Origin of the sequence: Micromonospora sp. CNB394 (genome assembly GCF_000374985.1) — a bacterium.
GTDB lineage: Bacteria > Actinomycetota > Actinomycetes > Mycobacteriales > Micromonosporaceae > Micromonospora > Micromonospora marina.
This window is the reverse complement of record NZ_KB895837.1, coordinates 1-115,343: the sequence shown is the minus strand read 5'-3', so window position 1 is coordinate 115,343 and position 115,343 is coordinate 1. Positions and strand designations below refer to the sequence as shown.

Here is a 115,343-nt window from a genome sequence, read left to right as displayed (position 1 = left end):
GCCGGGCGGTCGGGAACACGCCACCGGCGTAGATCGCCTCGATCGGGCGCCCCCGCTCGTGCAGTCGCCGGGCGATGCCGGTCAGCAGCGCGCCGCCGACGCAGTGGCCGTACAGGACCAGCGGCCCGTCCACCCGCTCCTGGATCTCGGCCACGCACCGCTCGACCAGTTCGTCGAAGGGCAGCTCGGTGTCGCGGACGCCGACGTCGTGGCCGGGGATCGCCACGGAGAACAGCGTGTGCCCGGCCGGCAGCGCGTCCGCGAGCGGCTGGTAGATGCTGGCGAGCCCACCGCCGTAGGGCACGCACACGTACGAGCGCACCCGCCGGCCCGCCGGGACCGGCCGGGTCAGCTCGTACAGCAGCGGACGCTGCCGCTCCTGGTCCGCCGGGGCGTCGATCAGCGCGGCCAGCCCCTGCACCGTCGGGTGCGCGAACACGTCCATCACGCCGACGTCGACCTGCCCGTACGCCTCGCGCAGCAGCGCCAGCATCCGGATCGCCAGCAGCGAGTGCCCGCCCAGCTCGAAGAAGTCGTCGTCCAGGCCGACCTCGGGCACACCTAGTACGTCGCGCCAGGTGGCGGCGACAGTCCGCTCGACCGGGGTCACCGGGGGACGACGCTGCGCGGGGGCGACCCCGGACGAGGGTGCGGGCAGCGCGGCGACGTCGAGTTTGCCGTTTCCGGACAGCGGCAACGCGTCGAGCGTCACGAACGCCGACGGCACCATGTACTCCGGCAGCCGCCGCTTCAACGCCGCCCGCAGTTCCGCCGGGTCCGGGGCCTCGCCCGTCAGGTACGCCACGAGACGCTGCTCGGCGGGCGTGGCGCCGCGCACGACGACGGCGGCGGACCCGACGCCCGGCTGTTCGCGCAGCACCGCGGCGATCTCCCCCAGCTCGATCCGCAGGCCCCGCAGTTTCACCTGGTCGTCCATGCGGCCGAGGAACTCCAGCGCGCCGTCGGTGCGCCAGCGGGCCAGGTCACCGGTGGCGTACAGCCGCCCGCCGGGCTCGCCGAACGGGTCGGGCACGAACGCGCCCGCGGTGAGCCCGGGGCGGTTCAGGTAGCCGCGGGCCACCTGCACCCCGCCGAGATGCAGCTGCCCGGCCACTCCGGCCGGCACCGGCCGCATCGCCTCGTCGAGCACGTATGCGCGGACGTTGCGGATCGGCCCGCCGATCGGCACCCGGGTCACGCCGGTCAGCGCGGCGGGCGTGGCCGCCCAGGCGGTGACGTCGATCGCCGCCTCGGTGGGGCCGTACAGGTTGTGCAGCGCGGCCGACGGGATCGCCGCGACGGCGCGGCGGGCCAGGTCCGCCGGCAGTTCCTCACCGCTGCACACGATCCGCCGCAGCGACCGGCAGCGGGTCGGGTCGGCCGGGCCGGCGGTGGACAGGAACGCGTCGAGCATCGACGGCACGAAGTGGACGGTGGTGATCCGCTCCCGTTCGATCAGCTCCCGCAGGTACGCCGGGTCGCGGTGCCCGCCCGGCGCGGCCAGCACCAGCCGGGCGCCCACGAGCAGCGGCCAGAACACCTCCCACACCGACACGTCGAACCCGATCGGCGTCTTGTGCAGCACCGCGTCGTCCGGGCCGAGCGCGAAGGCGTCCTGCATCCAGTCGAGCCGGTTGACGATCGCGGCGTGCTCGTTCACCACGCCCTTCGGCCGCCCGGTCGAGCCCGACGTGTAGATCACGTAAGCCGCGTTGCCCGGTCCGGCGGCAGTGCCCCCGGCGGTGCGTGGCCCGTCCGGCCTGGTGTGCGGCCGGTCGGGCGTGGTGAGCGGCAGCACGGTGCCCGGGACGGTGAGCCCGTCCGGCACCTCGTCTGCGAGCAGCACCCGGGCGCCGGCGTCGGCGAGCATGAAGGCGAGCCGCTGCGGCGGGTGGTCCGGGTCCAGCGGCAGGTACGCCGCACCGGCCCGGTGGATGCCGAGCAGCCCGGCGACCAGTCGGTGGGAGCGCGGCTCGTGGACGGCGACGACCGACTCCGGTCCCACGCCGTACGCGAGCAGCCGCCGCGCCACCTGCTCGGCGGCGGCGGACAGTTGCGCGTACGTCATCCGGGTGTCGCCGTCGACCAGCGCGACCGCGTCGGGCGTGCGGCGGGCCTGGGCTTCGAACAGCTCCGCCAGGGTGGTCCGGCGTACCGGCGCGGCGGTGGCGTTCCAGCCGGTCACGACCTGGGCGTGCTCGGCGTCCGACATGACCGGCAGCGCGTTCACCCGGGTCCGGGGCGCCGCCACGGCGGCGGCGAACAGCAGCAGGTAGCGGTCCGCGAACGCCTCCATCGCGGTGCGCTCGAACAGCGCGGTGCGGTACTCCAGCCGCAACTCGTCCCCGGCGATCTCCAGCGACAGGTCGTCCATGGCGCCGCCGAACGCCTCGCCCCGGCCGGTCGGCAGGTGGTGGAACGTGAGCTGGTACAGCGGCGGCACGCCCGGGTCGCGCCGTACCGCCAGCTCCTCGACGAGCTTCTGGAACGGCATGTCCTGGTGGTCGAGAGCGTCCAGCACGACCCGGCGGACCCGGCGGACGAGCGTCAGGAACGGTGGGTCACCCGACACGTCGACCCGCAGCACCAGCATGTTCATGAACATGCCGAGCAGCGGTTCCAGCTCGGCCCGGTCGCGGCCGGCCACCGGCATGCCCACCACCACGTCGTCGCTTCCGGACAGCCGGTGCAGCAGCGCGACGTAGGCGGCCAGCTGCACCATGAACGGGGTGGCGGCGGTCTGCTGGGACAGCTCCGGCAGCGCCGCCGTCACGTCGCCGGGCAGCGTGCGGCGGATGTCGGCGCCGTCGAACGTGAGCGTCGCCGGGCGCGGCCGGTCGGTGGTCAGCGCGTGCACGGCGGGCACGCCGGTCAGCGCCTCCCGCCAGTAGTCGCGCAGCTCGTCCCACCGGGGGCCGTCGAGGCGGTCGCGTTCCCAGGCCGCGTAGTCGGCGTACTGGACGGGCAGCTCGGGCAGGTCCGGCGCGCGGCCCGCGACGGCGGCGGCGCACAGCTCGGTCAGTTCGGCGCGCAGGTGGAGCAGGGACGTGCCGTCGAGGATGACGTGGTGCCCGGCGAACAGCAGCCACCAGGTGTCCGGGCCGAGCCGTAGCAGCCGGGCCCGCCACAGCGGGGCGGCGTCCATCGGCAGGTCGAGACCTGCGTACTCGGCGACGATCCGGGCGCGGGCGGCCTCCCGCTCCGGCTCGGGCAGCACGGACAGGTCGGTGACCGGCAGCTCCACCGGGACCGTGGGGTGGATGTCCTGGTAGAGCCGCCCGCCGTCCAGGCGAAGCGTGGTGCGCATGGCCTCGTGCCGGTCGGTGACCGCCCGCAGCGCGGCGAGCGCCTGCGCCGGCCCGGCGCCCGGCGGCAGGGTGACCGCGTCGGTCATCGTGAACAACGGCTGCCCGGGGCTGAGCTGGGCGGTGAACCAGACCCGCTCCTGGGCGTACGAGGCGGGAACGGTGTAGACGTCGCCCACCGAGGTGACGTCGTGGCGCGACTCGGTCATCCCGGCCGTCCCGGCCGGCGCAGGCGCGGGATGGGCGCCTCGACCGGTGGTGCGGCGCGCAGCGACTCGATCCGGGCGGCCATCGCCGCGACTGTTGGCGCGTCGAACAGCACCCGCATCGACAGCCGGGCACCCACCGCCTGCCGGATCCGCAGCACCAGCTGCGCGGCCACGAGCGAGGTGCCGCCGAGGCGGAAGAAGTCGTCGTGCGGGCCGACCTCGGCCACGCCCAGCACGTCCCGCCAGATCCGGGCGACCGTGGCGGTGAGGTCCCCGTCGGCGGCGGTCACCGTCGAGGTGGTGGCCGCCGTGGCCGAGGCGAGCCGCCGCTCGTGCCCGGCGACCGCCTCCACGGTGTAGGCGCCGACCGCCACCGAGCCGGTACGCCCCTCGGCGAGGACCCGCAGCGCCGCCCGCACTGCCGCATCCGGTGCCAGCCCGTCGTGGCCGGGTACGCCCTCGTCCCGCCACGCGCCCCAGGCCACCGACAGCACAGGCGCCCGCCAGCCGTGCGGGCTGCGTGCGTACGCGTCGAGGAACGCGTTGGCGGCCGTGTCGTCGGCGCGGCCCAGGCCGCCGGCGAGCGCTGTCACCGAGGAGCTGAGCAGCACGAAGTCGAGCGGCAGGTCACCGAAGACCGCGCGCAGCGCCAGCGCGCCGGTGACCTTCGGCAGCAGTTCGGCGGCCGCCTCGGCCGGTCGCGACCCGGCGGACAGCCCGGTGTCGGGCAGCCGCGCGGCGTGCACGATGCCGTCGAGTCCGCCGAGGTCGTCCTCGATGCCGGCGCGTACCGCCCGCAGCGCGTCCACGTCTGTCACGTCGGCGCGCACGTGGCGGACCTGCGCCCCGGCCCGTTCCAGCGCCTGGACCAGGTCCGGCCGGGCGGTGCGTCCGACCAGGACCAGCCGCGCGCCCCGGCGGGCCAGTTCGGCGGCGAACGCCCCGCCCACCCGGCCCAGCCCGCCGATGATCAGGTAGCGCCCGCCGTCGCGCACCACCGGCCCGGTACGCCGGCGCGGCGGCGCCGCCGCGAACCCGCGGGTCCAGCGGCGCCCGCCCAGCCGCAGCGCGACCGCCTCGGCCCGCTCTGCGCCGAGCAGTTCGTCCGCCAGCGCGTCCGCGCCCGGATCGGCCGGGTCGGCGTCGACCCAGTGGCAGCGCAGGCCCTGACGTTCCAGCGGCACCGAGCGCACCACCCCGGCCACCGTGGCGTGTTCCGGGCGCAGCAGGTCGACGCCGGTCACGTCGGCCGTGCCGGCGGTCACCACGTCCAGCGCCACGTCGGCGGCCGGCAACGCCTCCAGCAGCGTCAGCAGCGCGAGGTACCCGTGTTCCTGGGCCGCCGTCACGGCGCCGACGCCGGTGCCGGCCGGGTCGCCGTCGAGCGCCCACGCGTGCACGATCCGGGCGGCCCGGCCGTCGTCGGCGCACTCGTCGAGCAGGCGCTGGTGGTCGGCGACGCCGGCCGGGCGCAGCCGGTAGCCGTCCGGGCGGACCGCGAAGGCCGGTCCGGGCCGGACCACCGTGACGTCCGCGCCGCGCTCGCGCAGCCGGTCCCCGAGCGCCTCGCCGCGCTCCCCGGCGACGAACAGCAGCAGCGGCCCGGGCGCCTCGCCGGGCGCGGCGTCGGGCAGTTGACGCCAGACCGGCACCTCGACCACGCCGTCGTCGTACCGCTCGTCGGTGGCCGGCGCGGCGGGTGCGGCCACCGGCGCCGGATCGATCCAGTGCCGGGCGCGCTGGTACGGGTAGCCGGGCAGCGGCACCCGGCGCGGCGTGCCGGACGCGGGCACCCGCACCGGAACCCCGGCCGTCCACAGCCGGCCCGCCGCCTCGTACGCGGTGTGCCGGTCGGTAAGCCGCTCCCCCGGCGCGGGCAGTGTACGCAGCGGCGACCGGGCACCCGCCGGCAGGCTGAGCCGGGCGAGACCGGCGAGCTGCCGGCCGGGGCCGCACTCCAGGAGCAGCAGGTCCTCGGCGGCGCCGGTCGCGGCGAGCGCGGCCACCGTGGCGCCGAACCGGACCGGGCGGCACAGCTGGTCGGCCCAGTACGCCGGGTCAGTGATCTGCTCGTCGGTGAACGGCGCGGCGGTCGCGGCCGAGAACACCGCCAGGTCCGGCGCCCGGCGCGGCACCGCCGCCACGAGCGCCGCGAAGTCGTCGCGCACCGCCGCCAGCAGCGGCACGTGCATCGCGTACGGCGACCGCAGCGGCGTGCAGCCGATACCGCGCTCGCGCAGGAGGACCTCGGCGGCGGCGACCGGTTCCGGCGCGCCGCCCACCACACAGGTGTGCGGGCCGTTGCTGATCGCCACCGCGACACCGTCGGGCAGCAGCGGCGCGATCTCGTCGGCGCCGCGCTGCACGGCGAGCATCCGGCCCTCCGGTGCGGCCTGGACCAGGCGGCCCCGGGCGGCGGCGAGCCGCAGCGCGTCCGGCAGGTCGAACACCCCGGCCACCGTCGCGGCGACCAGTTCGCCGACGGAGTGGCCGATCAGCGCGTCGGGCGTGACACCCCAGTGCCGCCACAGCGCCGCCAGCGCGTACTCGACGGCGAACAGCGCGGGCTGCGCCACCGCCGGTCCGGCCAGCCGTTCGTCCGCACCGGGTCCGGCGTCGAAGATCATCTCGTTCGCGTCCCAGCCGAGGACCGCGGCGCACTCGTCCACGGCGGCGGCGAACACCGGCTCGGTCGCGGCCAGGTGCGCGCCCATGCCGGGGTGCTGCGCGCCCTGACCGGGCAGGAGCAGGCCCACCCGGGGCGGCGCCGCGGCGTCCCCGGTGGCGCGGCGCTTCGGGTCGGTGAGCGCCGCCGCAGCGCGGGCCCGGTCGACGGCGACGACGGCGGCGCGGTGCCGGTGGGCCGGCCGGCCCTCCCGCAGCGTGTACGCCACGTCGCGCAGCTCCACATCGGGCGCGCCGGTGAGCCGCTCGGCCAGCCGGGCACAGGCGGCGGCCAGCCCGTCGGCAGTCGCGGCCGACACCTGGAGCAGCTCGCCGCCGCCGTGATCCGGCTCCGGGGGTACGCGGGGCGGCGCCTCCTGGAGCACCAGGTGCGCGTTGGTTCCGCCCAGGCCGAACGAGCTGACGCCGGCCCGCAGCGGTCCCTCGCCCTCCGGCTCCCACTTGGTCAACGTGGACACCACGTAGAACGGGCTCGCCTCGATGCCGATGTCGGGGTGCGGCCGGTCGTGGTTGACGGTGGGCGGGATGAGCCGGTGCCGCATCGACAGCACGGTCTTGATCAGGCCGATCACACCACCGGCCGCGCTGAGGTGACCGATGTTGGCCTTGGTGGACCCGACGCCGCACCAGCCGCGCTCGGCGGTCCGCCGCCCGTACGCGGTGCTCAGCGCCGCCAGCTCGATCGAGTCGCCGAGGACGGTGCCCGTGCCGTGCGCCTCGACGTAGCCGACCGAACGCGGGACGACGCCGGCCACCGCGAGCGCCTGCGTGACCACCTCCACCTGCCCGGTGACGCTCGGCGCGGTGAAGCTCGCCTTGGCCGACCCGTCGTTGTTCACCGCGTTGCCGATGACCAGCGCCCGGATGTCGTCGCCGTCGGCGATCGCGTCGGAGAGCCGCTTGAGCACGACCACGCCGACGCCGCTGCCGTAGACGGTGCCGTCGGCGTCCGCGTCGAACGGGCGGCAGTGCCCGCCGGCGGAGGTGTAGCCCTCGTCGGCGACGTACCCGACGCCGTGCGGCAGTTCCACGCACACCCCGCCGGCCAGCGCCGTGTCGCACTCGCCGCTGCGCAGCGCCTCGGCGGCCAGGTGCACCGCGACGAGCGACGACGAGCAGGCGGTCTGCACGGTCATCGCCGGGCCGCGCAGGCCGAGCCGGAACGCGACGGCGCTGGCCAGGTAGTCCGGCTTGTTGCCGAGCGACACCCGCAGCTCACCGGCGTCCGCGAGCGCCCGCGGGTTCCGCCGGACGTTCAGCCACTGGTACAGGTCGGCGTTGCCGCCCGCGTACACGCCGATCTCGCCGTCGTAGCGAGCCGGGTCGCAGCCGGCATCGGTGAGCGCGGCGTGCGCGTGTTCCAGGAACAGCCGCTGCTGCGGGTCGGTCAGCTCCGCGTCCCGCGGACTCATCCCGAACAGCTCCGCGTCGAACCGGTCCACGCCGTCGAGCACGGCGGCCACCGGCACGTACGCCGGGTCGTCGAGCTGCTCGGCGGTGACGCCCCGGGCCAGCAGCTCCGCGCGGGTCAACCGGGTCAGCGACTCGGCGCCGACGACCAGGTTGCGCCAGAACTCCTCCGCCGACGCCGCCCCCGGTACGCGCAGGCTGAGCCCGACGATCGCGATCGGCTCCACTGTCTCGTTCGTCACGCCATGACCTCCGGCTCGGCCGAATCGCTGATGTGCAGGCGCAGTTCGCTGGCGTACCGGCGGCCCGCGGCGTCGGGCAGCCACGCCTGCCCGGGCACGGGCAGCAGCTCCGACACCGTCACGGCCACGTCGTCGCCACCGGCCCGCCGGGCGGCGCGCAGCAGCAGGCAGAGCCGGTTCGCGTAGACCGGGCTGCTCAGGTCCACGTAGGCGGGTTTGAGTTCGGTGGCCACCCGGACGAAGACCCGCTCCGGCAGGCCCAGCGCGGCCCGCCAGCGGCGGACCGCCAGGTAGCGCCGCGCCTGGTCGACGGCGTCGGCCAGGCCGGTCGCCCCGACGGTGGTGCGCCAGGTCTCCCGCGCCAGCACCAGCCGGTCGACTGTCACCCGGGGGTTGTGCGGGCGGTCGGTCATCAGCTTGAACGCGTCGCCCGCGTGCACCGCGATCAGGTCGGAGAACACCTCGACCAGCGGCCAGCGCGTGCCGTCCGGACCGGTCGCCACCAGCACGCCGTCCACCTCGGACACGATCGCCGCGTTCGCCGGCACGAGCCGGTCGCGCGGTGCGCCGGGCGCGTCGGCGAACGCGAGCCGGTGGTCGTCCGGCCCGGACAGGGACGCCGACAGCCGCCCACCGACGCGGGGGAAGTCGACCGGGTAGAGCGGGCGCAGCCGCCGCGGGCCCAGGTCGGCCGCGTACGCGCGCCGCAGCCGCTCCACGTCGGGGTGACAGTGCGTGAACAGCTCGGCGTTGAACGTGGCGTACGCGGCGTGCAGCTCGCCGAGCACCGCCCCGAACTCGCCGGCGGCCAGCGCCTCGGGCGACTCGGCGAACAGTTGCAGGTCCGGGCTGTGCACCCGGCCCGCGCTCCAGCCGGGGCGCGTCGCCGGGAACTCGGCGGCCACCCGGGGCGCCAGCTCGGCCGCGCCGAACCGCAGACGGGCCGTCCCGGCCGGTAGTCCGGCCAGCCCGAGCACCCGCTCCCAGCGGGCGGCGAACTCGGCGGCGACCCGGTCCACCGGCCGGTCGCCGGGCCCGAACAGCGGCCCCTGCGCGACGAACCACAGGTCACCGAGCCGGACCTGCCCGTCGCCGCGCAGGTCGTCGTACAGGTCGCGCAGCGCGTCGCCGTACGCCGTGGCCAGTTCGGCGGTGAGCCAACGCGCCGCCCGCAGCGGCAGGGCCAGCGCCGGGGCCAGCGCGTCGAGCAGGCCGCCGCCGACTGTGAGGTCCACGTCGCGTGCGGTCTCCTCGTGGCACAGCGCCCGCCCGGCGTAGTTCTGCCCGGCCCGGCGGCGCGGCGGCAGCCCGGTGAGCGCGGTGAACTCGGCGTCCAGCGCGGACAGCGCGCCGGTGAGCGCGGCCGGGTCACCGGCGGCACCGGCGACCCGGGTCCGGGCGGCGGCCAGCCGGTCCAGCCCGGCCAGCGCCCGTGCCCGGCAGTCCGGCTCGCCGATCGCGGCGATCCGCTCCCGCAGGCGGTCCTGCGCGGAGAGCCCCTGCGGCAGGTCGAAGTCCCAGCGCAGCAGCCCTCGTTCGACGAGCTGCGCGAGCAGGAGGAAACCCTCCTCGGCGCGGCGTACGCCGGTGTGCCCGTCCCGCACCAGGTCGTCGACGACGTCCCGGGCCGGGCGGGTGCCGTCGCACCGGCCCAGCGCGATCGACTCGCTCAACGACACCTGTTCCGGGCGCTGGGCGGGCCGGTGCACGACCCGGCCCTCCAGGTGCGTGTGCGGCGCCCGGACCGGGGCGAGCCACTGCCGGACCCGCGGGTCGGCGGCGAGCCGGTCGGCGTACGCGGCGAGCGCCCAGTGTTCGAGGTGGACGGCGCGGCGGCGGAGCAGCCCGGGGCCGGGCACGGCGGTGACGCCCGGCGCGCCGGGTGTCAGGGTGCCCCAGCACACCGGCCCGAAGAAGCCGATGGTCTCGCACTTGGCGACGTAGCGCTGCCAGTACCCGGCGACGACGTTCTCCCGGCCCCGGCGTCGTACGTTGCGTGGCGCGTCCGGGCCGTCGCGGACCAGCCCGTCCAGCGCCACCAGCGCCTCCGGGTTCTGCCAGGCGACGGCCTCGCGGAACAGCGGGTCGGCCGCGATCCCGCACAGCGCCGCCGACGACGCCCGGACGGCTGTGGCGTACGCGGCGGTGAACGCCGCCTCGTCCAGGTCACCGGAGAGGTGCCGGTCGGCGGCGTCGGCGCAGTCCGGCGCGGCGAACCGGTCCAGTCCGTCGGCGGGGAACCCGGCGCTGCGCAGCAGCACGTCCCGCCACACCGACCAGCCGGTGTCGCCGAGGGGGACCAGGTACGTCACCGCGGCTCCTCCTCCGCCGCCGGGCGGCGCTGGACCCGCTGACGGCGCAGCGCGCCCCGGCGCGCGGCGCGTTCCACCGCCTCGTCCCCGGCGTCCTCGCCCGGCGCGCTTACGCTGTCCAGATGCGCGGCGAGCGCACGGACGGTCGGGTGGTGGAACAGGTCCACGACCCGCAGGCTCGTGCCGAGCAGCCGGTTGAGCTGCCGTTGCACGACCGCGACCGCGAGCGAGCCGCCGCCGACGTCGAAGAAGCTGTCGGTCGCGGCCACCTCCGGTACGCCGAGCACGTCGCACCAGACCGAGGCGATCCGCCGCTCGGTGGCGGTGGCCGGGCGGGCCGCGGGCAGCCCGGCGCGGCCTCCGGCCCGGTTCACCCGGGCGACGCGGGACACGTCGCCGGCCGTTCCGGCTTCGACGGCGGTCCAAGCGGGCAGCTCCGCCACCGGCCGCTCCGGGTCGGCGGTGCCGGCACGCAGCAGCCGCTCGACGTCGGCGAGCACCTCGGTGACCAGGGCCTCGCCGTAGACGTCCGGGTTGAAGACGATCTCCACGCGCAGCCGCCCGTCCCGGGTGATGCCGTAGAGCGTGAGGTCGAACGGGGAGCCGGGCGCGGGCACCGGCACCGGTTCGGCGGTCAGGCCGGCCAGGTCCAGCCGGGGTTCGTCGAACGTATACATGTTGAACAGCACCTGCACCAGCGGGCTGCGGTCGAGCAGGCCGCCCAGGCCGAGGCCACCGACGATGCGTTCGACGGGCGCCTCCGGGTGGGCGAGCGCGGCGAGCAGTTCCTCCCAGGCGGCGCGGACGTGCGCGGCGAAGCCCGCCCCGGGCGTCTGGCGCAGCCGCAGCGGCGCGATCTCGATGAAGAAGCCGACCATCGGTTCGAAGTCGGCGGCCCGCCGGTCCACTGTGGGGGTGCCGACCACCAGGTCGGGCAGGCCGGCACGCCGGGCCAGCACCAGCGCGAACGCGGCGAGCACGGCGGCGGCCGGGGTCGCGCCGAGCCCGGCGGCGAGGTCGGTGAGCGCGGCGGTGGCGGCCCGGTCCAGCCGGGTGCGCACCGTCGCGCTGGTGTAGGTCTGTTCGGCCGGCCGGTCCCGTCCCCCGGGTAGGCGCAGCACCGCCGGTGCCCCGGTCAGGTGGTCCAGCCACCAGTCGAGGTCGGCGGCGGCGCGGCGCCGGGACCGGTCGGCGCGCCAGGCCACGTAGTCGCCGTACGTGGCGGGCAGCGGCGGCAGCGGCGGCCCGCCCCCGAGCGCGGCCCGGTACGCGGCGGCGAGGTCGGCGTAGAACAGCGACTGGGACCAGCCGTCGAACACGGCGTGGTGGGCGTAGACGGCCAGCACGTGCTCGTCGGCACCGGTGCGGATCAGCTCGGCCCGCCACAGCGTGTCGGTGGCCAGCGCGAACGGTGTGGTGGCGTGCGCCGCGAGGTGACCGGCGAGGTCCGTGCCCGGGTCGAGGTCGCGCACCGGCAGCGGCACCGGCGTCGGCGGGTCGGCGACCGCGTACGGCACGCCGTCGCGCTCCGGGATGCGCCAGCGCAGGATCTGCTGGCGCTCCGCGACGGCGGTGAGCGCGGTGGCGAGCGCCGCCACGTCGAGCGGGCCGGTGAGCCGTTCGGCGAACGCGACGTTGTACGCCGACGCGGCGGCCGGGAAGTAGCGGTCGAGGAACCACAGCCGCTGCTGCGCCGGGGACAGCGCTGGTGGCCGTCCCCGGACGACGGGGGCCGGGCCGGTCCGGGCGGCGGCGTCGGCGCGGGCGGCGATGCCGCGCGGCGTCCGCCCGGCCAGCACGTCCTCGATGGCGAGGTCGCGGCCGAGCCGTTCGCGCAGGTCTGCGACCAGCCGCATCGCCGTGATGGAGTGCCCGCCGTGGTGGAAGAAGTCGTCGTCGCGGCCGACTGCGGGCACGTCCAGCAGCGCGGCCCACGCCTGCGCCACGAGGCGTTCGGTGTCGGTGGCGGGCGGCTCGCCGGACGGGGCGGCGGCCGGTCCGGCGACGTCGAGCGCGGCCAGCCGCTCGGTGTCGATCTTCCCGTTGATGGTGATGGGCAGCGCGGGCAGGGTGCGCATCCGGGCCGGTACGGCGGCGGGCGGCAGCAGCCGGTGACAGTGGTCGCGCAGTTGGGCCACGTCGAGGCCGGTCGCCACGTACGCGACGAGTTCCTGACCGCCGGGGCCGGCGCGGACCTGGACGCTGGCCAGGTCGACGTCCGGGTGGCGGCGCAGCACCGCTTCGACCTCGCCCAGCTCGATCCGCTGCCCCCGGATCTTGACCTGCCGGTCGGCCCGGCCGAGGAACTCCAGGTTCCCGTCCGGCAGCCACCGGGCCAGGTCACCGGTGCGGTACAGCCGCTCCCCCGGCTCGCCGGAGAACGGGTCCGGGAGGAACCGTTGCGCCGTACGGGCGGCGTCGAACAGGTATCCGCGGCCCAGCCCGGGACCACCGGCGAGCACCTCGCCGATCTCCCCCGGGCCCACCTCGCGCAACTCGTCGTCGACCAGGTGGATGCGGTGGTTCGCGGCGGGCCGCCCGATCGGGATGGGCCGGGTCCACTCGCCGCTGCCCTCGAACCAGGTCACCAGCACCGTCGCCTCGGTCGGGCCGTACACGCTGATGAAGCGGCGTCCGCCCGCGGTCCAGCGGCCCACCTGTTCCGGGCCGGTCGCCTCGCCGCCGGTGACGACCAGCCGTACGCCTGGGAGCCGGCCCGGGTCCAGCAGCGGCAGGATCGGCGGCGGCAGCACCACCACGTCGACGGACTGCTCGGCGCAGATCCGGTAGAGCCGGGTCGGGTCGGCCCGTTCGGCGTCACCGGCGAGCACGACGGTGCCCCCGGCGGCGAGCGGGGCGAGCATGTCGGCCACCGACGCGTCGAACCCGATCGACGCGAACGCCAGGCACCGGGTCGCCGCGTCGAACCCGCAGAACTCCGCGATCGAGGTGACCTTCTCGGTCAGCGCCCGGTGCTCGATCACCGCGCCCTTCGGCTGCCCGGTCGACCCGGACGTGAACATCGCGTACGCGGTGGTGCCGAGCGTCGCCGGGGTCGGCTGCCAGGGCGCGGTGCCGGCGGGGACGTCCAGCACGGTCCGGCCGGTGAACGCCCCGCCGACGGGCGTACCCACCACGACGCGCAGGCGGGCCTCGGCGGCCAGCTCCCGCAACCGTCCGGGTGGCAGCGCCGGGTCGAGCGGGACGTACCCGGCACCGGCCGCCTGCACGCCGAGCAGCGCGACCACCAGGTCCGGGCGGCGGTCCACGCAGACCCCGACCAGGTCGTCCGCGCCGACGCCGTGGGCGCGCAGCGACGCGGCCAGCGCGGCGGCCCGGCCGACCAGGTCGGCGTAGCTCAACGTCCGGTCGCCCTGCACCACGGCCGGGGCGCCGGGACGCCGCCGGGCGTGCGCCGCTACCAGGTCGGGCAGGCACTCCTGCGGGAAGGGCAGCTCGGGACCGGTCATCGTCGCGCCTCGATCCAGTGCCGGGTCCGCCGGAACGGGTAGCCGGGCAGCGGCACCCGCCGGCCGGGCGGCACGGGCAGGTCGGCACCGGCGCGCCAGGCGCGGACGGCCTCGTCGCCGTCCACCGGGTCGCCGGCCGCGAGCGCGGTCAACCCGGTCACCGCCTCCCCCGCGTCGGCGCAGGCGACCGCGTCCCGGTACGCCAGCCGCCGCCGTCCCACCGCGAGCGTGTGCGCCACGTCGGCCACCGCCAGGTCGCCCTCGGCCAGCCGGACGGCCAGCCGCCGGGCCAGTTCCCGCAGCGCCGCCGGGCTGCCCGCGGACAGTCCCAGCACCACCGGGCCGGGTGCCCCGGCGTCCGGCCGGTCCGCCGCGGTTGCGGGCTCGACCAGCACGTGCGCGTTGGTGCCGCCGAGACCGAACGAGCTGACGCCCGCACGCCGCTGTCCGGCCCACGGCCGGGTCTGCGCGTCCACCTCGGCGCCCGCGGCGGCCAGGTCGACGTCGTCGTGCGCGGCGGCGAAGTGCGCGGTGCCCGGCACCTGTCCGGTGCGGACCGCGTACACGGCCTTGATCAGGGAGAGCACGCCCGCCGCGGCGTCCAGGTTGCCGAGGTTGCCCTTCACCGAGCCGAGCAGCAGCGGGGCGCGGGCGCCCCGGCGTACCCGGGTCAGCGCGTCCACCTCGATCGCGTCGCCCACCGGCGTGCCGGTGCCGTGCCCCTCCAGGTAGCCCACGTCGGCCGCGTCCCACCCGGCCGACGCCAGCGCCTCCGCCATCACCGCCGCCTGACCGGACACGCCCGGCACGGTGAAGCCGGGCCGGTCGGCGCCGTCGTTGTTCACCGCCCACCCGGCCAGCACGGCGTACACGTGGTCGCCGTCGGCGCGGGCGTCGGCGAGCCGCTTGAGCACCACCGCCCCGGCGCCGTTGCCGAACACCTGCCCGGTGGCGGCGGCGTCGTACGGGCGGCACACCCCGTCGGTGGCCAGCAGCCCACCGGGCCGCAGCCGGTAACCGGCCTGCCGGGTGGAGACCACCGCCGCGCCGCCCGCGATAGCCACGTCGCAGCGGTAGTCCAGCAGGCTCTGCCCGGCCTGGCACACCGCGACGAGCGCTGTCGAGCAGGCGGTCTGGACCGCCACGGCCGGGCCGGACAGCCCCAACGCGAACGCGGTCCGCGTCGGCAGGTAGTCGCAGCCGGAACCGGTCAGCGCGTCGTCCCAGTCCTCGGCGAGCGCGCCCGTCGCCGGGGCCAGCGCGGCATTGCCGAGCAGGTGGTGGTGCAGGTAGCGGTTGGGCGCACACCCGGCGAACACGCCGATCTGGGCCGGGTCGCGGTCCGGGTCGATCCCGGCGTCCTCCAGGGCGTGCCAGGCGACCTCCAGGAACAGCCGGTGCTGCGGGTCGAGCAGCGCCGCCGCCGCGGCGGGATAGCCGAACAGGTCCGCGTCGAAGCCGTCCAGGTCGTCGAGCCGGCCGAACGCCGGCACCCAGTCCGGGCCGGTGGGCGTGCCCTTCCCCACCGGGGTCCGGTGCACCGAGTCCACTCCGGCCAGGAGGTTGCGCCACAGCGCCTGCGCGTCGGCCGCGCCGGGCACCCGGCAGGACAGGCCCACCACCGCGATCCGGTCGTCCTCGCTCACGCCCGTCCCTCCCCGCCGCCGGCGGCCCGCGCGGCGGCGCGGCGGGCCATCCGGCGGCCGACCGCGGCCAGCCGGCCGTCCTCCGGTACGCCCGCGGCGTCCCCGGGCCTGGCCAGGTGCGCGGCCAGCGCCGCCACCGTCGGGAACTCCACCAGCCGGGCCAGCGGCACCCGGCGGCCGAGGTGTTCCTCCAGGTACCCCTGCACCAGGGCGAGCTGGAGCGAGTGCCCACCCGCTTCGAAGAAGTTCACCAGGCGGTCCACGGCGGGCAGTCCGAGCACGGCGCACCAGCCCGCGGCGATGGTCTGCTCGACCGGTCCGGACGGCGGCCCCCCGGCGTCCGGGCGTCCGGCGTCCGGGTCGGGCAGGGCGGCCTGGTCGAGCTTGCCGGTCGGCCCGATCGGCAGCTCCGGCACCGCCACCACCGCCCGGGGCACCATGAAGTCCGGCAGTACGGCGGCCAGCCGTTCCCGCAGCGCTGCCGTCTCGACGAGCGCCCCGGCCACACCGACCACGTACGCGACGATCTCCTGCTCGCCCGCGCCGGACGCACCGTGCCGCGCCACCACCGCCGCGCGGGCCACCCCGGGTAGCGCCGCCAGGCACGCCTCGATCTCGCCCAGCTCCACCCGGTGGCCACGGATCTTCACCATCCGGTCACCGCGGCCCAGGTAGACGAGCATGCCGTCGGGCAGCCGCCGCGCGACGTCCCCGGTCCGGTACGCGCGCACCCCGTCGTGCTCGGTGAACCGGGCCGCGGTCAGCTCCGGCAGGCCCAGGTATCCGAGCGCGACGTGCGGGGTCCGCACGACCACCTCGCCGGTGAGGCAGACGGGACGTCCGGCCGGGTCGGTCAGCACCACCTCGACGTCCGGCAGCGGATGCCCGATCGGCACGACCGCCCGCTCCGGGTCCACGCCCGGCGGCAGGTGGTGCTGCGCGGCGAAGCTGATCTCGGTGGTGCCGTACCCGTTGACGAACACCACGCCCGGCGCGAACGACCGCCGGGCCAGCACCACGTCGTGCCGGGTGACCTCCTCGCCGCCGAGAACCACGGCACGGACCGACGGCAGCCGCCCGCGCTCGCCGAGACTCGCCACCACGTACCGGAAGACGGTCGGGGTGGAGTGGTAGACGGTCACCCCCCGATCGGCGAGCGCACCGGTCAGGTGACCGAGGCCGTGCGTGCGGACGTCGACCGGCACGGCGGCGGCGCCGGACAGCAGCGCGCCGAACGTGTCGGTGACCGCCATGTCGTAGCCGAACGAGGTGAGCACGCTCGTGCGGTCGTCCGGCCGGACGGCGAAGTTGCGCACGTGGTTGCGGACGCCGAACAGCACGTTGCGGTGGCTCTGCACCACGCCCTTCGGCTTGCCGGTGGACCCGGAGGTGTAGAGCACGTACGCCGGGTCGTCCGGTCGTGCGGGCCCGGCCGGCACCGGCACGGCGGGATCGCCCCGGCGCGTCGTCACGACCGGTAGCCGCAGCCCGGCGTCGGCCGCGAGCGCGGCGGCCCGCCCGGCGTGGTCGGGATCCGCGACGATCGCCCGGACTCCGGCGTCGCGCAGCATCGCGGCCAGCCGGGCCGCCGGGTACGCCGGGTCCAGCGGCACGTACGGCGACCCCGAGGCCAGCGCCGCCAGGATGCCGGTGATCGTGGCGACGCCGTGGCGGCACAGCACCGCCACCGGTGCCGCGGCGTCACCGGACCCGGCCAGCGCCTCGGCGGTCGCGGCGACTGCGGCACCGACTTCCCGGTAGGTGACAGTCGCGTCGTCGGCGAGCACCGCCGGCCGGTCCGGGTACGCCCGCACCGCCGCCGCGAACGCGGCCGGGACGGTGTCGCCGCGTACCCGATCGGCCTCGGTGCCGTCTCCGCCGTGCAGCCGCCAGAGTTCCGGGGCCGGGCGCCGCTCGTAGCGGGCCGACGGCAGCACCCCCGCCGAGGCGGCGTCCGGATCCAGCGTGGACAGGACGTCGGCCAGGTCGGCGCGGAGGTCGTCGGCGTACTCGGCGGGCAGCCCGGACACGGCGACGCCGGCCAGGTCGGTACTCACCTCGACGGTGGCGTCGACCGGACGGCCCGGCGGTGCCGGGCGCACCGACCGGCACAACTCCCGGATCGGCGCGTCCACGGTCAGGTCCAGCGTCACCGGGTCGTCGCCGTCCCGAAGCGTCACCACCGGGGATCCGGTGTACCGGCGAACCACCAGAGCCGTGGCGGTGAGGACGACGGCGGCCGGGTCGACGCCCGCGGCGTGCGCCCGGGCGGCGAGCCACGGCGGCAGGCCGAGCGGGTGGGGCGGTGCCGGGCTCACCGCTGGTCCAGGACGGCGGCGACCACGTCGGCGAGCGTGGACACCTCGGCGTCCGCCTCGGCGACGCGGAAGTCGTCGCAGTAGCTGCCGGTGCCGTGCACCACGATCTCGTACCCGGCCGGCACCAGACCCCGGTCGACGGCGTTGCAGACGCCGGTCAGCGCCATCAGGATCGACCACTCCCGTAGCCGCTCCGGGTCGTCGGGCAGCGACAGGCCGGCGTTCGCGAGCCACTGCCGGGCGGCCGGATAGCGCCGCACGCACTCGCGCCGCGACACCACGACGCCGTCGCCGCCGTGCCGTTCGATGAGCGCGTTCATCGCCGTGGAGGTCACCGGGCGGTGGGTGTAGAACGTCGGGTCGAGAACCTCGGCCGGGTCGTCGGTGACGGCCGGGAAGCGCAGGTCGGCGTCCTGCGTCCAGACGCCCCGGCTCTCGTCGAGCGTGTACGCCGGGCAGTCGCGCCGCTCGAACGAGCCGTGGCGCAGGCTGAGCACCATGTCCGGCGTGCCGAGGTGCTGCACGAGCAGGAAACCGGGCCGGTCGGCCGGATCGGCGTCGCCGGCCGCCTCCAGCACGTCGCGGCCCAGGTTGTAGCCGAGCAGGCCGAACGCGCTGGACACGGCGTGGGCGTGCCAGCGCGCACCGGTGGCCGGCGACACGTCGGCTTCGAAGGCGGCCCGAGCGGCGTCGGCGACCAGGTAGTTGCGCAGATCCAGCGTGTACCAGAGCGTGACGCCGTGCTTGTCGTGGACGGTGCCGGCGTACTCGTCGACGAACGCGCGGCCGAGCGCCTTCACGCCCTCCGGGTCCGCGCCGGTGTACCGCAGCAGCGGGTTGACCGCACGGGTCGCCGGGTCGGCGGCGAGCGCGTCGTGGCGGAACTTGTGCCGCGTCGCCGCCGGCGCCAGCACCACGATGGACAGCTGCTCCGGCGTGACCAGCCCGGCCGCGTACGCGCGGGCCACCGAGTCGCGCAGCGCCACGCCCTTGTTGCCGGAGGTCGGGGTGACGATGCACAAGCGCTCGCCGGTGCGCCGGATGTGTTCCACCGCCCGGCCGACGATCACCAGGGAGGCGAACGTCTTCGTGGTCCGGGTGCCCGGGTTGGCGGTGAGGTCGAGCATCGTCAGGTCGTGCCCGCCGTAGTGGCCCAGCGGGGACCAGCCGACCGTGGCGGCGGCGTAGAACTCGCGTACCGCGGGGGTCAGCTCGGGCAGGTCGAAGCCGGGCGCGAAACCGGGTGTGCCGGGCGCGTCGCCGGGGACCGCGCCGCACCGCCGCACCGCCGACGCGATGACGTCGTAGTAGTCGGTGATCATGTTGCGGGTGGCCGGGGTGGTCACTGTCATCGGGGTTCCTCCAACACACTCCGGGCCGGTGCCGGCGGCACCGTTCGCAGATGGTCACGCAGGGCGGTGAACCGGCCGGCGACCTCGGGCAGCTCGCTCGCGTGCCAGCCGCCCGCCAGGTCGGGCCGGTACGCCGCCAGCGCCGCCCGGGCGCGCTGCGGGTAGCTGACCTGGCCGCCGCCGACCTCGACGCCGTCGCGGCGCCCGGCGGCCGTGTTCCACGCGACCGCCTGCGCCACCGGCAGCTCGGCGGGCAGCCGCAGCTCGGTCCGGCCACCGGTGAGCCGGACCGGGTAGCCGCCCGGGAGTCCCAGCGGCCCGGGCAGGCTCGCCGTCACCTCGTCACCGGTGGCGAGCGCCGCCACCAGGGCGGCCCCGGCGTGTCCGGCGAGCGAGTTCAGCTCCGGCCGGGGCAACGCGCGGTAGCCGGCGAGCAGCCCGGTGACGTCCGGGACGGGCCGGCCGTCCAGCCAGGCGCGTACCTCGGCGGTGTCGTCGCCGTCCGGGCCGGGCGCGGCGAGGTGGGCGTGGTGACCGAGCACCGCGAGCCGGCGCGGCCCGGGACGCCCGAGCGCGGCGTCCAGGCACGCGGCGAGCGTCGCCACGTTGCCGATGCCGCAGCGCACCGGCAGGTCCAGCGCGGCGAGCAGCGGGTTGACCGCGTCCGGGAACGCGCCGTTGACGAGCGTCGCGCCGGGCGCGCCGACCACGAGAGCGGCGGCCAGCCGGGACACCAGCTCGGCCTGCAACGCCAACGTCACCCCGAAGCCGGCCGCGGCGATCAGGTCCGTCCAGGCCGACGGTGCCGCCGCCCGCTCGTACGGCGACTGCGCGGACACGGCGCAGACCAGCACGTCGGGGCGGAGCCGGGCCATCGAGGCGGCGTCGGCGGCGTACCCGTCGCCCGGGCCGGCGGCGGGCTCGGCGGTGAACGGCCGGGCGGTGAGGTCGACCGGGGTTCCGGCGACTGCGGCGCGCACCCGCGCGGCGCGGGCGAGCGCGAGTGCGGCGTCCGGGTCGCGGGCCAGGACCGTCACGCGCAGCGGCGCCGGGGTGCGCGTCGCGGCCAGGGCGTGGCACAGTGAGCGGGCCAGCCGGCCGGCGCCCACCACGACGACGTGCCGCGCGTCAGCGGGCCCGGCTGACATCGCGTCCCGCCTCGGTGACCCGGTCGACCCAGTCGGCGAACGACCCGGCACGCAGGCAACTCGCCGGGGACACCTCCAGCCCGGCCATCTCCCGTACCCGCAGCGCCATCCGCAGCGCGGTCAGCGAGTGCCCGCCGAGGGCGACGAACGTGTCGTCGTCCTGCACCGCGTCGACGCCGAGCGTGGCCCGCCACGCCTCGCGCAGCTTGTCGGTGAGGTCGCTGCCCCGGTCCGGGGCGGGTTCGGTGGGCCGGGGCGGTGGCGGTGGCAGCTCCAGCCGGGCGACCTTGCCGTTGGGCAGGCGCGGCAGCCGGTCGACCAGGACGATCTGGTCCGGGCGCATCGCGGGCGGCAGCGCCGAGGCCAGGTGTCCCTGGAGCAGCCCGATGGTCAGCAGATGGTCGGCGGGCTCGTCCCGGGGGGTCGCGGCGGGCGGCGGGTCCTGCGGCCGTACGGCGTAGACGTAGCTGACGTCGGCGTCCGCACCGACGTTCCAGTCGCCGATGTCGTGCACCTCGAACCCGGCCGCGCACAGCAGCTCGCGCACCTGCGGCGTGGTCACGCTGCTGCGCTCGACCTCCAGGCAGACCTGGCGGATCCGGGGCCAGTGCTCGGGACGCAGCCCGCGCAGCACGCCCAGCTCGGCACCCTCGGTGTTGATCTTCAGCAGGTCGACGCGGTCCAGCTCGAAGCGGTCCAGCAGGTCCGACAGCGTCACCGTCGGCACCACGTGCGCCACCGGGGCGAGGCGGCGGCGGGCGTCCGCCAGGAGCGCCGCCTGCTCGGTCTCGTCGGCGTCGCCGCCACCGTTGCGGTAGTGCGACCGGACCAGGTCGGAGGCGGCGCCGGCGCGGTCGGCGCCGAGCCCGGACAGGTAGCTCAGCGCCGGGAAGGAAGTCAGCTCGGCGGTGCCCGCCGCGTCGGTCACGGCGGCCTCGACGACCGACGCGGACCCGGCGTAGAGGCCCAGGTTGGCGCGCAGGTACGGCAACGTGTCCGGGTTCGGCTCGACCGCGACCAGGCGCACGTCACGCGCCTGCCGGGACGCCCAGAGCGAGAACAGCCCGATGTTGGCGCCGACGTCGAGGACCACTGCGCCGTCGCCGACGCGGACACCGAAACGGGCGTACTCGGACTGGTCGAAGATCTGCCGGTAGAGGAAGACCGCCTCGTCCGGCGACGCCGCGGTGACCGCCATGCCGTTCGGCAGCGGGAACCGCGGCAGCCCGCCGACCGCCGGGGCCCGCCGCGGCTGCGGCACCACGTACCCGACCAGACGCGGGCCGTCGTCGGTGTCCGGGACGGTCACCACCACCGCGTCGTGCACGGCGGGATGCGCGCGCAGCACGGCGGCCACCTCTCCCGGCTCCACCCGGACCCCCCGGATCTTGACCTGGTCGTCGGCCCGGCCGCGGAACTCCAGGAAACCCGGCGGCGCGATCCGCACCAGGTCACCGGTGCGGTAGAGCCGCGCGCCCGGCCGCGCCGGGTCGGGGCGGAAGCGCTCCGCCGTCCGCTCGTCGTCGCGCAGGTAGCCCAGCCCGACCGCGACCCCGCCGATCCACAGCTCGCCGGTCCCGCCCGCGGGCACCGGCCGCAGGTCGTCGTCGAGCACGTGGGCGGTGACGCCGTCGATGACCCGGCCGATCGGGGCGATGCTGCCCGCGTACGGCTCGGCGCAGTCCCAGTAGGACACGTTGATCGAGGTCTCGCTCGGGCCGTACCCGTTGAACAGCTCGCACGGCAGCACCTCGCGCAGCCGCCGGACCAGCCGCATGTCCAGCGCCTCGCCGCCGCACAGCACCCGCCGCAGCGTGACGCAGCCGGCGAACTCCGGCTCGTCGAGCACGTGCCGCAACATGGTCGGTACGAAGTGCGCGGTGGTGACCGCCTCCCGCTGGATCAGCCGCACCAGGCCGAGACTGTCGAACTGCAGGCCCGGCCCGGCGACGACCACGGCGCCGCCCGCGATCAGCGGGGAGAGGATCTCGTGCACCGACGCGTCGAACCCGATCGACGCCTTGTGCAGCACCCGGTCGTCGGCGGTGAACCCGAACCGGCGGTGGCCCCAGACCAGCCGGTTGACCAGCCCGGCGTGGTGCAGCACGACACCCTTGGGCCGGCCGGTGGAGCCGGAGGTGAACAGCACGAGCGCGGCGTGCTCGCCCGGCGGCAGCCAGCCGGTGCGGTCGGTCAGGTCGGCCGGCGACCCGGCCCGCGCGGTACGCACGTCCCGCCAGCCGGTGGACGCGGGCGCGGCGACGGCGGGCGGACGGCCGGCGTACAGGACGAGCCGGGGCGTGGCCGCCGCGAGCATCTGCTCGGCCCGGCCCGACGGCAGCTCGGGGTCGACCGGCACCGCGACCGCGCCCACCGCGAGCGTCGCCAGCAGCGACGTCACGTAGTCGGCGGACCGGTTCAGGTGCAGGCCCACCAGGTCACCCGGCCGCACGCCGGACCGGCGCAGCAGCTCGACCGTCGCGCCGACCCGCTCCCACAGCGCCGCATAGCTCAGCTCGCCGTCCGGGCCGACGATCGCGGGCCGGTCGCCGTCGGCGCCGGCGGGCCGGTGCACCAGGTCGGTCAGGTAGCGCGGGCCGGTCATCACGCTCACCGCGTCCTCGTCGCGACCGCGACGATCGCCATCCGGGGCACCTCGGCCACGAACTGCCCGTCGGCCCGGTAGACCAGCGGACGGGCCGGCACGTCGTCGCGGCCGAGCGCGGCCAGGTAGCCGGTGTGGTCGAAGTGGCGGGTCAGCAGCGCCCACACCTCGCCGTCGGTGAGCGTGGCGAGGAAGTCCCGCACCCCGTACATGTCGCCGACGTAGTCGCGCATGCCCGAGTAGGCGGACTCGGCGCTGCCGCCGCGCACGATCAGCGGGTCGTACAGGTCGACGACGCGTACCGGCAGCCCGGCCGCGTCGAACAGGCCGGTCAGCTCGGCGCGGCTGAAGTGCCGGTAGTCGTGGCCGCCGGCGGCGTGCGGGTGCACCACCTCGCCGAAGAACCCGGCCATCGGGCTGGACTCGTCGAAGTCGTGCAGCACGATCCGGCCGCCGGGGCGGACCACCCGGGCCGCCTCCGCCACCGCCTGCGGCCGCCGGTCCGCCGGGATGTGGTGCGTGCCGTACGCGAGCAGCACCGCGTCCACGCCGGCGTCGCGCAGGAACAGGAAGTGCGCGGCCTGGCGGACGGCGGGCAGGCCGTGCGCGAGCGCCTTGTCGACCATGTGGCCGGACAGGTCGCCGGTGATGAACGCGAGTTTGGACTCGAAGCAGGCGGACTGGCTGCTCGCGGCTCGGGCCACTGTGCCGTCACCGCCGAGCACGTCGAGGATGAGCGTCACCGGGGCGGCGGCGTCCGGGGTGGCCAGGTCCAGCAGCCGCCGCATGCCGGCCCAGCGGACGAGCGTGTCCCGCTGGGCCCGGCGGTAGGAATCGCCCCGGCCGGTGGTGTCGGTGTCGAACTCGCTGACCGTGCCGGCCAGTTCCGCCAGCGCCTCGTCAGCGCCCGGTCGCCCGAAGTCGAGCAGTTCGCGCAGTTGCGGGTGAAGGGTCGCCACGGTGTGCAGGTAGTCGCGCAGGGCCAGGGACGGAAGGTACGGCCGGCTCATGAACACCTCGGCGCACGCGACAGTATGCCGCCTCGTCAGCGACGTCCCTTCGGCGAACGGATGGCAGACTTTAACACCGCTTCTGGCCGGTTCACCAGGTCGAATACCGGACATTGTGGAAGGTCCGGTACGGGTACGAGTCCTTACCCGCTCTTTGTCGCCTAATCCGCCACAGCGGTGTGACTGGCGACGATGTGTCGCATTAGGTCGATGATTTCCGGCAGATGGTCGGAAAGGAAGAAATGCCCGCCGGGAAACACGTGCCGCAACGGCGCGGTGACACATTCCCGCGCCCACCCCGCGGCCCGGTCCGGGTCCACGTGTTCGTCCCGGTCGCCGAGCAGCACGTGCACCGGCACCACAAGCGGCGGCTCGGGCCGGTAGACGTACCGCTCGGACAGCGCGAAGTCGGCGCGTACAGCGGGCAGGACCAGCTCCATCAGGTCGCGGTCGGCCAGCAACGCGACCGGCGTGGCCCCGAAGTCCCGCAACGCCTCGACCAGACCGGCGTCGTCGAGGTCGTGCACGCGCCGCCGTACCAGCCGGGTCTGCGGCGCCTCCGCGCCGCCGACCAGCAACGCCAGCGGCGCGGGCGCACCCCGGCGGCGCAGCTCCCGGGTCACCTCGAACGCCACGAGCGCCCCCAGGCTGTGGCCGGCCAGCAGGAACGGCCCGGACGCCCGCTCGATGACGGCTGTCGCCAGCGCGTCCACCAGCTCCGGGAGGTCGTCCACCGGCGCCTCGTGCAACCGGGCGCCCCGGCCCGGCATCAACGCGACCTGCACCGACAGCTCCGGCGCGGCCAGTTCCTGCCACTGCGCGAAGGAGGCGGCGACACCACCGGCATACGGGAAGACGAACACCTGGGCGTCGCCGGTCGAGGACCCGGCCGGCCCGAACCAGCGACCCGCACTCACCTGGGACATGGCCAGGAGCATAGGGCGCGCGTCGGCCACGGGGTGGCCGCACGGACCGCTCCGGCACGCCCACGCCGGCACCGGCCGGTGCTACGGTGGACCCCGGGCGAGCCGGACGTGGCCGTCCGAGCGCGAAGACCGCACCGGGAGACCAGACATGGCGGGTGACGACGACATCTCCGGGTGAGACCGGACATGTGACCGACCGCAGGCGAGCGCCGTGGTCGTGTCGTCGTACCCGAGACCGTGTCCCCCGCCGGGCGGCTGTGGTCCGCCCGCCCTCACCTTCGAGGTCGTCTTCCCGATGTCCGACTCGTTCATCGTCTGCTCGAACCTGACCTTCTTCTGGCCGGACGACACCCCGGTGTTCCAGGGCCTCTCCTTCACCCTCGGCGGCGGCCGGACCGGACTGGTCGCGCCGAACGGCGCCGGCAAGAGCACGCTGCTCAAGCTGATCGCCGGCGAGTACCGCCCGTCCGCCGGGTCGGTCACCGTCGACGGCGTGCTGGGCTACCTCCCGCAGAGCCTGCCGCTGGCCGCCGACCTGACAGTGGCCGAGGTCCTGGAGATCGCCCCGCTGATCGCGGCGCTGCACGCCATCGAGGCCGGCGACGCCGACGAGAAGCACTTCACCACCATCGGCAACGACTGGGACGTCGAGGAGCGCACCCGCGCCCAGCTCGACCGGCTCGGCCTCGGCGACCTCGCCTTCGACCGGCGCCTGGGTACGCTCAGCGGCGGCCAGGTGGTCGCCCTCGGCCTGGCGGCGCAACTGCTCAAGCAGCCCGACGTGCTGCTGCTGGACGAGCCCACCAACAACCTCGACCTCGGCGCCCGGCACCGGCTCTACGACGTGCTGGAGCAGTGGCGCGGCTGCCTGCTGCTGGTCAGCCACGACCGGACGCTGCTGGACCGGATGGACCGCATCGCCGAACTGGACCGGGGCGAGATGCGGTTCCACGGCGGCAACTTCAGCGCGTACGAGGCGGCGGTGCGGGCCGCGCAGGAGGTGGCGGAGAAGAACGTCCGCAGCGCCGAGCAGGACCTCAAGCGGGAGAAGCGGGAGTTGCAGGAGGCCCGCGAGCGAGCGGCCCGGCGGGCCGGTAACGCCGCCCGCAACCTGGACAGCGCCGGCCTGCCGAAGATCGTCGCCGGGACCATGAAGCGCAACGCCCAGGAGTCCGCCGGACGGGCGAACGAGATGCACTCGGGACGGGTCGACGGCGCCCGGGCACGGCTCGACGAGGCCGAGCGGGCGCTGCGCAACGAGAAGACGATCGCGGTGGAACTGCCCGCCACCACGGTCCCGGCCGGACGCACGCTCCTGGCCGCCGAACGGGTCCGGGTCCGGCGTGGCGAACGGCAGGTGTTCGCCGACGACGGGATCGACCTGACGATCCGCGGCCCGGAGCGGATCGCCCTGCTCGGCGACAACGGTGCGGGCAAGTCCACGCTGCTGCGCCTGATCGACGGCGACCTGGAGCCCGAGAGCGGCCGGATCACCCGCGCCGACGGCCGGATCGCGTACCTGTCGCAGCGGCTGGACCTGCTGGACCTGGGCCGTACCGTGGCCGAGAACCTGGCCGCGTTCGCGCCGCAGGCCCCGGATGCGCAGCGGATGAACCTGCTCGCCCGCTTCCTGTTCCGCGGCCCGCGAGCGCACCTGCCGGCCGGGGTGCTCTCCGGTGGTGAGCGGCTGCGCGCCACGCTCGCCTGCGTCCTCGGCGCCGAACCGGCGCCGCAGCTCCTGCTGCTCGACGAGCCGACGAACAACCTCGACCTGGTCAGCGTCGCTCAGCTGGAGAACGCGCTCAACGCCTACCGGGGCGCGCTGTTGGTGGTCAGCCACGACGAGCGGTTCCTCGCCGCGATCGAGGTCGGTCGCTGGCTGCGCCTGGCGCAGGGACGCCTGGTGGAGACCGGCCCTCCGGACGCCGGCTGACCGGCAGGGCCCGGTCAGACCGCCGGCAGGCGGACGACGAACCGGCACCCGCCGGTGACGTTGTGCGCGTCAACCCGCCCGCCGTGCGCCTCGACCAGTCCGCGCACGATCGCCAGGCCCAGCCCGCCGCCGGCCGGCGCCGCCTCGTCGGCACCGGCCGGTGCGGGGGTACGGGCCCGGGTGCCCCGGAACGCCACGTCGAACACCCGGGGCAGGTCCGCCTCCGGGATGCCGCCGCAGGTGTCGGAGACGGCCAGCCACGCGTCGTCGTCGTCCCGGCCGGCGTCGATGCGCACCGTGCCGTCCGGCGGCGTGTACCGCACCGAGTTGACCAGCAGGTTCGTCACGACGCGGGCGAGTTCGGCCTCGGCGGCACGGACGGTCGGCCAGCCGGTCTCCGGGGCGACGACACGCACCCGCCGGTCGGCGGCCAGCGGCGCGGTGGCGGCGATCGCGTCGGAGACCACGTCGCCGAGCGGGACCGGGGACAGCGCGGGCCGCAGCGCTCCGGCGGTGATCCGGGACAGCTCGAACAGGTCGTCGACCAGCCGCGTCATCCGGTCCGTCTCGACCCGGATCCGGCGGTGGTACTCGGCCACCGCCGCCGGCTCGTCGACCACCCGGTCCTCCAGCGCCTCCGCCATCGCCCGCAGCCCGGCCAGCGGCGTACGCAGGTCGTGCGAGACCCACGCGACCAGCTCGCGGCGGCCGGCCTCCAGCTGCCGTTCCCGCTGCCGGGCCTGGTCGGCCCAGACCGCCGCCTGCGCCAGCCGGCGCGCGAACGCCACCCCGACGGCGAGGCTGACCGCCGCGGACGCCGCCACCGTCACGAGGACGACCTGGAGGTCGTGCGCGGACAGGAACATGGCCTGGGCGACGGCCGTGACGCCCGCCGTCACCGAGGCGATCGTGACCGCCAGCAGCACCGCGATGTGCGCGAGGATCGACCGGTGGCGCACCAGCCGCAGCGCGCCCACAGCGAGCGCGCCGACGGCCGCACCGGCGAGGAGGGCGTAGAGCCCGATGACCATCAGTTCGTTCACCGGGACGCCTCCGACGGCTCGTACCGGTAGCCGACGCCCCACACGGTGACGATGCGGCGCGGCTGCGCCGGGTGGTCCTCGATCTTCTCCCGCAGACGCCGGACGTGGACGGTGACGGTGGACTGGTCGCCGAAGCGCCAGCCCCACACGCGGTCCAGCAGCTCGGCCCGCGACCAGGCGCGTCCCGGGTTCGCCAGCAGGAACGCGAGCAGATCGAACTCCCGCACGGTCAACGACAGCGGACGCCCGCCGCGCTCGGCGACGCGCCGGCCGGTGTCCGCGGTGAGGTCGCCGTCGCACAGCACCCCGGCCGGTCCCCGGTCCTGCGGGGCCGCGCGCCGCAGCACCGACCGGATACGCAGCACCAGCTCGCGCGGGGAGAACGGCTTGGTCACGTAGTCGTCCGCGCCGACCTCCAGCCCGGCGACCCGGTCGGCCTCGTCCCCGAGCGCGGTGAGCATGACCACGGGCAGGCCGGGCAGGCGGCGACGCAGCCGGCGGCACACCTCGATGCCGTCGAGACCCGGCATCATCAGGTCGAGGACCACCAGGTCGGGTGGCTCCTCCTCGGCCGCGGCGAGCGCCTCGGGCCCGTCGAAGGACAGCCGGACCCGGCAGCCGTCCTGTTCCAGGTACCGCCGGACGACGTCGCTCACCGTCCGGTCGTCGTCGACGACGAGCACGTAGCGCCCCATGGGTCAGACGCTACCCACCGGCGTCCCGGTGCGGCGGCCCGCGGTCGACCCGTAAGCGGTCGGAAAGATCTTTCCGCCGGGTACGCGCCTACTGTCGGAGCATGGGCAGAAGACGTGTGGTGTTGTCGGGGCTCGCCGCCGTGGTCGTCACCGGTCTCGCGGTGGGTCTGTACCTGTTCCAGCCGTGGCGGCTGGTGACCGACCGTGAGGTACGCGAGACGCTGCCGTCGGTGGCGGAGCCGCAGCCGGCCGGTACGACCGGCCCGTCGCCTACGACCGGCCCGTCGCCCTCCGGTACGACCGGCCCGTCGGCGACCGGCGGGGCGCCCGCCGACGTGCTCCTCGCCGCCGGTGACTTCGTCACCCACGAGCACGACACGTCCGGCCGGGCGCAGCTGGTCCGCCTCGCCGCCAGCTGCTCCTGCGGGGACTGGACACCTCGGACGGCCCCGACCTGCGGGTGTGGCTCACCGACCGGGAGGTGCTGCCCGGGCGTGCCGGCTGGCAGGTGTTCGACGACGGTCGCTGGGTCGAACTGGGCCGGCTCAAGGGCAACATCGGCGACCAGGCGTACGACATCCCGGCGTCGGTGGACCTGGACGGGTTGCGCAGCGTGTCGATCTGGTGCAAGCGGTTCGCGGTGTCGTTCGGCGCGGCGCCGCTGGCCGCGACGGGAACGGGACCGGCTCCGGCCTGACGGCAGTGCCCGCCCGGTGCTGGGCTACGCTGCGGGGAGCGCTGGTTCACCCGGGCGGCGACGGCCGGGTGTCGTAAGAGGGAACCCGGTGGGAATCCGGGACTGCCCCGCAGCGGTGAGCGGGAACGACAGCCGTCAACAGCACTGGGCCACGGCCTGGGAAGCGACGGCCGGTAGGCGACCTCGTGTCCGGCCCGCGAGTCCGAAGACCTGCCCGCGTCGCGCGTACCACCGGTGCGCGCCGCCGTCGACCTCGCGGGTGGGTCGGGCGGGTGACACGCCGTGCGCAGGGCCGTCGGCGTGCCCTCGACGTGCACACCCAAGCCGGTCGGCGGTCCGCTTCTGCGAGGACGGAACCGCACAGTGCCCGACGCCATCACGCTCACCGGCCGACCACCGTCGGCCTCGCACCTGACTTTGTCGCAGATCATGGACCAGCACCACACCAACCTGATGGGCACGGTCCACGGCGGGCGCATCCTCAACCTGATCGACTCGGTCGCCGGGGTGGTCGCCGCCCGCCACTCCGACGGCCCGGCCGTCACCGCCGCCATCGACGAGACCGCGTTCCTGCGGGCGGTACGCGTCGGGGACGTGGTGCACGTGGACGCCCGGATCACCTGGGCCGGCCGCAGCTCGATGGAGGTGGCGGTCAAGGTCAGCGCGGACCGGTGGGACCGCGCGGTGCCGCCGGTGGACGTGGCCACCGCGCATCTGGTGATGGTGGCGGTGGACGACGAGGGGCAGCCCCGGCCGGTGCCGCCGCTGCGCACCGAGACCGAGGGCGACCGGCGGCGCTACCGGGAGGCGCAGATCCGGCGCGAGCACCGGCTGGCGCTGCGCCGGGCGCTGCTCGACGGCGCCGGGGAGGGCTGAGCGGTGCTCGGGCTCTCCGCGGCCACGCTCGCCGGTTACCTGGCCGCCATCGTGGTGCTCATGCTCACACCGGGACCGGACATGATGTTCGTGCTCGCGAACGCCACCCGGTACGGCCCGCGGGCGGGCGCGGTGGCCGCGCTCGGGGTCGCCGCCGGGGAGGCGGTGCACGTCGCCGCCGTGGTCGCCGGGCTCGCCACCGTCATCGCCGCGTCCCCGGTGCTGTTCACCGCGATCCGGTGGGCCGGTGCGGCGTACCTGATCGTGCTGGGGCTGCGGGCGCTGCGCGGCACGGGCCGGCCCGGCGCGCGTGCGGACCGGCCGGACGGCGGCGCCGGGCGGGCGTTCCGCCGCGGGCTGCTGACGAACCTGCTCAACCCGAAGATGATCCTGTTCAGTGTGGCGTTCCTGCCGCAGTTCGTGCGGCCCGAGTCGGGCCCGGTGGCGGCGCAGCTGGTGCTGCTCGGCGTGCTGTTCGTCGCGGTGCAGCTCGCCGTGGACCTGGTGCTCGGCGTGGGCGCGGGGCGGTTCGCCAGCCGGTGGGGCGACAGCCGCTGGTCGCGGCGCGTGGACCGGCTCTGCGCGGTCGCCTTCGTGGCGCTCGGCGTCCGGCTGGCCGCCGGCTGAGACGCACCGACTCCATCACGCCGAGGTGGCGGCATCAGAGGTGCTCCGACCCCGCCACCTCGGCGAACTGGCGATGATCATGATGGGTGTCCCGGTTCGGCTCCGCCGGCGCCCGGAACACGGCCGGCCGCTCGCGGTCCAGGTGCAGGCGCAGCAGCACCCAGCCCAGCGACACGCCGCCGATGAACACGTACGCGGGCCGGGTGCCGAACGTGTCCCAGCAGGTGTGCAGCGTGACGGTGGCGGCGAAGGTGAGCAGGAACGCCGCCAGCTTCCGGCCACCGGGCGCGGCGGCGAACGTGAACAGCGCGGCGGCGGTCAGCCCGGTCCAGGCCAGGTGCGCGGCGGGCGCGGTGAGACCGCGTACCAGCAGTGTCTGCTCCACCGCGCCGAGACTGCCCTGCGACCCGACGAACGCGGCGAACGCGTAGCCCACGGTCTCCAGCGCGGCGAACCCGGTGCCGGAGGCCACGCCGATCACCAGCCCCTGCGCCGGGGACCGGTGCCGCCGCCACAGCAGCAGGACGCCGGCCGGCACGATCAGCTTGGCGGTCTCCTCGGCCAGCCCGACGAGCGCCATCGGCAGGACGCCGAGGCGGTGCAGTGTGCCGTACTCCAGCCAGCCGGCGGCGACCACGCCGATCACGCCGCCGAGCAGCGCGGCGACGCCGACGACGGAGCCGGGGACCGGGCGGCGCGCCGGCCGCCCCTGGGCGAAGGTCAGGAACGTGGCGGGTGCGACGGACGCGCCGAGCAGGATCAGCGCCGGCACGAACGTGACGGTCCCGGTGCCGGCGAGTGTCTCCAGCACCAGCAGGTGGAGCCCGACGCCGACGAGCAGGACCGCCACCCACGCCCAGCGGCGTCCGGTATTCCCCATACCGCCGAGTATCGCGCCCGGCGGCGAGCCGCGGCATCGGGGGTAGGCACAGTGGACGGTGAGATCAATCCGACACGCCGACACGACATCTGGTGTTGCAAGGAAGCCCTCACCGCCATATATGGTGGCTCTCGCAGCTGGTTCGGCCGGGCCTTCACTGGTCCGTCCGAGGCAAGAGGGAACCCGGTGGAAGTCCGGGACTGCCCCGCAGCGGTGAGTGGGAACGACAGCCGTCAACAGCACTGGGCCACGGCCTGGGAAGCGACGGCCAGTAGGCGGCCGGCGACCCCGGTCGGGCCCGCGAGTCCGAAGACCTGCCAGCGCGCCGTGCGCCTCCGCGTACGGCGGTCGGAGGTCGCGCGGGACGACCGACGCCAGCAGCCGGGACGGCCGTTGCGCCGCGCCCGTTGGCGTCTCCCGCCGTCTCCGGACGGTGACAGCGAGGAGAGGTCATGACGGTCGTACAGGAGAGTCCCCCGTCCGGAACCGGCGGGTCCGAGGTCCGCCGGCCGGCGATGCGGGTACGCAAGCGCGACGGCGGCGCCGAGCCGGTGGACGTCAACAAGATCGTCCGGGCGGTGGAGCGCTGGGTCGCCGACCTGGACGAGGTGGACCCGCTGCGGGTGGCCACCAAGACGATAAGCGGGCTCTACGACGGGGCGACCACCGCCGAGCTGGACCGGTTGTCGATCCAGACCGCGGCGGAGCTGATCGGCGAGGAGCCGCAGTACTCGAAGCTGGCGGCGCGGCTGCTGGCCGCGTACGTGGACAAGGAGGTCCGCGGTCAGGGCGTGGCGAGCTTCAGCCAGTCGATCGCGTACGCGCACGGGCTGGGGCTGATCGGCGACGAGACGGCGGCGTTCGTGGCCCGGCACGCCCGCAAGCTCGACGACGCCGTGGACCCGGACGGCGACCTGCGGTTCGAGTACTTCGGACTGCGCACGGTGGCGGACCGCTACCTGCTGCGGCACCCGGAGTCCCGGCTGGTGGTGGAGACGCCGCAGTACTGGCTGCTGCGGGTGGCCTGCGGGCTGTCCCGCACCCCCGGCGAGGCGGTCGGCTTCTACCGGCTGATGTCCACCCTCGCCTACCTGCCCAGCTCCCCCACGCTGTTCAACTCCGGCACCCGGCACACCCAGATGTCGTCGTGCTTCCTGGTCGACTCGCCGCGCGACGAGCTGGACTCGATCTACGAGCGGTACCACCAGGTGGCGAAGCTGTCGAAGTTCTCCGGCGGCATCGGCATCTCCTGGTCGCGGGTGCGCGGCCGGGGCGCGCTGATCCGGGGCACGAACGGCCGGTCCAACGGGATCGTGCCGTTCCTCAAGACGCTCGACGCCGGGGTGGCCGCGGTCAACCAGGGCGGCCGGCGCAAGGGCGCGGCCTGCGTCTACCTGGAGCCGTGGCACCCGGACGTGGAGGAGTTCCTGGAGCTGCGGGACAACACCGGCGAGGAGTCCCGGCGTACGCACAACCTCAACCTGGCCAACTGGATCCCGGACGAGTTCATGCGCCGGGTCGAGGCCGACGGCGAGTGGTCGCTGGTTGACCCGTCGGACGCCCCGGAGCTGCCCGACCTGTACGGCGAGGCGTTCGACGCCGCGTACCGGGCCGCCGAGAAGAAGGCGGTCCGCACGGTGCAGGCCCGGGACCTGTACGGGCGGATGATGCGCACGCTCGCGCAGACCGGCAACGGCTGGATGACGTTCAAGGACACGTCGAACCGGCTGTCCAACCAGACCGGTGAGCCGGGCAACGTCATCCACCTGTCCAACCTGTGCACCGAGATCCTGGAGGTCAACGACGACGCCGAGACCGCCGTGTGCAACCTCGGGTCGGTCAACCTCGGCGCCCACGTCACCGCCGACGGGGTGGACTGGGAGCGGCTGCGCGCGACGGTCCGCACGGCGGTGGTCTTCCTCGATCGGGTGATCGACATCAACTACTACCCGGCCGAGCAGGCGGCGGCGTCGAACCCGCGCTGGCGGCCGGTCGGGCTCGGCCTGATGGGACTGCAGGACGCGTTCTTCACGCTGCGCCTGCCGTTCGACTCGGCGCAGGCCAAGGAGCTGTCCACGCGCGTGCAGGAGGAGATCCTGCTGACCGCGCTGGAGACCTCCGCCGGACTGGCCGAGCAGTTCGGCCCGCATCCGGCGTACCCGCAGACCCGGGCCGCCAAGGGTGACCTGCACCCGGACCTGTGGGGCGCGGAGCCGGCGCAGACGCAGCGGTGGGCGGCGCTGCGCGAGCGGATCGCCGCGGGCGGGCTGCGCAACTCGCTGCTGGTGGCGATCGCGCCGACCGCCACGATCGCGTCCATCGCCGGCTGCTACGAGTGCGTGGAACCGCAGGTGTCCAACCTGTTCAAACGCGAGACCATGTCCGGGGAGTTCCTCCAGGTCAACACGTACCTGGTGCGGGAGCTGAAGGCGCGCGGGCTGTGGACGCCGCAGGTCCGCGACCGGATCAAGCGGGCCGAGGGCTCGGTGCAGGACATCACCGAACTCCCCGCCGAGGTGCGCGAGCTGTTCCGCACCGCCTGGGAGCTGCCGCAACGGGCGCTGATCGACCTGGCCGCCGCCCGCGCCCCGTTCATCGACCAGTCCCAGTCGCTGAACCTGTTCCTGAGCGCGCCGACCATCGGCAAGCTCTCCTCGATGTACCTGTACGCCTGGAAGGCCGGGCTGAAGACCACCTACTACCTGCGATCCCGTCCCGCCACCCGCATCCAGCAGGCCACCGTCGCCCCGGTGCCCACCCCGGTCTCCGGCGTGGTCTCCGCCGTCAGCGACGACGAGGCGCTGGCCTGTTCCCTGGAGAACCCCGAGAGCTGCGAGGCATGCCAGTGACCACCACCGCACCGACCCGGCACATGCTGCTCGACCCCGGCATGGACCTGACCCTGCGGCCGATGCGCTACCCGCGCTTCTTCGACCGCTTCAAGGACGCGATCAAGAACACCTGGACGGTCGAGGAGGTGGACCTGCACTCCGACCTGGCCGATCTGGCGAAGCTGTCCCCGGCCGAACGGCACCTGGTGTCCCGGCTGGTGGCGTTCTTCGCCACCGGCGACACCATCGTGGCCAACAACCTCGTGCTCAACCTCTACCAGCACGTCAACTCGCCCGAGGGCCGGCTCTACCTGTCCCGGCAGCTGTTCGAGGAGGCGGTGCACGTCCAGTTCTACCTGAACCTGCTGGACACGTACGTGCCGGACGAGAAGGAACGGTTCGCCGCGTTCGCCGCGGTGGAGAACATCCCGTCGATCGCCCGCAAGGCCGAGTTCTGCTTCCGGTGGATCGACTCCGTCTTCGACCTGCGGGAACTGCGGACCCGCGCGGATCGGCGGGCGTTCCTGCTCAACCTGATCTGCTTCGCCGCGTGCATCGAGGGTCTGTTCTTCTACGGGGCGTTCGCCTACGTCTACTTCCTGCGGTCCCGGGGCCTGCTCAACGGGCTGGCCTCCGGCACCAACTGGGTGTTCCGGGACGAGTCGATGCACATGGCATTCGCCTTCGACGTGGTGGAGACCGTACGCGCCGAGGAGCCGGACCTGTTCGACGACGAGATGCAGCGGCAGGTGAAGGAGATGCTGGCCGAGGCGGTGGAGTGCGAGGTGAGCTTCGCCGAGGACCTGCTGGGGCAGGGCGTACCCGGGATGTCGCTGGCCGACATGCGCGAATACCTCCAGCACGTGGCCGACCGGCGCCTCGCCGTGCTCGGCATCGCCCCGATGTACGGCAGCGGCAACCCGTTCGCGTTCATGGAGTTGCAGGACGTGCAGGAGCTGTCCAACTTCTTCGAGCGCCGGGTGTCGGCGTACCAGGTCGGGGTGACCGGCTCGGTCACGTTCGACGACGACTTCTGACCGCCGCCCCCGCCCCGGCCCTCACGGCCGGGGCGGGACCGGGCTCTCGCCGGGCAGCGCCGTCGCGCGGACCCGCCCGATCAACGCCACCACGGCGAGCGCCATCACGGCCACCACCACGAACGCGCTCCGCAGGTCCAGCGCGCCGGCGAGCAGGCCGATCACGGGCGCCGCCAGCAACGCGCCCGGCCACTGGCCCATGGCCACCACCGAGACGCCCTCGCCCGAGGTGAGGCCCGGCTGCTCTCCGGCGAAGCCGAGCACCGTCGGGGTCACGCACGCCAGGCCGAAGCCGAGCAGTCCGAAGCCGGCCATCACCGCCGCCGGATGGGGGTACGCCACCGGCAGCGCCACGCCGACGGTGGCCACGAGCGCGGACAGCCGGACGAAGCGGATCCGCCCGAACCGGCCGGCCAGCCGGTCGCCGAACAGCCGGGCGACGGTGGCGGCCAGCGACAGGCAGGTGTACGTCGCAGCGGCCAGCACCGCTGCGGCGCCTGCCACCTCGGTCGCGTACAGGGCGCTCCACTGGGCGCCGGCCATCTCGATGAACGAGGCGAGGAAGGCGATCACCGCGAGCAGCAGCAGCTGCGGGGTGAACCTGTCGCGCAGCCGTCGCCGGTCCTCGCCGTCCTTCGTCTCCTGCCGGGGCGTGTCGGGCAGCCAGCGGTGGGTGCCGACCAGCAGCGCGCCCAGCAGGACGCTGGTGACCGCCATCTGCGCCGACGGGGACATCCCGATCGCGGCGGCGCCGGTGCCGCAGAGGCCGCCGGCCAGCATGCCGATGCTGAACCCGGCGTGGAAGGTGGACAGGATGGGCCGCCCGTACCGCTTCTGCACCTCGACCGACTGGGCGTTCATCGGTGTGGCCAGCAGGTTCGCCGCGAAGCCCCAGACCGCGAGCCCGCCGACCAGCGCCACCACGGTGGTGGACGCGGCCAGCAGTGGGGCGTTGACCAGGATCAGCGCGGCCCCGGCCAGCGCCAGCCGGCGCGTGTTGATCCGGCTGATCAGCACCGCCACCACGACCAGGGAGATCAGCTCCCCGGCATTGGTGGCGATGTTCGCCAGGCCCCAGCCGGTGTTGCCGACGCCCACCGCGTCCCGCACCTCCGGCACGCGGGCCGACCACCCGCCGATGGCCAGGCCCATGATGACGAAGAGCAGCGCCACCGACCAGCGGGCCCGGACGGCCGAGCGGGGCACCGGCGGCGCGGGCTGCTCCGTCGTGTGCTGGTTCGTCGAGGTGTCCGTCATGGTCGTCGTACCTCTCTCCGATCGCTCCGCCGGAACTCCTACCCGATCGCGTGGTCGAGGAAGCACGCACCGTCAGGGAGGCGTACCCGCGCCGGGGTGGTCGCGGGGTCGGTGACCAGCGCCGACACCACCGCCACGTAGTCGTCGATCAGGCCGCTCACCAGGTCGTCGCCGAAGACGCCCCGGTTGCGGATCACCACGCCGCCGGCCCGGTCGTCGTCCACCACGACGATCGGCGAACCGCGCTTGACCCAGACGGGCAGGCACTCGGGCGGCACGTCCGCGGCGACCACCGGCGGCGGTGTGCCGGGCACGGGCCGGGCGGTGACGTCGACCGGCTCCACGAGTAGCTCCGGGCAGTGCAGCACCGGCGACGCGGACGCGGCGGACTGGAACCAGGCGTCGAACAGGTGGTTGTCCGGCCAGGGGCGGATCGCCGCGAAGTCGGGGTGGACCGCCCGGGCCAGCCGGTGGAACGCGGTGGCGTGCGCGACCGCCTCGGCCAGCGACGCGTGCGCGGCGTCGACCACGGCGCTCATCGGCGTGTCCGGCGCGACGTCGACCGGCAGGTAGACGTTGTTTGTGAACTGCCCGACGAGCTGCCGGGACAGCGGGCTCTCCCGGCCCAGCGTGGTGGTGCCCAGCACCACCCGGGGCCGGCCGGCCCGCCGGGACAGCAGCACCAGGTACGCGGCGAGCAGCAGCACGTACGGGCTGGTGCGGGACCGGCGGGCGGCCGGGCGCAGCCGCGCGGTGACCTCGGGCGGGAACGCGAAGCGGGTGGCCACCTCAGCGCTGAGCGCGACGTCCGGCGCCGGCGGCGACGCCGGGAACAGCTGGTACGGCTCCACCGGCCGCAGCCGGTCCCGCCAGTACGCGCCCCGGACGGCGGCGCCGACGCCGTTCCCGGCCTGCTCCGCCTCCTGGAGCGCGGCGAGGGCGCAGTGGTCCACACCCAGTGGTGGCTGCGGATCGGCCGCGCCGAGCCGGGCCGCGTACGCGTGGCACAGGTCCTCCACCACCACGCGGCACGACCAGCCGTCGGAGACCATGTGGAAGAAGCAGAGCGCGAGCAGGTGCTCGGTCTCGGAGAGCCGGACCAGCGCGGCCCGCCACAGTGGCGCCCGGCCGGGGTCGAACGCGTCGTTGCGGTGCGCGTACGCGATCCGCTCGACGCGGTCCTGCTGCTCGGCCGGCGGCAGGCCGGACAGGTCGACGTACTCCAGCGGCGACTCCACGTACGGCAGGATCTGCACCCGGGGCTCCACGCCGATGCGATCGAACCGCATCCGCAGCGCGTCGTGCCGGTCCACCACGTCCTGCATCGCCTGCCGCAGCACGTCGGTCCGCAGGGTGCCCCGTAACCGGCGGAACTCCACCACCACGAGCCGGGAGGCCCCGGGGTGAGCCGGGTCGAGCGCGGTCATGAACTCCCACATCATCTGCTGGCCGGGGGCCAGCGGGAACGTCGTCGGCACTGCCACTCCCCCTTCAGGCCGCCACCGGCGGCGCGGCCACCGGCAGGGGGGGTCGGCGGTCCGCACCGTCCGGTCGGTGGTCCGGCCGGTCCGGCTGGTAGTCCGCCTCGTCCGGCGCGCGGAAGCCGGTGAAGAGCAGGTCGGGGCGGCCGAGCCGCAGCGACGTGACGAACGCGGCCCCGTCGAAGAGCGTCTCGATGGCCGCGCAGGCCACCGACTCGGCCACCGCGCGCGGTCCCCGGTCGCCGCCGAGCCGTCCGGGTGTCTTCGCGGCGACCACTGCGGCCGCGACGGCCGGCACCGCGAGCAGGCTGCGCCCTCCGCTGCGCCGGGCGGTCAGCAGCCCGGCCAGCGCGGTCACCGCGAGCGTGCTGGCGGTGTTGAGCACGAACCGGCGGCGGTGCGGGTGGGCGAGGCAGAGCCACTGCTCGGACCGCCCGTACGTGGTGAACCGGTAGGCGACCGCGCGGAACGTGTCGGCGACGCCGGTGTCGTGGGTGATCACCCCGCCCGGGTCGGTGAGCAGCGCGTAGCCCGCGTCGGTGAGCAGCAGCCCGAGGTGCAGGTCCTCCCCGCCCAGCGGCATCGGGGAGTCCTCCGGGAAGCCGCCGACCGACTCGAAGACGGAGCGTTTCACCGCCATGTTCGCCCCGGCGCCCCAGGACACGCGCTCGTAGTGCAGCGGCCGGGTCAGGTCGCCGAGCAGCAGGTACGAGCGGCGCATCACGCGGAAGAACGCGCTGTCGCCGGGCTCGACGATCACCGGGCCGGTGACGCCGGCGACCTCCTCCCCGGAGGCGCGCAGCCGGGCCGCGTACCGGGTGATCAGGTCGGCCGGCACCCGGCAGTCGGAGTCGGTGAACAGCAGCAGGTCGTGGCGGGCGTGCCGGACGCCCAGGTTCCGTTTGGCCCCGACGTGCCGGGGCCCGCGCACGTAGCGGGCGCCGTACTCGGCGCACGCGGCGCGGTGCGCGGCGGCCGCGGCGGGCGCCGAGTCGTCGACGACCACCACCTCCACCGGCTCCGGGCAGTTCGGGGCGGCGTCGCGCAGGCTGCGGAGCTGGCGGCGCATCTCCGCCACCCGGTCCTTGACCGGGATGACGACGGAGACGCCGCGCGTGACGGCGCGGGGTTCGGTCGGTTCGCCCACGGGCGATGCGGATCGGCTCATGCCCCGAGGTTCGACCACCGGGATACAACGCCGATACACGGCGCCGGCCGGGCCGGCAATCGCGTGTGTACCGCCGATGTATCGATGGCCGTCAAGGTCGAGGGCATGACGACCTCCATCCCTCTCGACCGGCGGCTCGCCGTGGACGGTGGCCGGCCGGTCCGCCCACCCGACCGTCCGTGGCCACGCTGGCCGGTCCCCGCGCCGGACGCCGCCGGCAACCTCGCCGCGGTGCTGACCGGCGGCCGGTGGGCGATCAGCAGCCCGTCCGTCGGCGACACCGTCCTGTTCGAGCGCCGCTTCGCCGCCGACTTCGCCCGCTACGTCGGCACCCGCCACTGCGTGCCGGTCGACCACGGGTCGAGCGCCCTGGTGGTGGCCCTGGAGTCACTCGGCCTCGGCTACGGCGAGACGGTGCTCGTACCGGCGCTGACCTGGACCGCCTCCGCGACCGCCGCACTGCGCGCCGGCCTGGTCCCGGTGCTCGTCGACGTCGACCGCGACACCGGCTGTGTGCGGCCGGACGACCTCGACCTGTCGGTGGACCCGCGTGCCGTGGTCGCCGTGCACTGGGCCTCCAACATGGCCGACGTGCCGGCGCTCGACGCGGTCACCCGGCCGCGCGGCATCTCCGTCGTGGAGGACTGCGCGCAGGCCCACGGCGCCACCTGGCAGGGCCGTCAGGCCGGCTCGCTCGGCCGGCTCGGCTGCTTCAGCTTCCAGCACGGCAAGGTGCTCACCTGCGGCGAGGGCGGGGCCGTGGTCACCGACGACGACACGCTCGCACCGGTGCTCCAGGAGCTGCGGGCCGACTCGCGCCGCTACCGCGGCGACCGGACTCCGGCGGGCGAACTGGACCTGGAGGAAAGCGCCGGTGTGCAGGGCGCCAACTTCTGCCTGGGTGAGTTCTCCGCCGCCGTGGCCTGCGCGCAACTGGCCACCCTGGACGAGCAGCACGACGTCCGCAACCACAACTACCGGCTGCTCGGCGAGCTGCTGGACGGCGTCGACGGCGTACGGCTGCTGCGCCCGGCGGCGGAGCAGACCCGCGTCTCGATCTACGAGGGCACGATCGTCTTCGACGAGTTGCCGGCCGGCATGGACAACACCGCCGTGGCCGCCGCGCTCACCGCCGAGCTGGGCCGGCGGTTCTACTGCACCGACGAGCCGCTGCACCGCAGCCGGCTGCTCCAGCCGTGGACGAAGCCGCTGCTCGCGCCGCTGGCCGAACGCTTCGCGGCGATCCACCGGGGGCGCACGTACCCGAACACCGAATGGCTCGCCGCCCACACCGTCCAGACGCACCACAGCACGTTCCTCGGCACCGGACCGGACATGGAGGACATCGCCGCCGCCGTCGCCAAGGTGCTCGCCCGCTGATCCGCGCCGTCCCCGGCGCACCAGAGAAGGGAACTTCCCGTGACCGTCACCCATCGCGAGACCTCGCACGCCCCGACCTCGTCCCCCGACACGGACGCGCCCGTCGGCGTGTGGCTCAACGGCGCCCGCGGTTCGGTCGCCACCACCGCGATCACCGGTCTGCTGGCGCTGCGCGCCGGCATGGCCGACTCGACCGGCTGCGTCACCGACACCCGCATGCTGCGCGACGCGCCGCTGGCGAGCTGGACCGACCTGGTGGTCGGCGGGCACGACATCGTCGACACGCCGCTGGAGAAGAAGGCCGAGTCGCTCGTCGACTCCGGGGTCATCCCGGCGCCGGTGCTGGCCGCCGTGCGGGGCAGCCTGCCCGAGGTCGAGCAGAACCTGCGCACCGGTTACGACGCGCGTACCGAGACCGGACCGCTGGCCGAGGTGGTCGAGCGGCTGGCCGGCGACATCGAGGAGTTCCGTGCCCGCCACGGGCTGTCCCGCGTCGTCGTCATCAACGTGTCCTCCACCGAGCCGCCGGCCGACCACCGGCCCGAGCACGACGACCTGGACGCGCTGACCCGCGCCCTGGCCGACCCGGACGACAAGGCGCTGCCGGCCAGCTCGGTGGTCGCGTACGCGGCGTTCCGGGCCGGTTGCGGCTTCGTCGACTTCACCCCGTCCACCGGCGCCCGCCTGCCCGCGCTGGAGATGCTGGCGCAGCGGGAACGCGTGCCGTTCGCCGGCTCCGACGGCAAGACCGGGGAGACGCTGCTGCGCACCGCCCTGGCGCCGATGTTCACCAGCCGCGCCCTGCACGTGCTCTCCTGGGCCGGGGTGAACCTGCTCGGCGGCGGCGACGGCGCCACGCTGGAGGATCCGCGCAACGCCCGCAGCAAGCTCAGCTCCAAGTCGGGTGTGCTGCCCGCGCTGCTCGGTGAGGACGTCACCGCCCCGCTGCACATCGACAACGTGCCGGACCTGGGCGACCACAAGACCGCGTGGGACCACGTCTCGTTCGAGGGGTTCCTCGGCGTCCGGATGTCCATGCAGCTGACCTGGAGCGGGGTCGACTCGACACTGGCCGCGCCGCTGGTGCTCGACCTCGCCCGGCTGACCGCCGCGGCGCACCGCGCCGGGCACGTCGGCCCGATCGAGGAGCTGGGGTTCTTCTTCAAGGACCCGATCGGCACCGACGAGCACGCGCTGGCCGAGCAGGCACAGGCGCTCGCCGCCTGGGCCAACGGCCTGGACGGCCACGGCGACAGCTGACCTTCGTACCGGCCGCCGGCGCGGCACCGTCCGCGCCGGCGGCCCCGCCCACGTACCCGCATCGAGGAGTCCCCCATGTCCCACCACGTCCCGAACGCGCCGGACCGGCCGAGCACGGATCCGGTGTGGACGCCGATCCTGACCGGTCTGCACGCCACCGCGCTGGACTGTCTCCAGACGAGCTTCGCCCTGCTGGCCGACCACGCGAACGGGTCCGGCAGTCACCTCGCCCTCGGCGCCCGGTACGGGTTCCGCACCCGGGACAGGGACGGTCTGGTCACCGTCGAGGCGACCTCGGACGACCGGGCCGCCGAGGCGGTCGACCTGCTCGGCCTGCGGGTCGAGGGCCGGTGGATGCAGCTCGACGGCCCGCAGGTGCGCCGGCTGTGCGCGCCGGGCCAGCCGCTCTACGTCACCGCCGACGCGTACGACCTGCCGTGGTGCCCGTACCACGAGCACGAACACATGCGGCACAGCTTCCTGGTCACGGCCGCCGCGCCGGGCGAGGTCACGGTGGTCGACGCGTACCACAACGACACCGCCTGGGGCCCCGCGCGTCCCGGCGTGTGGCGGCTGCCGGCCGCCGCGTTCGACGCCGCGCTGGCCGGGGGCGCCCACACGCTGGCGGCGACGGCGCACCCCGCCCCGGCGATCGACGTGCCAGCCATGCTCGCCGGCAACGCCACCCGCGCCGGCCGGGCCCGCCCGGAGATCGCCACCTACCTGGCCCGCACCGGTGCCGCCCTGGACACCGTGGCCGGGCTGCACCGCTTCGTGCTCGACGTCTGGCTGCTGGCCCGCGCACGCGACCTGCACGAACGCTGGCTGTCCACGGTCCGGCCGGAGGCCGCCGCCGCACTGGCCGGGCAGGACGCGCGCTGGCAGCAGCTCGCCACGCGCAGCTACGTGGCGCTGCGGCGGGCCCAGGCCGGCCGGCCGGCCGCGCCGGAACTGGCGGACGCGCTCGGCACACTGATCGACGACCACCTGGCCGCGCTGGAATCGATCGCCGGACCGGCCGCCCCGCCCGGCGGCGACGGCACGCCCGCGCCGGGCCGGGCCGGCGACGACGGGGTACGCGCGGCGGTGCTCGGCGCGCTCGGCGACACCCTGGACCTGGACTCCTCGGCCCTGCGCACCACCGACGTGCTCCGGGAACTGCCCGGCTTCGACTCGTTCCGGCTGGTCGACGTCATCGACCGGGTCGAACGCCGGCTCGGCGTCGAGGTTCCGGCCACCGCGCTGTCCGCGGCCGACCTGCGCGACGTCGGCTCCCTGTGCGCCATGTTCGGCGCCGCCACCGGAGGTGCCCGATGAGTACCGAACTGCTGCACGACCTGCTGGACCGCGCCGCCGAGGCGCGCCCCGACGCGCCCGCCGCCGGGGACGGGACCGTCGAGTTCACGTACCGTCAGGTGTGGGCCGACAGCCTGCGGCTGGCCGGCTGGCTGCGCGGGCAGGGCGTCCGGCGCGGCGACCGGGTGCTGGTGGCACTGCCAGCCGGTGCGACCCTGCCCGCGCTGCTGTACGCGGTCGCCCGTGCCGGCGGAGTCTTCGTCGTCCTGCGGACGCCGGCCCCCGAGGTCGCCCTCGCCCACGTGCTCGACGACGCCGAACCGGGCCTGGTCCTCACCGACGACCCGGTGCTGGCCGGCCTGTCCCGCGCCCGTGGCGTCCCGGTGCGCGGCGTGGCCGAGGTGCGCCGCGCCGCGTCCGCCGTGACGATCGGCGGCGCGTCCACCGGCCCGGCCCCGCTCGCGGTCGACCCGGTCTGCCTGATCTACACCTCGGGCAGCACCGGCATGCCGAAGGCCGTGGTCTCCACGCACGCCCAGGTCACGTTCGCGGTGCGGGCGATCCAGTCGGAGCTGTGCTACCGGCCCGACGACGTGGTGCACGTCCTGCTGCCGCCCTCGTTCGACTACGGCCTCTACCAGGTGTTCCTCAGCACCGTCGCCGGCGCCCGGCTGCGCCTGGGCGACCCGGGGGACACCGGCGGCCGCCTGCTGGCGACACTTGTCGAGTCCGGCGCCACAGTGCTGCCCTGCGTGCCGTCGCTCGCGATCAACCTGCTGCGGCTGCTCGGCCGGGCGGGCGCGTCGCGTCCGCCGCTGCGCCTGCTCACCAACACCGGCGCCGCCATGCCGCCGGAGGTGCTGGCCGGCCTGCGCCGGCTGCTGCCCGGCCTGACCGTCCAGCTCATGTTCGGCCTCACCGAGTGCAAACGCGCGGCGATCATGCCGCCGGACGCCGACCTGCGCCGGCCCGGTGCCTGCGGGCGGGCGCTGCCCGGCACCGAGATCTTCACTGTCGACGCCGAGGGGCGGCGTCAGCCACCGGGCGTCCGTGGCGAGCTGGTGGTACGCGGCCCGCACGTGATGGCCGGGTACTGGCGGCGACCCGAGCTGACCGCGCAGCGGTTCCGGCGCGCGAACGGCCTGTTCCCGCAGCTGCACACCGGCGACCACGGCCACGTGGACACCGACGGCTACGTCCACTTCGCCGGCCGGCGCGACGACGTCTACAAGGAGAAGGGCACCCGGGTCAGCGCCACCGAGGTGGAGGCCGCCGCGTACCGGGTCGACGGGGTGGACGCGGCCGGGGTGCTGCCGCCGGCCGACGGCCGCGACGGCGCGACGCTGTTCGTGGTGGCCGCGCTGCCCCCCGCCGACGTGCTGCGCCGGCTGCGGGAACAGCTGGAGGAGATGAAGGTGCCGGCGCGCTGCGTCGTGCTGCCCGACCTGCCGCTGACCGGCAACGGCAAGGTGGACCGGCGGGCGCTGGCCCGGCTGGCGGGTGAGCACAATGGCTGACCTGCCCTTCGACACGCCGGCGTACCGCTACGACCTGGCCCGGGTACGCACCAGCCACGCCACCCTGGTCGCCGCGCTGCCCGCACCGAGCCGCCTGTTCTACTCGCTCAAGGCCAACCCGCACCCGGCGCTGGTGGCGGCGCTGCACGCCGCCGGCTGCGACGCGGAGATCTGCTCCCCGGGTGAGCTGGCCGCCGCGCTGCGGGCCGGTGTGCCGGGCGAGCGCATGCTCTACACCGGACCCGGCAAGCGCGACGCCGAGGTCGCCGAGGCGGTCCGCGCCGGTGTCCGCTGGTTCTCCGTCGACTCGCCCGAGGGCCTGGACCAGGCCGACCGGATCGCCACCGCGCACGGCGTCGAGCTGCGGTGCCTGCTGCGCGTCAACGACCGGGTGCCCAACCCGGGCCAGGGGCTCACCATGACCGGCGTCGCGTCCCAGTTCGGCGCCGACGCCGACTGGATCGAGCGGGAACCGCAGCGGTTCCGCTCCCGCCCGTCGGCCCCGGTACGGGGATTCCACCTGTACACCGGCAGCAACGTCGACTCGGTGGACGCGCTGGTGGCACAGTTCACCGCCGCGGCGCGTACCGCCCGGCGGCTGCGGGACCTGCTCGGCGTCGACCTGACCCTGCTCGACCTGGGCGGCGGCTTCGGCGCGCCGTTCGCCCGGCCCGGACACAACGCGGACCTGACCGGCCTCGCCGACCGGGTCGCCGCGGCCCTGGACGGCCTCTTCCCCGGCTGGCGCGACGGCACGCCGACGGTCGCCTTCGAGTCGGGGCGGTTCCTCACCGCCACCGCCGGCACGCTGCTCACCCGGGTGCTGGACGTCAAGCGGTCGCAGGGCACGCCGGTGGTGGTGCTGGAATCCGGCATCAACCACCTCGGCGGGATGTCCGGCCTGCGCCGGCTGCCGCCGCTCGTACCGGCCCTGCACGCCGCCGACGGGCGCGACGGCGCGCCGCTGGAGGCCGCGATCGTCGCCGGGCCGCTGTGCACCCCGCTGGACACCTGGGCCCGCGCCGCGACCCTGCCCGACGTACGGCCGGGCGACGTGCTCGCCGTGCCGAACGTCGGGGCGTACGGGCTCTCGGCGAGCCTGCTGGCCTTCCTCGGCCACCCGGCGCCGGTCGAGGTCGTCTGCGACGGCGACCGCGTCGTCGAGACGTCCCGGCTGACCCTGACCCGGCACCCGGTCGACCCGCCGGGCACCACTGCCGAAACCCGAGAAGAAAGGTGACGTCATGAACGCCGAATTCACCGAGTTGCTCCGCCCGTTCCTCAAGTTCGCCGGCCCGGCCGAGATCACCGAGGAGTCCCGCCTGCGCGACCTCGGGCTGGACTCCATGCGCGAGATCGAGTTGCTGTTCGCCATCGAGGACACGTTCGGCGTCGCCGTGCCGGACGACAAGCTGGTCGACTCGACATTCGCCACCGCCGGCGGGCTGTGGGGCGTGGTCGAGGAGCTGCGCGCCCCGGTCGGCGGTGGTTCCCGGTGACCGCGGCCGCCGGGTACGCCCCGGCCGTCGAGACCGTCGCCGAGGTGGCGGCGGAGCACGCCCGCCAGGCCGACGAGGACGCGGCCTTCCCGACCGAGGCGCTGGCCGCCATGCGCCGTACCGGCCTGCTGGGGCTGCTCGTCCCGGCCACCGAGGGCGGCACCGGCGGTACGCTGCCGGACCTGGTCGACGCCACGCTGGCGCTGGGCCGGGTGGACATGTCGGTGGCGATGGTCTTCGCCATGCACTGCCAGCAGGTCGCCGCGATCACCGCGTACGGCGGGGAGAAGCTGCGCGCCGAGGTGTTGCCGGCGGTGGCCCGGGGCGAGCGGTATCTCGGCTCGGTCACCACCGAGGCCGGCAAGGGCGGCCACCTGCTGACCGCCGAGTCGGCGCTGGAGCACGACGGCGAGATGCTGCGCGTCGACCGGCAGGCGCCGATCGTGACCGGCGGCCCGTACGCGGACGCCTTCCTGATCACCACCCGCGCCCCGGGGGCCGGTTCGGCCGCCCAGGTGGACCTGGTCTACGCCGACCGGGAGCAGGTGGAGATCGAGGTGACCGGCGGGTGGCGCCCGCTGGGCATGCGGGCCACGCACAGCGTGCCGATGCGGCTGCGCGGCGCGGTGCCGCAGTGGCAGGTGGTCGGCGAGCACGGCGGGTTCCGGGAGATCGCCACCCGCGTGTTCGCGCCGCTGGCGCACGTCGGCTGGTCGGCGGCCTGGATCGGGGCGGCGGCCGGCGCGTACGCCCGGGTGCTGCGGCACGCCCGCAGCGAGGCGGGACGGCGGCAGTTCGCCCCCTCGTCCGAGCTGGTGCTGTTGCGGCTGGCCGGCATCCGCACCCGGCTGGACGCGGCGCACGCGCTGCTGCGGCACACCGTCTCGGTGGTCACCGACGCACCGGACATGTCGGCGGCGCCGGTGCAACTGCTGCTCAACACGCTGAAGATCCGCGCGGCCGAGGAGTCCTTCGCCGCCGCCGACGAGCTGGTCGAGCTGACCGGCCTGCGCCACGGATACCTGACCGACTCGCCGCTGACGCTGGAGCGCACGTTCCGGGATCTGCGCTCGGCCTCGCTGAACTACGCCAACGACCGGCTGCGCCTGGCCAACGGGGCGCTGTCGCTGCGCGACCCGGGGGTGCGTCTTGTCTGAGTCCACGCCGACCGGGGACCACGCGGTGGGCGCCGCGCTGTCCGGGGTGGACGCCACCGACCCCGGCGCCGTGTGGCGCGCGCTGGGCGCCGCCGGGATCGTCGAGGCGCTCTACCCGGACGGCGTCCAGCCGGACCCCCGGCGGTTGTCGGTGCTGCTCACCGAACTGGACGCCCGATGCCCGCTGGGCGTGACGCTGTCGGTCTGCGTCCAGGTCGCCACCGTGCTGCCGCTGCTGGCCGGCGCGGCCGGGCCGGCGGAGCGCGTGCGGCGCCTGATGCTGCGCGGCGAGACGGTGGTGGCGCTTGCCGTCACCGACGCCGCCGGGTCAGGCTCGGACCTGCTCGACGCCGCGACCCGGGTGAAGCCGGGCGACGACGGGGCGGTCCTTGACGGCGGCAAGGACTGGATCACCAACGCGACGAGCTGTGACGCGGCGCTGGTGCTGGCCCGACACCGCGAGGCGCGGCACTTCACCAGCTTCTGCTGGGTGCTGGTGCCGGCCGCCGCTCCGGGCGTGACAGTCGAGTCCGCCGGCCGGGCGTTCACCGGCTCCGGAGTGGGCCACCTGCGCTTCGACGGTGTGGCGCTGGGCCCGGACGCCGTGCTGGGCCGCCCCGGCCGGGCGCTGGCCGGGTTCGCCCGGCAGGTGGGCGTCGAACGGGTCGCCGGTGCGCTGTGGGCCCGGGCGATGTGTCACCGGATGCTGGCCGGCCTGCACGACTGGCTGCGGCGGCGACCGGCCGGGGCGGGCACGCTGTGGGACCGCCCTTCGGTCCGCGAGCGGTACGCCCGGTGCCTGGTCGCCACGCACCAGCTCGACGCGCTGTGCGCGCCGCTGCTGGACGCGCCGGCCGCCGTCCCGTCCGCGGTCGCCGGGATGCTGCTCAAGGTCAGCGCCGCCGAGACCGTGGACCGGGTCGCCGCAGAGGCGGTGCGCCTGCGCGGCGCGGACGCGTTCCGTGACGGCGGGGAGGCGCAGCTGCGCACCGAGGCGGCCATGTTCGGCATCGCCGGAGGCGCCACCGGCGCGATGCTCGCCGGCATCGCCGACCACGCCGACGAACTGGTGGGCGCGCGGCCCTGAGCGCGGAGGCGCGCCGGAAGAACCGATCGACGACAGCACAGTGAAGGGAGCAACGCCGTGAGTCTCTACTCCTGGTTCGAGCGGACCGTGGCACGCGTGCCCGAAGCGGTCGCGCTGGAGGTCGGCGGGGAGCCGGTGACCTACCGCCGGCTGCACGACCTCGCCGGCGACCTCGCCGGGCGGATCCACGCCGAGGTGGGCCGGCGCCCCCGCGCGGTCGGCCTGCTGGCCGCCCGCAGCCTGCCCGCGTACGCCGGTTATCTGGCCGCGCTGCGCGCCGGAGCGGTGGTGGTGCCGCTCAATCCGGCGTTCCCGCCGGCCCGCACCGCCCGGCTGTGCCGGGACGCGGGCGTGGACGCGCTGGTGGTCGACGACGCCGGCGCCGCGACGGCGGCGCAGGTCGCGGGCGGCGCCGTGACGGTACGCCTCGGCGGCGCGCCGGGCGTCACGCCGCCGGCCGCCCCGGTGGTGGCGGACGACGTGGCGTACCTGCTGTTCACGTCCGGCTCGACCGGGCGGCCCAAGGGCGTGCCGATCCGGCACCGCAACGTGGACGCGTTCCTCACGTACTGCCGGGACCGCTACCCGGTCGGCCCGGGTGACCGGCTGTCGCAGACCTTCGACCTGACCTTCGACCCGTCCGTGTTCGACATGTTCGTCGCCTGGGGCGGCGGCGCCACGCTCGTGGTGCCGCAGCCGGACGAGGTGCTGACGCCGGTGCGGTTCGTCAACGAGCGGCGGATCACGCACTGGTTCTCGGTGCCGTCGGTGGTCTCGCTGGCCCGGCGGATGCGGATGCTCTCCCCCGGCGCCATGCCCGGCCTGCGGCACAGCCTCTTCGCCGGTGAGGCGCTGACGCTGGAGCAGGCGCGCGCGTGGTCGGCGGCGGCGCCGGGCAGCGTGGTGGAGAACCTCTACGGTCCCACCGAGCTGACCGTGACCTGCACCGGGCATCGGCTGCCGGCGGATCCGGCGGCCTGGCCGGCGACGGCGAACGGCACCGTGCCGATCGGCGACGCGCACCCCGGGCTCGACGCGATCCTGCTCGCCGAGGACGGCACCGCCGGCGGTGACGACGGTGAGCTGTGCGTGCACGGGCCGCAGCGGTTCGACGGCTACCTCGACCCGGCCGACGACGAGGGCCGGTTCGTCACCTACGCGGGCCGCCGGTACTACCGCACCGGTGACCGGGTCCGGCGCGAGCGCGGCACGTTCGTGCACCACGGGCGCCTGGACGACCAGGTGAAGCTGCGCGGCTACCGGATCGAACTGGGTGAGATCGAGATGGTCCTGCGCGGCCACCCGGGGGTGCAGGACGCGGTGGTAATGGCGTTCGGCGCGGGCGGCGACGTCTCCCTGCGCGCGGTATACACCGGCGCCGACGGGATCACCGGCGAGCTGACCCGCAGGTGCGCGGACCGCCTGCCCGCCTACATGGTGCCGGCGCGGATCCACCACGTGGGCGCCCTGCCCACGAACGCCAACGGCAAGACCGACCGGCGGCGGGCCGCCGACCTGGTCGGCGGCGCGACGAGAGGAGCACGCTGATGACCGGCGCAGGAAAGGGACAGGACCAGGAACGGGCGTTCCGCTCGGTGGCCGGGCGCTTCGCCACCGGAGTGGCGGTGGCGACCGCCGTCGGACCCGACGGCCCGGTGGGGATGACCGTCAACTCCTTCACCACCGTGTCGTTGTCGCCCCGGATGCTGCTGGTCTGCCTGCGGCGGGACTGCCGGCTGCTCGGCGCGGTGCGGCGTACCGGCCGCTTCGCGGTGACCGTGCTCGGCGACGACCAGCGCGAGGAGGCGGCCTGGTTCGCCAGCCGGGGCCGTCCGGCGGGCACCGACGGCTTCGCGGGCGTGGCCTACGACGACGAGCGGGCGACCGGCTGCCCGCGACTGACCGACGGGGTGGCGTACTTCGGCTGCGAGGCGGTCTCCGCCGACCCGGCCGGTGACCACGCGGTGCTGATGGGGGCGGTCCGCTCCGCGGGCCTGCTCCGGCCGGCCCCGCCGCTGTTGTTCGTGGACGGCGACTACGCGCGGGTCGCCGCGCCGCGGGAAGCGCAGGTGGCGCGATGAGCATCGGCGCCGCTCCCGGCGACCTGCGCCACCTGAGCCTGCGCGCGGCGCGGGCCGGGGCGGACGCGATCCGCGAGGCGCGGGTCCGGGGCTTGCGGACCGAGCACAAGGGCGGCGCGGCCCAGGACCCGGTGACCACCGCCGACCACGCCAGCGAGCGGGCCATCCTCGGCCTGCTCGCCCGCGACCGGCCGCAGGACGCCGTCCTGGCCGAGGAGTCCGGGGCCAGCGCCGGCTGCTCCGGCCTGCGCTGGATCGTCGACCCGCTCGACGGCACGCTGAACTTCAGCCACGGGGCGAGCCGCTACGCGGTCAGCATCGCGGTGGCGACCGGCTGCGACGTGGGCGACGGACAGGTGGTCGCGGCCACCGTCCTGCAACCGGCCACCGGCGCCTGTCTGGTGCTCGACGACGAGGGCGCGCTCGACGGCGACGCCGCGGTCGCGGTCAACCGCGAGGCCGAGCCGGGGCACGCCCTGGTGGCGTTCGCGGTGCCCAACGCGCCGGATCCGCGTCGGCGGGCGTACCAGGCGCTCGCCGGTGTCGCGCCGCGCGTCGCCGATCTGCGCAACACCGGCTCCACCGTCTGCGACCTGGCGGCGGTGGCCCGCGGGGAACTGGACGCCTTCGTCAGCTTCGACCCCGCGCCGTGGGACATCGCGGCCGGCGCCGCGCTGGTCGAGGCCGCCGGTGGCGTGAGCCGGCGGTGGCGCCACGACGGGTTCGAGGTCTTCGCCACCGGCGCGCCGGCCGTCGTGGCCGCGCTGGCGGGCTGGCTGGGCGACGACGGCACGGACGGCCGCGACGGCACGGACGACGAGAGGGGAACCGGCGATGACCGGCAGCGATGAGTTCCGGCTGGCACTGGTGGGCGCGGGCCGTATGGGCCACCACCACCTGCGGGCCCTGTCCGACCACCCGACGGTCCGGATCCGGTACGTGGTCGACCCGGTTCCGGCGGCACGGGAGGCGGTCGCCGCGGCCGGGCTGCCGGCGTACCCGGGCGTGGAGGACCTGCTCGCGGACGCCGCGCCGGACGGTCTGCTGGTGACCGCGCCCACCGGGCGGCACGGTGCGCTGGTCGCGGTCGCCGCCAAGGCGGGACTACCGGTGCTGTGCGAGAAGCCGGCCGGGCTGGACCCGGCCGAGGCGGCGGAGGCGGGGCGGGTGGCCGCCACCGCCGGGATCGGGTTCCAGGTCGCCTACTGGCGCCGGTTCGTCCCGCAGCTGCGCCGGCTGCGCGAGCGGATCGCCGCCGGGGAGTTGGGCGAGGTGCTTTTCGTGGCCGCGGCGCAGTGGGACGGCGAGCCGCCGGCGGCGGCGTTCCGCACCGGAAGCGGCGGGATCTTCGTGGACATGGGAGTGCACGAGTTCGACCAGATCCGGTGGCTGACCGGGCAGGAGATCGACCGGGTCGCGGTGCAGCCGGCCGGGCCGGTCACCGACCCGGCGGTACGCGGCCGGGACGTGGACAGCGCACAGGCGTTGCTCGGCCTGTCCGGCGGCGGCACCGCGCTGGTCTCGCTCGGTCGGCACCACCGGGGCGGCGACATGGCGACGGTGGAGGTCTTCGGCACCCGGGACCACGAGCGGCTGACCTTCCTCGATCCGGCCGACGGGGACGCCACCATGTACGCGGCCCTGGCCCGCCAGGCGGAGGACTTCGCCGGGCTGGTCCGCGCCGGACGGTCGGCGGGTGCCGGGGTGGCGGACGCGGTGGCGGTGCTCGACGCGGCGCAGTGCGCGACGGCGCAGCTCACCCGGGATCACGAAGTACACACCGATCGGTGACTACTTGCGCCATCTGGGAGCGAGGTATTCCCCAGCCGAAGGTGGGAATTCCGTCGGTGCACCACACTGTGGACGGTACTGCGGAGCGGGGGAATGCATCGATGCAGTTCAGTGTGCTAGGCCCGTTGACAGTTCATGTGGACGACCGCCCGGTCACGCTCACCGGCACCAAACCCCGCCTCCTGCTCGCCGTGCTGCTGCTGAGCCCGGGGCGTACGGTCGCCACGTCCCGGCTGGTCGACGGGCTCTGGCCGGAATCGCCGCCCACGTCGGCGGTCCGTAACCTGCGCACGTACGTGCACCGGCTGCGGCAAACGCTTGACCGCGGCGGCGACTCGGCCGGCCGGCTGGTCCACGACGGCACCGGCTACCACCTGCGGGTCGACGAGGACGAACTGGACCTGCTGCGGTTCCGGCGGCTCGCCGACGAGGCCCGCCGGGCCGCGCGCGGGGACCGGCCGGAGGCCGCCGCCGACCTGTTCGACCGCGCGGTCGAGCTGTGGGGCGGGTACCCGCTGGAGGATCTGACGGATCTGGGCACCGACCTGGGCGCGACCGTCACGGCGCTGCGCGAGCAGCACCGGGAGATGACGACCGAGCTGATCGACCTGCGCCTTCGGCTGGGCCAGCCGGCCCGGGTCATCCCGTCGCTGCGCCGGATGGTGGCCGAGGAGCCGCTGGACGAGCGCCGGCAGGCGCAACTGGTGACCGCGCTGACGCTGGAGGGGCGGGTGGCCGAGGCGCTGGCCGCGTACCAGCAGGCCCGGCGCGGCATCGTCGACGAGCTGGGCGTGGACCCCGGGCCCACCCTCCAGGGCGCCCTGCAGACCGCACTGGACGCGGACTCCGCCGAGATCCGTCAACCGTCCGGCTGGCCGGCCGTCGTCGGCGCCGGGCCGCCCGGCTCCCCGCCGAGCCCGCAGGCCCTGCCGATGAAGCCGCCGTCCCTGGTCGGCCGGGACACCACGGCCGGGCAGCTGCGCGCCATCGCCGAGGGGATCGCCGACCCGGCCGACGCCGACGAGCACGCCGGGGTCGTGCTCGTCTCCGGCGCGCCGGGCGTCGGCAAGTCCTCGTTCTCGGTGACCAGCGGATACGACCTGGCCGACCTCTTTCCCGACGGTCAGCTCTTCGTCAGCTTCGACAGCGGCGACGAGCCGCCGCGCGGCAGCGGGGAGCTGATCCGGGAGCTGCTGGTCGAGCTGGGTGTGCCGCTGACCGACGTGTCCGAGGACATCCGGGAGCGCTCGGCCGTGCTGCGGTGCGCGCTCGCCGGCCGCCGGCTCCTGCTCATCATCGACGACGTCGACTGCGCGCAGCAGGTGCGCCCGCTGCTGCCCGGGGCGGGACGCAGCCTGGTGCTGATCAACAGCCGGCAGCGCCTGCTGGACCTGGACGTCGGCTGGCGGTTGACGCTCGGCGCGCTCGACCGGGCCGACGCGGTGGAGTTGCTGGCCACGATCGCGGGCGAGCGCCGGGTACGGGAGCAGCCGGAGGTGTTCGGCCGGATCGCGGCGGCCTGCGACCAGTTGCCGCTGGCACTGCGGATCGTCGGCAGCCGGATCGTCACCCAGCCCGACGTCGCCCTTCCCGGCTTCGCGGCGCATCTGGAGGACGAGGAGAACCGGCTGTCGGAGCTGTCCGTCGGGGACATCTCGGTGCGCGACAGCCTCTCGGTCAGCTACCGGGCGCTGGACGTCGACGCCCGCCGGGCGCTGCACGCGCTGGCCCGCGCCGGCTCGTCCATCACCTCGTCCAGCGCGGTGGAGATCCTGCGCCTGCCCCGGCAGGAGGCCAACCGGATGGTGGAGCACCTGATCCAGCACAACCTGCTGGTGCCGGTCGACTCCGGCGATCCGGGCGAGCGTTTCCACCTGCCGGAACTGCTGCGTCTGTTCGCCCGCGAGTGCGTGGACGCGCACGGCCGGCCACTGTCGGCGGCCGGAACCGCCGATCGTGGTGTGCGGGCCGGCCGGCCCGCACACCACGATCCGGGTGTCGCTACTTGAGGAAGCGGTCCAGCGCGGCCTCGATGGTGCCGCTGTCCGGGGACGCGTAGGACTTCATCGTCACCTTGTTGTAGGAGATGAAGCTCGGGCACCGGGCGGCGGGCGCGGTCACCGTGCCGCCGTCGCCGACCTTCTCGCCGGTCTGGGCGGCGTGGAACGTCAGGGTGTAGCGCGAGGAGATGTAGTCGACCGTGACGACCTTGTCCTCGCTGTTCTTGTACTGGCACTTCTTCGGCGCGCCCTCGCTGCCCTCGACCATCTTGAGGCAGCCGATGACCGACACCGTGGCGAAGTCGGCCGACCTCGCGTAGTACGGCTTGGCCGAGCTGATCGTCTTCTGCGACCAGGACGACGGCCGGTCCGGGGAGTTGGAGAAGACGTACGCCTTCGAGCCCGCGGGCGCGGTGTACGGCGCGGCGTTGAGGATCGCGCCCCCGTCGCAGACCGCCGACATCTCGCTGGCGTAACGCGCCGTCAGCGAGTTGTTGTTGGACGGCCCGTCCGGACCGCCCGACTCCGGACCGCTCGTGCTGGGGGTCGCGGACGGGCTGCCGTCCGGTCCGGGGGTGGCGCTGCCCGAGGCCACCGGCGTCGGGTCCTCATCGTCGCCGTTGAAGGCGACGTAGGCGAGCCCGCCGCCGCAGCACAGCAGCGTCAGCGTGACCGCACCGGCGGCGAGACCGACGATGAGCCCCTTGCTCTTGCCGCCGCTCGGAGGCGGGGTGGGCGCGTACGGCGCCGGCCCGGGGTAGCCCGGCTGGCCGGGGAACGGCGCCGCGGGCTGCGCACCGTACGGGGCACCCGACGCCGGCTGGGCACCGTAGGGCACGCCGGAGCCCGGCTGGGCACCGTACGGAGCACCCGACGCCGGCTGGGCACCATACGGGGCGCCCGACGCCGGCTGCGAACCGTAGGGCATGCCGGAGCCCGGCTGGGCACCGTACGGGGCGTTCGGGTCGGGCTGGTTGCCCCACGCTCCGGCGTTCGGGTCCGGATAGCCTCCGTAGGGAGGGTGATTGTCACTCATCTGAGGTTCTTCCACCTGTCGTCCGTGGTTCCGGCGATCAACCAACCCGCAGCGTAGTGACGCCTGCAAATTCACGATCGCCGACGTTCGATGCGTTGTTCACCTGCCGTGCCGGGGCCACTGCGGTACGTGCGCGCCCGGATCAGACACCCCGCCTCCCTTTGGGCGTGACGGCCCGGGGGCCGTTGGGACGCAACGAATCAGCCGCCCGACGACCGCCCCTTACCTGACATCGGCGATGCCAAGAAGTGTGATGCACACGACACCTCCGGCCGTCCGGGCGCACGGCTGCGCACCACATCATGGACTGCTCTTTAATGAGGTTTGTCGATATTGACGCACGCCTCGGGCGCGGACAGAATCCCAGCACCACCACCAGGACCCCTCCGGGAGGGCCCCATGAACCGTCCCCGCCTGCCGCTCCTGCGGACCGCCGGCCGGATGACCGCGCTCGTCGCGGCCGCCGCCGGCATGCTGCTCGCCGTCGCCGCACCCGCCGTCGCCGCCGCGCCCGCCGGGCGCTACGTCGCGCTCGGCGACTCCTACACCTCCGCCCCGCTCGTGCCCACCCAGGTCGACCTGAACTGCCTGCGCTCCAACCGCAACTACCCGTCCCTGGTCGCCGCGTCCGCCGGTTCCTCGTCGTTCGCCGACGTGAGCTGCTCCGGAGCCACCACCGAGGACATCCTGTACGGCGGCGACGGCGTGCTGGGCATCGCGCTGCCGCCGCAGGTCAACGCCGTCACGTCGACCACCGCGCTGGTGACCGTCCAGATCGGTGGCAACGACATCGGCTTCTCCGGCATCATCAGTGACTGCGCCGAGGCGAGCGTGAGCAGCCCGCTCGGCTCGCCCTGCAAGAACCGGTTCACCGCGGGCGGCACCGACCAGTTGCGGGCCCGGATCACCGCGACCGCGCCGAAGGTGGCAGCCGTGCTGCGGGCGGTCCGCCAGGCCGCGCCGAACGCGCGCGTGGTGGTGCTCGGATACCCGGCGATCCTGCCCGACAGCGGGTACGGCTGCTGGCCGGTGGTGCCGATCGCCTACCAGGACGTGCCGTACCTGCGTGGCGTCCAGAAGGCCCTCAACACGATGCTGGCCGACACCGCGGCGGCCGGCGGCGCCAGCTACGCCGACGTCTACACCCCGTCGATCGGGCGGGACGCGTGCAGGAGCAGCGGCACCCGCTGGGTGGAGGGACTGGTGCCGCAGAACGCCGCCGCGCCGTTCCACCCCAACGCCCGCGGGGAGCAGGGCATGGCCACCGCCCTGCTGGCGCACCTGAACTGAGCCGGACGCCGGGAGCCGGCCCCGCCTCGGCGGGGCCGGCTCGTGGCGGTGGCAGGCTCAGGCCCGGGTGATGCGGACCGCGTCGGCGACCACGTAGCCGGCGCCGGCGCTCCAGCGGCTCACCCCGACCTTGTCCCCGGTACCGCCAGCGACTGTGAACACGCCGAGGGAGACCCAGCGTCCGCCGCCGGTGCGCTGGTCGACCGCCACCGGCCGGTTACCGGTCGTGGTGGCCACCAGATACGGCGTACGGTCGTTGTAGCCGGGGTCGGCGGGGTACCACACCGAGACCTCGTAGGCACCGGTCGCGGGCAGTGTCGCCCGGAACCAGGCCACGTCACTGACCGCCACCGGCGCGGCGAAGCGGTAGTCGGCGCCGTGGCGCTGCCCGGAGTACGCGGAGGTGCCCCAGGCCGCACCGGCGGTGAACCCGCCCGCTGTGGCGTTGTCGACTGTGACGCTCCACGACGCGGGTGGCGCGCCGGCCCGCACGTCCAGGTAGTTTCGGTCGATCTTCATGGTCACGCCGCCCCACGTCTCGGTGACGTCCCCGGCGTACTGGTGCAGGCGCTGCTGGTCGGCGTAGCGGTCGTCGGCGCAGTACGTGCCCCCGTCGGTGTCCGCGACGCCGTTCCACCAGGCGATCCAGATCTGGTCCAGGCGCAGGTACCGGGTGTCGTGGTAGGCGCCGCAGACGTCGGTGATGCCGGACGAGCCGCTGGAGTACATGCCGGCGAGGTAGCCGCGCGTGTGCAGGCGCTCGACCCAGCCGGAGAGGAAGGAGAGCACCGCGGCCCGGCAGGAGGCGGTCGACGGGTACTGCTCGATGTCGTTGTAGAGCGTGCTGCCGGCGCCGATGCCGAGCGCCTGCGCCGCCGCGACCGCGCTGTCCGCCGCGGTCCTCCCCTGTCCGCGGGCGGTGGCCGGATCGGCGGACATCTTCGGCGTCCGGGTGCCGCACGGCGCCTGGTAGCCCAGCTCGATGGGGATCAGCCGCCAGCCCTTGCGGGTCTGGTCGGCGACCCAGGTCGCGGTCAGGTTCGGCTGGGCGCAGGTCCGGCTGGCGCCGCTGATGTAGACGCCGACCGCGCGGTACGGCGACGCGGCCAGCCAGGCGTCCATCGCGGCCTGGGACGGCGCGGTGCAGGTGTCGAAGCCCTTGCCGGTGAAGGTGCCGGGCTGGGGTCCGATCGCGGCTGCGGCGGCCGGCGGCTCGGCGGCGGACTGTGCCTGGGCGGCAGCCGGTGCCCCCGCGCGGGCCGGTACGGCCGAAGCCGGCGCCGGCACGGCCACGGCCACGGCCACGGCCACGGCCACGGCGAGAAGCGTCAGGGCCGAGGTGATCGCTCTCATCGGCGCCCCTCCTGTGAAGGATTCCTCGCTCGACGGCGAGACTTGGGCAGGATTTCTACCACGCATCGACGGATGACGACAGATGATGGTGGCGAAAGTTTTCACACTGGAAACGGTCATTGAAGAGTATCGACAAGAGGGCCGGCATCGGTATAGCGTGCCCGCACTCACCTCCGTCGATTGGTGAGGCGCCGACACCCGAGGAGCGCCATGCCCACGTCACGATCCCCCCGTATGCGACGCCGAGGTCTGCTCGGCGTACCCGCCCTGGTGGCCGCCGCCCTCGCCGTGGCCGTCCGTCCCGGTACGGCGCACGCTGCGCCGAAGGCCGAATGCCTCGCCGACCTTCTCGGGGAGCAGTGATGGCCACCATCCCCTGGCTGGTGGACGTGCTGCGCGCCGCCGGTGTGCAGGTCGTGGTCGAGGGCGACTGGCTCAACCGGATGCGCCCCGGCTCGTTCGACCCGATCGGTGTGCTCTGGCACCACACCGCGGCCACCTCCAGCGCCTCCAACCCGCACCCGGCGCTGAACATCTGCGTCAACGGCCGCTCCGACCTGCCCGGCCCGCTCTGCCAGGCCCTCGTGGACTACCACGGCGTGTTCCACGTGATCTCCGCCGGGCGGTGCAACCACGCCGGCACCAGCGGCGGCAGCGGCCCCATCCCCGCCGGGGACGGGAACACCCTGATGATCGGGTGGGAGATCGACTACAACGGCGTCAACCAGCAGATGACCACCGCCCAGTACAACGCCAGCATCGCGGCCACCGCTGCCGTGCTCAAGCGGCTCGGCCGGGACTCCAGCTACGCCCGCGGGCACCGAGAGACCAGCACCACCGGCAAGATCGACCCGTCCTTCATCGACCTGAACACGATGCGCGCCGACGTGGCCGCCAAGATGGCCGGCGGCGGCACCGGCTGGACGTCGATCGTGGACAACGCCACGGCGGGCCGGTTCACCGCCAGCGCCAACTGGGGCACCTCGACGTACTCCGGGCAGCGCTACGGCGCCGACTACCGCTACGCGGACCCGGTCGCCGCGAGCGACGCGGCCTGGTACAAGTTCAACGTCCCCCGCACCGGCAGCTACCGGGTCGAGGCGTGGTGGCCGGCGAACGCGGGCTACAACGCGGCCACGCCGTACATCGTCGCCACGACCACCGGCAACCGGACGGTCGCGGTCGACCAGCGCGCGACCGGCGGGCAGTGGCGCTCACTCGGCACGTTCACGCTGCCGGCCGGGGACGCAAACCGCGTCGCGGTCAGCCGGTGGAGTTCCGCCGCCGGACTGGTCATCGCCGACGCGGTCCGGCTGACCGAGGTCTGACAGCGGAGGTACCGATGCGGCCGGGCGGCGCCCCGGCCCGGCCGCATCCGCCGGTCGAGCGCCGGGACCGGAAGGCGGCCCGCATCCCCTCGGGCCGGGTCAGGGACCGAACGTGAAGACGTACGCGCGGAGGCCGCGCCGCTCGGCGCGCAGGGTGAGCCGGTGCTCCCCGGCGGCGCGCCCTCGACCAACCGGATCATGGCCGCCCGGTCCACGACGGCCCGGTCGTCCCGACCGGCTCCGCGCCGGGCCGGGACGCGGCCGGGAGCGTCACGCCTCCGCGGCGGCTCGCCGAGGCCGGGGATCCGTGGATCACGTCGTCTCGTCTCCCGGCAGGGGGCCGGCCGGCACCGGGATCAGCGTCCCGGCGGCCCAGTGGGCCAGCTGGTCGGCGAAGTGCGGGTCGCCGGGGCGCCCGGAGGCGCCGAACGGCACGATCCACCGGCTGGCCGCCCGGTCGGCCAGGTCCCACACGTAGCGGGCCACCGGGCCGCGCCAGCAGGCGTCGGAGAAACCCGGCACGCTCGACGTGGCCAGCACGCAGTCGGTGTCACCGGCCAGCGCAACCCGCTGCCGCATCGCCGTCACCGCGTCGGTGACCGCCGGCGCGACGCCGAGGTGCACCGGGTGCAGCACGTGCCGGCCGCCCCACTCGCCGGGCGCCGGACCGGCGGCCACCTCGGCCAGCGCCTCGGCGGCCGGTTCCACGACGTCGGCGCCGAGGTGGGCCGCCAGGTTGTCCAGCGCCAGGCCGATCCGGGCCGCCGGTCCGGTCCAGGGGGCGAACAGTTCGTCGAATCCGCACGGCTCGTCGAGGGCACGCAACCTCGGGTGTACGCGCAACCGCCGGGCCAGCGCCGCCCGCCAGGCCGCGTACGCGCCGGCCTCGGCCGAGCCGGCCGCCATCGCCCGGTCCCATCCGCGCAGCCGCAGCAGCAGCGCACGGGCGGGTTCGTCGAACCGGTCCGGGTCCAGCCGATCGAGCAGCCGGTGCAGCGGGCCGGCCGGGAGCCGGTCGTCGGTGTGCACAGTGGACGACCCGGCGCCCTCGGCGAGCAGTGCCCGGATCCGGCGGGCCCGGTGCGGCGGGGCGAAGTCGGCACCGTGCGCTGCGACGTCGTCGCGCCGGTCGTTGGCGCAGACCGCCACGCCGTCGACCGGCTCGTCGACCAGCGGCAGGTAGTCGCCCCGCCACCGGTACCGCGGCTCCCAGGCGGGCACGGGTTCCCGGCGGCACCGCTCGTCGCGTACCGGGACCAGGCCGGCGACCAGGCGGCGGACACCGCCGCCGGTGTCGGCGGCGAGCACGCTGTTGACCGGCTCGACCCAGTGCCGCAGCGCGTCGGCGACGTCGCCGGTACGCCGCGCGCGCAGCAGCGGCAGCAACGCCTCGAAGCCGAGGCGGGCCTCGACCCGGCTCGGGGTGCGCAGCGCGATCGCCTCGCCGGTGACCCGGTCGTGGTCGATCACCGGCCCGCGGGGCGTCTCGATCACCTCGACCGGCTCCGGGGCGCCGCCGCGAACCTCGATCTCCTCGACGTGGCGCGTGGCGGGGGTCCAGCCGTCGGCGTCGCGCACCAGCACCCGGTCGCCGTCGCGGCGCAGCCGTTCGCGGTAGAGGTCCTGGTAGTCGGCCATCGCGTTGGTGACGGCCCAGGCCACGTGGCCGGTGTGGCCGAAGTGCGGCACGCCCGGCACGCCGGGGAAGGCGAGGCCGACCACGTCGAACTCCGGACAGGCCAGCCGGACCTGCTGGTAGACGCCGGGGAGTTCGAGCAGCCGGTGCGGGTCACCGGCGATCACCGGGCCGCGCCCGGTGGCCGGGTCGGCGGGCAGCGCCCAGGCGTTGCTGCCCGCCGACGCCGGTCCCTCGACCGCGAACAACCCGGTCGCACCGGGTCCGAGCGTCCGGGCCACGTGCGCGTGCCAGAGCTTGTTCGGGAAGGTGGAGAAGAGCACGTGCTGGACGAGGAAGACGCCGAGCGGCGACCAAGGCTGCCACGGTTCGGGCCCGGTACCGGTGGCGGCGAACTCCGGCGCGGCGGCGGCGCCCTCGGCGAGTCCCGAGTTGACCCCGTCGACGTACGCCTCGACCCACCGCCGGGTGTCCGGTTCCAGCCGTTCGTAGCAGCGCCGGGCGGTGTCGTCCAGCCGTACGCGGCGGGCGAACCGGTCCCACGCCAGCTCCGCCGGGCCGACGTGGGCGGCCAGGCGGCCCTCGGCCCGCCATCGTTCGACGCTGATCTGCCAGGCCCGGTCCAGCGCGGCGACGCGTCCCTGCAGACGCGCCAGCGCGTCGACGTCGGCGGCCCACAACTGGGGCACACCCCACCTGTCGCGATCGACGCTCGTCATCGTGCCGCGCCGCCCCGGCGCGCCGGGCGACGGTTCCGTTCGACAGTCAACTTAGGATAACCTCCCCTAACCGAGGGCGACCTTACCGCGACACGTGTGGGACGCCAACCGACGGCGGGTGTGGGACCAGGCACCCCGACTCGCGCTTGATAGTTAGGGCACCCTAACCTAACCTGATCGTCGCGGCTGTCGCCGCACATCCTGTCCGTACGACGCTGGGAAGTCGCATGAGTTCGATCGGGAGCCCGACCGGCGCCGCGCCCGCCGACACCGGCCGCGCCGCCGCCGCGGCACGCGGCCACCTGTTCAACGCCAGCTCGCTCGGGCGGTACCGGGACGTGCTGGCGCGCGGCGTCGACCGGGTGGCCCGCCGGGTGGGCGAGGCGGACCGGCCGTTCACCGGCGTCACGCCCGGCGAACTGGCGCCACTCATCGACGCCATCGACCTCGACCGGCCGCTGGGCGACACCGACGCCGCCCTGGACGAGCTGCACGACGTGTGGCTGCGTGACGCGGTGTACTTCCACCACCCCCGCTACCTCGCCCACCTGAACTGCCCGGTGGTCATCCCGGCGCTGCTCGGCGAGGCGGTGCTCAGCGCGGTCAACTCCTCGCTGGACACCTGGGACCAGAGCGCCGGCGCGACGCTGATGGAGCGGCGCCTGATCGAGTGGACGGCCGGGCGCATCGGGCTGGGGCCGACCGCCGACGGCGTGTTCACCAGCGGCGGCACCCAGTCGAACCTCCAGGCGATGCTGCTGGCGCGGGAGGAGGCGTACCGCACTGTGGTCGGTGGCGCCGCCACCCGGCCGGACCGGCCCCAGGTGCTCTCCCGGCTGCGCATCCTCACCTCCGCGGCCGGGCACTTCAGCGTGCAGAAGGCCGCCAAGCTGCTCGGCCTGGCCGCCGACGCGGTGCTCACCGTGCCCACCGACGCCGGCCGCCGGATGCGCACCGACGAGCTGACCCGCGCGATCGACCGCTGCCACCGCGACGGCCAGGTGGTGATGGCCGTCGTCGCCACCGCCGGCACCACCGACTTCGGCACCGTCGACCCGCTGCCGGAGATCGCCGACATCTGCGCCGCCGCGGGCGTCTGGCTGCACGTCGACGCCGCGTACGGATGCGGGCTGCTGGTCTCCCCCACCCGCCGGCACCTGCTCGACGGCATCGAACGGGCGGCGTCGGTGACCGTCGACTACCACAAGTCGTTCTTCCAGCCGGTCAGCTCCAGCGCGCTGCTGGTCCGCGACGGCCGGGTGCTGCGCCATGCCACCTGGCACGCCGACTACCTCAACCCGGCCCGCGCGGTCGAGCAGGGCATCCCGAACCAGGTCGACAAGAGCATCCAGACCACCCGCCGGTTCGACGCGTGCAAACTCTGGCTGACCCTGCGGATCATGGGACCGGACGCGATCGGCGCGCTGTTCGACCAGGTCGTCGACCTCGCGGCGCAGGCGTGGCGCCGGCTCGACGCCGACCCGCGCTTCGAGGTGGCCGCGCCGTCGCAGCTGAGCACCGTGGTCTTCCGATACCGGGAGCCCGGTCTCACGCCCGGCCTGATCGACGAGGCCAACCTGCACGCCCGCGACGCGCTCGCCGCCTCCGGCGCGGCCCTGGTCGCCGGCACCAAGGTCGACGGCGCCCACCACCTCAAGCTCACCCTGCTCAACCCCGAGACCACAGTGGACGACATCGCCTACGTGCTGGACCTCATCGCCGACCACGCCGCCTGGTACGCCCGGACCGCGGCCGCCGCCGAACTGTCCTGCCCGGTCTGACCCCCGCCGAGGAGAACGAGAACATGCCGACCCACGACTTCATCGCCGTCGGGCTGGGCCCCTACAACCTCGGCCTGGCCTGCCTCACCGCGCCGATCGACGACCTCGACGGCCTGTTCCTGGAGGCCCGCGACAGCTTCGACTGGCATCCCGGCATGCTGCTCGAATCCACCCGGCTACAGACGCCGTTCATCGCCGACCTGGTCACCCTCGCCGACCCCACCTCGCCGTACTCGTTCCTGAGCTACCTCAAGGAGACCGGCCGGCTCTACCCGTTCTACATCCGGGAGAGCTTCTTCCCGCTGCGCGCCGAGTACAACGACTACTGCCGCTGGGCCGCCGCCAAGCTGCCGAACCTGCGCTTCCGGCACAGCGTCACCGCGGTCGAGTACGACGAGACCGACCACCGGTACGTGGTGCACGCGGACACCCCGGACGGGCCGGCCACCCACCGGGCCCGGCACCTCGTGCTCGGCACCGGCACGCCGCCGTACCTGCCGCCGGCCTGCGCCGGGCTGGGCGGTGACATGATCCACAACTCGCGCTACCTGGAGCACCGGGACGCGCTGCGGGCCAAGGACAGCATCACCGTCGTCGGCAGCGGCCAGAGCGCCGCCGAGATCTACCACGACCTGCTCGGCGACATCGACACGTACGGCTACCAGCTCACCTGGGTGACCCGCTCGCCCCGGTTCTTCCCGCTGGAGTACACCAAGCTCACGCTGGAGATGACCTCGCCGGACTACGTGGACTACTTCCACGCGCTGCCCGAGCCGACCCGCTACGCGCTGGAGGCCGCGCAGAAGCCGCTGTTCAAGGGCATCAACGCCGACCTGATCAACGACATCTACGACCTGCTGTACGCCAAGAGCCTGCACGGCCCGGCACCGACCCGGCTGCTGACGAACACCGAGCTGGTCGAGGCGGCGTACGCCGACGGCCGCTACCGGCTCGGGCTGCGCCACACCGAGCAGGACCGCGCGTTCACGCTCGACACCGCGGGGCTGGTGCTGGCCACCGGCTACCACTACCGGGTGCCGGAGTTCCTCACACCGGTACGCGACCGGCTCCGCTTCGACGCGCACGGCCGCTTCGACGTGGCCCGCAACTACAGCGTCGACCACACCGGCCGGGGCGTGTTCCTCCAGAACGGCGGCACCCACACGCACAGCATCACCTCGCCCGACCTGGGCATGGGCCCGTACCGCAACTCGTGGCTGATCCGGGAGATGACCGGCCGGGAGTACTACCCGATCGAGAAGGCGATCGCGTTCCAGGAGTTCGGCGCGCCCGCCGGAATGCCCTCATGACCGGGTTCACCCGCGTCGACGACGCGCTCGGCGAGTTCACGCTGCGCCCGCTGGACCCGGACGCCGACGCCGCGCTGCTGCACCGCTGGGTCACCCATCCCAAGTCCGCGTTCTGGCTGATGCAGGACGCCGACGTGGCCGCCGTCGCCGCCGAGTACCGGCGCATCGCCGACCACCCGCACCACGACGCGTACCTGGGATCGTGGCGCGGCACCCCGGCGTTCCTGGCCGAGCGGTACGACCCGGCCCACGTCGAGCTGGCCGGCCTCTACGACCCGGAGCCCGGCGACGTGGGCATGCACTTCCTCTGCGCACCGGCCGGCACGCCGGTGCACGGCTTCACCCGGGCCGTCATCACCACGGTGATGGCCTGGCTGTTCGCCGATCCGGCGACGCGCCGGGTGGTGGTGGAGCCGGACGTGCGCAACACCGCCGTGCACGCGCTCAACGCCGCGGTCGGGTTCACCGTCGCCGGCCCGATCCGCAAGCCCGAGAAGGAGGCGCTGCTCAGCGTCTGCACCCGGGACCAGTTCCGGGCCGCCACCGGCGCGCCCGTCACCGAGGAAGGGGCACCGGCGTGAACGCCAGCGCATCAGTGGACCATCTGACCCCCGAGGCGTGGGCGACGGCGAACCGGCTGCTGGTGCGCAAGGCGCTCGCCGAGTTCGCCCACGAGCGCCTGATCAGCCCCGAGCCCGACGGCCCCGGGCGGTGGCTGGTCCGCAGCGACGACGGCACCGTCGAGTACCGGTTCGCCGCGCAGCGGCTGGCACTGGACCACTGGCAGGTCGACGCGGACAGCATCGTGCGCCGCCGCGACGGCGCGGACCTGCCGCCCGACGCCGTGGACCTGTGCGTGGAGCTGCGCGGCGCGCTCGGCCTCACCGACGCGATCCTGCCGGTCTACCTGGAGGAGATCACCTCCACGCTCGCCGGGACCGCGTACAAGCTCGCCAAGCCCGCGCTGAGCGCCGCCGAGCTGGCCGCCGCCGGCTTCCAGGAGATCGAGACCGGCATGACCGAGGGGCATCCCTGCTTCGTCGCCAACAACGGCCGCATCGGCTTCGGCGTGCACGAGTACCACGCGTACGCCCCGGAGGCCGCCGCGCCGGTCCGGCTGCTCTGGCTCGCCGCGCACCGCGACCACACCACCTTCACCTGCGCCGACGACCTGGACTACGACACGCTGGTCCGGGCCGAGCTGGGCGAGGAGGCGCTGGCCGGGTTCACCGCCACGCTCACCGGGCTGGGCCTGGACCCGGCCGACTACCTGTTCCTCCCGGTGCACCCGTGGCAGTGGTGGAACAAGCTGGCCGTCACGTTCGCCGGTGAGGTGGCCCGGCGCCGGCTGGTCTGCCTCGGCGAAGGGCCGGACGAGTACCTCGCGCAGCAGTCGATCCGTACCTTCTTCAACGTCACCGACCCAGCCAAGCACTACGTCAAGACCGCGCTGTCGGTGCTGAACATGGGCTTCATGCGCGGGCTGTCCGCCGCGTACATGGAGGCGACGCCCGCCATCAACGACTGGCTGGCCGGGCTGATCGAGGGTGACCCGGTGCTCAAGCGCACCGGCCTGTCGATCATCCGGGAGCGGGCCGCGATCGGTTACCGGCACCGGCAGTACGAGGCGGCGACCGACAGGTACTCCCCGTACCGGAAGATGCTGGCGGCGCTGTGGCGGGAGAGCCCGGTGCCGGGACTGGAGCCCGGGCACCGACTGGCCACCATGGCCTCGTTGCTGCACCTGGACTCCGGCGGCCGGTCGCTCGCGGCCGCGCTGATCGACGAGTCCGGGCTGGCCCCGGCCGACTGGTTGCGCCGCTACCTGGACGCCTACCTGGTGCCGCTGCTGCACAGCCTGTACGCCTACGACCTGGCGTTCATGCCGCACGGCGAGAACGTCATCCTGGTGCTCGACGGCGGCGTGGTGGAACGGGTCGTGTTCAAGGACATCGCCGAGGAGATCGTGGTGATGGACCCGGACGCGGACCTGCCGGAGCGGGTGCGGCGGATCCGGGCCGCCATCGGAGAGGACGAGAAGATCCTGTCCATCTTCACCGACGTCTTCGACTGCTTCCTGCGGCACCTGAGCGCCGCCCTGCACACCCAGGGCGTGCTCGACCAGGACGGGTTCTGGCGCACGGTGGCCGAGTGCGCCGCCGACTACGCCGCGACGGTGCCGCACCTGGCCGACCGGATGCGTCGGCACGACCTGTTCGCGCCGGAGTTCACGCTGTCCTGCCTCAACCGGCTCCAGCTGCGCAACAACCAGCAGATGGTGGACCTGTCCGACCCGGCGGCCGCGTTGCAGTTCGCCGGCACCCTGGTCAATCCGCTCGCCCCGTACGCGCCACGCGGATGACGGAGCGGGCCGGCGCGCCTGGCGCGCCGGCCCGCTCCACCGGTGCACCCGGTGCGGCCGATCAGTTCTCCGCGCGGCCGGCCCGCCAGTAGCCCATGAACGCCACCGCGCACCGGTCCATGCCCCGCTCGGTGACCAGGTGGCGGCGCAGGCCGCGGATCACCGCCGCCTCCCCGGCCAGCCAGGCGTAGAGCGCCGCGCCGTCGGGCCGCTCCGGCACCTCCCAGAGGAGGTCCCGGTCCACGTCCACCTCGGCCAGCGGCGCGACGGCCGCCGCCACCGGTACGGGCACCAGCCGGGCGGCCAGGCTCGTCACGGCCGGGGTGAGCCGGCTGCCGTGCGGGGCGCCGTCGCGGGGCAGCCAGGTCACCGTGACGCCGGCCGGTGCCGCGCAGGGCAGTTCGTCGCCGGTCTCCGGCACCTCCACCAGCGCGTGCCCGCGCGCGTCGGCGGGCAGCCGCTCCAGGATCGCGCAGATCGCCGGTGCGGCGGTCTCGTCGCCGACGAGCAGCAGCGTCGCGCCGGCCGGCGGCTGGAACTCGACCCCGCCGTGCGGGCCGTCCCACCCGGCGTCGGGGCCGACCACGGCGATCCGGTCGCCGAGGCGGGCCCGCCGCGCCCAGCGGGTGGCCGGGCCGCCGTCGCCGTGCAGCGCCATGTCCACGTCCACCTCGTACGCCTCCGGCCGGACGGCGCGCACGGTGTAGGTGCGGATCGGGCTGCGCAGCCCGTCCGGCAGCTCACGCCACCGCGGGAACCAGTCCGGCCCGTCGGGCAGTTCCCCCGGCGCCCCGTCGACCGGCGGCAGGGCCAGCTTGATCCGCTGGTCGTACCCGTTGTCGGCGAACCGGTCCAGGTCCGGGCCGGTGAGCGTCACCCGCAGGAACGACCGGCCGAGCCGGCGCAGGGCACGGACCTCCACGGAGAAGACTCGCCAGGGCGCGACGGCCAGGGTGCTGGTCATGCGTCATTCCTCTCACGGCCGCCGGGCGGCGCGTCGGTGAACGGGTCAACGGGCGGCGGCCGCGGCGCGGGAACGCCACAGCAGCCAGACGAAGTACGGGGTGCCGATCATGGCGGTGACCAGACCGGCGGGAACCTGGGCGGGTGCGATCACGCTGCGGCCGAGCGTGTCGGCGAGGCTGACCAGGGTGGCGCCGAGCAGCACCGCGACCGGTAGGACGCGGGTGTGCCGCCCGCCGACGAGTGCCCGGGCGGCGTGCGGCGCGACCAGGCCGACGAAGCCGATCACGCCGACCGCCGACACGGCGGTGGCGGTGAGCAGCGCCGCCACGCCGAGCGCGACCAGCCGGGCGCGTTCCAGCCGGACGCCGAGCACCCGGGGCGTGTCGTCGTCGAGCGCGAGCAGGTCCAGTTCGCGGCGTACGGCGGCCACCACCGGCAGCGCGACCAGCAGCGCGATCGCCACCGGCAACACCTGCGGGGCGGTACGCCCGTAGGTGGAGCCGGACAGCCAGGTCAGCGCCTTGCCGGTGTTCCACGGGTCGGACGAGACCACGATGAACGTGATGATCGCCGTACCGCCCTGCCAGACCGCGAACCCGATCAGCACCAGCCGGTCGGAGTTGAGGCCGCGCCGCCGGGCGAGGCCGTAGACCAGCGCGAACGCGGCGACCGCGCCGAGACCGGCGGCGCCGGACAGGGCGAGCACGCCGGCCATCGGCGCGAACGTCAGCAGCGACACCGCGCCGATGCCGGCGCCGCCGGTGATGCCGAGGATGCCCGGTTCGGCGAGCGGGTTGCGGCACACCGCCTGCACAGTGGTGCCGGCCAGGGCCAGCGCGGCGCCGGCCAGCAGTGCCGCGGCGACCCGCGGCCAGCGGGCGTCCAGCACGAATGTGTACGCCGGGCCGGTGCGGCCCTGCACCCAGTTGACGATGTCGCCGAGCAGCACCCAGGTGTCCCCGGCCAGCATGCCGAGCACCAGCGCGGCGGTGACGACGACCGCGCAGGCCGCGACGACGACCGCGACGAAGCCGCGGGAGCGGACTGCCGCGTGGCCGCCCGGCGCCTGCCGGGTGGGTCCGGCGTCGCGGTGACGGCGGGCCAACCAGATCAGCAGCACCGCGCCGAAGAGTGTGGTCACCACGCCGGTCGGCACGTCGACACCGGCCTGCCCGCCGAGGACGGCGCGCAGCAGCACGTCGGAGCCGAGCACGATGACGACGCCGACGATGCCGGCCAGCGGCATCAGGATGCGGTGCCGGTGGACCTCGGGCACCCACCGGCCGAGCAGCCGGACGATCACCGGAGCGCCGAGGCCGACGAACCCGATCGGCCCGGCGAGGGTGACCGCCGCAGCGGAGAGCAGCACGGCGAGCAGCACCACCCAGAGCCGGGTACGGCGTACGTTGAGCCCGAGCACGGTGGCGGTGTCGTCGCCGAGGGCGAGCAGGTCCAGCCGGTGCCCGAGCGCCACCAGCAGCAGCGCTGCGACCCCGATCACGGGGGCGAGCTGGGTGAACGCGACCAGGTCGCCCTGCACGAGCGAGCCGTTGCCCCAGGCGAACAAGCCGATGGTGGACTGCTCGAACAGCAGCAGGAGCAGCATGGTCAGCGAGGCCAGCGCCATCGCGGTGGCCGAGCCGGCGAGAATGAGCCGGGTGGTGGCGGCCTGGCCGCCGGCCGAGAGCAGCATGACCAGGGAGGCGGCGGCGAGGCCGCCGCAGAACGCCAGCCCGCCCGCGGGCAGCGCCGGCAGCGCGATCCCGAACGCGGCGGTGGCGACGATCGCCAGGTGCGCGCCCGCGTTGACGGCGAGCGTGTCCGGCGAGGCGAGCGGGTTGCGGGTGGTCGACTGCAACGCCGCACCGGCGAAACCGAGCGCGGCACCGACGGCCAGCCCGGTGAGCAGCCGGGGCAGACGGGAGGCGACCAGCACCCGGGCGGTCTCGTCGTCGCCGCCGGTGAGCAGCCGGAGCAGGTCCAGCGCCCCCACCGACGACGTGCCCTGGGTGAGGTGCACCGCGGTGATCGTGACGAGCAGCACCGCGGCGAGGGTGAACGCGGCGGCGACCCGGCTGCGCCGGGCGGGCGGCGGCCCGACCGGGGCCGGCCGGGTGGCCGGCCCCGGTGGAGCGGGGGCGGTCATCGCGCTCAAGCCGTGTAGACCTTGACGAGTTCGTCGATGTACTGCTTGGCGGACAGCGTGCCGCCGAACGTCCAGATGCCGTTGGGCATCTTGTGCAGCTTGCTCTGCTGCACGAACGGCAGGGAGCGCCAGATCGCGTTGCCGGCGAGGCCGTCGGCGAAGACGTCGGTGCCGTCCGAGGCGTTGTAGAAGAAGTGCAGATCCTGGCCCTTGAGGACGGTCATGCCCTCGACGTCGGTCTGACCGAGGCCCCACATCTCGTCGGTCTTGCCGGTCCAGGCGTTCTCGAGGCCGAGCTGGATGCCGAGCTGGGACACGAACGCGCCCTGGCCGAACATCCGGATGGAGACGGTGCTGCCCTCCTTCCAACCGTCGGCGAAGGCGAACTGCTCGCCGGCCGCACCGGCGTCGGCGATCTTCTTCTTGCCGTCGGCGAGGGCGGCGTCGAAGTCGGCGAGCAGCTTGTCCGCCTGCTCGGTACGACCGGTCGCGGTGGCGATCATCTTCAGGTCCGAGCGCATCCGGCCGATGTTGTCGGCGGCGTCGCTGCCCTTGGTGACCAGCACCGGGACGTACTTCTCCAGCTGGGTGACGACGGCGGAGCCGCGCTCGGCCTCCATCACCACGAGGTCCGGCTGGAGGGCGACGATCGAGTCGACGCTCGGCTCACCCCGGGTGCCGACGTCCTTGACGCCCGGGTCGAGCGGGGCGGCGGTCACCCAGGTGGCGTACCCCGTCGGGTCGGCCACGCCGACCGGCATCACGCCGAGGCCGACGAGCATCTCCACCTCGCCCCACTCCAGGCCGACGACCTTGCTCGCCGGGCTCTTGAGGGTGATGGTCTTGCCCCGGCTGTCGGTGACGGTGACCGGGCCGCTGGGAGCGGCGTCGGAGGGGGACGGTGCGGCGGCGGGCTCCTCGGTGGTGCCGCAGCCGGCGATCAGCAGCGCGCCCGCCGCGGCGGCGGCGAGCAGGGTCAGACGGGTACGCAACATCGGTTTCTCTTCTGTGGGCAGGAGTCGGTCAGGCGGAGACGCGGGTCGTGTGCCGACCGACGGGACGAGTGGAGAGCAGGTTGGTGAGCGGGTCGACCGTCACCTCGACGCGGATGCCGTACGCCTCGGTGAGCGCCGCCTCGGTGAACACCTCGTGCGGAGTGCCGGCGCCGCGGACCCGGCCTTCGTGCAGGAGCACGACCTGGTCGGCGACGGCGGCGGCCTGGTTGAGGTCGTGCAGCACCACACCGACGGCGACGCCGGCGGTGTCGGCGAGTTCGCGCATCAGGTCGAGGATCTCCACCTGGTAGCGCAGGTCCAGGAACGTGGTCGGCTCGTCCAGCAGCAGGATCGCGGTGTCCTGGGCCAGGCAGGTGGCCAGCCAGACCCGTTGCAGCTCGCCGCCGGACAGCTCGTCGACCGGACGGCCGGCCATGCCGTCGACGCCCGTGACCCGCATGGCCCGGTCGATCGCGGCCGGTCCGTCGAGGTCGTTCGCGCGCCACCGCTGCCGGTACGGGTGCCGGCCGTAGCCGACCACGTCCCGTACCGTCACCCCGCTGGGGGTGGGGCGGCTCTGTGCGAGCAGCGTGACCCGCCTGGCGAAGTCCCGGGCGGACAGCGCCCGGGCCGGCGTGCCGTCGGCGAACACGATCTCGCCGTGCTCCAGCGGGTGCAGGCGGGCCAGCCCGCGCAGCAGCGTCGACTTGCCGCTGCCGTTGGGGCCGACCAACGCGGTAACTGCTGCGGGCCGCAGCGTGATGGCGGCGTCGTGCACCACTGTCGTGCCGTGGTAGCCCAGCCGCAGGTCGTTGGCGCTCAAGCCGTCGGCTCGCACCGTTCTGCTCGTCACGGAGGTTAGGCTAACCTAAGCGACGATCACGCTGTCAAGCCGGTCCTTCGGTCGGAATCGGCGGCCCGCCGCACGTCGACACGTGTCTCGTGGCGCGCGGTGACGTCGCGGTAGGGGCGGCGACCCCGGCCAGTCCTCGTCCCAACTCGGCGCCGCGTACCCCGGCATACCCGATGACCAGTGCCGGTGGCCGGTCGTCGGCGCGCAGGGCGTAGAACCGGCCGCCGCGCACCAGCACGGACCGGCGCCGCGGCCACCATGGACTCCTCAGCGCACCAACGGGGCAGCACCAGGTAGGCCTGGAGACCGCCGCTGGCGTCGAGCGGCGCCACGCCGGGCAGGTGGCGCGCGACATGCTGGCGTACCGCCCGGCCGCGGCGCTGGAACTCGGCGCGCAGCCGGCGCAGGTGCCGGTCGAACGCACCGGTGTCCACGAGCCGGGCGAAGACGAGCTGGTGCTCTGCGTGGACGAGGACGTCGACGTGGAGTCCGACCAGGATCGTGGTGGGCCATGGTGACCCGGTTCCAGGCCGACCAGGACCTGCGGGTGCTTGCCGACCGGGAGGGCTTCCCGCTGGACCCGAGCCAGCACACCGGCTACTCCCGGTCGCTGTCCGCCGACGGGCGCACCGCCAAGGCGGTGTTCGACTGCACAGTGCCGTACGCCCAGCGGGACCGGTTCCGCCGGCCCCGGTTCACCCGAGCCGTCGCTTCCCGTACCGCGCCGGCCAGCAGCGCCACTCCCTCGCTGATCCGGGCGGTGGGCAGCGCCGCGTACCCGATCAGGAACGTCGGCTCCGGCGGCGGGTGCGTGACGAAGTAGCCGGAGGCGGGATAGACCCGCACGCCGCCGCCGCTGCACACAACGGGTCTGATCGAGGACCGCATCGACCATCTCGAACGGCACCTGTCAGCTCACCCAGATGACTCGGCGCGAACGGGCATGCCGCGACCCGCAGCTAGAGGGAGACGGGGCGGCCGCCCAGGGTCACCGTGAGGCGGCCGTCGGTGGTGAGGGACCGGGCCAGGGCACCGTTGTACGTGCCGCAGCGGTCGATGCTCAGGTTGTTCGAGATCGTCATGGTGCCCGGGTTGCGGTTGTACGTGAACCCGTGCTTGCCGTTGCGGTACGCGATGGTTCGCCGGACGGTGTGGTTCACCGCGATGTCCTCGCCGCCGAGCTTGAAGCCGTTACGGTCACCGTTGCCGCTCTGCGTGCCGTTGCTCAACGTGCCGTTGCTCAACGTGCCGTTGCCGTACGCGAGGGAGTCCTCGATGCTTGGCGGTCAAACCTCTGTCGCACTGAACGATCCCGACGCGCCGTCCGTATCCACTGCCGACCGGAACATCGGCCGGAACCGCGATGCCGGAGCGGGCACGAGCACGATTCCTCCAGTCGTCACTTCGCACCGTGGAGACGGGGCGGCAACCGCCGCGCCGGCCCTCCCGGTCGACCAGAGGAGAGGTGCATGACCAGGGGTACGCGCAGGACCGCGGTCCTGAAAGTCGGCGGGGTGGGCGTCCTCGCGGCGCTGTTGTTCGCCGGTGGGCTGCAACTGGCGTCGGCGGGCGAGAACGGCCGCCCGGCCACCACCGCCGCGCAGACCGTGAACTGCCCGACCGTACGCGACAAGCTGCCCGCCGTACCGGCAGCGGCATCGGCCCAGGTGGAACGGGAGCTGGCCAACCTGGACCAGGAGATCGCCCGGCAGAACGAGCGGCTGGCCCGGCTCGCGGTCCGGCCCGAGGGCGGCCCGAACTTCGTCAACAACGCGATCCTCGGCCCGTTGCGCAGCAAGCGGATCGCCGTGCTCGACCGGATCGAGATCGCCTTCAACCGGATCGGCGCGCAGCGCCCCGATCTGGACGCGCTCGCCACCTGCTCGCTCAACGCCCCGGGCGTGCCGAGCGCCGTCAACGGCGGAGCCCAGGGCGGCACCGGCGGCCAGAACGGCGACGTGGGAGGCCAGAACGGCGACGCCGGGGGGCAGAACGGCGACGCCGGCGGTGCGGCGCGGACGGTCGACTGCCCCCGGGTCACGCTGCCGGACGTCCCGGCGGCTGCCGCGGCCCAGGTGCAGGCCGAACTGGCCACGCTGGACAAGCAGATCGCCGAGGCGAACGCCCGCCTCGCCCGGCTCGCGGTACGCCCCGAGGGCGGACCGGCGTTCATCGACAACGCCGTCCTCGGCCCGCTGCGCAGCAAGCGCGTCGCGGCGCTCGACCGCATCGAGATCGCGTTCAACCGGGTCGGCGCCCAACGGCCGGACCTGGACGCGCTCGCCACCTGCGGCCTGGACTGACTGCCCGGTCGGAGCCCGGCGGTGCACGTCCCGCCGGGCCCCGGCCGCCGTCACAACGGCCCGAACACGTCGCCCGGGTCGGCGTCCAGCGAGAGCGTCTCCAGCACGGTGAGCAGTTGCCGTTCCTCGTACCGGAAGTGCGACTCCATGATCGCCGCCACTCCCTCCACGTGCCGGGCCAGCTCCCCGGGCGGGGCGTCGCGGGCCACCGCCGCGCTCAGCCCGGTCAGCAGGTACCCGATCATTGAGTGGTCCTGCCGCAGCCGGTCCAGCGTGTCGCGCAGCTCGGGATGCCGCGCCGCGATCGCCGGGAAGAGACTCCGGTCCTCGCCCTCGTGGTGCGCGGTCAGCGCCGCGCAGAACCCGTGGCAGAACAACAGCAGGTCACGCGTCGCCGGGCGGGCCGGCTCACCGCCGGCGAGCGCCCGCCGGGTCACCTCCAGCGCCTCGCGCAGCCGCCCGTGGACGGCTCGCATCTCGCGGCTCCAGGCCACCAGCCTGGTCTGTTCGCCCTCAGCCATGAGGCGGGGGCGAAGGGACGACGAGTGTCATCGTCGTACTCCCTTCGATCCGGCGCCTCCATGCCTGACACGGTCTGCCACCGGCACGCGACGCTGCGCGGAGCATAACCAGCGGCGCGGGCGCCATCAAGCGTGCGCCCGGTCCTGACGAGGTTCGAGGCTGTACCCCACGGCTCTACTCGCCGTGATCGCGCTGGGGTGTACCCGCCGTGTCCGCCACGGCCACCGACGCCCGGCGTCCTGCCGCCACGACGACGGTCCCGAGCAGCGCGCCGGGCGCCCGGACAGCGCTGCGTGCGTCGTGATCCTGGCGATCGCGCTGGTGTTCGCCAATGCGATCAGCATCGGCGCGCGCTACCTGGTGCCAGGTGGCATGCGACTGGGTACGGCGGCCGCTCCCACCGTCACCGGGATCGTTCCGTGCGCCCACCCCGCGCGTCCCGATGGCGGTCAGTACAGTCCCGGTGGCGGCGGTGACCACGAACGGATCATGGTCGCCAGCAGTGCCGGATGGTCGGTCGCACCGCGCATGTCCACCGCGCGGCGGCAGCAGATCGTCACGCCGCTCGACGCCAGGATCTGCTGCCGGGCCCCGTCGTCGATCCGGCGGTAGCCCACCGGCACGCAGGACCGCACGTCCGGTGTGCCGCCGGCACGCAGGTTGAGGTCACCGCCGACGACGGTCGGCGCGCTCACCGCGTCGCCCCGGACCCCGGGCACCACGGTGCCGAGCAGCTGCCCGCACTGGGCCAGCGCGACCTGGGCACTGGTGTTCGCCAGGTGCGTGGTGCACGCGTGCAGCCCGGCGGCCCGGACGCACAGCCACACCCGTTCCTCCGGGTCTGCGAGGTCCTGCGCCGGATAGGTCCCCCGGTGCACCGACGGCCGGGCGTCACCGTCGTCGAGGCGGGCCAGCAGGCCGATCCCGTACGGCTCGCCGTTGTTGCACCGGGTGGGACCACCGGAGGGCCGGTCACCTGCGGCCTGGAACGCGGACACCACGGTGCCGCCGGACCGCGCGGCCCGCAGCGTTCGCTCCAGCGTCACCACGTCGTCGCGGCAGATCTCGTTGAGCGTGACCACGTCGGGCGCCTCGGCGGCGATCACGTCGACGGCCTGGCGGACGGCCCGCCCGGAGTAGCAGCCGGCCCGGCCGCTGTTGCACAGGTTCATCTGGAGCACCCGCAGCACTCCCGTGCCGGTCGTGCCGGCGCCCGACGACCCGGCGGGCAGCCCGGCCACGACGAGCAGGCACACGACTGCCAGCACCCGGCGGACACGCCGGGCGGGGTGGGTGGCCGGCTGCGCTGACAGCGGGGCTCCAACGGGTACGGGCGGCGGCGGGCGCCGGTGATCCTATCGCCGGAACGCGTCCGTCGCCGCCCGGGCGGACGGCAGGGTGCCGCTCACGTCGAGGTGGCCGTCGGCGACGGCGGTGTCGTGGACGACCGCTCCGAGCCGGGCGAGCAGCGCCAGCACCGTCTCCACCGCGTGCCGGGGCAGGTTCACGTCGAACCGTTCGACCGGCTGGCACGCCCGCGTACCGGCCTGATGGGCAGGCACCTGCCCGAGCTGGGCGAGAAGGCGACGCTGTTCAGCCTCCAGACCATGGTGCTGGCCGGCGCGCTGTCGGCGTACCGCACACCGCCGCCGAGCCTGGCGGCGGCCTACCAGGCCGCGCCCGAACTGGCCCGCCTGCACCTGGAGATGGCGGAGTCGCTGAACACGGCCCTGACCGCGCCCCTCCTGGGCGTGCTGCCCCGCGACTGACCGGCTATCGCGGCCCGGCCGAACCCGTGTCGGTCGCGTCCACGATGGAGACCGGCGTGCCCAGCTCCACGGTCCGGGAGACCGTGCAGAGCCGGTCGTGGGACTGCCGCAGCGAACGCGGCAGCGCCTCGCGGGCCCGGTCGCCGTCCGCACCCGCCGGGAACGTCACCGCGAAGGTGACGGTGAGGTTCTCCATCCGGTTCCCGGCTTCCGGGTCACGGATCTTGTCGCCGCTCACCGAGACCGCGAATCCGGTCGGTTCGGCGCGGCGGCTGGTCACGTGGTCGACGTCCACGGCGGTGCAGCCGCCGAGCGCCGCCAGCAGCAGTTCCACCGGCGTGAAGGTCGCGTCCTCCCCCGCACCCATCGACAGCTCGCCGCCACGGGCGTTGCGCACGACGTACCTGCCCACGCTGGTGCGCTCGATCTCCACCGACCGGAAGGTGTCGTCACTCATGCGCCGAACCTACCGAAGAGCGTTGCGCGAACGTGCGGTACACCGGCACGCCCGGCGAGTAGACGACCCGGTCGCTTCACCGCAGATCCCGCTGCCCCCGGTGGAAGGCGTAGAAGTCCGGGGCGGCAAGCAGGCATGGAAGGGTGCCGACGCGCCCGGGTCCGGCACCCGGATGCGCGATTCAGCGGCTTTCTGACGGGTAGTCGCGGCCGTGACTGAACCACCGCCGAAGCGGGGCAGCCCGGCGCCGCTGGTCGTGCTGGCTCGCCGGGCCTGGAACCTGATCACCGGCACCCGAAGTCGGGCAAGCCGGGCGGGACGATTGCGGCTGCGTCAACTGGAGATCATCGCGCTGATCGCGGCACAGGCCGGTCTGGCGGCGGCGCTGTCCTGGTGGCTGGCGTCAACCCTGTTGGGCAACCCGAATCCGGTCTTCGCACCGACGGCCGCGGTCGGCACGATCGCCGCGGCGATCGGGCAGCGCACACGCCGTACGGTCGAACTGCTGTTCGGGGTGGGCCTGGGCATCGCCATCGGCGACGGGCTGGTCCTGCTCATCGGCACCGGCCCGTGGCAGACGGGTGTCATCGTCGCCCTGGCCATCGGGGTGGCCCTCGGACTCACCGGCCGGGGCGGCACCGTGGTCAGCCAGGTGGGTGGTACGGCGGTCCTGATCGCCACGCTCTCCTCCAGCCAGCAGAACCTGGAACTGCCCAGGATCGTCGACGCCGCGACCGGAAGCCTGGTGGGTCTGCTGGTGGTGGCGGTGCTGCTGCCACTGCATCCGCTGCGCGTCATGCGCCGGGCGGCATCACCGGTCTTCGACGCGCTCGCGGGGTACCTCCGGGAGACCGAGGCGGCGATGCGGACCAGGGAGGCGGGCCGCGCCGCGCGGGCGATGGACGGCCTGCGTGCCATGGGACCGGACGTGGAGCGGCTCCGCGAGGCGCTCAGCGGCGCGGAGGAGGTGGTCACGGTCGCGCCGGCGAGGTGGCACTGGCGGCAGCACTACGAACGGTACGCCCACGGCGTCGCGCACCTGACCCGCGCCATCACCGACAGCCAGAACCTCGCCCGGCAATCGGCGACGATGGTGGAGTACGGGGAGAAGATCCCTGATCATCTTCCCGACGCCGTGGCGGCGCTCGCGGACGCCGTACAGCAGTTGCAGCGGGAGGTAGGGGCCGACAAGCCGCACGACCGAACCCGGCGGCACATCCTGCGGGCGGCCGACGAGGCGGGCCGAGCCGTGGAAGGCGGACTGCAGAACTTCGCCGCCTCCGTCGCGACCCAGGTGCGGGTGACCGCCAGTGACCTGATGCGGGCCACCGGCTGCTCCGTGGACGAGGCGAATCAACAGGTACGGCAGATGGCGCGACGGGGAGGACGGGGAGGACGGGTTCGCCCATCGTGAGGATCGGAGCGGGTGGCGGCCTTAGTCTGGGCGAACCTGGACGGAACCAACCATCACGGCCGGAGGGAAAATGAGAGGCAACTACATCCGCTTCGGTCTGGTCCTGCTGATCAGCCTGGCCGTCATGTTCGTCCTCACGCTGTCCCAGATCCGCAGGTGGTCAGACTTCTTTCTCAATCTGAGCAATTTCTACATGTCGGTGATCATGGTCGCCGTCATGGGTGTGATCATGATGGGCGTCATGCATCAGATGTTCACCGATCGACGTCTCAACATCGTGCTCTACTCGGTGCTGGGTGCCCTCTTCGTCGCCGGTTTCGCGGCGGTGCGCACCGAACCCTTCGTGGGCAACGAGAACTTCCTCAAGTCGATGATCCCCCACCATTCCCGGGCGGTCCTCGTCTGCCAGGAGTCCGACATCACCGACCCGGAGATCATCGCCCTCTGCGGCCAGATCGTGCAGTCGCAGGAAGAGGAGATCACCCAGATGAAACGGATCCTCCGCGACCGGTACTGATCTCCGCGCGGCCACCCGTACCCGCAGCACCACCCACGAACCCCGCCCCCTTCAGCGGGTACGGGATGAACGTGCTGCGGTTCTCGTCCAGGTCGAGCCGTCCGCTGATCGGAGCCGCCGCGCGCTGGGGGCAGGTCATCCGCTCGCAGGTCTTGCAGCCGGGGCCGATCGGGGTGGCCGCCTCGGCCGCGTGCAGGTCCATGCCGGCCGAGTAGACGAGCCGGTCCGCATGACGGGTCTCGCAGCCCAGCCCGACCGCGTAGACCTTGCCCGGCTGGTTGTAGCCGCCGTGGTGGCGGGTGATGGTGCGCGCGATCCACAGGTAGCGTTGCCCGTCGGGCATCGCGGCGACCTGCACGACGACCCGGCCGGGCGCGCCGAACGCCTCGTAGACGTTCCACAGGGGGCAGGTGCCGCCGGTGTGGGAGAACGGGAACCCGGTGGCGGACTGGCGTTTGGACATGTTGCCGGCCCGGTCGACCCGGACGAAGGAGAACGGCACCCCGCGGGCGCGAGGGCGCTGGAGTGTGCTGAGCCGGTGGCACACCGTCTCCCAGCCCATCGCGAAGTGCTGGGTGAGCAGGTCGATGTCGTACCTGCGCCGCTCCGCGGCGGCCAGGAACCGCTCGTAGGGCAGGATCAACGCGGCGGCGAAGTAGTTGGCCAGGCCGACTCGGGTGAGGATCTGGGTCTGCGTGTCGTCGAAGCGCTCCTGCTCGACGATCTCGTCGATCACGTCGGCGTACTCCAGCAGCGCGATCTGCGCCGCCATCCGCATCGCCTCCTGCCCGGCCCGCAACGACGCCGACAGGTGCAGGGTGCGGGTCTGCGGGCGGTAGCGGTGCAGCTCGTCGCCGAGCGCGAGGGCGTCGTCGTGGCGTACGTGCACGCCGTGCCGGTCGGCCAGCCGGTCCTGCAGCATGGCACGGACCTCGCCCCGGCGCAGCCCGACCGTCCCGGCCAGCCGCTCGGCGGCCTCGTCGAGTTCCGGTACGTAGTTCTGCCGCCGGTAGAAGAACTCGGTCACCCGGTCGTGCGGGCTGCGGCCCGCCGTCTCGCGGTCGCCGAGCAGCTCGGCGAGTTGCTCGTCGGCCTGCCGGTAGCGGCGGTGCAGGTCGATGACCGACTCGGCGACCTCGGGCAGCCGGGTGGCGAGTTCGGTGAGGTCGGCGACGCCGACCCGGCCGGACAGCGCCTCCCGTAACCCGGCGACCAGGCGTGGGGTGTCCCGTGGGGCGAAGACGGTCGGGTCCACGCCGAACACCTCGGTGATGCGCATGAGCACCGGCACCGTCAGTGGCCGGGTGTCGTGCTCGATCTGGTTGAGGTAGCTCGGCGAGATGGCCAGCAGTCGCGCCAGGTGGGACTGGCTCAGCCCGCGTTCCTCCCGGAGCCGGCGCAGCCGGGCGCCGGCGAACGTCTTGGCGATCGCCGTCACCTCCCGCTGCGTGCCGCCGGTCCTTAACAGGCTGCGAATATATCTGTTCGCAACTTCGCAAACCACCGCCGGAAATTCCCAGAACTTGGCTGATTCCGTCTCTCGCCCCGGCCACCGGGCCCGTGTGACCGTGGGCGCCACACCGGCCCGGCTCACGTCCTCCGCCGCCGGCCACCACAGAAGGGACACGTCATGCCGAACGCCGTCGAGCAGTTGCGTACCGAGTGGGAGACCGCCCCCCGCTGGCGCGGGGTACGGCGCAGCTACCGCCCCGAGGACGTGATCCGCCTGCGCGGCGCGATCCAGGAGGAACACACCCTGGCCCGGCACGGCGCGGACCGGCTGTGGCGGCTGCTGCACACCGAGGACTACGTCCACGCGCTGGGCGCGCTCACCGGCAACCAGGCGGTGCAGATGGTCCGCGCCGGCCTGAAGGCGATCTACCTGTCCGGTTGGCAGGTGGCCGCGGACGCCAACCTGGCCGGGCACACCTACCCCGACCAGAGCCTGTACCCCGCCAACTCGGTGCCGGCGGTGGTTCGCCGGATCAACAACGCGCTGCTGCGCGCCGCGCAGATCACCACCGCCGAGGGCGACACCGACGCGACCCGATGGCTGGCGCCGATCGTCGCCGACGCCGAGGCCGGGTTCGGCGGCCCGCTCAACGCCTACGAGCTGATGACCGCGATGATCGCGGCCGGCGCCGCCGGGGTGCACTGGGAGGACCAACTCGCCGCCGAGAAGAAGTGCGGCCACCTCGGCGGGAAGGTCCTGGTCCCGACCGGCCAGCACATCCGTACCCTCGAAGCGGCGCGGCTGGCCGCGGACGTGGCCGGCGTCCCGACGGTGGTCGTCGCCCGCACCGACGCACAGGCCGCCACCCTGCTCACCACGGACGTGGACGAGCGGGACCAGCCGTTCGTCACCGGCGAGCGCACCGCCGAAGGCTTCTACCGGGTCCGCGACGGCATCGAGCCGTGCATCGCCCGGGGCCTGGCCTACGCGCCGCACGCCGACCTGCTGTGGATGGAGACCAGCACCCCGGACCTGGAGGTCGCCCGCCGGTTCGCCGAGGCGATCAAGGCCGAGTACCCGGACCAGATGCTGGCCTACAACTGCTCGCCGTCGTTCAACTGGCGCAAGCACCTCGACGACGCGACGATCGCCAAGTTCCAGCGGGAGCTGGGCCACATGGGATACAAATTCCAGTTCATCACCCTGGCCGGTTTCCACGCGCTCAACCACTCGATGTTCGACCTGGCCCGCGGCTACGCCACCGAGGGCATGTCCGCGTACGTCGCGTTGCAGGAGCGGGAGTTCGCCGCCGAGGCGGCAGGCTACACCGCGGTCAAGCACCAGCGGGAGGTCGGGACCGGCTACTTCGACCTGATCAGCACCGTGCTCAACCCGGCGGCCGAGACCACCGCGCTGCGCGGCTCCACCGAGGAGGAGCAGTTCGCTTGACGTCCTCCCGGCCGAAGGGCCGGAATTCCCCACCGTCACCGGTGGAGTTTCCTGTTTCATCGCCGACTGCCCGTAGGAAGGACTCCTGTGCGGCCTTACGTCAGCTCCGCAGGCCTTTCACCTCTCCGCCAGCCCAGCGGCGAGGATCGAACTGACGTCGTTGAGAAAGGCCAACTCCTGCGTGCGCTTCCACTCGGCCAGCCACGCCTACGTCTGCACGTAGGTGGTGCGGCGCCGGTCAACCACCCACGCCCGCGTGCGTTCCCCCAACGCCCGGTTGAAGACCACGCGAACGCACCCAAACGTGCGGTTCAACTGCTCGGCCTGCTCCGGAGACGGATAGAAGCGGTACCGGTACGCCCGCTTCACCACCCCCTTCACGGATCACACCGTACCAGTCCATTGTGTAAGCCGATCTCCTGAGAGGAGGGAGCGGCGCTTCCTTCCGGCCCTGAGTTGAACGGCCGGGCTCCACGCCGCAACTACGATGAGACACCAGATCATCGGCCCGATAACGGAACGGTTCGACGAGGTCCTCACCCCCGGGGCGTTGGAGTTCCTGGTGGCGCTGGACAGCGAGTTCGCCGCCCGCCGCGTGGCCCTGCTGGACACCCGCCGCGCCCGCCGCGACCGCTACGCCACCGGTCAGCTGCCCGACTTCCTGCCGGAGACCGCCGCGATCCGCGCCGACCCCACCTGGCGGGTCGCACCACCCGCGCCCGGCCTGCTGGACCGGCGGGTCGAGATCACCGGGCCCACCGACCGCAAGATGACAGTCAACGCGCTCAACTCGGGGGCGCAGGTGTGGCTCGCCGACTTCGAGGACGCCACCGCCCCCACCTGGCACAACGTCATCTCCGGGCAGCTCAACCTGATCGACGCGCTGGACCGGCGGATCGACTTCACCGACGCGCGCGGCAAGCGGTACGCCCTCGGCGACGACCCGGCCACCATCGTGGTCCGGCCGCGCGGCTGGCACCTGGTGGAGAAGGGCGTCGTGGTGGACGGGCGCCCGATCTCCGCCAGCCTCTTCGACTTCGGCCTGTACCTGTTCCACTGCGCCCGCCGGCAGCTCGACATCGGCGCCGGCCCCTACTTCTACCTGCCGAAGCTGGAGGGCCACCGCGAGGCGCGGCTGTGGAACGACGTGTTCGTCTTCGCCCAGCGGTACCTCGACCTGCCCCAGGGCACCATCCGGGCCACCACCCTGATCGAGACGATCACCGCCGCCTTCGAGATGGAGGAGATCCTCTACGAGCTGCGGGAGCACTCGGCAGGGCTCAACGCCGGGCGGTGGGACTACATCTTCAGCATCATCAAGAACTTCGGGCAGTGGCCGGACTTCGTCCTGCCGGACCGCTCCGAGGTCACCATGACGGTGCCGTTCATGCGCGCGTACACCGAACTGCTCGTCGCGACCTGCCACCGGCGCGGCGCGCACGCGATCGGCGGCATGGCCGCGGTCATCCCCAGCCGCGACGCCGAGGTCAACGAGACGGCGCTGCGCCGGGTACGCGCGGACAAGCGGCGCGAGGCCGGCGACGGATTCGACGGCTCCTGGGTCGCACACCCGGGCCTGGTCGACACCTGCCGGGAGGAGTTCGACGCGGTGCTGGGCGACCGCCCGAACCAGCTCGACCGGCTCCGCGACGACGTCGACGTCACCGCCACCGACCTGCTCGCCGTCGACAAGACCCCGGGCCAGGTCACCGCCGCCGGGCTACGGTCCGACATCGCGGTCGCGCTGCGCTACGTCGACGCCTGGCTCGCCGGCACCGGAGCGGTGGCACTGTGGAACCTGATGGAGGACGCGGCGACCGCCGAGATCGCCCGCTGCCAGGTCTGGCAGTGGCTGCACCACCGCACCCCGCTGGCCGGCGGCGGCTGCGTCACCGAGGACCTCGTCCGGTCGATCCTCGCCGAGGAACTGGCCGCGCTGACCGCCGGCCGCGACGACGCCGACCGCGAGCGCGCCGGGCAGGCGGCGCGGATCGTGGAGGACACCGCGCTCGGCGAGGACCTGCCGGCGTTCTTCACCACCGGCGCGTACGCCCGCCACCTCGCCCCGCGGGCACAGGTGGCGACGGTCGGCTGACCGGCGGGACGCCGCGGCCGGGAGGGAAGTGACAGGTCCCTCCCGGCTGTGCCGCTGCCCGCCGGCCCCGGCTGTCGCGAACGGCCACCCGGAGCCCGCGCGGGTCAGCGCGGCCGGGAACCCGTCATCGGCGGAACGGACCGGTGACGCAGTAGGTGATGCCGCCGGAGGACGAGCCGCTCGTGCCGCGTTGCGACGAGAAGTACAGCCGGTCCCCGGCCGGGGTGAACGCCGGTCCCGTGATCTCCGAACCGCTCTGCCCGGTGATCCGCAGAAAGACGGAGATCTTGTCGTCCGGCGTGATCATGCAGATCTCCATGTTGCCGCCGTCCTCGGCGACGTACAGGTCACCGGCAGTGGACCCGGTGATGTTGTCGACACCGGTCAGCGGTGCGGTGCCGGAGGTGACCAGGCTGTCGTCGTAGGCGAGCTCGTACGTGCCGGCCGCCAGGTTGACCTGCCACACCCGGTTGTCGCCCTTCGTGGTGAACCAGACGGTGTCGTCCGCGTAGTGACAGCCCTCGCCACCGTTGAACGTCTTCGCGCCGGACACCTGCTGCCGGGTCGGCGTGGGCGAGCCGTCCGGGTCGGGCACGGTGGCCCAGGTGAACGTGCCCGAGGTGGCCGTACCGGCGCGGAGGACCTGGAGGGTTCCGGCAGAGAGGTCGCCCCAGGTGGTCGGCACGAACCGGTAGAACTTGCCGTCGCTCTCGTCCTCGGTCAGGTAGACGACCCGGCGGACCGGGTCGGCTGCGGCCGCCTCGTGCTTGAACCGGCCCATCGCGGGACGCGCCACGGCGGTCCCGCCGAGCGGGTACGTCTCGAAGACCCGGCCCCGGGACACCTCCTCGCAGGACAGCCAGGTGTTCCACGGCGTCTTCCCGCCGGCGCAGTTGTTGTTGCTGCCGGAGAGGATCCGCGACGCCCCGATCACGGCACCGCTGGAGTTGAAGAGGAGACGTGACGCACCGCCGCCCGCACCGGCCGACACTTCGGAGTTCGACACGTAGATCCACCCGGTGCCGTTCGGGAACACCGCGCCGCCGTCCGGAGCGTCGTGCCAGGTGTACGACGTCCCCGGCACCGTCTGGCGGGAACGCGCGACGATCGAACTGGTGAAGCCGGCCGGCAACTGGATGCCGTTGGCGTCGGCGGACAGCAGCCCGCCGTAGGGGCCGGCGGCGTTCTGCGCCGGCGCTCCGTAAGCCGCCGACCACGCCGTGAACGGCAGGGCGACAGCGCCCGCACCGACAACAGTGGCCCGCAACATCGCTCGACGATCCATGGAACCTCCTCGGTAGGTTCCCCAGATCTGATCGGGCGGAGCTTACGCACATCGATCTGTTGGATGAACGTCGATGGACGGCTCGGTGCGCGGCGTCGTGCCACCTCCCGGCTGGCCGCACCCCGCCGAGCGGGACGCCCTCGCACCTCGCTCCCGGCCCGGACGACGCCCGATCATCGGCCCGGCGCCGGGCGTCGCGGACGAGAAGCCCGTCGACGCGGGCCGCAGCGCCTCGGCCTATGCCGCCATCCGCACCGGCAGCAGCACCAGCACGACGGTGGCGGCGACGGCGAGCACGACCCGGGCGGTCCGGAGGCCCCGCCACCAGGGGAGCACCCAGAGCAGCAACCAGATGCCGCCGGCAATCGCCACATGCAGGGCGGCCACACCGAGGATCGTCTCCTCGCACAGGTTGTAGGCCTTGCTCTCCGCGCACAGCGCCGGCGTCCCGTCGTTCCCGGCCGCGAAGGTCGCCAGCACGCCGGCGACGCAGGCGAGTACCGGCGCGGCCACAAGGGTGAACAGCGGCGTCACCAGCCACCCGGCGAGGTCCCGGCTGCGGTCCACTGAGCGGTTCAGCATCAGAACGCCTGGCCCCCGTGGTCGAGCAGCGATGATCCGGCGGTCAACCGCGTGGCGCGCGGTTCGCAGGAGCGTCGCGATGCTGAGCTGCACGGCTCGGCTGAGCGGGGACGGTGCCGTCAGTACGAGTCGTGCCCGCCGCAGTCGCGGCCGCAGGCTTGGACGTGCGGCGGTGGAGCGTGAGAGTCATGACCAGCACGACCAGCGCTCCGACGATCAGCCCGAGAATCGCGCTGGCCACCGTGTTGACGAGCCAGCCGACGAGCCCGCCGAGAACACCCGTGGCGTCGTGGGCGGCGACCTCCACGTGGTGCACGGCCTCGTACAGGAAGTGCAGGTTCAGCTCGTTCGTGCCCAGCAGCAGGATGTGCCCGCCCACCCACAGCATCGCCGCGGTGCCGACCACCGTCAGCACGGTGAGGACTACCGGCATCGCCCTCACCAGACCGCGACCGAACGTGGCGACGGCGCCGGAACGTTGCGACAGGCGCAGCCCGGCGTCGTCCATCTTCACGATCAGGGCCACCGCGCCGTACACCAGGACGGTCATGACGACGGCGACGACAGCCAGGATCGCCAGGCGGGACCAGAAGGCCTCATCGATCACCTCGTTGAGGGTGATGACCAAGATCTCCGCCGAGAGGATCAGGTCGGTTCGTACCGCCCCGGACACCAGTGTCGTCTCGTCCTGCACCTTTTCCTCGCCCGCGCCGTGGGCATCGTGATGGGCGATCTTGGCCCACACCTTCTCCGCGCCTTCGTAACAGAGGTACGCGCCGCCGAGCATGAGGATCGGAGTGAGCAGCCAGGGCACGAACTGACTGAGCAGCAGCACCGCCGGCAGGATGATGAAGAACTTGTTGCGCAGCGACCCCAGGGCAATACGCTTGATGATCGGCAACTCACGCTCGGCCGTCAGGTTCCGTACGTACTGCGGCGTGACGGCAGCATCGTCGACGACGACGCCCGCAGCCTTGGCGCCGGCCTTCGCGGCGGCCGCCCCGATGTCATCGATCGACGCGGCAGCGGCTCGGGCCAGCACCGCCACGTCATCCAGCAGGGCTACGAGTCCACCGGCCAAGGGAGGTTCCTTCCAGGGTTGCACGGAGTTCGAACTGGCCCATTCTCGCTCAGGTCCCTGCTCGCGGCACGCCACCGCCCAGTCGAATATCGGGCGAGAGTTCGGGGTGGGCGGCTATCGCGCCCGCCGCCAACTTCGCAGGTTGGTCGTCAGCGCCGCGCCAGGACAGGTCGAAAAATCCGTATGAGCAGAAAAATCGGCCGTTCGAAGTGCGACCCGTCCCGCGCCCTGCCGCCTCATCCCGAGTTTGCGATCTTCTCCATCACCGGGCTCGTCACCGCGGATGGTCAAGCGCTTACCCTGTCGGGCTGGCCGGTTTGACTCCTGCGCCGCGTGACGTCTCCGCCGACATCGATTGGGGGACGGGACGAGCCCGACACGGCAGGCGCGACCTTCCGCCGCAGCAGCAGCATCGACTACCGTGGGTCTTGGTGTAGTCATCAGGAACGGCCTGAGGAGGCCGGCCGATCATGGGTGCCGACACCGCCGGAGCGCCGGCGGGCTCCCGCTACGCCGACCAGCGGCCCTACATGGTCGCCGACCGGCTCGACGACCTGCGAGGGCCTACGCCGAACCTGGTGTTGCCTCCGCAGGTTCGCCATCTGTGGGAAGCGCGGTTCCCCGAGCTGGCCAGCGCGCGCCGACACGCCGCGTGATGGGGGGCCAGACCCCGGCCGATACGGGTTCGCGCTGGCTGGCGGGCATGCACCGTCAGATCGTCACCGGTCACCTCTCCATCTCAGCAGACCGCGACCGCATCTCGGACCGGGGTTCGACGTCTTTCGGCGGGCCTGGAGGTCCTGCGTGCAGTGGGCGGCACTGGCCGGCGCCCTACCGGGCCCTTCGATCAGACCCAGCCGCGCCGCGCAGCGTGGACACCGGCCTGAAAACGCGTGCGCGCGTGAAGTCGATGCATCATCTCGGAGGCACGCCGGGCGAAGGTGCGCCGGCTCATGTGCAGCGTCGCTGCCGCCTGATCGTCGGTCAGGCCGTCGCTCAGCGCGCGGATCAGCTCCTCGCCGTCGTCGACCGTCGCGGCCGTCCGAGCGTGCCGTGCCCGCCGCGACGCGGTGTCCCACATCAGGCCCCACGCCGTCGCCAGGGAGTCGCCCAGCACGACGCTGTGAACGCGGGTCAGCCGGCCGTTCCCCGGGCGCCCCGGATCCTGTTGCGGCAGGTAGACCGCCGTACGGTCGCGCACCAGGAGGAAATGCGGCAGGGCAAGCGGAGCTGGTAGCGCAATCCCCTCGCGTGCCAGAGTCGCTACCGGGTCCGTCAAGGGCTGTGTGCCGGACCCGAAGAGAACCCGCACCTTGACGTCGCGGCCGCGCAGCTCGTCGAAGACCTCCGTGGGTAGCGGCACCTGAGCCGGGACCGGCGCGACGATGAGCAGTTCGGCCCGCGTGGTGTCGGACACCTCGGCGGCGAGCAGCACGGTGTTGATGTCGACGCCGAGCACCCGTCGTTCCCGGTCTGCAGCGCGTCGCACATGGGTCCGATCGGTAGTGGATCGGGATGGTGTATAACCTGCGATCTCATATGTCATGTTTTCTCCCCATCAATCGCGGCTCGTGTAGCCGGCCAGCTTTCAAAGGAGCTGTCACCGACCTCCTGGTGAGTCCCTCTACTCGCCGGCGCCGGTCCTGCTCAGCGGGTGCCCTTTCACCGGTCGCCGCCGACACATCGACCATTCGCCCTACCGTCACGCGTGGCCCCCGTACCCGCACGTCACCAGCCGGTACGGCGGTCGCGGGCCGTTGGTCACCTCCCTGCGGTCTACGACGGCTGCGGTTCAAGTACCGTCATCGTCGGGCTGCGACGGGGCGCTGTGACCCAACGGATCCGCGAACTTTGGAGCACCAGTCGGACGGAGCACATGAAGGGCTGGACGAGCTGGCGTCGGGCCACGGGAATGCCGACGACCGGGGCTGGCGTTGAGCGGGCATTCTCATACTTCGTCACCGGTGTTCGGGTGGGAACGGTCGCGCAGATGGTTCCGTCCGTCCACGCGGGCGTGACGACGTCACCACGCCCGACCGCTTACCTAGCCTGCTGGACGCTCGCGGTCATGGCGTCACTCGGCGTGAGCACGGCGACACTGGTGCAGCGTCGACCTCTCGGTTCCGCGGTCGCGACGGCCGACTTCGCGCTGGCATGCGTGTTGCTGCTCGTCGGGCCCCTGGTGCTGGTGCCCGAGGAGCGTTTGGGCACCTGGATCGGGTTTCAGCCCGCGTACGCGCTATCGATCGTCATCACGGCGAGCGGCGTCCGCAGCCTCGCCCTGTGGGCTGGAGGGCTGCTCGGCGTCATCGCCTGCTACGTCATCTATCTGGGTGATCGCGTGTACGAGGCGATGGCCTCGACGACCGCCGGCAACATCCTCACCTACGTGGTGTACGCGCTGGTGTGCCGCATGTTCTTCGGCTACACGCGGCGCATCGCCCGCGACGCCGACGCCTCCCGGGCCCTGGCCGCGGAACTGGCACGGCGGGAGGAGGAGCGACGGGCTCAGGTGGTGCTGCACAACGGGGTCGCCCTCATGCGGCTGCTCACCGAACCCACCACCGGTGCCCTGCGCGCCCGCCTCATCGACCAGGCCGAGGTGGAACTGCGCCGCATGCGCTCCTACCTGAATGGCCGTCCCGGCCCCGACGACGCCACCGGTGGCCGCGTCACCCTCGGCCCGTTGGTCGAGCGGGTGTGCTACCGGTTCGCCGACCTGCGGGTCGATACGCTGCTCGACCTGGGTGCCGAAACCGAACTGCCACCCGACCAGGCGGAGGCGCTCGAACGTGCGTTGGAAAGCCTGCTGCTCAACATCCGTACGCACTCTCGGGCTCGCGAGGTCGTCCTGCACGCGGATCGGGACGAGGCAGGAGCGTGGACGTTGACCCTGCGGGACGACGGCGTCGGCTTCGATCCGTCGTCGGCGCCCCTCGGGGTCGGGCTGCGGCAGGTCGTCGTCGGTGAGCTGCGTCGGCTCGGCCTGCACGTGGAGATCGAATCCGTTGTCGGTGAGGGAACGACGGTGATGATCTCCTCCCCCCGACAGAAGCAGGACCGGTCGAGGTTGAGGGGCGTGGCGTGAAGCCCACGGCGGCCATCGTCGACGACGTACCGCTGATCCGGGAGGCGTTCGAGCTGCTCATGACTCGCCTCGACGTCGTCGCGTCGGTGTCGACGGTCGAGGAGTTGGTCCGTGGCCGCCATGACGTGGACGTCGTCGTGCTCGACCTGCACCTGGTTAACGGCGGGCAGCCCGACGTACGCCAGGGCGTCGCCGCGATCCGCGTGCTACGCGAGCACAACTACCAGGTCTGCGTCTACAGCCAGGAGGAACGCCGCTTCGTCCTCGCCGCCTGCCTTGCGGCGGGTGCCAGCGGTATCGTCCCCAAGGCGCTTCCGACCGAACGCGCGGAACAACTCATCGTGGAGGTCGCCGCCGGGGGCACAGTCATACCACAGCCGGTTGTCGGCATCTTGGAGGTCCTCGTCCGACGCGGCTGCATTACTGTGCTCAGCGAGCGACAGCGACAGATCCTGCACGGCCGGGCCCGCGGGCTCAGTTACGCGCAGGTGGCGAAACGCCTGTTCCTCAGCGAGTCCACCCTGCGCGGGTACTGGCTGGACCTGGTCCGGTCGTTGTCCGACTCGCTACGTGACCTCACGCCGGGCGAAATCGAGCGGACGCTCGGGCTGACCCCGGGCGATCTTCTCGACGTGTGGCCGCGTGGCGCCGCCGACGGGAAAGACTGGTGGTTGCACCAGGACCGGACACGCCCGAGAGGCACTGGAAGCGCCTGAACCCCATCCTGCTACCCAGGCGGCACATGTGTGCTGCAGCGGCGGCCGTTGGGCAGGCAGCTCAGCCGCAAGCTGTCAGCGGGACCGGTCAATCGGTGACGACACCCATCCAGTCCCGCAGCCGGGCCACCGCGGCCTGGTCTCCCCGGCGGCCGACCGCTTCGTCGGGAAGCCGGCGCCACAACCACAGGAACACATCGGAAGCGGTGGCCTCGACGACTCCCTCCGCCGGTCCGGGTGGCGGTGGATCCCGGTCGACGGTCACGAGTTCAGTGGCCAGCGAGATCAGCCAGGAGCGACCGCCGGCCAGCAGCCGCACCTGGTGATCCGGTCCGGGCTGCGGCGCGTCCGACCAGTCCCCCGCCAGCATCACTTCGAGCACCTCGTCGATCCCGTCGACCGCCAGCGCCATATCGACGGTGCCACGCTCGCCGAACGCCGCAGTCACGTCACCGGCGTGGACGGCGGTCTCCATAGCCATCCGTCGGAGCCAGAAACCGACGGTCTGGTCCGGCGCATGCCAGGTGTGCGACGGCGCGGCCGGCCCCAGCCGTGCGAACAGGTCGACCAGATCGTCCCGGGCGTCGGTCAGCCATTTGATCGGATCCGGCGGTGCCGGGGGTGGCCACGGCGACGGTTCCCGCAGCAACCGGGTCTGGGCGATCTTGTCCAGGTAGACCACGGCGAGGTGCTCGACGACGTCCCGCACCGTCCAGCCCGGACAACAGGCCACCGGGGCGTGGAGATCACGGACCGCGGCCCGGACCAGCCGGTCACTGTCCGTGCGGATGGCCGCCAGGTACGTCGCCGCCTCCATCGGGCCAGCCTGGTCCATGCGAAAGAACAGGTCAAGCGAAGCGGGGCCACCGTTTCCCGCCCCGATCCGGGCTACCATGGCGCGATGGCACCCGAACCGAGAACCGCGGTTCCCGTCCGGCCGGGCCGATGGTTCGTGCCCGCCCCGCCGGCCGGCCCCCTCGCATTCGCCTTTCCGTACGCCGGGGTGGGTGCCTCGTCGTACCGTCCCTGGCCGGCGCGGATCGGTGAGGTGGCGGTGGTGGCGGTGCAACCCCCCGGGCGGGAGAACCGCACGCGGGAGCCGGCGCACCGCACGCATCGCGCGTTCGCCCACGATCTGGCGGACGCGCTGCTGCCGTACCTCGACCGCGACTACTACTTCGTGGGGCACTGCGGCGCGGTCCCGTACGCCCTGGAGACGATCTTCGAGCTGGAACGCCGGGGCTGCCCGCTGCCCCGGCGGCTGGTGGCCTCGTCCTGGGGGGCGCCACACCGTGGCCTGTACGGCTACCTCAACTTCGTCGACCTGTCGACGGCGGACCTGCACGCCGAGACCCGGCTGTTGTTCGCGCGAGCGGGGGTTCCTGTCCGGGAGGACTTCGTCGACCTGTTGACCCAGGTGCTCCGGCACGACCTGGAGACCCAACGCGACTACTCCTACCCGGCCGGGGCGCGGGTCCCGGTGCCGGTGACCCTGCTCGGCTGGACCGGCGACGACGTCGTGCCGGCCGACCAGGTCCGGCCGGGCTGGACGGAGTGTGCGCAGGTCGAGTACGAGGAGTTGGAGGGAGCACACCTGGCCTTCCTGTCCTGCCCGGCGAACCTCCAGCGGTCCCTGGAGCACTGGCTGCGCTGAGACCCGTCGTCAGACGTCCGCGGCCAGGCGGAGCGCGTTGGCCGCCAGGTCGCGGGCCTTGAGCGCCAGCGGTGAGGTCCGGTCGAGGGCGAGGAGTTCCTGCGCGAGGACATTCAGGTCACTGACCTGTCGGCGCTGCTCGTGGTCGCGGATCATGCTCTGCATCCACAGGATCGCGGCGAGGCGGGATCCACGGGTCACCGTGGTCACCTCGTGTGGCATCCCGGTCGGATAGATCACCGCGGAGCCGATCGGCAACTTGTAGACCCGGCTCCCCCACGGGCTGGCGAAGGTCAGCTCACCGCCGTCGTAGCTCGCCGGGTCGGTCAGGAAGACGGTCATCGAGAAGTCGCTGCGCAGGTAGTTCTGCCCGAACGAACCGTACGCCTGCTGCTGGGCCATGAAACCGATGACCGGCGAGTCGATGTGCATGCCGTACGACATGCCTTCGTCGTAGCGGTTGACGATGGCCCGGGTGATGGCGCGGGGAAATACGGAGAAGTTCAACTCCAGGCTGCGCCGGATCGCCCGCTCCACCAGCTTGACGATCTCGACGTACGGTTGTTCGGCGGCCATTTCCCGGTTGTTCTTCACGTCCAGGTTGCCACCCCCGGCGGAGACCGCACCGTCGACGAACGCCGCTGCGTCGATGCTCTCCTGGATGGTGTCAAGGTCGTCGTCGTCGAGGAACTTCTCGATGGTGATGATGCTGGGCCACATGGGCCTACTCCTTACGGGTCGAGGTCGGGACCGGTTGGGACCGCCCGGCGGGGGCCGGCCGGGGACGCAGGTGGTGGGCCACGTCGGCCAGCAGTGGGGACCGGGCCGACCGGAGGAAGAAGTGGTCGCCGGGAAGGACCCGCAGCGCGAAGGAAGCTGACGTCTGCTCCGCCCAGCCCGCCATCACCTCCGGTGACACGGTGGGGTCCTCCGCCCCGCAGTAGGCGGTGACCGGTACCGGGAGGGCGGCACCGGCGACGTGGCGGTGTCGCTCGCTGACCGCGAAGTCGGCGCGGAGAATCGGGACGAAGTAGGCGGCCAACTCCGGATGGGTGAACAGGTCGGCGTCGGTGCCGTTGAGCCGGACGATGCTGGCGCAGAACTCGTCGTCCGGCAGTTCGTGGATGGGCGTGTAGGAGGGCCCGATCTGCGGAGCCGGCCGTCCGGAGACGAACATCCGGGTCGGCAGCCGCCCGCCCGCGCGGTGCAGCCGGCGCACCACCTCGAAGCTGACCATCGCGCCGAGGCTGTGCCCGAAGGTCGCGTAGGGAACGTCGCCCGCAGCCTGCAGCACCTCCGTCAGGGGCGGCAGGTGCTGTTCCACCCGGTCCAGCAGCGGCTCGCCGGAGCGGTTCTCGCGCCCCGGCGGCTGGATCGCGCACACCTCGACGTCCTCGGGCAGCAGCGCCGGCCACTCCCGGTACACCGCCGCGCCGCCACCGGCGTACGGGAAGCAGAACAGGCGCAGTCGCGGCCGGGGAACGTGCCGCCACCGCACCACCCACGGGTTGGCCCCGGTCTGCACGGGCCGCCCGTTCATGGCTCCTCCCGTTCCACCCGGTGCCCGGCGCCGGTCAGGGCTGCGAGCGCCCCGGGCAGGTCGGTGACGAGCAGGTGGTCAGTGTCATAGGTGGCGACGGCGAACACACTCACGCCGGCTGCGGCCAGCGGTGCGACCACGCTGTGCAGGACTCCCGGCTCGTCCAGTCCGAACGGTCCTTCGACGCGCAGGCAATGCCACACCGCGTCGGTACGCGAGGGTGGCGGCACGGCCTCGACGGGCAGAATGAGAGACAGTTCGTGCCGGGTGCGGGTGACCGACGTGAACGGGGTGCTTCCGGCCAGCGCCCACCCTGGTACGGGCGCGTCGGGCGCGAGGCGGTGCACGGCGAACTCGCCGATGAGCAGGGTCAGGTGGCGCGACGGGGCGCCCTGGCGGGTGTCCATCAGTAGATGATCCTCGAGTCGGTGCGGTGCCGGAACGCCCGGGACTTGCGCAGGTCCCGGGTGATGTTGACGCGCTTCAGCCAGCGGTCCCGGCCGTCGTAGCGGGCCTGGAAGGGCCGCCGTCCGTGTACCGCCCGGAAGTTGTCGATGAACAGGATCTCCCCCGGTGCCAGCGCCACCTCCTGGAGGGATCCGTCGATGGCCGCGCAGATCCGCCGTAGCGCCTCGGCGGCGACCGGGTCGTCCTCCGGCACCCGCATGTAGAACGGGTCGATTGACAGGTACGGCGACGACGGGTCACCGGAGAGCACCGCGACCGGGAACGGCCGCTCGTTCATCTCCCGGACCCGCCGACGGGCCGCGTCGAGCAGGACGGCGGTCCGTCCGGTCGCCGTCGACGAGCCGTGGGTCTGCTCCAGGTGCGAGTCGTCGGGCCGGATGACGAAACGCGGTTCGAAGAGCACCTCGCGGGTCGCCTCGTCGAGGTGGAGATTCTCCACGGTGGCGAAGGTGGTGGGGACGCGGGCGTCATTACGCAGGCAGAGAAGCCCCAGGTAGTCGCACTTCAACGGGTGGAAGGCCTCCTCCGTGTGCCACCACAGCAGTTCGGTGCTACCGCTGCCGAGCTGGCTGTGCTCGAAGCCGGGTGCGGGGCAGATGTCGTGGACCAGGGCTCCCTCCTGCTGGGTAGCCCAGCCGAACACGTCCCCGAGTGCCGTGGCGCAGAGCACCAGCCACATCTCCTCGGTCAGGGTGGTCCGGCGGTCGGGCTGGTGGGACCAGCCCGCCGGCGTCGGCCCGATCGACGCGTCGTCGACCTGGAAACCGGAGATGACGCAGGTCGCGTGCTGCTCCGCGGTCCGCAGCTCGGTCAGGAACCGGCGTAGTCGGGCCGGTAACTGGCCGCCGGCCACCGCCACGTCCCGCAGGAAGGCCGATGAGTCCGCCGTGCCGTGCGCCGCCCGAAGGGTGTCGACCAGGTCGTGGACCTGGGCGGCCTCCTCGGGGGTGAGGTCGAGCCGACCCGGTCCCACCAGCACCGGAGCGCCGGTCGTGTGCTGCTCACTGCGCATGTGTACCGCCGGATGTCGGGCCGGTCGGCTGTGCGCCGGCGATGTCGAGGATGTCCCGGAGCAGGGCCGCCGCCGCCGGCTCGGGGCCCGGCTCCAGGCTGACCGCCACCAGCCGGTCGACCCGGTCGGTGGTGAACGACACCGCCATCTCGTCCGGACCGATCATCGCCAGCGGGTGGTCCTGCGGCAGTGGAGCCGGTCGTACGGCCAGGTGGTAGCCGGTGTCCGTTCGCTCGGCCAGGCAGAGCGGCACGATCCGCTCCCCCCGGTCGCGGGCGGCGGCAAGGTCTGCCGGGGTGCAGGTGTCGATGCCGGTGACGGCGATGTCGGCGAGGGCGGTCGGCTGGCCGAGGACCGCGTTGGCCAGGATAGCCAGCTTGCAGGCGGCGTCGTGTCCGCCGACGTCGAGGCTCGGGTCGGCCTCGGCGATGCCACGTCGTTGGGCGTCCCGGACCGCGTCCGCGAAGTCGACGCCTGCCTCCATCGCGCGCAGCACGCTCTGCGACGTGCCGTTGAATATTGCTTCGACCCGGTGGATCCGGGCGCCGGCCAGGTCCCGGCGGCCGATGGTGACCACCGGCAGGGCGCCCGCGACGGTGGCGCTGAAGCGGAGCCGGCCGGCCGACGGGGTCGCAGCGGTTGCGGCCGGCCCGGCCGGCCACCGGTCGGCCGGGTGGGACAGGGCAGCCAGCTCCGCGTAGCGCAGGGCGAGGGGCGCCTTGTTGGCGAGTACGGCGTGGACGCCGTGGGTGAGGGCATACCGGACCGTGTCCAGGGCCGGCTGACCGTCGGTCAGGTTCACCGGGGTCGCCTCGACCAGGATGTCCGCGCCGCACTCCGCGAGCAGCGGCAGCGGCTCCAGCCCTGGTCTGCCCACGCCGGGCAGGTCGGCCAGCGCCCGCCCGCCGGACAGGGTGGCGCGCAGCGTCGACAGGTCCAGCCCGTCCAGGTGCAGCGCGGCGCCGCCGAGTTCGGCGACACCGACCACCGCCAGGCGTACGCCGTACCGAGCGGCCAGGTCCGGACCACGCTCGTCGAGCAGGTCGATCAGTGAGCGGCCCACGTTGCCGGCGCCGGCCAGGCAGAGCCGCCAGGTCACCGGGCTCACCGGCCTGCTCCGCGCCGGGCGGTGGTGACGGCGACGCCGCCGAGCGGCCCGTCCCCACGAGCGGCCAGGCCGGCGATGGTGGCGTCCCAGTCGGCGATCATCGCCGTCACCGTGTCGTGGTCGAACACACCCGGGTAGTAGTGCATGATCAGGAGCGTGTCGGCGCCCGGCACCACCTCGACCCGGAGCGGGAACTCGAACTGGGCCACCTGGTAGTCGGCCTGGGCGAGGGGATGCTCCAGGTCGACGCGGGAGGCGAGGTTGTTCAGTGAGCCGTCCCAGGGATAGTTCTCGAAGACCATCATGCACTCGAAGAGGTCGAGCAGTTCCACACCCAGCGCCTCCTCCACCGAGCTGTACTCGTACTGCCGCAGCTCCACCTGATCCGCCTGAAGGTCGGCCAGCCATTCCCTTGCCTTCCGGTCCGGGTCCACCGTGACGCGTACCGGAAGCGTGTTCATGCACAGCCCGGAGACCGTGTCCACGCCCGGGAACTCCGTCGCCCGGCCGGACGAGGTGACCCCGAGCACGACGTCCCTGCGCCCGGTGTAGGCCGCCATGAGCAGCAGCCACGCTCCCTGGATCACGGTGTTGACGGTGAGCCGGTGCACCCGGCAGTACTCGGCCAGTGCCTCGTGGGTGACCGGGTCCAGTGGGATCCGCTGCTTGGCGAATTCGGTTCCCACGACCGGGTCCGGCCGCCCCACGGCGGCCACCACGGGGGTGGGCCCGTCGAAGCCGGCCAGGTGGTCACGCCAGAACCGGGCCGCCGTGTCCAGGTCCCGCCCGCGCAGCCAGGCGACGTAGTCCCGGAACGGGGTCAGGGTCGGCAGCCGTGGCGTCTCGCCGTCGAGGATCGCCTGGTAGACCGCGAAGACCTCCTGCTGCACGATGGCCCGGGACCAACCGTCGAGCACGATGTGGTGGTTGGTGCAGACGTACTTGTAGGTGCCGTCGTCGATCTGCAACAGGTGCAGGCGCAGCAGCGGCGCGGCGCCCAGGTCGAAGCCCGCCGCCCGGTCCGCATCGACGATCTCGTCCTGCCGGGCGACCTGCCCGGCGGTGTCGAGACCCCGCAGGTCGTGACGGCTGATCCGGATGGTCGCGTCGGCGTGGACGACCTGCACCGGCTCGGCCAGGCCCGCCCAGTGGAAGGAGGTACGCAGGGTGGGGTGGCGACGCACCACGTACTGCCACGCCTCGGTGAGCGCGTCCAGGTCGAGCCCGTCGCGGACGAAGAGGTAGTCGGCCTGGATGACGTACTGCCCGGGACGGGGGTGGGCCAACTGCCGGCGCAGCATGTGTCGCTGCATCGGCGGCAACGGGTACACGTCGACCAGGTCGGGAATCTCAGCCCGCAGCCGGGCCAGTTCCGCCGGGGTCGGTGCGGTCAGCGGCGGCAGTTCGTCCGGAGCGCCGGGCTCCTCGTCGGAGACGGTCGACGCGTCCCGGGCCAACTCGGCGATCGTCTGGTGCTGGAACATCTGCCGGGGTGAGAGGGACACGCCGACCCGCCGGGCCCTGGACACCACCTGGATGGTGGTGATGGAGTCGCCACCGAGGGCGAAGAAGTTGTCCTCGATCCCCACCCGGTCCAGCCCGAGAAGCTCCGACCAGATGTCGGCGAGAACCTGTTCGGTGCGGTCCCGGGGGGCGACGTACGGGGTTCCGGCGGCCTCGCCGCCGGCGTCGGGGGCGGGCAACCGACCTCGATCGATCTTGCCGTTCGGGGTCAGCGGGAACGACTCCAGCGGCATCAGCACGGCCGGGACCAGGTAGTCGGGAAGGATCTCTTGCGCCGCCGCCCGGACCACGGCCGGGTCCAGTGAGCCGCCCGGTTCGGCGACCAGGTAAGCGATCAGCCGTCGGGGCGTACCGTCGTCGGGTGAGACGGTGACCAGGGCCTCCTTGACACCGTCCTGGGCGCGCAGCGCGCTCTCCACCTCACCGGGCTCGATCCGCCAGCCCCGGATCTTGACCTGGAAGTCGCTGCGGCCGAGGAGTTCCAGGTTGCCGTCGGAGCGGTACCGGGCCCGGTCGCCGGTGCGGTAGAGCCGCTCGTCGGGCCACTGCGGCAGCGGGCTGGGAAGGAACTTGGCGCGGGTCAACTCGGTGTCGCCGAGGTAGCCGCGGCCGACGCCGACGCCGGCCAGGTACAGGTCGCCCGGCACCCCGACCGGCACCGGTCGCATCCGCGAGTCCAGGACGAAGCACCGCTGGTTGGCCATCGGCCGGCCGTACGGGATGCTGCGCCAGGTGGGGTCCACCTCGTCGACGAGGTAGATCGTCGAGTCCATCGACACCTCGGTGGCGCCACCGAGGCTGACCACCCGCACACCGGGTGCCAGGGCCCGGAGTCGGTCGGGGAGGCTGAGCGGGATCCAGTCCCCGCCGAGCAGCGCGAGCCGGATCGGCAGCGGACCGGCCCCGACCGACTCACCCGCCTCGACGAACATCTCCAGCAGGGCCGGCACGGTGTGCCACACCGTCACCCGGTGCTCGGCGACCACCCGGTGCCAGTGTTCCGGGTCGCGTTCCGTGCCCGGGTCCGGCAGTGCCAGGGTGGCCCCAGCCATCAGCGTGCCGAACACGTCGTAGGCGGACATGTCGAACCCGGTGGCGGCCAGCCCGAGCAGGCGGTCGCCGGGACCGATCCCCAATCGGCGGTTGAAGTCGCTGAAGTTGTTGACCCGGCCGCGGTGGTCGAGGAGCACCCCCTTCGGCCGCCCGGTGGAGCCCGAGGTGAAGATGACGTACGCCAGGTTCTCCGGGGTGACGGCCGGGCGCGGCCGCCGGTTCGGCTCCGCCGCGACGGCCGCCCGGTCCGCCTCGACGTCGACGAGCCGGACGCCGGGGACCGAGGCAGCCCACGGGGCGCTCGCGGCCGTACCCACCACCAGCGGTGCGGCGGCGGCGTCCAGCATGTACCGCAGCCGCTCCGCCGGGTACGTCGGGTCCAACGGCAGGTAGGCCGAGCCGGCCTTGGCGATACCCAGCAGACCGACGACCAGGTCGAGGGACTTCTCCAGGCAGATCCCCACCGGCACGTCCGGCCCGGCGCCGCGGGCGATCAGGTGGTGGGCGAGCTGGTTCGCCCGGGCGTCCAGCTCGGCGTACGTCAGCCGTCCCGTGCCGGTGACCACGGCGAGCGCTTCGGGGTCTCGGTCGACCTGTTCCTCGATCAGCTCGTGCAGGCAGCGGTCGGACGGGTACGCGGTGTCGGTGCGGTTCCACTCGACGACGAGCTGTTCCTCCTCCGGCGCCGTCAGCAGCGGCAGGTCGGCCAGCCGGAGCGTCGGGTCGGCCAGTGCAGCGGTGAGCAGGGTGGTCAGGTGCCCGACCATCCGGACGACGGTCGCCTCGTCGAACAGGTCGGTGCTGTACTCGACCGCGAGCCGGAAGGTGCCGCCGTTCTCCTCCAAGCCGAAGGTCAGATCGAACTTGGCGGTGTGGTTGTCGATCGCCAGTGCCTCGTCGAGCCCGGGAAGGACGGCCGGTGCCCCGGGCTCGGGGCCGTCGCCGGCCCGGAAGACGAACATCACCTGGATCAGCGGCGTCCGGCTGAGATCCCGGTCGGGCTGGGCGATCTCCACGATCCGGTCGAAGGGTAGGTCCTGGTTGGCCAGGGCCCCGAGGTTCGTCCGGTGGGCGCGGGCCAACAGCTCCGTGAAGGTCGGGTCGTCACGCAGGTCCGTCCGCAACAGCACCGTGTTCGACAGGTAGCCGACCATGCCGGTGAGCTCCGGTCGGCCCCGGTTCGCCACCGGGGTGCCGATGCCGACCCGGTCCTGGCCGCTGTACCGGCCCAGCAGCGCGGCGAGGCCGGCGAGGAAGACACTGAACGTTCCGGTACGCGCCTCGCGGCCCAGTTCCCGTGCCCGCTCGGCGAGATCCGCCGGCAGCCACTCGACGTACTGCGCGCCCCGGTAGCTCTGCTGTGCCGGGCGGGCCCGGTCGGTGGGCAGGTCCAGCACCGGCACCTCTCCGGCGAGCTGGTCCCGCCAGTACGCGACCTGCGCGTCGAGTGCCTCCCCTTGCAGGGCCGACCGCTGCCAGTAGGCGTAGTCGGGGTACTGCACCGCGAGGTCGTCCAGAGGCGGGCGTTGCCCGTGGGTCAGCGCCTCGTAGGTCACCGACAGCTCCCGCAGCACCAGCTCCATCGACCAGGTGTCGGCGATGATGTGGTGGATCGAGGCCATCAACACGTGTTCGGCGGGTCCCAGACGCACCAGCCCGACCCGCAGCAACGGCGCCCGGTCGAGGGCGAACGGCCGGTTGGCGTGTTTCACCACCAGGTCGTCCAGGGCGGCGCTCCGGTCCGGCTCGGGCAGGTCGGCCAGGTCGTGCCCCTCCAGCGGCACCCAGGTTCGTTCGTGCACGATCTGGACCGGACCGTCGTCACCGAGGACGAAGCTGGTACGCAGGCTCTCGTGCCGCTCGACGAGCACGTTGAGGCTGCGTTCGAGCACCGGTACGTCGATCGGGCCCCGGATGGTGGCGGCGAGGGGGATGTTGTAGTGCGCCGTGCCCGGGTCGAGCTGGTCCAGGAACCACAGCCGCTGCTGGGCGAAGGAGAGCGGGACGGGGCCGTCCGGCCGGCGCCCGATCGGTGCGTGCTCCGTTCCCACCGGTCGCCGGAGCCGCTCGGCCAGCAGCGCCTGCTTACGTGGGGACAACGCCGAGATTCTGGTCAGCGTCTCGGAATCCAGGTCCATGGAGGTTCTCCTTGTCGGGGTCAACTCGGCCAGGCGGGCGTGGTGCAGGCACGGCCGTCGGCCGGGTAGCGCGGTAACGGCCAGCGCTCGCAGAGCGCCGCCACGTCGGCCGACACCTGCGCAGCGGTCCCGGCGTCGAGGTGGAAGTCCCGGTCCCCGCGAGGCTGTACCGCCCGCAGCACCCGGTCCGCCAGCTGGGCGCAGGTCGGCATGTCGACCGGCCCGGCTCCGCGTACCGCGAGGGTGTTGGTGCCCAGCCGGAGTCCGCTGGTGACCGAGGCGGGCCGTCGGTCGCCGGGTACGTGGTTCTTGTTGACCAGGATCCCCACCGATTCCAGGGCGTTCTGGGCGACCAGCCCGCTCAACCCGGTGTCGCTCAGGTCGAGCAGCACGATGTGGTTGTCCGTGCCCCCGGAGACCACTCGGTACCCGAGCCGGGCGAACGCGTCGGCGAGCGCCCGGGCGTCGTCGACGATGCGTGCGGCCAGGTCCCGGAACTCCGTGGTGGCGCACCGGTCGAAGGCCCGCGCCTTCGCCGCGATCACGTTGACCGCCGGTGCCCCCTGGAAGAACGGGAAGACCGAACGCTGCATCGCCTCGGCCAGGGTGCCGCGACCACCCGGCACGGGCGTCGTCGCGTCCCGGCCGAGCAGCACCAGACCGCCGCGCGGGCCGAAGAGTTGCTTGTGGGTGCAGGTGGTGGTGATGTGCGCGTGGTCGACCGGGTTGGGGTGCAGCCCGGCCACCACCAGCCCCGCGACGTGGGAGATGTCCGCCAGCAGCAGCGCACCCACCTCGTCGGCCACCGCTCGGAAGGCGGCGAAATCGACCATGCGGGAGTACGCCGTCGCCCCGCAGATGATCAGTCGGGGCCGGGTCCGGCGCGCCAGCGCGCGGACCGCGCCGACGTCGATGCGACCGTGCTCGTCCAGCCCGTACCCGTGGGCCTGGAAGTACTGCCCCGAGAAGGACGCCCGCGATCCGTGCGTGAGGTGGCCGCCCTGGTGCAGGTCCATCCCGAGGATCACGTCCCCCGGCCGTAGCAGGGCACTGAGCACCAGTTCGTTGGCGACCGAGGCCGAGTGCGGTTGCACGTTCGCGTACTCGGCTCCGAAGAGGCGGCGGGCCCGGTCGATCGCGAGCTGTTCGATCTCGTCTACCTGCGCGCAGCCGGCGTGGTATCGGCGGCCCGGGTAACCCTCCGCCGTCACGTTCACCACCGGTGACGCCAGGCAGGCCAGCGCCGACGGGTCGACCACGCTTGACGAGGCGACCATGACCAGCGAACGTTCCTGCCGCCGGTTCTCCCGGTCCAGGATCGCGTGCAGGGCCGGGTCCTCCTGCCGCAGCAGGTCCGCACCCCGCTCGGCCAGCCGGGCCACGGAGGTGCCGGACCTGGCGTCACTGTGGGCCGACACCGTCACGGCGCGCTCCCGTCATGGTCGTCGTCCATGTTCTCCAACTCGTCGAGGAGGGCTTCCAGGTCGTCGATGTCGGTGTGCCGGGCCTGGATCTGCACGACCTGCTGTGCCATACCCGCCACCGTCGGCGCCTCGAACAGGGTGCGTAGCGGGAAGTCGATGTCGAAACCGGACCGGAGCCGCGAGACGAGTTGCACGCCGAGCAGCGAGTGCCCGCCGAGGGCGAAGAAGTCGTCGTCGACGCCGACCTTCTCGATGCCCAGCAGGAGCTGCCAGATCGCGGCGATCCGTTCCTCGATGTCGTTGCGCGGCGCCGCGTACGGGGTGGCCAGCGGTGGCCGGGGATGAGCGGCGCTCAGCCCCCCGACCGGTGCCACCCCCCGGTGCTGGCCGTACCGCCAGTAGTCGATGCGGGGCCGCAGGTCGTCGGCGAGGACGACGAGGTGGGCCGGGTCCGGCAGGGCCAGGATCCGCCGCATCGCCCCGACCGCCTCGGCGGCGCTGAACGGCGGGCCGAGACCGGTCTCCCGGTCGGCGGCCACCTCGTACTCACCGTCGTCCCAGTCGGTGCTGAACCAGCGGGTGGGGGTGGTACGGGAAAGCAGATCGACCCAGCCGTGGGCGAAGGTTGCCGCCGCCGCGCTCGCCATCCGGCCCAGCCCACCCAGTTGGGGACTCAGCGTCGACTGCACCAGGCAGAACCCGACCGGCAGTCCGGCCAGGGCCGCGCCGAGCGCGACCGTACCGTGCAGCCGGCGGCGGAAGCGCTCCTGGCACACCGCCCGCGTGGTGTCCCGGACCAGGTAGTGCACCCGTTCCTCGGCCAGCCCGGCGGTGTGCAGCACCCCGTCGAGGCGGCCGGCACGTTCGATGACCGATCGGACGGCCTGGCGCAACTGCGCCGGGGCGGCGACGTCGGCGGTCACCACCGAGACGTGGCCACCGGCGGCCCGTCCAGCGCGGACGCGGCGGATCCGCTCGCTGGTGTCGTCGTGCCGGGGATGGGTGTCGAGCCAGTCGTCCCACTGCTGCTCGGCGGGAAAACCAGGCCGCTCGACGATGGTGACGTCGGCGGCGTAGTCGTCGACCAGCACGCGGGTGAAGGAGTCGGCGTACTCGTCGGCACCACCCGTGATCAGGTAGACGCCGGCGGGCCGGAACGGGTCCGTCACCGGCTCGGGCAGGTCGAGGACGTCCCAGTCGGGTATCCAGCGCCGACCACCGCGCCAGGCGACCGGGTCCGGCGACGGTTCGCCGCACTCGTCGAGCAGCCGTCGCGCCACCCGGTCGGGATCCTCGGTGGCCGGGTCCGGGTCCAGGTCGAACACCTGGCAGGGCAGCTCGGCGTTCTCCTGGGGCAGGACCAGGGCGGCCCCGGTCACGGTGCGGGTGATCGGGTTGAGCCGTTCGGTGCCGCTGATCGAGTGCAGGCCGGCGGCGACGATCCGCAGCGCGACGGCGCCGGCGGTCGGCAGGGTCTCCATCGCCTGTCCGAGGAAGAGCAGACTGTAGAAGGAGAGCACCTGCCCGGTCTCGACGGCAGCGATGGTCTCGGTGGTGGTCTCCGTGCTGAGGTCCGGTGCCGGCACGTCCAGCGACCACAGGTGCAGTATCTGGTCAGGCTGCCGGCCCGCGCCGGCCAGCCGGTCCAGCAGCGTCCGGTAGTCGGCCGGCCGGTCGGGATTCACCAGCACCGGCCCGTCGCCGCCCGGATCGAGGCCGCCCGCGCCGAAGGCCGGACCGGGCGCGACCTCCACCACCTCGGCACCCCGGGCACGCAGCTCCGCCACGACGCTGTCGCCGAGCGGGTGGTGTCCGCGCAGCACCAGCCACCGTTCCCCGCCGGGGCGCACGGCCACGGCGTCCGTGCGGGGGCGCTGCCGCCAGACGGGGATGGTGAACCAGGTGGCAGGGTCGGCGCGGTCGGCGCGGGCCGGCGGGGCCGGCAGAGTCGCCGGCACCGGACGCACCGCGCCGGGGGTGGCCTGCCCCGGAACCACAGACCCCGGGCTGAGCCAGAACTCGTCGCGCTCGAACGGGTAGCCGGGCAACCGCACCGGTGGGCCGGCCGGCGGCGGCTGCCGGTCCACGTCCACACCGAGCAACCAGAGCTGCCCGAGAGCGGAGACCAGGGCGGTGCGGTCGGTCACCCTCGCGGCCCTCCGGTGCAGGGTGGACACGGTGGCCGGTGGGACGTCGCCCTGCTGGCGGGCCAGCGCACCGAGGCCGTGTCCCAGCCCGACCTCCAGCAGCACGGCCTCGGGCAACCGGTCGCGCAGGCGGCGCAGCGCGGCACTGAACCGGACCGGCTCGCGGAACTGCCGGACCCAGTACTCGGGGTCGGTGACCAGCTCGGCGGTCGCCCAGTCACCGGTCAGTGTGGACACGTACGGGCTCGCCGGATCGGTGAACCGGACCGTCGCGCAGACCTGCCGGTACGCGTCCAGGATGCCGTCGAGGGCGGGTGAGTGGACGGCCACCGTGGTCCGCACCGGCGTGGTCGGCACGTCCCGCGCGTCCAGCCGGGCCCGGAGGTCCGCCAGCTCGCCCGGCGGTCCGGAGACGGTGCACGACGACGGACCGGTGAACGCCGCCACGGTCAGTGTCCCGGGCAGCTCCGCCGCGACCACCTCGGCGGCGAGCCCGACGGCGAGGGCACCGCCCGGCGGCAACGTGTCATAGAGCCGCCCGCGCACGGCGACCAGCCGCATGCAGTCCTCGACGGAGAGGACACCGGCCAGGGTCGCCGCGACGTACTCACCGAGCGAGAACCCGATCGCCGCCTCCGGTCGCACCCCGGTCCGCAGCAGTTGACGGGTCAACGCGTACTGGGTGACCACCAGGGCCGGCACCGAGACGGCGTTGCGGGTCAACGCGGCGCGGGCGCGCTCGTCGGCCCCGTCGGCCGGATACATCACCGTGCGCAGGTCCAGACCGAGGTCACCGGCGAGCAGGTCGGCGCAGCGGTCCACGTCGTCCCGGTAGCCGGGAACGTGGTCGTACAGGTCGCGCCCCGTTCCCGGCTCGAAGCCGGTGAGGCCGGGCAGCAGAAGGGCGACGGGCCGGGCGGTGGACTCCTCGAAGACCGCCTCCGGGATCTCGGCGGCCAACGCGTCGGCCGCCGCCCCAGGGTCGTCGGCGACGACCACCCGTCGCCACGGCAGGACCCGCCGGCCGGTCCGGCTGGTCCGGGCCACGTCGGCCAGAGCCGGGGCGTCGGCACCGCGCAGCAGCCCCGCCAGGGCCGCCGACGACCGGTTCAACGCCGCCGCCGAGCGGGCGGAGACGACGATCAGCTCCGGCTGCGCCGGTTCCCGCCGGACCGGACCGGGCCGGGGTGCCTCCTGCAACACCAGGTGGACGTTGGTGCCGCCGAGCCCGAAGGAGCTGACCCCGGCCCGGCGCGGCCGACCGTCGTCCGGCCAGTCGACGAGGGTGCGGTTCACCCGGAACGGGCTGTCGTCCAGCGCCAACGCCGGGTTCGGCGCGGTGAAGTGCAGGTGGGGCGGGATCTCCCGGTGCCGCAGGGCCAGCAACGCCTTGAGCAGGCCGGCGATGCCGGCCGCCGCGTCGAGGTGGCCGATGTTCGTCTTCACCGAGCCCAGCGCGCAGAAGCCGACGTCGTCGGTGTGCCGGCGGAACGCGCGGGTCAGGGCGGCGACCTCGACCACGTCGCCGAGCGCGGTCGCGGTCCCGTGGCCCTCGACGAAGGAGATGGTCCGCGCGTCGACCCCGGCGACCTCCAGCGCCTCGCCGATGACGTCGGCCTGCGCGGCCACCGACGGTGCGGTGAAACCCGCCTTGGCCGCACCGTCGTTGTTGATCGCCGAACCGAGGATCACCCCGTGGACGTGGTCACCGGCCGCGAGCGCGTCGGCCAGGCGCTTGAGCACCACCACGCCCGCGCCGTCGCCGCCCATCGTGCCCTGCGCCGCCACGTCGTACGCGCGGCAGTGGCCGTCGGCGGAGGCCACCCCGCCCGGCAGGTAGCGGTAGCCGACCCGGCGGGGGGAGCTGATCCGGACCCCGCCGGCCAGGACCGCGTCGCACTGGTAGCTCAGCAGGCTCTGGCAACCGAGGGCGACCGCGGTCAGCGACGTCGAACAGGCGCTCTGCACGGCGATGCCGGGCCCGGTCAGGCCGAGCTTGTAGGCGACCCGGGTGGCCAGGTAGTCCTTGTCGCTGCCCAGGACGACCTGGGTCGGGCCGGCGGCGTCGAGTACGTCGGGACGGCTCAGCACGTTGCGCAGGAAGTACGTGTTCAGCCCCGCACCGGCGAAGACCCCGATCCGGCCCGGGTACCGGTGCGGCACGAGGTTGGCGTCCTCCAGCGCGTGGTGGGCGCATTCCAGGAACACCCGGTGCTGGGGGTCGATCAGTTCGGCTTCCCGGGCCGCGTAGCCGAAGAAGGCCGCGTCGAAGTGGCCGCTGTCGGCGAGCGCGCCGTGCGCGGCCACGAACTGCGGGTGCCGGATGTCGTCCACGAGGTACCCGTCGGCGAGCAGTTCCGCCTCGCCGAAGAAGCTGATCGACTCCACCCCGTGGCGCAGGTTCGTCCAGAAGGTCGGCAGGTCGGGCGCGCCGGGCAGCTTGGCCGCCATACCCACCACCGCGATGGCGTCGGCGGGCACCGCGGAATCGGTGGGGGGTGTCTGCGGCGTACTCATCGGGTGCTCCCATGCCGTTCACGGGCCGCGGCCTGGGCGCGGCGACGGAGGTCTGCGCGGCTGTCCGCGGTTGGTGGTTCGGTGGTCGCTTCGGGCTGCCGGCCCGGACCGTCTGCGGGTGTACCTCTCCGGGCGCCGATCGCGGCGGCCAACGACGCGACGGTGGGGTGCTCGACGACGGTCAACACGGTCACCGCCGGTCCGAACTCCTCCCGGAGCCGACCGGCCAGCTCGACCAGGAGGAACGAGTGCCCACCGAGGTCGAAGAAGTTGTCGTGGAGGCCGACCTCGGTCACCCCGAGGGTGCTCGCCCAGATACCGGCGATCCGCTGCTCCAGCGTGTCGGCCGACGCGTCGTGCGCGTCCGCGCGCGCCTCGACGGTGGCGCCGCCGGGGTCGGGCAGCCGGGACCGGTCCACCTTGCCGTTGGCGGTCGTCGGCAGCGACGCGACCACCGTGACCGAGGCGGGGACCAGGTACGCCGGCAGCCGGTTGGCCAGGAAGCTGCGCAACTCCGCCGGATCGGGACGGGCACCTGGTGCCGCGACCACATAGCCGTGCAGTGTCGGTGGGTCCGAGCGGACCGTCGCCGCCGCCTCGGCGACGTCCGGATGCCGCCCGAGGACCGACTCGACCTCACCGAGCTCCACCCGGTACCCACGAATCTGCACCTGGTCGTCGGTGCGCCCGACGTACTCCAGGTCGCCCGACGGGAGGTAGCGGGCCAGGTCGCCGGTGCGGTACAACCGCCGGCCGGCGTCGAACGGGTCGGGCACGAAGCGTTCCGCGGTGGCGTCCGGTGCCCGGTGGTAGCCCCGGGCGACACCGGCACCACCGACGTACAGCTCACCCACGCAGCCCAGTCCGACCCGGCGGCCGGCCGGGTCGAGCAGGTGCACCTGGGTGCTGGCGATCGGTCGGCCGATCGGTACCGAGGGCCGGCCGGTCGACCTGCGGGACGGATGCACACAGCAGCCCACCACCGTCTCGGTCGGGCCGTACTCGTTGACCAGCAGCGCGTCGGGGGCGAGCGCACGCCACGGCGCGACGGCCGCCTCGGTCAGCGCCTCGCCACCGACCACCACCGTACGCAGGGCGGCCAGGTGCTCCGCCGGCACCGCCCGGCTGAGCAGACCCAGGTGCGCCGGGGTGAGCTTGAGCAGCGTGACCGGCTGCTCGGCCAGTCCGCGTACCAGTCCCCGCACCCCACCCGGACCGGCGTGCACCCGGCCGCCGGCCGTCAGGGGCGCCAGCAGGGAGGTGACGGTCAGGTCGAAACTCAACGGGGAGTGCGCCAGGGAGACCGTGTCCGGGCCGAGCCGGTACGCCTGCCGCGCCCACCGTAGGTAGTTCCCGAGCCCCCGGTGGGTGACCGCGACGCCCTTCGGCGTCCCGGTGGACCCGGAGGTGTACATGACGTACGCCAGGTCGGAGCCGTCCGGCACGGTGAGGGCTCCCGCCGCCGGCACCGCCTCACGCCAGTCGTCGTGGTCCAACCGGACGACCGTGCCATCCGCGGCGGCCGGTGCACCGGCGGTCAGCAGACGATCGGTGCTGACCAGCACCGAGCTGCCGGAGCTGCGGATGACGCGCCGAGTCCGGGCGACCGGCCACTCCGGGTCGACCGGCAGCCAGGCGGCGCCGGCGCGCATGACCGCGACGATCGCGACCAGTGCGTCGCATCCGGGTTCGAGGCAGATCGCCACCAGCTCGCCGGGGCCGACCCCCCGCCCACGCAGGTGCGCCGCGAGCCGCATCGACTCGTCGTCGAGTTGGGCGTAGCTGAGCGTCCGCTGAGCGTCGCCGACCGCGGTCCGCTGTGGATCGCGCCGGACCTGCTCGGCGAGCTGACCGAGGATGTCGGCGGGGCCGTCCGGCGACTCCGAGGGTTGTGCCCGCACCGTGTCGAGCAGGTTCCGGGTGCGGACGGTGAACAGGTCGGCGGCCCCGACCGGGCGGTCCGGCGCGCAGAGCAGGTGGGACAGCACCGCCCCGAGCTGGTCGGCGAGCACCGGTCCGGTCCCCGGTAGGAACCGACCCGGGCGCAGGTGGACCCGCAGCGCCACGGCGTCGCCGGTACGCTCGACGATCAGGCCGATCGGGCCGGGCGGCGGTGGGCAGGACACCCCGGTCACCCGGTGGCCGGCGACCGGCGGGGTCCCGGCCAGGTCGACCAGGGCCAGGGCCGGCAGGTCCGGCGGCAGCTCGGGGGCGTCCGAGCGGTCCTGCCAGCTCCGCGCCGCACGGACCCCGGCGCTTCCGGCGGCGACGAGCGCGCCGCCGCTGACCTGCTCGGGTACCGGCACTGTGACCGGCAGATGGTGCGCGTACGGGCCGACCGCCCCGTCGAGTTCCGCCCCGGCGCGACCGTCACCGAGCACCGCCACCGTGACCCTGGTGGTGTCACCGAGCCGGGCCAGCAGGGCGGCCCACGCGGCCAGGACCGTGGCCCCGAGGTCGTCCCGGTGCAGACCGGCCAGCGCGGATTCGATCCCGTCGACCACGACCGGGTGGTCCTGGTCCGGCTCGTCGTCCTCGCCGTCGACGGCGAACGGCAGCGGTGGCCCGCTCACCGGCTCGGTCGGCGGGAGAGGCTCGTGCGCCAGGTCGTGCTGCCACTGCGCGTACTGCGGGTACTGCACCACCTCGTCGGTCGGAACCTGCCCGGCGTGACCGCGTGCCACCTCACCAGCGAGGGTGACCAGGCTGGCCGGGTCGGCGTTGCGGTCGTACGTGGTGAGCACCAGCTCCCCCGCACCGGTGGCGGCCGGTGTGAGGACCGCCCGCAGCAGCGGCCCCCGTTCGGCGTCGAGCGGGCCCTCGCCCCACGCCCACGCCCGCGCGGTCGGCAGGATCTGCTGGACGACACCGTCGGGCACGGCAGCGGAAAGCAGCACCGTGCGAACCGCTTCGTGCCGTTCGACCACGGCGGCGACGGCTGCCCGCAACCGCGCGGCGTCGACCGGTCCGTCGATGGTGATCCGGGCGGAGACGGGCCGGGGCGGGCCGGCGGCGAACCGGTCCCGTTGCTGACGCGACGTCCGGTACGCCGGCAGGGTCTCGGTCATGATGCCTCCTCCGGCAGGCCGCCGGTCTCCCTCGACAGTCGAACGTCGGCGAATGATCCGGGATCGCCGAGGGCGACCAGCAGGGTGCGTTCGCCGTGGAACGGATTGCGGGCGTGCGCGGTGGCGACGTTGTCGACAAGCAGCACGTCGCCGGGTTGCCACGCGAAGGTGACCTCCAGGTCGGCGTACGCGGCCAGCACCTCGGCCATGTCCTCGTCGGGAATCGGCGACCCGTCGCCGTACCGGCAGTCCCGGGGCAGTGCGTTGTCGCCGTACATGGCCCGCAGCCCGGCCCGGGTGGCCTCGTCGAGACAGTACGGGTGCCAGTGCTGGGCCTGGGTGAACCAGCAGGGCTCACCGGTGACCGGGTGAGCCACCACGGCAGGGCGGACGCAGGTGGTGCGCAGCCGGTCACCCGGAAGCCACTCGTACCGCATGTCCTGCGCGGCGCAGACCCGCTCCACCTCGGCCCGGTCGTCGGTGCCGAAGACCTGCTGCCACGTAAGTCCGACGCCCCGCTGGTAGCAGCGCTCGTAGCGGACCTGCCGTTCGCTGAACCGCCGGCGCAGCGCGGGGTCGAGGCGTGCGTACAGCTTGCGGCCGTCGACCAGGGGCGTCGCACCGCCGGAGTCCGCCGGCCGCAGGCAGCAGAAGACCAGCCGGTGCGGCCACCGCTCGTTGAAGGAGTTCTCGTTGTGCCAGAGCAGTTTGCGCTCGGGCGGGAAGAAGACCGGGGTCTGCACGTGGCCGGAGTCGAGCACCGGAACGTGCTCGCCGTTCTCGGTGAACAGGTCCGTGCAGAGTTGCGCGGCGGCGGCCTCGAAGGTCTCGGCCGAGTCGACGGCGAAGCCGCGGAACAGCACCGCACCAGCGACCGGCAGCCACTCGTCGATCCGGCCGCGGTGCCGCGCGGCGAAGGCGGCCAGGCCGGGCCGGTCCGGCGGGGCGGTCACCAGTCGGGGCAGCACGCCGTCCGCCGTCACCGGGACCGGCGGTTCAGTTTCCGGCGGCGGGGTGGCGTCGGTGAGGGCGACCGGGCGGGGACGTACGGCGCGCAGGCCGACCGGTCCGGTGGGCTGTGGCGAGGGCTGCTGCATGGGTGTGTCGTTTCCTTCCCAACCGTCGATCGAGCCGTCCGGTGAGGTCACGAACCGGCGAAGGGTCTCCAGGTAGGCATCCCGGATGCGTACCGCGCCGGCCTCGTCGAGCACGTCGTGGGCGAACTGGAGCACGCCGGTGAGGGTGTCGTCGTCGGCCCAGAAAAAGAGCGTGGTGTCGAACTTCGCCCGCTGCTGGGGCACCGTGACGAACTCGACTGTCAGATCGCCGAGTTGGCGGGGCAGGATCGAGTCCTCGTACACGATCTTGGTGGTGAACAGTGGTTCACCCTGCCGGCCGGCGCTGCGCGCCACCTGCTCGTACGGCACCTCGGCATGCGCCAGCGCGATCGAGCGGGCGTCGGCGGCGGCCCGTACGGCGGCGCGGGGGGTTGTCCCCGGCCGGAGGTCGGTGGCCAGGACAGCCTGGTTGACCAGGGGTCCCACCAGGTCGAGCAGTTCCGGGCGGTCCCGGCGTGCCACGTCGGTGCCGACCCGGACCTGGGCCGTGCCCGATTCACGGGCGATCATGACGGCGAGCGCCGCGTGCAGCACGCTGAACACGGTCACCGACGCCTGGCTGGCCAGATCGGCGATGCTGGCGCGGAGCCGGTCGTCGATCGGGATCGGCACACTCGACCCGGGCCGGTCCGCCGGCGGCGGAACCGCCGGCGGCCGGGTCAGCCCCACGGTCGGGATGTCGGTGAAGTGGTCCCGCCAGTGTCCGAGCTGCCCCTCCCAGCCGGCCATCCGCTCCGGGTCGGTCTCCCACGCGGCGTAGTCGACGAAGCGGAGCGGTACCTGCGGCAACGTCGCTGGTGTGCCGTCGCGGGCGGCGCGGTACAGCTCGGCCAGGTCACGCAGCAGCACCCCGCCCGACCAGCCGTCCGAGGCGACGTGGTGCAGCAGAAGCAGCAACCGGTGTCGATCCGGCCCCTCGCGGCGCAGGTGAGCCCGGATCGGCCACTCGTCGCCCAGGTCGAACGGTCGGCCGAGCCGGGCCGGCAGGTCGGACTCGGCCCCGTGGTCCGGCATCGCGTCCTCGCTCACGGCGAGCGGAGCGGGCTGGTCGACGACCTGCGACAACCCGTCGCCGGTCAGCGTGAAGCGGGTGCGCAACACGTCGTGCCGGGCGACCAGGGCGGTGAGGGCACCGCGCAGGGCGGCGGCGTCGAGCGGTCCGTGCAGGCGGGCGAGCAACGGCACGTGGTAGTCGGTACGCGAGGGGGCGAGTTGCTGGGCCAGCCAGAGTCGGCGCTGCGCGAACGACGGTCGGTACGGGGCTCGGGCCGTCCCCGCGCGGGGACCGGCGTCGAGATGGGCGGGTTGCCCGGTGGTGGTGTCGAGGTGGGCGGCGAGCGCGGCCACCGTGGGATGCTCGAACACCCACCGCACCGGCAGGTCCCGCGCCAACCGGTCACGCAACCGCGTCGACAACTGCATCGCCAGGATGCTGTGCCCACCGAGCAGGAAGAAGTCGTCCTCGGCACCAGGAACGTCCGCCCTGCCCAGCACATCCTGATAAGCGGCAGCGACGAGACGCTCCGTGGCCGTACCCGCCGACCGACCCGCAGCGACCCGCTCCGGCGGCGCCGGCAGAGCCCGATGATCGAGCTTGCCGTTCGCCGTGACCGGCAACCGCTCCACCGCAACCAGATGCGCCGGACGCATCGGCTCCGGCAGACGACCGACCAGATACCGGCGCAACACCTCCGGATCCACCACCCCCGCCTCGTCCGAGACGTAATACCCGATGATCTGCACACCCGTGGCATGCACCCGAGTCACCACCGCCGCACCCGTCACCCGCGCATGCCCGCAAATCGCCGTCTGCACCTCCGCCAACTCGATCCGGTGACCACGAATCTTGACCTGATGATCGGTACGACCCCGATACTCCAACCTGCCGTCAGGCAACCACCGACCCCGATCACCCGTGCGATACAACCGACCACCCGGCCGACCGAACGGATCCGGCACGAACCGCTCCGCCGTCAGATCCGCCTGATGCAGATAACCCCGCCCCACCCCGACACCACCGACGTACAACTCCCCCACCACACCGATCGGCACCGGCCGCAGAAACCGATCCAACACATGAACCACCGTGTTCCACACCGGAACCCCGATGGTCGGGGTGCCGGTGCCGACCTCCTCGCCGGTGGAGTACACCGTGGTTTCGGTGGGGCCGTACATGTTGTGCAGCCGGTAGCCCAGGTCACGCAGCCGGCCGGCCAGGGTGGCGCCGAGGGGTTCCCCCATGCTGATCGCGAACGCGGTCCCCGGTCCCAGCCCGGAGCGCACCAGCGCCTCCCACATCGACGGTGTCGCCTGGACCGCCGTGGTGGTCGGCGCGGCGAACAACCGGGCCACCTCGACGGGATCGCGATGGCGGTCGGGGCCGACCATGACGACCTGGGCTCCCCGCACGAGCGGGGCGAACATCTCGGTCACCGCGACGTCGAAGGTGACCGTGGTCGAGGCGAGCATCCGGTCCCCCGGCCCCAGATCCATCCGGTCGGCCATGAACTGCACCAGGTGCGACATCCCCCCGACGGTCACCGCGACCGCTTTGGGCCGGCCAGTCGAACCGGAGGTGAACAGGGCGTACGCCAGTTCGTCGGGCTCGGTCGCCACCGGCCGGATGGCTGCTCCTTCCGGCGGCCCGTCGACCGGCACCGTCGGCCACCGAGCCCCCATCTGCTCCTCGGTGCCGAGGTCGGTCACCACCGTCACGGCTCGTGCCCGGTCCAGCGCATCGTGCAGCCGGTCGATCGGGTGCTCCGGGTCCAGCGGCAGGTAGACCGCGCCGATCCGCAGCACGGCGAGGGCGGCCACGACGAGGATCGGCCCCCGGGTCAGGCAGATCCCGACGACCTGCTGCCGGCCCACCCCGCGCCGCCGCAGCGCCGCCGCCAGCCGGTCGGCCTCTTCCACCAGCGCCGCATAGCTGTAGCACCGCTCGCCGTCCTCGTCGCTGACCGCGATCAGGCCCGGGGTGCGGGACGCCTGCCGGGCCACCAGCGTGACGACTCCGGCGGGGTCGTAGGGCCGGGTGGTGTCGTTCCACGCCGCCAACTGCCGGAGGTCCCCCGGTCCGGTGGCCGGCAGCGCCGACAACCGCTGCTGTGGCTGCCGGGCGGTCTCGTCGAGCAGCCGTACGAGGGCGGCGGCGATCCGGGCTGCGGTGGCCGGCGCGAACAGGTCGGTGCGGTACTCCAGATAGCCGGCGAGACCGTCGCCGTCCTCGGCGAGGACCAGCGACAGCTCGAACTTTGCCCGTCCGGGATCGACCGGCGTCAGCCGAAGGCGTACGTCTTCCACCACGGACTCCGCGGCCGGGGCGTTCTGCAACACGAACATCACCTGCGCCACCGGGTCCCGGCTCAGGTTCCGGTCCGGCGCCAGATCCTCGACGATCTGCTCGAAGGGCACCTCCTGCCGGTCGAACGCCTCGTGGCAGACGGCCCGCATCCGGTCCACCAGCTCGCCGAAGGTCGGGTCACCGCGCAGCTCCCCGCGGAGCACCACGGTGTTGGCGAACAACCCGACGATGCGCTCGAACGCGGCCACCGGCCGGTTGGCGACCGGGGTCGCGACGGCGATGTCCTCCTGCCCGGTGTACCGGGACAGCAGCGCCGCGAAGCCGCTCAGCAGCACCGTGTACAGCGTCGTGGACCGTGCCTCGGCGAGGGCGGTCAGCGCGCGGACGGTGTCGGCCCCGAGCCGGAGCGACCGACGGGCCCCGGGCCGTTCCCCGTTGGGGTGGTGGGGGTGGTCGGTGGGGAGGTCGAGGGTGGGGGTGTTGGCGAGGTGGTGGGTCCAGTAGGTGCGGTGGTGTTGGTGTCGGGTGTGG

At 73.7% G+C, this 115,343-nt stretch carries 83 protein-coding genes, 1 pseudogene and 2 riboswitches (1 of these 86 running past the window's edge); of the genes and pseudogenes, 38 read left to right on the top strand and 46 right to left on the bottom strand.

Going from position 1 to position 115,343, the window contains the following annotated elements; translation table 11 throughout:
* From C569_RS0116400 to C569_RS0116350, 11 genes are all read right to left on the bottom strand, one after another.
* On the bottom strand, positions 1-3,514 hold the 5' portion of the coding sequence (locus C569_RS0116400) for a non-ribosomal peptide synthetase/MFS transporter (protein ID WP_018786861.1). 1,808 nt of this gene lie to the left of the window's left edge; only the first 3,514 of its 5,322 coding nucleotides appear in the window; its start codon is at positions 3,512-3,514; its stop codon lies off the left edge, out of view.
* Positions 3,511-7,851, bottom strand: coding sequence for an SDR family NAD(P)-dependent oxidoreductase (locus tag C569_RS0116395; protein ID WP_036346003.1), 4,341 nt, complete (start codon positions 7,849-7,851; stop codon positions 3,511-3,513). Before C569_RS0116395 ends, C569_RS0116400 begins: the two co-directional genes overlap by 4 nt.
* Positions 7,848-10,163, bottom strand: a complete 2,316-nt coding sequence (locus C569_RS0116390; protein ID WP_018786859.1) for a lantibiotic dehydratase — start codon at positions 10,161-10,163, stop codon at positions 7,848-7,850. Before C569_RS0116390 ends, C569_RS0116395 begins: the two co-directional genes overlap by 4 nt.
* Entirely contained in the window at positions 10,160-13,633 is a 3,474-nt protein-coding gene (locus tag C569_RS0116385; RefSeq protein WP_018786858.1) for a non-ribosomal peptide synthetase, read from the bottom strand. The genes C569_RS0116390 and C569_RS0116385 overlap by 4 nt, the downstream gene beginning before the upstream one ends.
* Positions 13,630-15,279 (bottom strand): polyketide synthase, encoded by a 1,650-nt coding sequence (locus C569_RS0116380; RefSeq protein ID WP_018786857.1) that lies wholly within the window; start codon positions 15,277-15,279, stop codon positions 13,630-13,632. The genes C569_RS0116385 and C569_RS0116380 overlap by 4 nt, the downstream gene beginning before the upstream one ends.
* Positions 15,276-17,597: a non-ribosomal peptide synthetase gene (locus tag C569_RS0116375; protein ID WP_018786856.1), complete on the bottom strand. Its 2,322-nt coding sequence runs from the start codon at positions 17,595-17,597 to the stop codon at positions 15,276-15,278. Before C569_RS0116375 ends, C569_RS0116380 begins: the two co-directional genes overlap by 4 nt.
* Entirely contained in the window at positions 17,594-18,949 is a 1,356-nt protein-coding gene (locus tag C569_RS0116370; RefSeq protein WP_026268236.1) for a DUF6002 family protein, read from the bottom strand. The genes C569_RS0116375 and C569_RS0116370 overlap by 4 nt, the downstream gene beginning before the upstream one ends.
* A complete protein-coding gene (locus C569_RS0116365; protein ID WP_018786854.1) occupies positions 18,946-20,097 on the bottom strand; it encodes a hypothetical protein in 1,152 nt (383 codons plus the stop codon). Before C569_RS0116365 ends, C569_RS0116370 begins: the two co-directional genes overlap by 4 nt.
* Positions 20,078-22,702: an amino acid adenylation domain-containing protein gene (locus tag C569_RS0116360; protein ID WP_026268235.1), complete on the bottom strand. Its 2,625-nt coding sequence runs from the start codon at positions 22,700-22,702 to the stop codon at positions 20,078-20,080. Before C569_RS0116360 ends, C569_RS0116365 begins: the two co-directional genes overlap by 20 nt.
* A 5-nt stretch (positions 22,703-22,707) precedes the next feature.
* Positions 22,708-23,712: a class I SAM-dependent methyltransferase gene (locus C569_RS0116355; protein WP_026268234.1), complete on the bottom strand. Its 1,005-nt coding sequence runs from the start codon at positions 23,710-23,712 to the stop codon at positions 22,708-22,710.
* Between the two features lie 161 nt (positions 23,713-23,873).
* Entirely contained in the window at positions 23,874-24,638 is a 765-nt protein-coding gene (locus C569_RS0116350) for a thioesterase II family protein (RefSeq protein ID WP_231394813.1), read from the bottom strand.
* 295 nt (positions 24,639-24,933) lie between these two features.
* On the opposite strand from C569_RS0116350, the gene C569_RS0116345 reads away from it, so the two are divergent.
* Entirely contained in the window at positions 24,934-26,571 is a 1,638-nt protein-coding gene (locus C569_RS0116345; RefSeq protein ID WP_018786850.1) for an ABC-F family ATP-binding cassette domain-containing protein, read from the top strand.
* 14 nt (positions 26,572-26,585) lie between these two features.
* Here C569_RS0116345 and C569_RS0116340 read toward each other — a convergent pair whose 3' ends face one another.
* Positions 26,586-27,602 carry a sensor histidine kinase KdpD gene (locus tag C569_RS0116340; protein WP_231394815.1) on the bottom strand — a complete coding sequence of 339 codons (1,017 nt, stop codon included), beginning with the start codon at positions 27,600-27,602 and terminating at the stop codon, positions 26,586-26,588.
* A gap of 8 nt (positions 27,603-27,610) precedes the next feature.
* A complete protein-coding gene (locus C569_RS0116335; RefSeq protein ID WP_018786848.1) occupies positions 27,611-28,309 on the bottom strand; it encodes a response regulator transcription factor in 699 nt (232 codons plus the stop codon).
* A 101-nt stretch (positions 28,310-28,410) separates the two neighbouring features.
* On the opposite strand from C569_RS0116335, the pseudogene C569_RS30435 reads away from it, so the two are divergent.
* The 3 genes and pseudogenes from C569_RS30435 (at position 28,411) to C569_RS0116320 (ending at position 30,509) form a co-directional block, all read left to right on the top strand.
* Positions 28,411-29,006: pseudogene (locus C569_RS30435) on the top strand (DM13 domain-containing protein).
* A 35-nt stretch (positions 29,007-29,041) separates the two neighbouring features.
* Positions 29,042-29,239: riboswitch (cobalamin riboswitch) on the top strand.
* 130 nt (positions 29,240-29,369) lie between these two features.
* Entirely contained in the window at positions 29,370-29,882 is a 513-nt protein-coding gene (locus C569_RS0116325; protein WP_018786845.1) for an acyl-CoA thioesterase, read from the top strand.
* A 3-nt stretch (positions 29,883-29,885) separates the two neighbouring features.
* On the top strand, positions 29,886-30,509 hold the full coding sequence (locus C569_RS0116320; protein ID WP_018786844.1) for a LysE family translocator: 624 nt from the start codon (positions 29,886-29,888) through the stop codon (positions 30,507-30,509).
* Positions 30,510-30,543: 34 nt separating this feature from the next.
* Here the strand turns inward: C569_RS0116320 and C569_RS0116315 are convergent, their stop codons facing one another.
* On the bottom strand, positions 30,544-31,389 hold the full coding sequence (locus C569_RS0116315) for a PrsW family intramembrane metalloprotease (RefSeq protein WP_026268233.1): 846 nt from the start codon (positions 31,387-31,389) through the stop codon (positions 30,544-30,546).
* Between the two features lie 121 nt (positions 31,390-31,510).
* A riboswitch (cobalamin riboswitch) is annotated at positions 31,511-31,726 on the top strand.
* A gap of 115 nt (positions 31,727-31,841) precedes the next feature.
* Between C569_RS0116315 and C569_RS0116310 the strand changes: the two genes are divergently transcribed.
* Entirely contained in the window at positions 31,842-34,238 is a 2,397-nt protein-coding gene (locus C569_RS0116310) for a ribonucleoside-diphosphate reductase subunit alpha (RefSeq protein WP_018786842.1), read from the top strand.
* Positions 34,229-35,257: a ribonucleotide-diphosphate reductase subunit beta gene (locus C569_RS0116305; protein WP_026268232.1), complete on the top strand. Its 1,029-nt coding sequence runs from the start codon at positions 34,229-34,231 to the stop codon at positions 35,255-35,257. Before C569_RS0116310 ends, C569_RS0116305 begins: the two co-directional genes overlap by 10 nt.
* A 21-nt stretch (positions 35,258-35,278) precedes the next feature.
* Here the strand turns inward: C569_RS0116305 and C569_RS0116300 are convergent, their stop codons facing one another.
* From C569_RS0116300 to C569_RS0116290, 3 genes are read right to left on the bottom strand one after another with little or no spacing between them, the layout of a single operon-like run.
* The gene (locus C569_RS0116300) at positions 35,279-36,514 is read right to left on the bottom strand and encodes an MFS transporter (protein ID WP_018786840.1); all 1,236 of its coding nucleotides are present in this window, start codon (positions 36,512-36,514) and stop codon (positions 35,279-35,281) included.
* A 38-nt stretch (positions 36,515-36,552) separates the two neighbouring features.
* Positions 36,553-37,992 (bottom strand): condensation domain-containing protein, encoded by a 1,440-nt coding sequence (locus tag C569_RS0116295; RefSeq protein WP_026268231.1) that lies wholly within the window; start codon positions 37,990-37,992, stop codon positions 36,553-36,555.
* Positions 37,993-38,005: 13 nt separating this feature from the next.
* Positions 38,006-39,163, bottom strand: a complete 1,158-nt coding sequence (locus tag C569_RS0116290) for a glycosyltransferase family 2 protein (RefSeq protein ID WP_026268230.1) — start codon at positions 39,161-39,163, stop codon at positions 38,006-38,008.
* A gap of 105 nt (positions 39,164-39,268) precedes the next feature.
* On the opposite strand from C569_RS0116290, the gene C569_RS0116285 reads away from it, so the two are divergent.
* From C569_RS0116285 to C569_RS0116225, 13 genes are all read left to right on the top strand, one after another.
* Positions 39,269-40,543, top strand: a complete 1,275-nt coding sequence (locus tag C569_RS0116285; RefSeq protein ID WP_231394812.1) for a DegT/DnrJ/EryC1/StrS family aminotransferase — start codon at positions 39,269-39,271, stop codon at positions 40,541-40,543.
* Positions 40,544-40,582: 39 nt separating this feature from the next.
* Positions 40,583-41,803: an inositol-3-phosphate synthase gene (locus C569_RS0116280; RefSeq protein WP_018786837.1), complete on the top strand. Its 1,221-nt coding sequence runs from the start codon at positions 40,583-40,585 to the stop codon at positions 41,801-41,803.
* A gap of 75 nt (positions 41,804-41,878) precedes the next feature.
* Complete coding sequence (locus C569_RS0116275; protein ID WP_018786836.1) at positions 41,879-43,120, top strand: acyl carrier protein; 1,242 nt, start codon at positions 41,879-41,881, stop codon at positions 43,118-43,120.
* On the top strand, positions 43,117-44,616 hold the full coding sequence (locus C569_RS0116270; protein ID WP_018786835.1) for a class I adenylate-forming enzyme family protein: 1,500 nt from the start codon (positions 43,117-43,119) through the stop codon (positions 44,614-44,616). Before C569_RS0116275 ends, C569_RS0116270 begins: the two co-directional genes overlap by 4 nt.
* Positions 44,609-45,856: an alanine racemase gene (locus C569_RS0116265; RefSeq protein WP_018786834.1), complete on the top strand. Its 1,248-nt coding sequence runs from the start codon at positions 44,609-44,611 to the stop codon at positions 45,854-45,856. The genes C569_RS0116270 and C569_RS0116265 overlap by 8 nt, the downstream gene beginning before the upstream one ends.
* Positions 45,857-45,860: 4 nt before the next feature.
* Positions 45,861-46,115, top strand: coding sequence for a phosphopantetheine-binding protein (locus tag C569_RS0116260; protein WP_018786833.1), 255 nt, complete (start codon positions 45,861-45,863; stop codon positions 46,113-46,115).
* Positions 46,112-47,272 (top strand): acyl-CoA dehydrogenase family protein, encoded by a 1,161-nt coding sequence (locus C569_RS0116255; RefSeq protein ID WP_018786832.1) that lies wholly within the window; start codon positions 46,112-46,114, stop codon positions 47,270-47,272. Before C569_RS0116260 ends, C569_RS0116255 begins: the two co-directional genes overlap by 4 nt.
* Entirely contained in the window at positions 47,265-48,359 is a 1,095-nt protein-coding gene (locus C569_RS0116250) for an acyl-CoA dehydrogenase family protein (RefSeq protein ID WP_081635960.1), read from the top strand. The genes C569_RS0116255 and C569_RS0116250 overlap by 8 nt, the downstream gene beginning before the upstream one ends.
* 57 nt (positions 48,360-48,416) lie before the next feature.
* On the top strand, positions 48,417-49,907 hold the full coding sequence (locus tag C569_RS0116245; protein WP_018786830.1) for an amino acid adenylation domain-containing protein: 1,491 nt from the start codon (positions 48,417-48,419) through the stop codon (positions 49,905-49,907).
* Entirely contained in the window at positions 49,907-50,440 is a 534-nt protein-coding gene (locus tag C569_RS0116240) for a flavin reductase family protein (protein ID WP_018786829.1), read from the top strand. Before C569_RS0116245 ends, C569_RS0116240 begins: the two co-directional genes overlap by 1 nt.
* Positions 50,437-51,291 carry an inositol monophosphatase family protein gene (locus C569_RS0116235; protein ID WP_018786828.1) on the top strand — a complete coding sequence of 285 codons (855 nt, stop codon included), beginning with the start codon at positions 50,437-50,439 and terminating at the stop codon, positions 51,289-51,291. The genes C569_RS0116240 and C569_RS0116235 overlap by 4 nt, the downstream gene beginning before the upstream one ends.
* Positions 51,275-52,231 carry a Gfo/Idh/MocA family protein gene (locus C569_RS0116230; RefSeq protein WP_018786827.1) on the top strand — a complete coding sequence of 319 codons (957 nt, stop codon included), beginning with the start codon at positions 51,275-51,277 and terminating at the stop codon, positions 52,229-52,231. Before C569_RS0116235 ends, C569_RS0116230 begins: the two co-directional genes overlap by 17 nt.
* A gap of 101 nt (positions 52,232-52,332) precedes the next feature.
* Positions 52,333-54,240, top strand: a complete 1,908-nt coding sequence (locus tag C569_RS0116225; RefSeq protein ID WP_051090495.1) for an AfsR/SARP family transcriptional regulator — start codon at positions 52,333-52,335, stop codon at positions 54,238-54,240.
* Here C569_RS0116225 and C569_RS0116220 read toward each other — a convergent pair.
* Entirely contained in the window at positions 54,233-55,069 is an 837-nt protein-coding gene (locus C569_RS0116220; RefSeq protein WP_231394811.1) for a hypothetical protein, read from the bottom strand. The genes C569_RS0116225 and C569_RS0116220 overlap by 8 nt on opposite strands.
* A 597-nt stretch (positions 55,070-55,666) precedes the next feature.
* On the opposite strand from C569_RS0116220, the gene C569_RS0116215 reads away from it, so the two are divergent.
* Positions 55,667-56,557 (top strand): SGNH/GDSL hydrolase family protein, encoded by an 891-nt coding sequence (locus C569_RS0116215; RefSeq protein ID WP_018786824.1) that lies wholly within the window; start codon positions 55,667-55,669, stop codon positions 56,555-56,557.
* A gap of 57 nt (positions 56,558-56,614) precedes the next feature.
* Here C569_RS0116215 and C569_RS0116210 read toward each other — a convergent pair whose 3' ends face one another.
* Positions 56,615-57,910 carry a glycoside hydrolase domain-containing protein gene (locus C569_RS0116210; RefSeq protein WP_018786823.1) on the bottom strand — a complete coding sequence of 432 codons (1,296 nt, stop codon included), beginning with the start codon at positions 57,908-57,910 and terminating at the stop codon, positions 56,615-56,617.
* 234 nt (positions 57,911-58,144) lie between these two features.
* Here C569_RS0116210 and C569_RS34755 point away from each other — a divergent pair, with 234 nt between their 5' ends.
* Together C569_RS34755 and C569_RS0116200 are read left to right on the top strand one after the other, a co-directional pair.
* A complete protein-coding gene (locus C569_RS34755; protein WP_018786822.1) occupies positions 58,145-58,273 on the top strand; it encodes a hypothetical protein in 129 nt (42 codons plus the stop codon).
* Positions 58,273-59,238 carry an N-acetylmuramoyl-L-alanine amidase gene (locus C569_RS0116200; protein WP_018786821.1) on the top strand — a complete coding sequence of 322 codons (966 nt, stop codon included), beginning with the start codon at positions 58,273-58,275 and terminating at the stop codon, positions 59,236-59,238. Before C569_RS34755 ends, C569_RS0116200 begins: the two co-directional genes overlap by 1 nt.
* 312 nt (positions 59,239-59,550) lie before the next feature.
* Here C569_RS0116200 and C569_RS0116195 read toward each other — a convergent pair whose 3' ends face one another.
* Entirely contained in the window at positions 59,551-61,593 is a 2,043-nt protein-coding gene (locus C569_RS0116195; RefSeq protein WP_026268227.1) for a penicillin acylase family protein, read from the bottom strand.
* A 227-nt stretch (positions 61,594-61,820) separates the two neighbouring features.
* On the opposite strand from C569_RS0116195, the gene C569_RS0116190 reads away from it, so the two are divergent.
* Genes C569_RS0116190 through C569_RS0116175 form a run of 4 tightly spaced genes read left to right on the top strand, consistent with a single transcriptional unit; the run spans position 61,821 to position 67,046 of the window.
* Positions 61,821-63,374 (top strand): aspartate aminotransferase family protein, encoded by a 1,554-nt coding sequence (locus C569_RS0116190; RefSeq protein ID WP_018786819.1) that lies wholly within the window; start codon positions 61,821-61,823, stop codon positions 63,372-63,374.
* Positions 63,375-63,397: 23 nt separating this feature from the next.
* Positions 63,398-64,684, top strand: coding sequence for a lysine N(6)-hydroxylase/L-ornithine N(5)-oxygenase family protein (locus C569_RS0116185; protein ID WP_018786818.1), 1,287 nt, complete (start codon positions 63,398-63,400; stop codon positions 64,682-64,684).
* The gene (locus tag C569_RS0116180; protein WP_018786817.1) at positions 64,681-65,265 is read left to right on the top strand and encodes a GNAT family N-acetyltransferase; all 585 of its coding nucleotides are present in this window, start codon (positions 64,681-64,683) and stop codon (positions 65,263-65,265) included. The genes C569_RS0116185 and C569_RS0116180 overlap by 4 nt, the downstream gene beginning before the upstream one ends.
* The gene (locus C569_RS0116175; RefSeq protein ID WP_026268226.1) at positions 65,262-67,046 is read left to right on the top strand and encodes an IucA/IucC family siderophore biosynthesis protein; all 1,785 of its coding nucleotides are present in this window, start codon (positions 65,262-65,264) and stop codon (positions 67,044-67,046) included. Before C569_RS0116180 ends, C569_RS0116175 begins: the two co-directional genes overlap by 4 nt.
* A gap of 61 nt (positions 67,047-67,107) precedes the next feature.
* On the opposite strand, the gene C569_RS0116170 is transcribed toward C569_RS0116175, so the two are convergent.
* From C569_RS0116170 to C569_RS0116155, 4 genes are read right to left on the bottom strand one after another with little or no spacing between them, the layout of a single operon-like run.
* On the bottom strand, positions 67,108-68,010 hold the full coding sequence (locus C569_RS0116170) for a siderophore-interacting protein (protein ID WP_018786815.1): 903 nt from the start codon (positions 68,008-68,010) through the stop codon (positions 67,108-67,110).
* A gap of 45 nt (positions 68,011-68,055) precedes the next feature.
* On the bottom strand, positions 68,056-70,158 hold the full coding sequence (locus C569_RS0116165; RefSeq protein ID WP_018786814.1) for an iron ABC transporter permease: 2,103 nt from the start codon (positions 70,156-70,158) through the stop codon (positions 68,056-68,058).
* A gap of 5 nt (positions 70,159-70,163) precedes the next feature.
* Positions 70,164-71,153, bottom strand: coding sequence for an iron-siderophore ABC transporter substrate-binding protein (locus tag C569_RS0116160; protein ID WP_018786813.1), 990 nt, complete (start codon positions 71,151-71,153; stop codon positions 70,164-70,166).
* A 28-nt stretch (positions 71,154-71,181) separates the two neighbouring features.
* On the bottom strand, positions 71,182-71,991 hold the full coding sequence (locus C569_RS0116155) for an ABC transporter ATP-binding protein (protein ID WP_018786812.1): 810 nt from the start codon (positions 71,989-71,991) through the stop codon (positions 71,182-71,184).
* A gap of 356 nt (positions 71,992-72,347) precedes the next feature.
* Between C569_RS0116155 and C569_RS34335 the strand changes: the two genes are divergently transcribed.
* Positions 72,348-72,524, top strand: coding sequence for a hypothetical protein (locus tag C569_RS34335; protein WP_018786811.1), 177 nt, complete (start codon positions 72,348-72,350; stop codon positions 72,522-72,524).
* Entirely contained in the window at positions 72,518-72,829 is a 312-nt protein-coding gene (locus tag C569_RS0116145; protein ID WP_018786810.1) for a hypothetical protein, read from the top strand. The genes C569_RS34335 and C569_RS0116145 overlap by 7 nt, the downstream gene beginning before the upstream one ends.
* A 136-nt stretch (positions 72,830-72,965) precedes the next feature.
* On the opposite strand, the gene C569_RS0116140 is transcribed toward C569_RS0116145, so the two are convergent.
* Entirely contained in the window at positions 72,966-73,250 is a 285-nt protein-coding gene (locus C569_RS0116140) for a hypothetical protein (RefSeq protein WP_018786809.1), read from the bottom strand.
* A 225-nt stretch (positions 73,251-73,475) separates the two neighbouring features.
* On the opposite strand from C569_RS0116140, the gene C569_RS0116135 reads away from it, so the two are divergent.
* Positions 73,476-74,309 (top strand): hypothetical protein, encoded by an 834-nt coding sequence (locus C569_RS0116135; RefSeq protein WP_026268225.1) that lies wholly within the window; start codon positions 73,476-73,478, stop codon positions 74,307-74,309.
* Positions 74,310-74,359: 50 nt separating this feature from the next.
* On the opposite strand, the gene C569_RS0116130 is transcribed toward C569_RS0116135, so the two are convergent.
* From C569_RS0116130 to C569_RS33210, 3 genes are all read right to left on the bottom strand, one after another.
* Positions 74,360-74,830 carry a hemerythrin domain-containing protein gene (locus C569_RS0116130; RefSeq protein WP_018786807.1) on the bottom strand — a complete coding sequence of 157 codons (471 nt, stop codon included), beginning with the start codon at positions 74,828-74,830 and terminating at the stop codon, positions 74,360-74,362.
* 450 nt (positions 74,831-75,280) lie between these two features.
* Complete coding sequence (locus C569_RS0116125; RefSeq protein WP_018786806.1) at positions 75,281-76,099, bottom strand: endonuclease/exonuclease/phosphatase family protein; 819 nt, start codon at positions 76,097-76,099, stop codon at positions 75,281-75,283.
* 87 nt (positions 76,100-76,186) lie between these two features.
* Positions 76,187-76,339, bottom strand: coding sequence for a hypothetical protein (locus C569_RS33210; RefSeq protein WP_018786805.1), 153 nt, complete (start codon positions 76,337-76,339; stop codon positions 76,187-76,189).
* Here C569_RS33210 and C569_RS0116115 point away from each other — a divergent pair.
* Positions 76,322-76,600, top strand: a complete 279-nt coding sequence (locus C569_RS0116115; protein WP_018786804.1) for a hypothetical protein — start codon at positions 76,322-76,324, stop codon at positions 76,598-76,600. The two genes, C569_RS33210 and C569_RS0116115, sit on opposite strands and share 18 nt — an antisense overlap.
* Positions 76,601-76,604: 4 nt before the next feature.
* Here C569_RS0116115 and C569_RS0116110 read toward each other — a convergent pair whose 3' ends face one another.
* The gene (locus tag C569_RS0116110) at positions 76,605-77,057 is read right to left on the bottom strand and encodes an OsmC family protein (RefSeq protein ID WP_018786803.1); all 453 of its coding nucleotides are present in this window, start codon (positions 77,055-77,057) and stop codon (positions 76,605-76,607) included.
* A gap of 211 nt (positions 77,058-77,268) precedes the next feature.
* On the opposite strand from C569_RS0116110, the gene C569_RS0116105 reads away from it, so the two are divergent.
* The gene (locus C569_RS0116105; protein WP_155945554.1) at positions 77,269-78,471 is read left to right on the top strand and encodes an aromatic acid exporter family protein; all 1,203 of its coding nucleotides are present in this window, start codon (positions 77,269-77,271) and stop codon (positions 78,469-78,471) included.
* Between the two features lie 70 nt (positions 78,472-78,541).
* Positions 78,542-78,988 carry a DUF305 domain-containing protein gene (locus C569_RS0116100; protein ID WP_018786801.1) on the top strand — a complete coding sequence of 149 codons (447 nt, stop codon included), beginning with the start codon at positions 78,542-78,544 and terminating at the stop codon, positions 78,986-78,988.
* On the opposite strand, the gene C569_RS30430 is transcribed toward C569_RS0116100, so the two are convergent.
* Complete coding sequence (locus tag C569_RS30430) at positions 78,951-80,426, bottom strand: short-chain fatty acyl-CoA regulator family protein (RefSeq protein ID WP_018786800.1); 1,476 nt, start codon at positions 80,424-80,426, stop codon at positions 78,951-78,953. The two genes, C569_RS0116100 and C569_RS30430, sit on opposite strands and share 38 nt — an antisense overlap.
* A gap of 192 nt (positions 80,427-80,618) precedes the next feature.
* Here C569_RS30430 and aceA point away from each other — a divergent pair, with 192 nt between their 5' ends.
* On the top strand, positions 80,619-81,890 hold the full coding sequence (aceA, locus tag C569_RS0116090; RefSeq protein WP_018786799.1) for an isocitrate lyase: 1,272 nt from the start codon (positions 80,619-80,621) through the stop codon (positions 81,888-81,890).
* A 207-nt stretch (positions 81,891-82,097) separates the two neighbouring features.
* On the opposite strand, the gene C569_RS32385 is transcribed toward aceA, so the two are convergent.
* Positions 82,098-82,271, bottom strand: coding sequence for a helix-turn-helix domain-containing protein (locus C569_RS32385; RefSeq protein ID WP_196806739.1), 174 nt, complete (start codon positions 82,269-82,271; stop codon positions 82,098-82,100).
* 106 nt (positions 82,272-82,377) lie between these two features.
* Here C569_RS32385 and aceB point away from each other — a divergent pair, with 106 nt between their 5' ends.
* Entirely contained in the window at positions 82,378-83,985 is a 1,608-nt protein-coding gene (aceB, locus tag C569_RS0116080; protein ID WP_018786797.1) for a malate synthase A, read from the top strand.
* 124 nt (positions 83,986-84,109) lie between these two features.
* On the opposite strand, the gene C569_RS0116075 is transcribed toward aceB, so the two are convergent.
* The 3 genes from C569_RS0116075 to C569_RS30425 all read right to left on the bottom strand — a co-directional run bounded on the left by C569_RS0116075 (position 84,110) and on the right by C569_RS30425 (position 86,933).
* Positions 84,110-85,270, bottom strand: coding sequence for an alkaline phosphatase PhoX (locus tag C569_RS0116075; RefSeq protein WP_026268224.1), 1,161 nt, complete (start codon positions 85,268-85,270; stop codon positions 84,110-84,112).
* 237 nt (positions 85,271-85,507) lie between these two features.
* Complete coding sequence (locus C569_RS0116070; RefSeq protein WP_018786795.1) at positions 85,508-85,852, bottom strand: hypothetical protein; 345 nt, start codon at positions 85,850-85,852, stop codon at positions 85,508-85,510.
* A 43-nt stretch (positions 85,853-85,895) separates the two neighbouring features.
* Positions 85,896-86,933 carry a DUF808 domain-containing protein gene (locus C569_RS30425; RefSeq protein WP_036345993.1) on the bottom strand — a complete coding sequence of 346 codons (1,038 nt, stop codon included), beginning with the start codon at positions 86,931-86,933 and terminating at the stop codon, positions 85,896-85,898.
* Between the two features lie 470 nt (positions 86,934-87,403).
* Here C569_RS30425 and C569_RS0116060 point away from each other — a divergent pair, with 470 nt between their 5' ends.
* The gene (locus C569_RS0116060; protein ID WP_018786793.1) at positions 87,404-87,589 is read left to right on the top strand and encodes a hypothetical protein; all 186 of its coding nucleotides are present in this window, start codon (positions 87,404-87,406) and stop codon (positions 87,587-87,589) included.
* 191 nt (positions 87,590-87,780) lie between these two features.
* Here the strand turns inward: C569_RS0116060 and C569_RS0116055 are convergent, their stop codons facing one another.
* On the bottom strand, positions 87,781-88,392 hold the full coding sequence (locus tag C569_RS0116055) for a hypothetical protein (RefSeq protein ID WP_018786792.1): 612 nt from the start codon (positions 88,390-88,392) through the stop codon (positions 87,781-87,783).
* A gap of 417 nt (positions 88,393-88,809) precedes the next feature.
* Here C569_RS0116055 and C569_RS0116050 point away from each other — a divergent pair, with 417 nt between their 5' ends.
* Complete coding sequence (locus tag C569_RS0116050) at positions 88,810-90,021, top strand: sensor histidine kinase (protein ID WP_141708226.1); 1,212 nt, start codon at positions 88,810-88,812, stop codon at positions 90,019-90,021.
* A complete protein-coding gene (locus C569_RS0116045; RefSeq protein ID WP_018786790.1) occupies positions 90,018-90,737 on the top strand; it encodes a response regulator transcription factor in 720 nt (239 codons plus the stop codon). The genes C569_RS0116050 and C569_RS0116045 overlap by 4 nt, the downstream gene beginning before the upstream one ends.
* A gap of 88 nt (positions 90,738-90,825) precedes the next feature.
* On the opposite strand, the gene C569_RS30420 is transcribed toward C569_RS0116045, so the two are convergent.
* A complete protein-coding gene (locus C569_RS30420; protein WP_018786789.1) occupies positions 90,826-91,554 on the bottom strand; it encodes a maleylpyruvate isomerase family mycothiol-dependent enzyme in 729 nt (242 codons plus the stop codon).
* 84 nt (positions 91,555-91,638) lie between these two features.
* Here C569_RS30420 and C569_RS0116035 point away from each other — a divergent pair, with 84 nt between their 5' ends.
* Positions 91,639-92,391: a thioesterase II family protein gene (locus C569_RS0116035; RefSeq protein WP_036345989.1), complete on the top strand. Its 753-nt coding sequence runs from the start codon at positions 91,639-91,641 to the stop codon at positions 92,389-92,391.
* A gap of 9 nt (positions 92,392-92,400) precedes the next feature.
* Here C569_RS0116035 and C569_RS0116030 read toward each other — a convergent pair whose 3' ends face one another.
* The 10 genes from C569_RS0116030 to C569_RS0115985 form a co-directional block, all read right to left on the bottom strand.
* Positions 92,401-93,111: a Fe2+-dependent dioxygenase gene (locus C569_RS0116030; RefSeq protein ID WP_018786787.1), complete on the bottom strand. Its 711-nt coding sequence runs from the start codon at positions 93,109-93,111 to the stop codon at positions 92,401-92,403.
* 4 nt (positions 93,112-93,115) lie between these two features.
* The gene (locus C569_RS30415; protein ID WP_018786786.1) at positions 93,116-93,931 is read right to left on the bottom strand and encodes a thioesterase II family protein; all 816 of its coding nucleotides are present in this window, start codon (positions 93,929-93,931) and stop codon (positions 93,116-93,118) included.
* Complete coding sequence (locus tag C569_RS0116020; RefSeq protein ID WP_018786785.1) at positions 93,928-94,338, bottom strand: ACT domain-containing protein; 411 nt, start codon at positions 94,336-94,338, stop codon at positions 93,928-93,930. The genes C569_RS30415 and C569_RS0116020 overlap by 4 nt, the downstream gene beginning before the upstream one ends.
* Positions 94,338-95,411, bottom strand: a complete 1,074-nt coding sequence (gene gntD / locus C569_RS0116015) for a guanitoxin biosynthesis L-enduracididine beta-hydroxylase GntD (protein ID WP_018786784.1) — start codon at positions 95,409-95,411, stop codon at positions 94,338-94,340. Before gntD ends, C569_RS0116020 begins: the two co-directional genes overlap by 1 nt.
* Positions 95,401-96,519, bottom strand: a complete 1,119-nt coding sequence (locus C569_RS0116010) for a hypothetical protein (protein WP_018786783.1) — start codon at positions 96,517-96,519, stop codon at positions 95,401-95,403. Before C569_RS0116010 ends, gntD begins: the two co-directional genes overlap by 11 nt.
* Positions 96,516-101,234: a non-ribosomal peptide synthetase gene (locus tag C569_RS30410; protein WP_018786782.1), complete on the bottom strand. Its 4,719-nt coding sequence runs from the start codon at positions 101,232-101,234 to the stop codon at positions 96,516-96,518. The genes C569_RS0116010 and C569_RS30410 overlap by 4 nt, the downstream gene beginning before the upstream one ends.
* A 20-nt stretch (positions 101,235-101,254) precedes the next feature.
* Entirely contained in the window at positions 101,255-102,658 is a 1,404-nt protein-coding gene (gene glyA, locus C569_RS0116000) for a serine hydroxymethyltransferase (RefSeq protein WP_018786781.1), read from the bottom strand.
* A complete protein-coding gene (locus C569_RS30405; protein ID WP_081635957.1) occupies positions 102,655-107,322 on the bottom strand; it encodes a type I polyketide synthase in 4,668 nt (1,555 codons plus the stop codon). The genes glyA and C569_RS30405 overlap by 4 nt, the downstream gene beginning before the upstream one ends.
* On the bottom strand, positions 107,319-110,390 hold the full coding sequence (locus C569_RS0115990) for an amino acid adenylation domain-containing protein (RefSeq protein ID WP_018786779.1): 3,072 nt from the start codon (positions 110,388-110,390) through the stop codon (positions 107,319-107,321). The genes C569_RS30405 and C569_RS0115990 overlap by 4 nt, the downstream gene beginning before the upstream one ends.
* Positions 110,387-115,343, bottom strand: a 4,957-nt coding sequence (locus tag C569_RS0115985; RefSeq protein WP_018786778.1) for a non-ribosomal peptide synthetase, incomplete at its 5' end; no start/stop codon positions are given. The genes C569_RS0115990 and C569_RS0115985, both read right to left, overlap by 4 nt.

Coding starts and splice junctions, on each gene's coding strand:
- C569_RS0116385 (WP_018786858.1), bottom strand. CDS start 13,633: ATGACCGGTCCCGAGCTGCCCTTCCCGCAGGAGTGCCTGCCCGACCTG.
- C569_RS0116370 (WP_026268236.1), bottom strand. CDS start 18,949: ATGACAGTGACCACCCCGGCCACCCGCAACATGATCACCGACTACTAC.
- C569_RS0116365 (WP_018786854.1), bottom strand. CDS start 20,097: ATGTCAGCCGGGCCCGCTGACGCGCGGCACGTCGTCGTGGTGGGCGCC.
- C569_RS0116360 (WP_026268235.1), bottom strand. CDS start 22,702: ATGACCGGCCCGCGCTACCTGACCGACCTGGTGCACCGGCCCGCCGGC.
- C569_RS0116355 (WP_026268234.1), bottom strand. CDS start 23,712: ATGAGCCGGCCGTACCTTCCGTCCCTGGCCCTGCGCGACTACCTGCAC.
- C569_RS0116350 (WP_231394813.1), bottom strand. CDS start 24,638: ATGTCCCAGGTGAGTGCGGGTCGCTGGTTCGGGCCGGCCGGGTCCTCG.
- C569_RS0116345 (WP_018786850.1), top strand. CDS start 24,934: ATGTCCGACTCGTTCATCGTCTGCTCGAACCTGACCTTCTTCTGGCCG.
- C569_RS0116340 (WP_231394815.1), bottom strand. CDS start 27,602: ATGGTCATCGGGCTCTACGCCCTCCTCGCCGGTGCGGCCGTCGGCGCG.
- C569_RS0116335 (WP_018786848.1), bottom strand. CDS start 28,309: ATGGGGCGCTACGTGCTCGTCGTCGACGACGACCGGACGGTGAGCGAC.
- C569_RS0116315 (WP_026268233.1), bottom strand. CDS start 31,389: ATGGGGAATACCGGACGCCGCTGGGCGTGGGTGGCGGTCCTGCTCGTC.
- C569_RS0116310 (WP_018786842.1), top strand. CDS start 31,842: ATGACGGTCGTACAGGAGAGTCCCCCGTCCGGAACCGGCGGGTCCGAG.
- C569_RS0116305 (WP_026268232.1), top strand. CDS start 34,229: ATGCCAGTGACCACCACCGCACCGACCCGGCACATGCTGCTCGACCCC.
- C569_RS0116300 (WP_018786840.1), bottom strand. CDS start 36,514: ATGACGGACACCTCGACGAACCAGCACACGACGGAGCAGCCCGCGCCG.
- C569_RS0116290 (WP_026268230.1), bottom strand. CDS start 39,163: ATGAGCCGATCCGCATCGCCCGTGGGCGAACCGACCGAACCCCGCGCC.
- C569_RS0116285 (WP_231394812.1), top strand. CDS start 39,269: ATGACGACCTCCATCCCTCTCGACCGGCGGCTCGCCGTGGACGGTGGC.
- C569_RS0116275 (WP_018786836.1), top strand. CDS start 41,879: ATGTCCCACCACGTCCCGAACGCGCCGGACCGGCCGAGCACGGATCCG.
- C569_RS0116270 (WP_018786835.1), top strand. CDS start 43,117: ATGAGTACCGAACTGCTGCACGACCTGCTGGACCGCGCCGCCGAGGCG.
- C569_RS0116265 (WP_018786834.1), top strand. CDS start 44,609: ATGGCTGACCTGCCCTTCGACACGCCGGCGTACCGCTACGACCTGGCC.
- C569_RS0116260 (WP_018786833.1), top strand. CDS start 45,861: ATGAACGCCGAATTCACCGAGTTGCTCCGCCCGTTCCTCAAGTTCGCC.
- C569_RS0116240 (WP_018786829.1), top strand. CDS start 49,907: ATGACCGGCGCAGGAAAGGGACAGGACCAGGAACGGGCGTTCCGCTCG.
- C569_RS0116235 (WP_018786828.1), top strand. CDS start 50,437: ATGAGCATCGGCGCCGCTCCCGGCGACCTGCGCCACCTGAGCCTGCGC.
- C569_RS0116230 (WP_018786827.1), top strand. CDS start 51,275: ATGACCGGCAGCGATGAGTTCCGGCTGGCACTGGTGGGCGCGGGCCGT.
- C569_RS0116225 (WP_051090495.1), top strand. CDS start 52,333: ATGCAGTTCAGTGTGCTAGGCCCGTTGACAGTTCATGTGGACGACCGC.
- C569_RS0116215 (WP_018786824.1), top strand. CDS start 55,667: ATGAACCGTCCCCGCCTGCCGCTCCTGCGGACCGCCGGCCGGATGACC.
- C569_RS0116210 (WP_018786823.1), bottom strand. CDS start 57,910: ATGAGAGCGATCACCTCGGCCCTGACGCTTCTCGCCGTGGCCGTGGCC.
- C569_RS34755 (WP_018786822.1), top strand. CDS start 58,145: ATGCGACGCCGAGGTCTGCTCGGCGTACCCGCCCTGGTGGCCGCCGCC.
- C569_RS0116200 (WP_018786821.1), top strand. CDS start 58,273: ATGGCCACCATCCCCTGGCTGGTGGACGTGCTGCGCGCCGCCGGTGTG.
- C569_RS0116195 (WP_026268227.1), bottom strand. CDS start 61,593: ATGACGAGCGTCGATCGCGACAGGTGGGGTGTGCCCCAGTTGTGGGCC.
- C569_RS0116190 (WP_018786819.1), top strand. CDS start 61,821: ATGAGTTCGATCGGGAGCCCGACCGGCGCCGCGCCCGCCGACACCGGC.
- C569_RS0116185 (WP_018786818.1), top strand. CDS start 63,398: ATGCCGACCCACGACTTCATCGCCGTCGGGCTGGGCCCCTACAACCTC.
- C569_RS0116180 (WP_018786817.1), top strand. CDS start 64,681: ATGACCGGGTTCACCCGCGTCGACGACGCGCTCGGCGAGTTCACGCTG.
- C569_RS0116170 (WP_018786815.1), bottom strand. CDS start 68,010: ATGACCAGCACCCTGGCCGTCGCGCCCTGGCGAGTCTTCTCCGTGGAG.
- C569_RS0116165 (WP_018786814.1), bottom strand. CDS start 70,158: ATGACCGCCCCCGCTCCACCGGGGCCGGCCACCCGGCCGGCCCCGGTC.
- C569_RS0116160 (WP_018786813.1), bottom strand. CDS start 71,153: ATGTTGCGTACCCGTCTGACCCTGCTCGCCGCCGCCGCGGCGGGCGCG.
- C569_RS0116145 (WP_018786810.1), top strand. CDS start 72,518: ATGGTGACCCGGTTCCAGGCCGACCAGGACCTGCGGGTGCTTGCCGAC.
- C569_RS0116135 (WP_026268225.1), top strand. CDS start 73,476: ATGACCAGGGGTACGCGCAGGACCGCGGTCCTGAAAGTCGGCGGGGTG.
- C569_RS0116130 (WP_018786807.1), bottom strand. CDS start 74,830: ATGGCTGAGGGCGAACAGACCAGGCTGGTGGCCTGGAGCCGCGAGATG.
- C569_RS0116110 (WP_018786803.1), bottom strand. CDS start 77,057: ATGAGTGACGACACCTTCCGGTCGGTGGAGATCGAGCGCACCAGCGTG.
- C569_RS0116100 (WP_018786801.1), top strand. CDS start 78,542: ATGAGAGGCAACTACATCCGCTTCGGTCTGGTCCTGCTGATCAGCCTG.
- aceA (WP_018786799.1), top strand. CDS start 80,619: ATGCCGAACGCCGTCGAGCAGTTGCGTACCGAGTGGGAGACCGCCCCC.
- aceB (WP_018786797.1), top strand. CDS start 82,378: ATGAGACACCAGATCATCGGCCCGATAACGGAACGGTTCGACGAGGTC.
- C569_RS0116075 (WP_026268224.1), bottom strand. CDS start 85,270: ATGGATCGTCGAGCGATGTTGCGGGCCACTGTTGTCGGTGCGGGCGCT.
- C569_RS0116070 (WP_018786795.1), bottom strand. CDS start 85,852: ATGCTGAACCGCTCAGTGGACCGCAGCCGGGACCTCGCCGGGTGGCTG.
- C569_RS0116060 (WP_018786793.1), top strand. CDS start 87,404: ATGGGTGCCGACACCGCCGGAGCGCCGGCGGGCTCCCGCTACGCCGAC.
- C569_RS0116050 (WP_141708226.1), top strand. CDS start 88,810: ATGAAGGGCTGGACGAGCTGGCGTCGGGCCACGGGAATGCCGACGACC.
- C569_RS30420 (WP_018786789.1), bottom strand. CDS start 91,554: ATGGAGGCGGCGACGTACCTGGCGGCCATCCGCACGGACAGTGACCGG.
- C569_RS0116035 (WP_036345989.1), top strand. CDS start 91,639: ATGGCACCCGAACCGAGAACCGCGGTTCCCGTCCGGCCGGGCCGATGG.
- C569_RS0116030 (WP_018786787.1), bottom strand. CDS start 93,111: ATGTGGCCCAGCATCATCACCATCGAGAAGTTCCTCGACGACGACGAC.
- C569_RS30415 (WP_018786786.1), bottom strand. CDS start 93,931: ATGAACGGGCGGCCCGTGCAGACCGGGGCCAACCCGTGGGTGGTGCGG.
- C569_RS0116020 (WP_018786785.1), bottom strand. CDS start 94,338: ATGGACACCCGCCAGGGCGCCCCGTCGCGCCACCTGACCCTGCTCATC.
- gntD (WP_018786784.1), bottom strand. CDS start 95,411: ATGCGCAGTGAGCAGCACACGACCGGCGCTCCGGTGCTGGTGGGACCG.
- C569_RS30410 (WP_018786782.1), bottom strand. CDS start 101,234: ATGGACCTGGATTCCGAGACGCTGACCAGAATCTCGGCGTTGTCCCCA.
- C569_RS30405 (WP_081635957.1), bottom strand. CDS start 107,322: ATGAGTACGCCGCAGACACCCCCCACCGATTCCGCGGTGCCCGCCGAC.
- C569_RS0115990 (WP_018786779.1), bottom strand. CDS start 110,390: ATGACCGAGACCCTGCCGGCGTACCGGACGTCGCGTCAGCAACGGGAC.